Annotated in this window: 107 protein-coding genes and 2 pseudogenes (2 of these 109 running past the window's edge); 35 read left to right on the forward strand and 74 right to left on the reverse strand. The window is 33.6% G+C overall.

What is annotated here, in order from left to right:
- Positions 1 to 309, forward strand: partial view of a dihydrolipoyl dehydrogenase gene (gene lpdA, locus QLQ94_RS11085; RefSeq protein WP_427401886.1) — the 3' portion only. Its footprint begins 1,095 nt before the window's first position; the window shows 309 of its 1,404 coding nt (coding positions 1,096-1,404); its start codon lies beyond the left edge, outside the window; it ends in the stop codon at positions 307 to 309.
- 62 nt (positions 310 to 371) lie between these two features.
- Here the strand turns inward: lpdA and QLQ94_RS11090 are convergent, their stop codons facing one another.
- Entirely contained in the window at positions 372 to 1,025 is a 654-nt protein-coding gene (locus QLQ94_RS11090) for a hypothetical protein (RefSeq protein WP_271335488.1), read from the reverse strand.
- A 144-nt stretch (positions 1,026 to 1,169) separates the two neighbouring features.
- Here QLQ94_RS11090 and QLQ94_RS11095 point away from each other — a divergent pair, with 144 nt between their 5' ends.
- Positions 1,170 to 1,712 (forward strand): lipocalin family protein, encoded by a 543-nt coding sequence (locus tag QLQ94_RS11095; protein ID WP_271335487.1) that lies wholly within the window; start codon positions 1,170 to 1,172, stop codon positions 1,710 to 1,712.
- Positions 1,713 to 1,841: 129 nt separating this feature from the next.
- Here the strand turns inward: QLQ94_RS11095 and QLQ94_RS11100 are convergent, their stop codons facing one another.
- Positions 1,842 to 2,219: a DoxX family membrane protein gene (locus QLQ94_RS11100; RefSeq protein ID WP_482499774.1), complete on the reverse strand. Its 378-nt coding sequence runs from the start codon at positions 2,217 to 2,219 to the stop codon at positions 1,842 to 1,844.
- A 402-nt stretch (positions 2,220 to 2,621) separates the two neighbouring features.
- Between QLQ94_RS11100 and QLQ94_RS11105 the strand changes: the two genes are divergently transcribed.
- From QLQ94_RS11105 to QLQ94_RS11115, 3 genes are all read left to right on the forward strand, one after another.
- Positions 2,622 to 3,908: an anthranilate synthase component I family protein gene (locus tag QLQ94_RS11105; protein WP_271335484.1), complete on the forward strand. Its 1,287-nt coding sequence runs from the start codon at positions 2,622 to 2,624 to the stop codon at positions 3,906 to 3,908.
- Between the two features lie 356 nt (positions 3,909 to 4,264).
- The gene (gene tilS, locus QLQ94_RS11110; protein WP_271335482.1) at positions 4,265 to 5,578 is read left to right on the forward strand and encodes a tRNA lysidine(34) synthetase TilS; all 1,314 of its coding nucleotides are present in this window, start codon (positions 4,265 to 4,267) and stop codon (positions 5,576 to 5,578) included.
- On the forward strand, positions 5,575 to 7,674 hold the full coding sequence (locus QLQ94_RS11115) for a protein-disulfide reductase DsbD family protein (protein WP_427401888.1): 2,100 nt from the start codon (positions 5,575 to 5,577) through the stop codon (positions 7,672 to 7,674). The genes tilS and QLQ94_RS11115 overlap by 4 nt, the downstream gene beginning before the upstream one ends.
- Positions 7,675 to 8,053: 379 nt before the next feature.
- Here QLQ94_RS11115 and QLQ94_RS11120 read toward each other — a convergent pair whose 3' ends face one another.
- The 3 genes from QLQ94_RS11120 to QLQ94_RS11130 form a co-directional block, all read right to left on the reverse strand.
- Entirely contained in the window at positions 8,054 to 9,370 is a 1,317-nt protein-coding gene (locus QLQ94_RS11120; protein ID WP_271335479.1) for an ammonium transporter, read from the reverse strand.
- A gap of 339 nt (positions 9,371 to 9,709) precedes the next feature.
- Complete coding sequence (locus tag QLQ94_RS11125) at positions 9,710 to 11,017, reverse strand: amidohydrolase family protein (RefSeq protein ID WP_271335478.1); 1,308 nt, start codon at positions 11,015 to 11,017, stop codon at positions 9,710 to 9,712.
- 40 nt (positions 11,018 to 11,057) lie between these two features.
- Positions 11,058 to 14,054 carry an amidohydrolase family protein gene (locus tag QLQ94_RS11130; RefSeq protein WP_271335477.1) on the reverse strand — a complete coding sequence of 999 codons (2,997 nt, stop codon included), beginning with the start codon at positions 14,052 to 14,054 and terminating at the stop codon, positions 11,058 to 11,060.
- A gap of 129 nt (positions 14,055 to 14,183) precedes the next feature.
- On the opposite strand from QLQ94_RS11130, the gene QLQ94_RS11135 reads away from it, so the two are divergent.
- Complete coding sequence (locus QLQ94_RS11135; RefSeq protein WP_271335476.1) at positions 14,184 to 15,161, forward strand: Gfo/Idh/MocA family protein; 978 nt, start codon at positions 14,184 to 14,186, stop codon at positions 15,159 to 15,161.
- Positions 15,162 to 15,174: 13 nt separating this feature from the next.
- Here QLQ94_RS11135 and QLQ94_RS11140 read toward each other — a convergent pair whose 3' ends face one another.
- The 3 genes from QLQ94_RS11140 to QLQ94_RS11150 all read right to left on the reverse strand — a co-directional run bounded on the left by QLQ94_RS11140 (position 15,175) and on the right by QLQ94_RS11150 (position 17,549).
- Entirely contained in the window at positions 15,175 to 15,870 is a 696-nt protein-coding gene (locus tag QLQ94_RS11140; protein ID WP_427401891.1) for a DUF1963 domain-containing protein, read from the reverse strand.
- 134 nt (positions 15,871 to 16,004) lie between these two features.
- A complete protein-coding gene (locus tag QLQ94_RS11145; protein WP_271335474.1) occupies positions 16,005 to 17,078 on the reverse strand; it encodes an alanine/ornithine racemase family PLP-dependent enzyme in 1,074 nt (357 codons plus the stop codon).
- 36 nt (positions 17,079 to 17,114) lie between these two features.
- Positions 17,115 to 17,549, reverse strand: coding sequence for a GNAT family N-acetyltransferase (locus tag QLQ94_RS11150; RefSeq protein ID WP_427401892.1), 435 nt, complete (start codon positions 17,547 to 17,549; stop codon positions 17,115 to 17,117).
- Between the two features lie 296 nt (positions 17,550 to 17,845).
- On the opposite strand from QLQ94_RS11150, the pseudogene QLQ94_RS11155 reads away from it, so the two are divergent.
- Positions 17,846 to 18,939: pseudogene (locus tag QLQ94_RS11155) on the forward strand (YifB family Mg chelatase-like AAA ATPase).
- Positions 18,940 to 19,294: 355 nt separating this feature from the next.
- Here QLQ94_RS11155 and QLQ94_RS11160 read toward each other — a convergent pair.
- The 12 genes and pseudogenes from QLQ94_RS11160 to QLQ94_RS11215 form a co-directional block, all read right to left on the reverse strand.
- Positions 19,295 to 19,516 (reverse strand): hypothetical protein, encoded by a 222-nt coding sequence (locus QLQ94_RS11160; RefSeq protein WP_271335472.1) that lies wholly within the window; start codon positions 19,514 to 19,516, stop codon positions 19,295 to 19,297.
- Positions 19,517 to 19,548: 32 nt separating this feature from the next.
- The gene (locus QLQ94_RS11165; RefSeq protein WP_271335471.1) at positions 19,549 to 20,235 is read right to left on the reverse strand and encodes a GNAT family N-acetyltransferase; all 687 of its coding nucleotides are present in this window, start codon (positions 20,233 to 20,235) and stop codon (positions 19,549 to 19,551) included.
- A 38-nt stretch (positions 20,236 to 20,273) separates the two neighbouring features.
- Positions 20,274 to 21,143, reverse strand: coding sequence for an alpha/beta hydrolase (locus QLQ94_RS11170; RefSeq protein WP_271335470.1), 870 nt, complete (start codon positions 21,141 to 21,143; stop codon positions 20,274 to 20,276).
- Between the two features lie 184 nt (positions 21,144 to 21,327).
- Positions 21,328 to 22,557 (reverse strand): tRNA modification GTPase, encoded by a 1,230-nt coding sequence (locus QLQ94_RS11175; RefSeq protein WP_427401894.1) that lies wholly within the window; start codon positions 22,555 to 22,557, stop codon positions 21,328 to 21,330.
- A 117-nt stretch (positions 22,558 to 22,674) separates the two neighbouring features.
- Positions 22,675 to 23,196 (reverse strand): annotated as a pseudogene (locus QLQ94_RS11180) (SRPBCC family protein).
- 29 nt (positions 23,197 to 23,225) lie between these two features.
- On the reverse strand, positions 23,226 to 23,726 hold the full coding sequence (locus tag QLQ94_RS11185) for an SRPBCC family protein (protein WP_271335467.1): 501 nt from the start codon (positions 23,724 to 23,726) through the stop codon (positions 23,226 to 23,228).
- On the reverse strand, positions 23,716 to 24,042 hold the full coding sequence (locus tag QLQ94_RS11190) for an ArsR/SmtB family transcription factor (RefSeq protein WP_271335466.1): 327 nt from the start codon (positions 24,040 to 24,042) through the stop codon (positions 23,716 to 23,718). The genes QLQ94_RS11185 and QLQ94_RS11190 overlap by 11 nt, the downstream gene beginning before the upstream one ends.
- Positions 24,043 to 24,205: 163 nt before the next feature.
- Positions 24,206 to 24,916: a M949_RS01915 family surface polysaccharide biosynthesis protein gene (locus tag QLQ94_RS11195; RefSeq protein ID WP_482499966.1), complete on the reverse strand. Its 711-nt coding sequence runs from the start codon at positions 24,914 to 24,916 to the stop codon at positions 24,206 to 24,208.
- 75 nt (positions 24,917 to 24,991) lie between these two features.
- A complete protein-coding gene (locus tag QLQ94_RS11200) occupies positions 24,992 to 25,480 on the reverse strand; it encodes a YegJ family protein (RefSeq protein ID WP_482499780.1) in 489 nt (162 codons plus the stop codon).
- 38 nt (positions 25,481 to 25,518) lie between these two features.
- Positions 25,519 to 26,706, reverse strand: coding sequence for a COG3014 family protein (locus QLQ94_RS11205; RefSeq protein WP_271335463.1), 1,188 nt, complete (start codon positions 26,704 to 26,706; stop codon positions 25,519 to 25,521).
- Between the two features lie 258 nt (positions 26,707 to 26,964).
- A complete protein-coding gene (locus tag QLQ94_RS11210; RefSeq protein ID WP_271335461.1) occupies positions 26,965 to 27,354 on the reverse strand; it encodes a VOC family protein in 390 nt (129 codons plus the stop codon).
- Between the two features lie 129 nt (positions 27,355 to 27,483).
- Complete coding sequence (locus QLQ94_RS11215; RefSeq protein ID WP_427401899.1) at positions 27,484 to 28,041, reverse strand: hypothetical protein; 558 nt, start codon at positions 28,039 to 28,041, stop codon at positions 27,484 to 27,486.
- 366 nt (positions 28,042 to 28,407) lie between these two features.
- On the opposite strand from QLQ94_RS11215, the gene QLQ94_RS11220 reads away from it, so the two are divergent.
- A complete protein-coding gene (locus QLQ94_RS11220) occupies positions 28,408 to 28,680 on the forward strand; it encodes a hypothetical protein (RefSeq protein WP_482499783.1) in 273 nt (90 codons plus the stop codon).
- Between the two features lie 118 nt (positions 28,681 to 28,798).
- Here QLQ94_RS11220 and QLQ94_RS11225 read toward each other — a convergent pair whose 3' ends face one another.
- From QLQ94_RS11225 to gltB, 11 genes are all read right to left on the reverse strand, one after another.
- Positions 28,799 to 29,884: a DUF6688 domain-containing protein gene (locus tag QLQ94_RS11225; RefSeq protein ID WP_482499785.1), complete on the reverse strand. Its 1,086-nt coding sequence runs from the start codon at positions 29,882 to 29,884 to the stop codon at positions 28,799 to 28,801.
- A 37-nt stretch (positions 29,885 to 29,921) separates the two neighbouring features.
- Positions 29,922 to 30,641, reverse strand: coding sequence for a PA3715 family protein (locus QLQ94_RS11230; RefSeq protein ID WP_271335457.1), 720 nt, complete (start codon positions 30,639 to 30,641; stop codon positions 29,922 to 29,924).
- A gap of 8 nt (positions 30,642 to 30,649) precedes the next feature.
- Positions 30,650 to 31,369, reverse strand: coding sequence for a hypothetical protein (locus QLQ94_RS11235; protein ID WP_271335456.1), 720 nt, complete (start codon positions 31,367 to 31,369; stop codon positions 30,650 to 30,652).
- 144 nt (positions 31,370 to 31,513) lie between these two features.
- A complete protein-coding gene (locus tag QLQ94_RS11240; RefSeq protein WP_271335455.1) occupies positions 31,514 to 32,302 on the reverse strand; it encodes a hypothetical protein in 789 nt (262 codons plus the stop codon).
- A 23-nt stretch (positions 32,303 to 32,325) separates the two neighbouring features.
- Complete coding sequence (locus QLQ94_RS11245; protein ID WP_271335454.1) at positions 32,326 to 32,694, reverse strand: hypothetical protein; 369 nt, start codon at positions 32,692 to 32,694, stop codon at positions 32,326 to 32,328.
- Between the two features lie 105 nt (positions 32,695 to 32,799).
- Entirely contained in the window at positions 32,800 to 33,090 is a 291-nt protein-coding gene (locus QLQ94_RS11250; protein WP_271335533.1) for an RDD family protein, read from the reverse strand.
- Positions 33,091 to 33,093: 3 nt separating this feature from the next.
- A complete protein-coding gene (locus QLQ94_RS11255) occupies positions 33,094 to 33,255 on the reverse strand; it encodes a hypothetical protein (RefSeq protein WP_271335453.1) in 162 nt (53 codons plus the stop codon).
- A gap of 18 nt (positions 33,256 to 33,273) precedes the next feature.
- On the reverse strand, positions 33,274 to 33,723 hold the full coding sequence (locus QLQ94_RS11260) for a hypothetical protein (protein WP_271335452.1): 450 nt from the start codon (positions 33,721 to 33,723) through the stop codon (positions 33,274 to 33,276).
- 623 nt (positions 33,724 to 34,346) lie between these two features.
- Positions 34,347 to 35,570 (reverse strand): diaminopimelate decarboxylase, encoded by a 1,224-nt coding sequence (gene lysA / locus QLQ94_RS11265; protein WP_271335451.1) that lies wholly within the window; start codon positions 35,568 to 35,570, stop codon positions 34,347 to 34,349.
- An 815-nt stretch (positions 35,571 to 36,385) separates the two neighbouring features.
- Positions 36,386 to 37,840 (reverse strand): glutamate synthase subunit beta, encoded by a 1,455-nt coding sequence (locus QLQ94_RS11270; RefSeq protein ID WP_271335450.1) that lies wholly within the window; start codon positions 37,838 to 37,840, stop codon positions 36,386 to 36,388.
- A 185-nt stretch (positions 37,841 to 38,025) separates the two neighbouring features.
- The gene (gene gltB / locus QLQ94_RS11275) at positions 38,026 to 42,543 is read right to left on the reverse strand and encodes a glutamate synthase large subunit (protein ID WP_271335449.1); all 4,518 of its coding nucleotides are present in this window, start codon (positions 42,541 to 42,543) and stop codon (positions 38,026 to 38,028) included.
- A gap of 415 nt (positions 42,544 to 42,958) precedes the next feature.
- Between gltB and sucC the strand changes: the two genes are divergently transcribed.
- A complete protein-coding gene (gene sucC, locus QLQ94_RS11280) occupies positions 42,959 to 44,152 on the forward strand; it encodes an ADP-forming succinate--CoA ligase subunit beta (protein WP_271335448.1) in 1,194 nt (397 codons plus the stop codon).
- Positions 44,153 to 44,542: 390 nt separating this feature from the next.
- Here sucC and QLQ94_RS11285 read toward each other — a convergent pair whose 3' ends face one another.
- Positions 44,543 to 45,346, reverse strand: coding sequence for a DUF5694 domain-containing protein (locus tag QLQ94_RS11285; protein ID WP_271335447.1), 804 nt, complete (start codon positions 45,344 to 45,346; stop codon positions 44,543 to 44,545).
- 219 nt (positions 45,347 to 45,565) lie between these two features.
- Here QLQ94_RS11285 and QLQ94_RS11290 point away from each other — a divergent pair, with 219 nt between their 5' ends.
- Both QLQ94_RS11290 and QLQ94_RS11295 read left to right on the forward strand, forming a co-directional pair.
- Positions 45,566 to 46,606 carry a sensor histidine kinase gene (locus tag QLQ94_RS11290; protein WP_482499789.1) on the forward strand — a complete coding sequence of 347 codons (1,041 nt, stop codon included), beginning with the start codon at positions 45,566 to 45,568 and terminating at the stop codon, positions 46,604 to 46,606.
- A 3-nt stretch (positions 46,607 to 46,609) separates the two neighbouring features.
- Entirely contained in the window at positions 46,610 to 47,314 is a 705-nt protein-coding gene (locus tag QLQ94_RS11295) for a LytR/AlgR family response regulator transcription factor (protein ID WP_271335445.1), read from the forward strand.
- A gap of 145 nt (positions 47,315 to 47,459) precedes the next feature.
- On the opposite strand, the gene QLQ94_RS11300 is transcribed toward QLQ94_RS11295, so the two are convergent.
- The 3 genes from QLQ94_RS11300 to QLQ94_RS11310 all read right to left on the reverse strand — a co-directional run bounded on the left by QLQ94_RS11300 (position 47,460) and on the right by QLQ94_RS11310 (position 50,258).
- Positions 47,460 to 47,924 carry a DUF1456 family protein gene (locus tag QLQ94_RS11300; protein ID WP_271335444.1) on the reverse strand — a complete coding sequence of 155 codons (465 nt, stop codon included), beginning with the start codon at positions 47,922 to 47,924 and terminating at the stop codon, positions 47,460 to 47,462.
- Positions 47,925 to 48,213: 289 nt separating this feature from the next.
- Positions 48,214 to 49,242, reverse strand: a complete 1,029-nt coding sequence (locus QLQ94_RS11305; RefSeq protein WP_271335443.1) for an aminotransferase class I/II-fold pyridoxal phosphate-dependent enzyme — start codon at positions 49,240 to 49,242, stop codon at positions 48,214 to 48,216.
- A 5-nt stretch (positions 49,243 to 49,247) separates the two neighbouring features.
- Positions 49,248 to 50,258: a dipeptide epimerase gene (locus QLQ94_RS11310; protein WP_271335442.1), complete on the reverse strand. Its 1,011-nt coding sequence runs from the start codon at positions 50,256 to 50,258 to the stop codon at positions 49,248 to 49,250.
- A 136-nt stretch (positions 50,259 to 50,394) separates the two neighbouring features.
- Here QLQ94_RS11310 and QLQ94_RS11315 point away from each other — a divergent pair, with 136 nt between their 5' ends.
- Positions 50,395 to 50,796 (forward strand): excinuclease ABC subunit B, encoded by a 402-nt coding sequence (locus QLQ94_RS11315; RefSeq protein WP_271335441.1) that lies wholly within the window; start codon positions 50,395 to 50,397, stop codon positions 50,794 to 50,796.
- Here QLQ94_RS11315 and uvrB read toward each other — a convergent pair.
- From uvrB to QLQ94_RS11365, 10 genes are all read right to left on the reverse strand, one after another.
- Entirely contained in the window at positions 50,793 to 52,784 is a 1,992-nt protein-coding gene (gene uvrB / locus QLQ94_RS11320; protein WP_271335440.1) for an excinuclease ABC subunit UvrB, read from the reverse strand. The two genes, QLQ94_RS11315 and uvrB, sit on opposite strands and share 4 nt — an antisense overlap.
- Before the next feature lie 392 nt (positions 52,785 to 53,176).
- Positions 53,177 to 54,115, reverse strand: coding sequence for an alpha/beta fold hydrolase (locus QLQ94_RS11325; RefSeq protein WP_271335439.1), 939 nt, complete (start codon positions 54,113 to 54,115; stop codon positions 53,177 to 53,179).
- Positions 54,116 to 54,384: 269 nt separating this feature from the next.
- Positions 54,385 to 55,341, reverse strand: coding sequence for a 23S rRNA (adenine(1618)-N(6))-methyltransferase RlmF (gene rlmF / locus QLQ94_RS11330; RefSeq protein WP_427402848.1), 957 nt, complete (start codon positions 55,339 to 55,341; stop codon positions 54,385 to 54,387).
- Between the two features lie 263 nt (positions 55,342 to 55,604).
- Complete coding sequence (locus tag QLQ94_RS11335) at positions 55,605 to 56,267, reverse strand: thiamine diphosphokinase (RefSeq protein ID WP_271335437.1); 663 nt, start codon at positions 56,265 to 56,267, stop codon at positions 55,605 to 55,607.
- A 213-nt stretch (positions 56,268 to 56,480) separates the two neighbouring features.
- Positions 56,481 to 56,936 carry a RidA family protein gene (locus tag QLQ94_RS11340; protein ID WP_271335436.1) on the reverse strand — a complete coding sequence of 152 codons (456 nt, stop codon included), beginning with the start codon at positions 56,934 to 56,936 and terminating at the stop codon, positions 56,481 to 56,483.
- A gap of 143 nt (positions 56,937 to 57,079) precedes the next feature.
- Positions 57,080 to 57,520 (reverse strand): DinB family protein, encoded by a 441-nt coding sequence (locus QLQ94_RS11345; RefSeq protein ID WP_271335435.1) that lies wholly within the window; start codon positions 57,518 to 57,520, stop codon positions 57,080 to 57,082.
- A gap of 153 nt (positions 57,521 to 57,673) precedes the next feature.
- On the reverse strand, positions 57,674 to 58,156 hold the full coding sequence (locus QLQ94_RS11350; protein WP_271335434.1) for a GyrI-like domain-containing protein: 483 nt from the start codon (positions 58,154 to 58,156) through the stop codon (positions 57,674 to 57,676).
- Between the two features lie 8 nt (positions 58,157 to 58,164).
- Complete coding sequence (locus tag QLQ94_RS11355; RefSeq protein ID WP_271335433.1) at positions 58,165 to 58,986, reverse strand: DUF4249 domain-containing protein; 822 nt, start codon at positions 58,984 to 58,986, stop codon at positions 58,165 to 58,167.
- A 37-nt stretch (positions 58,987 to 59,023) separates the two neighbouring features.
- Entirely contained in the window at positions 59,024 to 61,405 is a 2,382-nt protein-coding gene (locus QLQ94_RS11360) for a TonB-dependent receptor (RefSeq protein ID WP_427402849.1), read from the reverse strand.
- Between the two features lie 258 nt (positions 61,406 to 61,663).
- A complete protein-coding gene (locus QLQ94_RS11365; protein WP_271335431.1) occupies positions 61,664 to 63,886 on the reverse strand; it encodes an NADP-dependent isocitrate dehydrogenase in 2,223 nt (740 codons plus the stop codon).
- 402 nt (positions 63,887 to 64,288) lie between these two features.
- Between QLQ94_RS11365 and QLQ94_RS11370 the strand changes: the two genes are divergently transcribed.
- Complete coding sequence (locus QLQ94_RS11370) at positions 64,289 to 64,699, forward strand: helix-turn-helix domain-containing protein (RefSeq protein ID WP_271335430.1); 411 nt, start codon at positions 64,289 to 64,291, stop codon at positions 64,697 to 64,699.
- Positions 64,700 to 65,230: 531 nt separating this feature from the next.
- On the opposite strand, the gene rplS is transcribed toward QLQ94_RS11370, so the two are convergent.
- Positions 65,231 to 65,581: a 50S ribosomal protein L19 gene (gene rplS / locus QLQ94_RS11375; RefSeq protein ID WP_271335429.1), complete on the reverse strand. Its 351-nt coding sequence runs from the start codon at positions 65,579 to 65,581 to the stop codon at positions 65,231 to 65,233.
- A gap of 266 nt (positions 65,582 to 65,847) precedes the next feature.
- Positions 65,848 to 66,531 carry a tRNA (guanosine(37)-N1)-methyltransferase TrmD gene (gene trmD, locus QLQ94_RS11380; RefSeq protein ID WP_271335428.1) on the reverse strand — a complete coding sequence of 228 codons (684 nt, stop codon included), beginning with the start codon at positions 66,529 to 66,531 and terminating at the stop codon, positions 65,848 to 65,850.
- 265 nt (positions 66,532 to 66,796) lie between these two features.
- Between trmD and QLQ94_RS11385 the strand changes: the two genes are divergently transcribed.
- The 12 genes from QLQ94_RS11385 (at position 66,797) to QLQ94_RS11440 (ending at position 74,536) form a co-directional block, all read left to right on the forward strand.
- A complete protein-coding gene (locus QLQ94_RS11385; RefSeq protein ID WP_271335427.1) occupies positions 66,797 to 67,126 on the forward strand; it encodes a hypothetical protein in 330 nt (109 codons plus the stop codon).
- 115 nt (positions 67,127 to 67,241) lie between these two features.
- The gene (locus tag QLQ94_RS11390; RefSeq protein WP_271335426.1) at positions 67,242 to 67,697 is read left to right on the forward strand and encodes a nuclear transport factor 2 family protein; all 456 of its coding nucleotides are present in this window, start codon (positions 67,242 to 67,244) and stop codon (positions 67,695 to 67,697) included.
- Positions 67,698 to 68,250: 553 nt separating this feature from the next.
- A complete protein-coding gene (gene tnpA, locus QLQ94_RS11395) occupies positions 68,251 to 68,712 on the forward strand; it encodes an IS200/IS605 family transposase (protein ID WP_271335425.1) in 462 nt (153 codons plus the stop codon).
- A gap of 33 nt (positions 68,713 to 68,745) precedes the next feature.
- Positions 68,746 to 69,651: a Zn-dependent protease gene (locus QLQ94_RS11400; protein ID WP_271335424.1), complete on the forward strand. Its 906-nt coding sequence runs from the start codon at positions 68,746 to 68,748 to the stop codon at positions 69,649 to 69,651.
- Between the two features lies 1 nt (position 69,652).
- Positions 69,653 to 69,904: an NADPH-dependent FMN reductase gene (locus QLQ94_RS11405; RefSeq protein WP_482499797.1), complete on the forward strand. Its 252-nt coding sequence runs from the start codon at positions 69,653 to 69,655 to the stop codon at positions 69,902 to 69,904.
- Entirely contained in the window at positions 69,886 to 70,173 is a 288-nt protein-coding gene (locus QLQ94_RS11410) for an NADPH-dependent FMN reductase (RefSeq protein WP_482499799.1), read from the forward strand. The genes QLQ94_RS11405 and QLQ94_RS11410 overlap by 19 nt, the downstream gene beginning before the upstream one ends.
- A 49-nt stretch (positions 70,174 to 70,222) precedes the next feature.
- Positions 70,223 to 71,095 carry a sugar phosphate isomerase/epimerase family protein gene (locus QLQ94_RS11415; RefSeq protein WP_482499800.1) on the forward strand — a complete coding sequence of 291 codons (873 nt, stop codon included), beginning with the start codon at positions 70,223 to 70,225 and terminating at the stop codon, positions 71,093 to 71,095.
- A 54-nt stretch (positions 71,096 to 71,149) separates the two neighbouring features.
- Positions 71,150 to 71,497, forward strand: coding sequence for a cupin domain-containing protein (locus QLQ94_RS11420; RefSeq protein WP_271335421.1), 348 nt, complete (start codon positions 71,150 to 71,152; stop codon positions 71,495 to 71,497).
- A 215-nt stretch (positions 71,498 to 71,712) separates the two neighbouring features.
- Positions 71,713 to 72,855, forward strand: a complete 1,143-nt coding sequence (locus tag QLQ94_RS11425; RefSeq protein WP_271335420.1) for an MFS transporter — start codon at positions 71,713 to 71,715, stop codon at positions 72,853 to 72,855.
- Between the two features lies 1 nt (position 72,856).
- A complete protein-coding gene (locus QLQ94_RS11430; protein ID WP_271335419.1) occupies positions 72,857 to 73,150 on the forward strand; it encodes a hypothetical protein in 294 nt (97 codons plus the stop codon).
- A 47-nt stretch (positions 73,151 to 73,197) separates the two neighbouring features.
- Complete coding sequence (locus QLQ94_RS11435) at positions 73,198 to 74,130, forward strand: peptidylprolyl isomerase (RefSeq protein ID WP_271335418.1); 933 nt, start codon at positions 73,198 to 73,200, stop codon at positions 74,128 to 74,130.
- 97 nt (positions 74,131 to 74,227) lie between these two features.
- On the forward strand, positions 74,228 to 74,536 hold the full coding sequence (locus QLQ94_RS11440) for a c-type cytochrome (protein WP_271335417.1): 309 nt from the start codon (positions 74,228 to 74,230) through the stop codon (positions 74,534 to 74,536).
- A gap of 112 nt (positions 74,537 to 74,648) precedes the next feature.
- Here the strand turns inward: QLQ94_RS11440 and QLQ94_RS11445 are convergent, their stop codons facing one another.
- The 3 genes from QLQ94_RS11445 to QLQ94_RS11455 form a co-directional block, all read right to left on the reverse strand.
- A complete protein-coding gene (locus tag QLQ94_RS11445) occupies positions 74,649 to 75,044 on the reverse strand; it encodes a GreA/GreB family elongation factor (RefSeq protein WP_271335416.1) in 396 nt (131 codons plus the stop codon).
- A gap of 418 nt (positions 75,045 to 75,462) precedes the next feature.
- Complete coding sequence (locus tag QLQ94_RS11450; RefSeq protein WP_482499803.1) at positions 75,463 to 76,017, reverse strand: thioredoxin family protein; 555 nt, start codon at positions 76,015 to 76,017, stop codon at positions 75,463 to 75,465.
- 130 nt (positions 76,018 to 76,147) lie between these two features.
- The gene (locus QLQ94_RS11455; protein WP_271335414.1) at positions 76,148 to 77,041 is read right to left on the reverse strand and encodes an alpha/beta fold hydrolase; all 894 of its coding nucleotides are present in this window, start codon (positions 77,039 to 77,041) and stop codon (positions 76,148 to 76,150) included.
- Positions 77,042 to 77,175: 134 nt separating this feature from the next.
- Here QLQ94_RS11455 and QLQ94_RS11460 point away from each other — a divergent pair, with 134 nt between their 5' ends.
- The gene (locus QLQ94_RS11460; RefSeq protein WP_271335413.1) at positions 77,176 to 77,511 is read left to right on the forward strand and encodes a tRNA-binding protein; all 336 of its coding nucleotides are present in this window, start codon (positions 77,176 to 77,178) and stop codon (positions 77,509 to 77,511) included.
- A gap of 265 nt (positions 77,512 to 77,776) precedes the next feature.
- On the opposite strand, the gene QLQ94_RS11465 is transcribed toward QLQ94_RS11460, so the two are convergent.
- The 5 genes from QLQ94_RS11465 to QLQ94_RS11485 all read right to left on the reverse strand — a co-directional run bounded on the left by QLQ94_RS11465 (position 77,777) and on the right by QLQ94_RS11485 (position 81,543).
- On the reverse strand, positions 77,777 to 78,322 hold the full coding sequence (locus QLQ94_RS11465; protein ID WP_482499805.1) for an RBBP9/YdeN family alpha/beta hydrolase: 546 nt from the start codon (positions 78,320 to 78,322) through the stop codon (positions 77,777 to 77,779).
- Between the two features lie 21 nt (positions 78,323 to 78,343).
- Positions 78,344 to 78,901, reverse strand: a complete 558-nt coding sequence (locus tag QLQ94_RS11470; protein ID WP_482499968.1) for an alpha/beta hydrolase — start codon at positions 78,899 to 78,901, stop codon at positions 78,344 to 78,346.
- A complete protein-coding gene (locus QLQ94_RS11475; protein WP_482499806.1) occupies positions 78,813 to 79,166 on the reverse strand; it encodes a hypothetical protein in 354 nt (117 codons plus the stop codon). The genes QLQ94_RS11470 and QLQ94_RS11475 overlap by 89 nt, the downstream gene beginning before the upstream one ends.
- 161 nt (positions 79,167 to 79,327) lie before the next feature.
- Positions 79,328 to 79,696, reverse strand: a complete 369-nt coding sequence (locus tag QLQ94_RS11480) for a PUR family DNA/RNA-binding protein (protein ID WP_029268690.1) — start codon at positions 79,694 to 79,696, stop codon at positions 79,328 to 79,330.
- Between the two features lie 68 nt (positions 79,697 to 79,764).
- Positions 79,765 to 81,543: an ABC transporter ATP-binding protein gene (locus QLQ94_RS11485; RefSeq protein ID WP_271335410.1), complete on the reverse strand. Its 1,779-nt coding sequence runs from the start codon at positions 81,541 to 81,543 to the stop codon at positions 79,765 to 79,767.
- A 204-nt stretch (positions 81,544 to 81,747) separates the two neighbouring features.
- On the opposite strand from QLQ94_RS11485, the gene QLQ94_RS11490 reads away from it, so the two are divergent.
- From QLQ94_RS11490 to QLQ94_RS11505, 4 genes are all read left to right on the forward strand, one after another.
- The gene (locus QLQ94_RS11490; protein ID WP_271335409.1) at positions 81,748 to 82,857 is read left to right on the forward strand and encodes a Glu/Leu/Phe/Val family dehydrogenase; all 1,110 of its coding nucleotides are present in this window, start codon (positions 81,748 to 81,750) and stop codon (positions 82,855 to 82,857) included.
- Positions 82,858 to 83,604: 747 nt separating this feature from the next.
- Positions 83,605 to 84,519 carry a transcription antitermination factor NusB gene (gene nusB, locus QLQ94_RS11495; protein WP_271335408.1) on the forward strand — a complete coding sequence of 305 codons (915 nt, stop codon included), beginning with the start codon at positions 83,605 to 83,607 and terminating at the stop codon, positions 84,517 to 84,519.
- 60 nt (positions 84,520 to 84,579) lie between these two features.
- Positions 84,580 to 84,855, forward strand: coding sequence for a preprotein translocase subunit YajC (gene yajC / locus QLQ94_RS11500; protein ID WP_271335407.1), 276 nt, complete (start codon positions 84,580 to 84,582; stop codon positions 84,853 to 84,855).
- Positions 84,856 to 86,210: 1,355 nt separating this feature from the next.
- Complete coding sequence (locus tag QLQ94_RS11505) at positions 86,211 to 87,395, forward strand: IS4 family transposase (RefSeq protein ID WP_482497696.1); 1,185 nt, start codon at positions 86,211 to 86,213, stop codon at positions 87,393 to 87,395.
- Between the two features lie 111 nt (positions 87,396 to 87,506).
- Here the strand turns inward: QLQ94_RS11505 and pepT are convergent, their stop codons facing one another.
- Together pepT and QLQ94_RS11515 are read right to left on the reverse strand one after the other, a co-directional pair.
- On the reverse strand, positions 87,507 to 88,784 hold the full coding sequence (gene pepT / locus QLQ94_RS11510) for a peptidase T (protein ID WP_482499808.1): 1,278 nt from the start codon (positions 88,782 to 88,784) through the stop codon (positions 87,507 to 87,509).
- Positions 88,785 to 89,036: 252 nt separating this feature from the next.
- Positions 89,037 to 90,170, reverse strand: coding sequence for a formylglycine-generating enzyme family protein (locus QLQ94_RS11515; RefSeq protein ID WP_427402852.1), 1,134 nt, complete (start codon positions 90,168 to 90,170; stop codon positions 89,037 to 89,039).
- Between the two features lie 432 nt (positions 90,171 to 90,602).
- Between QLQ94_RS11515 and QLQ94_RS11520 the strand changes: the two genes are divergently transcribed.
- Positions 90,603 to 91,637, forward strand: coding sequence for a quinone-dependent dihydroorotate dehydrogenase (locus tag QLQ94_RS11520; RefSeq protein WP_427402853.1), 1,035 nt, complete (start codon positions 90,603 to 90,605; stop codon positions 91,635 to 91,637).
- On the opposite strand, the gene QLQ94_RS11525 is transcribed toward QLQ94_RS11520, so the two are convergent.
- A complete protein-coding gene (locus tag QLQ94_RS11525) occupies positions 91,623 to 92,339 on the reverse strand; it encodes a DUF3307 domain-containing protein (RefSeq protein ID WP_427402854.1) in 717 nt (238 codons plus the stop codon). The two genes, QLQ94_RS11520 and QLQ94_RS11525, sit on opposite strands and share 15 nt — an antisense overlap.
- Positions 92,336 to 92,950 (reverse strand): SatD family protein, encoded by a 615-nt coding sequence (locus tag QLQ94_RS11530; protein ID WP_271335402.1) that lies wholly within the window; start codon positions 92,948 to 92,950, stop codon positions 92,336 to 92,338. Before QLQ94_RS11530 ends, QLQ94_RS11525 begins: the two co-directional genes overlap by 4 nt.
- 184 nt (positions 92,951 to 93,134) lie before the next feature.
- Between QLQ94_RS11530 and QLQ94_RS11535 the strand changes: the two genes are divergently transcribed.
- The 4 genes from QLQ94_RS11535 to guaB all read left to right on the forward strand — a co-directional run bounded on the left by QLQ94_RS11535 (position 93,135) and on the right by guaB (position 97,794).
- Positions 93,135 to 94,001: a hydroxymethylglutaryl-CoA lyase gene (locus tag QLQ94_RS11535; RefSeq protein WP_271335401.1), complete on the forward strand. Its 867-nt coding sequence runs from the start codon at positions 93,135 to 93,137 to the stop codon at positions 93,999 to 94,001.
- 121 nt (positions 94,002 to 94,122) lie between these two features.
- Complete coding sequence (locus QLQ94_RS11540; protein WP_271335400.1) at positions 94,123 to 94,674, forward strand: hypothetical protein; 552 nt, start codon at positions 94,123 to 94,125, stop codon at positions 94,672 to 94,674.
- On the forward strand, positions 94,671 to 96,071 hold the full coding sequence (locus tag QLQ94_RS11545) for a DUF5723 family protein (protein ID WP_271335399.1): 1,401 nt from the start codon (positions 94,671 to 94,673) through the stop codon (positions 96,069 to 96,071). The genes QLQ94_RS11540 and QLQ94_RS11545 overlap by 4 nt, the downstream gene beginning before the upstream one ends.
- A 250-nt stretch (positions 96,072 to 96,321) precedes the next feature.
- Entirely contained in the window at positions 96,322 to 97,794 is a 1,473-nt protein-coding gene (guaB, locus tag QLQ94_RS11550) for an IMP dehydrogenase (RefSeq protein WP_271335398.1), read from the forward strand.
- Between the two features lie 880 nt (positions 97,795 to 98,674).
- Here the strand turns inward: guaB and QLQ94_RS11555 are convergent.
- The 15 genes from QLQ94_RS11555 to QLQ94_RS11625 form a co-directional block, all read right to left on the reverse strand.
- Positions 98,675 to 99,820 (reverse strand): FAD-dependent oxidoreductase, encoded by a 1,146-nt coding sequence (locus QLQ94_RS11555; protein ID WP_271335778.1) that lies wholly within the window; start codon positions 99,818 to 99,820, stop codon positions 98,675 to 98,677.
- A 105-nt stretch (positions 99,821 to 99,925) separates the two neighbouring features.
- Positions 99,926 to 100,516, reverse strand: a complete 591-nt coding sequence (locus tag QLQ94_RS11560; RefSeq protein WP_271335779.1) for a TetR/AcrR family transcriptional regulator — start codon at positions 100,514 to 100,516, stop codon at positions 99,926 to 99,928.
- 319 nt (positions 100,517 to 100,835) lie between these two features.
- Complete coding sequence (locus QLQ94_RS11565; protein ID WP_482499811.1) at positions 100,836 to 101,717, reverse strand: L,D-transpeptidase; 882 nt, start codon at positions 101,715 to 101,717, stop codon at positions 100,836 to 100,838.
- A 110-nt stretch (positions 101,718 to 101,827) separates the two neighbouring features.
- Positions 101,828 to 102,409: an NUDIX domain-containing protein gene (locus QLQ94_RS11570; protein ID WP_482499812.1), complete on the reverse strand. Its 582-nt coding sequence runs from the start codon at positions 102,407 to 102,409 to the stop codon at positions 101,828 to 101,830.
- Positions 102,410 to 102,463: 54 nt separating this feature from the next.
- Complete coding sequence (locus QLQ94_RS11575; protein WP_271335782.1) at positions 102,464 to 103,735, reverse strand: adenylosuccinate synthase; 1,272 nt, start codon at positions 103,733 to 103,735, stop codon at positions 102,464 to 102,466.
- A 94-nt stretch (positions 103,736 to 103,829) separates the two neighbouring features.
- Positions 103,830 to 104,288, reverse strand: a complete 459-nt coding sequence (locus QLQ94_RS11580) for a Fur family transcriptional regulator (protein WP_026981862.1) — start codon at positions 104,286 to 104,288, stop codon at positions 103,830 to 103,832.
- A gap of 183 nt (positions 104,289 to 104,471) precedes the next feature.
- The gene (locus tag QLQ94_RS11585) at positions 104,472 to 105,008 is read right to left on the reverse strand and encodes a hypothetical protein (RefSeq protein WP_427402312.1); all 537 of its coding nucleotides are present in this window, start codon (positions 105,006 to 105,008) and stop codon (positions 104,472 to 104,474) included.
- 45 nt (positions 105,009 to 105,053) lie between these two features.
- Complete coding sequence (locus QLQ94_RS11590; protein WP_271335785.1) at positions 105,054 to 107,276, reverse strand: RelA/SpoT family protein; 2,223 nt, start codon at positions 107,274 to 107,276, stop codon at positions 105,054 to 105,056.
- Positions 107,277 to 107,453: 177 nt separating this feature from the next.
- A complete protein-coding gene (locus QLQ94_RS11595) occupies positions 107,454 to 108,992 on the reverse strand; it encodes a serine hydrolase (protein WP_427402313.1) in 1,539 nt (512 codons plus the stop codon).
- Positions 108,993 to 109,004: 12 nt separating this feature from the next.
- Positions 109,005 to 109,796 (reverse strand): TrmH family RNA methyltransferase, encoded by a 792-nt coding sequence (locus QLQ94_RS11600; RefSeq protein WP_271335787.1) that lies wholly within the window; start codon positions 109,794 to 109,796, stop codon positions 109,005 to 109,007.
- 124 nt (positions 109,797 to 109,920) lie between these two features.
- On the reverse strand, positions 109,921 to 110,865 hold the full coding sequence (locus QLQ94_RS11605) for a serine hydrolase domain-containing protein (RefSeq protein ID WP_482499969.1): 945 nt from the start codon (positions 110,863 to 110,865) through the stop codon (positions 109,921 to 109,923).
- An 818-nt stretch (positions 110,866 to 111,683) separates the two neighbouring features.
- On the reverse strand, positions 111,684 to 112,601 hold the full coding sequence (locus QLQ94_RS11610; RefSeq protein WP_271335789.1) for a DUF2167 domain-containing protein: 918 nt from the start codon (positions 112,599 to 112,601) through the stop codon (positions 111,684 to 111,686).
- 45 nt (positions 112,602 to 112,646) lie between these two features.
- Positions 112,647 to 113,732, reverse strand: a complete 1,086-nt coding sequence (locus QLQ94_RS11615) for a phosphoglyceromutase (RefSeq protein ID WP_427402315.1) — start codon at positions 113,730 to 113,732, stop codon at positions 112,647 to 112,649.
- Between the two features lie 122 nt (positions 113,733 to 113,854).
- Positions 113,855 to 115,186 (reverse strand): DUF58 domain-containing protein, encoded by a 1,332-nt coding sequence (locus tag QLQ94_RS11620; protein WP_482499813.1) that lies wholly within the window; start codon positions 115,184 to 115,186, stop codon positions 113,855 to 113,857.
- A gap of 33 nt (positions 115,187 to 115,219) precedes the next feature.
- Positions 115,220 to 115,343: the final stretch of a hypothetical protein gene (locus QLQ94_RS11625; protein WP_482499815.1), read on the reverse strand. It continues 428 nt past the right edge of the window; only the last 124 of its 552 coding nucleotides appear in the window; its start codon lies beyond the right edge, outside the window — the gene reads right to left on this strand; the stop codon is at positions 115,220 to 115,222.

A 115,343-nucleotide genomic window follows, 5' to 3' on the forward strand; every position in this document is an offset into this window, starting at 1 on the left:
CAGGTTAAAGCTTCTGGAACTGAATACAAAGTAGGAAGTTTTCCTTTTAAAGCTTTAGGTCGTGCAAGAGCAAGTGGAGATTTAGACGGATTCGTAAAAATCATTGCTGATGCTAAAACAGATGAGGTTTTAGGAGTTCACATGATTGGAGCCCGTACTGCAGATTTAATTGCTGAAGCGGTTACTGCTATGGAATTCAAAGCTTCTGCTGAAGATATTTCAAGAATGAGTCATGCACATCCAACTTTTGCTGAAGCAGTAAAAGAAGCAGCATTAGCGGCTACAGATAATAGAGCATTACACGTATAATTTACGTTAAATCATAATTTTAAAAAACCTCTAATTCCGAAGTTTTGGAATTAGCGGTTTTTTTATTCTTTTACGATTTTAAAAATATAGTAGGTTTCTTTGTTTTTAGTATAAAGACTATACGTTTCATTTTCTTCATCGTATATTTTATAGAGGTATTTATCGCCTTTAATACTTAAATTTCCCCTTGAGATATTATTGCTTTCAATGAATTCCAGTTCAAATTCGCAATTGCCTTTTTTTCGATAATGAAGTTTTGAAAAAGTATTATCAGAAAATTGCTCAGTCCACAAATTATCCTTTAAAGTTACTGCTACCTTATTGCCATCGTTCTCGATATAATAATATTTTGAAGTCTTGTCGAATTGATTACACTTTGCCTTCGCTATTTTCTCGACAGGTTTTTCCTCTTGCATAGACCAGGTCCTTTCTTCTGCCTTATTAGGAAAAAGTGCTACAAATTCATTACAGTTTTTTTGTAATCTATAGAATATAAGTTCAAAAGCTTTTTTTTGAACCAGACTATCATTAAACTTTGCTAAATAAGGCGTAATGTGGGAATTGTTTATAGTATTGATTCTGATTTCATTATTCAGGTTTTTATTCTGAATCAATGATTTACATATTTCAGTAGTTAATGAATCAACAGATTGTATCGATTGAGCGTTAGAAAAATAATAAAAAGATAAGAAAGCTAATAAGATATATTTTTTCATTTAATGGAGTTGTTGATTGATCAAATATATAATTTTCAGCAGAAAATCTTCTTTCTTAAAACCAATAAAGTTGTAAATGTTATTTTAAATTGTGTAAAATAAATGCTTTACGGTATTTGTAGCTTTATACAAAAATAGATCGTTATGAAAAATAGATATATAGCTCCCGTTTTAGTTGGAGCAGGAATAGCTCTCGCACTTTATTCTTGTGGTACTACAATTCCCAAAAATGCAAAAGCAGTTACTAATTTTGACAAATCGAAATATTTAGGAAAGTGGTACGAAATTGCCAGACTTGATTTTAAATATGAAAAAGGACTGAATAATGTTACAGCCGAATATTCTCTCAATGATAACGGAACAATCAAAGTTGATAATAAAGGTTATGACGAAAAAAAAGAAAAATGGGAGCAAAGTATAGGTAAAGCTAAGTTTGCTAAAAGCGATAATGTCGGAATGCTGAAAGTTTCCTTCTTTGGTCCATTTTATGCCGGATATAATGTGATTGCTGTTGAAGACAACTATAAATATGCACTTGTTGCCGGCGAAAATTTAAAATACTTGTGGATACTTTCCAGAGAAACGACAATCCCCGAAAGTATAAAAGCAGATTTTCTAATTAAAGCCAGAGAAATAGGATATGAAATCTCAGATTTAGTTTGGGTAAAACATGATAAAGCAAATTAATGAACACGGATTACTGTTAAATGCCGTGACACGATAAATTAATAAAGATTATAAACGTTGAATCTTTATTAAATAAGAAGCCCGATGCTCAAAAAGTATCGGGCTTCCGTATTTTTAAGTACAAATAAGTTATCTCGTAAAAACAGTTTTATAATTATCCCAATATCTGTAAATCAAAAATAAATTAGCAAGAAAGAGCAATGCCGCAATTGGCAAACCTTCAGGAGTCAGAAAATAATTGATAAACAAGATATTTACCGTTATCGGTAAGATCAAAATATTAGCTAACGTTACGTAGCGGCCAGTTACAAAAGCAATTCCGCAAAGCCATTCGATTGATTTCGCTAAAGGCATTAAATAAGTAGAGGCCAGTAAACCAGTATTAAAAGCTTTAAAGTCATCATTTGTAGCTGGTTCTGCAGGCATCAAATGAAAGAAAAAACTAATAGAGGCAAAAAGAAATAAAAGGCCAATTAAAACGCGGACAATAATAGTAGCAATTTTCATAATACTTAGGATTTTTAGATACGTTAAAAAAGTATAATTATTTTTTGAAAAGTGATATAATCTAAATCCTCAATTGAAATGGTATTTGATTTTTAAGGCTTTTTTATTGAGAATTTTACAATCTATTCAACCTATTTTAGGATTAATACAATGCTATATCAAATATAACGAATTTTTACTTACTAAATTGCTGTTTTTTAACACTTTTGCTATTTCTTTATGTATTTCTTGTAAAGGATAAATCCACCTGCGCCAATCAAAATAAAGGGCCATAAATTAATAAGAAATACAAAGATGGATTCAGGAAAATACGGCGACTTTTAGGCAATTAATAATTTTTGACTATTCTTTTATCGAGGGATTTTTTTTGTCGTAATTTTGGAATCTAAAATTTATTTATTTTTGAGAGTTTCCATTCATAAACATATTGCAAATCCAGAGCACTTGAAGCAACAACTATTAAGCTGGTCGCAACAATTTCGCGAAGTAGTTTTTTTAGACAGCAATTCGTATCCGCAAGAATATTCCAGTTTTGATTGTATGTTAGCTGTAGATGCTTTTACTTCGTTAAAAACTGATTTCCATAATGCCTTCGACGATTTAAAACAATATCAGCAAACGACTAAAGACTGGCTTTTTGGTTATCTTTCTTATGATTTGAAGAATAATGTCGAAGAGTTAAAATCAAGTAATTTTGATGGATTAGATTTTCCTGATTTGTTTTTCTTTCAGCCAAAAAAAATAATGGTATTGAAAGGAAATCAGCTGGAAATTAAATATTTATTCCTTTGCGATGATGAGGTCGAAGATGATTTTGATGAGATTGTTCAAAATGAATTTAATACTTTCGAAACACTGAGTAAAGTCGATGTACAGCAAAGAATTTCGAAAGAATCGTATGTCGAAAAAGTAAGCGCAATGCTCAGACATATTCATAAAGGAGATATGTATGAAGCCAATTTTTGCATGGAGTTTTTTGCAGAAAATGCAATCATAAATCCGCTGGAGAAATTTCAAAAATTAAATGCAATTTCACAAGCCCCGTTTTCTGCATTTTTTAAAAATAATAAACAATTTTTGCTTTCAGCGTCTCCGGAACGTTATCTGAAAAAAGTAGGAGAGACTCTGATTTCACAACCCATAAAAGGAACATCAAAGCGGTTTTCTGACCCAATTGAAGATGAAAAATCAAAACAATTTTTAGCATCAGATTCGAAAGAACGCGCTGAAAATATTATGATTACAGACCTGGTTCGGAATGATTTGTCTCACACCGCACAAAAAGGTTCTGTAGAAGTGGTTGAGCTTTGCAAAATCTATTCGTTTTTGCAGGTACATCAAATGATTTCTACGATAACTTCAAAGTTAGATCCTCAATATTCGCCTATTGATGTTTTAAAAACAACTTTTCCAATGGGTAGCATGACAGGAGCACCGAAGATTTCGGTAATGAAAATTATCGAAAATCTCGAAGAAACTAAACGCGGTTTATACAGCGGAGCTATTGGCTATTTTACACCCGAAGGCGATTTTGATTTTAATGTCGTAATCAGAAGTATTTTGTACAATCAGGAAAATAAATACGTTTCGTTTTCAGTAGGGAGCGCCATTACAGCACAATCAATCCCTGAAAAAGAATACGAAGAATGTTTGCTGAAGGCTAAGGCGATGCATGAAGTTTTGCAGTAAGTTTTTTAAAAAAAAAGTTAGCCACGAATTACACTAATTAGCGCGAATTTTTTATTAGCTTAATGTAATTTAATTAGTGAAAATTTGTGCAATTCGTAGCGAAAAAGTATAGCCACAGATTAAAGGATTATAATGATTTTGTTTCACGCAGATTCTGCAGATTTAAGCAGATTTGAAAAGATTTTTATTAAAACTGATTTGCGTGAATCTGCTGAAATCTTTTTTAATCTGCGTTAAAAAATAATTCGTGCAATTCATGGCAAAAAAAATAGAGCAATAGTAAAATTAGTGGCAAAAAATACACGCTTAACATTTCATTTAAAAATAGAACGAATTTAATTTTTTACATTTATCAAATGTTTTCAAAATTTCAAAATCATATCGTTTCAAGGTTTCCATTTTTGGAAGATAAAAAACTATTTCTGGCCGTTAGCGGAGGTTTAGACAGTATGGTCCTATTGCATTTAATAAAGCAATTGCCGTATGAAATTGCCGTCTTGCATTGCAATTTTCAACTGCGCGGATTAGAAAGTTTTGGTGATCAAAGTTTTATTCAGGATTATTGTGATCAGAATAATATTTCTGTATTTATTACTCAATTTGATACTGAAGCTTTTGCGAAAGATTATAAATTGTCGACACAAGTTGCAGCACGTGAATTACGTTATAGTTGGTTTTATGAACTTTTAGAAACCGAAAATTTCGATTATATCTTAACTGCACATCATGCTGACGATAATCTCGAAACTTTTATCATTAACTTAACCCGTGGAACAGGATTGGAAGGATTGATAGGGATTCCGGAAGAGAACGATCGGATTATTCGTCCGTTATTGCCATTTTCCAGAGATGAAATCCTGAAATATGCTGAAGAGAATGGTATTGAGTGGCGAGAAGACAGCAGTAATGCGTCGAATAAATATCTTAGAAATAAGATTCGTCATGATTTGGTTCCAATGCTGAAAGAAATCAATCCTAACTTTTTGAATGCTTTTCAGAAAACACAATCGTATTTGCAGGAATCGCAGGTAATGGTCGAAGATGCTTCGATTATGATTTACCAGCAAGTAGCTAAAGAAGAAGGGGATGATATTCATTTCGACTTGAAGCAGCTTAAAAAATTACCCAATTATAAATCGTATTTGTACCAATGGCTGAATGAATTTGGTTTTTTGGCATGGAACGATATTTATGATTTGGTCGACGGACAATCAGGTAAACAAGTGCTTTCATCTGAATTTCGCTTATTAAAAAATAGAAATACTTTGATTTTAAGCCCAATTTCTGAAATGTCAGAAAAGGAAGAATTTGAAATTACTGCAAACGATAAAGAAGTTAATTTTCCCTTAAAATTAAAGCTTTGTAACGTAAGTCACATAGCAATAGATGCAAATAAAGCTATATTTGTCGACGCTGAAAAAATCCAATTTCCCTTGATTTTACGTAAATGGAAGGAGGGGGATGTTTTTTATCCTTTTGGAATGGAGGGGAAGTCTAAAAAAGTGAGTAAACTTTTTAAAGATGAAAAATTATCCCTGATCGAAAAAGAAAAAATATGGATTCTGTGTTCTGATAATCAGATTGTATGGGTTATTGGAATCAGACAGGACGATCGTTTTAGAATTGAAAATGCCACAAATCGAATACTTAAAATAGAATTAGAATCATGAACTTTAATCAACATCATCAAGCAATAATGTCAAAAAATATCTGGAATAAAACTATTGTGTTTTTCTTGTTTTTTTTGTTCGCTTTTTCAAAAGGTAATGCTCAAATCCTGGAGCCGGTAAAATGGACTTCAAAAATTGAAAAGAAAGAAGGTAATAATGCTGTTTTAATTTTCGACGGAACGATTGAAAAAGACTGGCATATGTATTCGCAATTTACACCTGATGGTGGACCGCTTGCGTTAGAAATTACATTTCAAAATCAAAAAGGAAATTATAATTTAGTTGGAAAAGCTAAAGAAGGAAAAACAAGAACCGCTTTTAATGATGTTTTTGGGGTTAATGAAACTTTTTTTGAAGGTAAGGCACATATCGAACAGGAAATTACTATTATCAATCCTAATTTAAAAACGGTTGATGTTGAATTTGATTTTCAGGTTTGTAAAGAAGTTTGTATCAATTCAAATAAAAAGTTCTCAATTGCTATTCCATCAACTTTTAAAATGGATGCGGTTGCTGCCGTAACTGAATCGAAATTAGACGAAACAAAAGTTCCGGCTTTAGTTGTGGATACAGCAAAAACTGTCGTAAATAATGCTAAAACTGAAACAGGAAAAGCAGCAGTTACTGAAACTCCTGCAAAAGAAGATATGCCTGAGCAGGCTCCTGCAAGAAGTTTATGGACGATCTTTTTTATCGCTTTTATTTCAGGATTTGCAGCGTTGTTAACACCTTGCGTTTTCCCGATGATCCCAATGACGGTAAGTTTCTTCACGAAACAAAGTAAAAGCAGGGCAAAAGGAATTCGTAATGCTGTAATTTACGGTTTCTCTATTATTGCTATTTATGTTATTTTAGGATTAATTGTTACTAAAATATTTGGTGCAGATGCATTGAATGCGTTGTCTACAGATGTTTGGTTTAACTTGATCTTCTTTGTGATATTGATCATTTTTGCAACTTCATTTTTGGGTGCCTTCGAAATTATGCTTCCAAATTCATGGGGAAATAAAGTAGATCAGCAAGCTGACAGAGGCGGAATAATCGGAATATTGTTCATGGCTTTGGCTTTGGCAATTGTGTCATTCTCTTGTACAGGACCAATCGTTGGGACTTTATTGGTTGAAGCTGCTTCAAACGGTGGAATTGCTCCGGTTGTTGGAATGTTAGGATTTTCGTTAGCATTAGCATTGCCTTTTATGTTGTTTGCTATGTTTCCGGGCTGGTTGAATTCGCTGCCAAAATCAGGAGGATGGCTGAATACTGTCAAAGTAGTTTTAGGGTTCCTGGAATTGGCTTTAGCATTTAAATTTTTATCAAATGCTGATTTAGTTTTACAATTGCATTTATTAGAGAGAGAAGTTTTCCTAGCAATCTGGATCGCCATTTTTGGAGCATTGACGTTGTACTTATTCGGGAAAATTTCATTGCCGCATGATAGTCCGTTACAGCATATTTCTGTAGGCAGATTGTATTTAGGATTACTTACTCTTGTGTTTACAGTATATTTAATTCCGGGACTTTGGGGAGCACCATTGAAGTTAATTAGTGCTTTTCCGCCACCGCCACAATATAGCGAAAGCCCGTTTGGAGTAGGAGGTTCGTCTAATTCAAATGTTAGTGCAGAATCTATAAAAGGTTTTCCTGACGGAGCAGAACTAGGTCCTCATGGTATTATGGTTTTTCATGATTACGAAGATGGTGTTGCCTATGCAAAATCAATCAACAAACCAATTATGCTTGATTTTACAGGTTATGCTTGTGTGAATTGCAGAAAAATGGAAAACAACGTTTGGTCTGAACCAATGATATTGCCAATCTTAAAAAATGATGTTGTTCTGATTTCTCTTTATGTAGATGATAAACGTGAGTTGCCAGAAGAGCAACAATTTGTAACAGCTGCAGGAGATAAAATCATAACGGTTGGTGATAAATGGACTGATTTTATGATTTCAAAATATAAAACCAATACACAGCCTTTGTATATCATAACAGATTTAGAAGGAAATAATTTAAACAGTTCAAAACCTACTATTAGTTATGTAAATGCTGAAGAATACTTACATTGGCTAAAAGAAGGAATTGGGAATTTTAAGTAGAGAATAAAGAGAATAGAATAAAGATTATAGATGAGAGAGATTGTCGAATTGATAGAATAGAATAAGGGCAATCTAACAAGAAAATATAGAGAATAAATTTAGAATTTGCATTCTCAAATTACAATAATAAGGTTGAAATTAATTCAAAGTAAAAAGCACTTTAGGTAATAACTTAAAGTGCTTTTTTATTTGGTTTACCCACAGCCTAAAATTTAGAAAAAATCTTTCGTCTAAATCTACTCTCTTGACTCTTTGTTCTTGACTCTTTACTCTTTACTCTATATTCTCTTCCCTCTTAAAATCTTCAAAGCAAAAAGCACTCTAAGTCAGACTCAGAGTGCTTTTTTAATTTTGGTTTATTTGGTTTTGGTTTGTTTTTTTATAAAAATTCTCCGTGTTGAGAAATGTCAAGACCTAATTCTTCTTTTTCTTCAGTAACTCTTAGTGGTGTAATTTTATTTACAACGAAGAATAGGATATATGAACCTACAAAAGCGAAGATAGAAACGATGATCATGGCAGTTAATTGGTTGATGAATAAAGTTGGACTTCCGAAAATCAAACCTTGATTATCTCCAACAGCCGGGTTGATTGCTTTAGAAGCAAAAACACCAGTTAATAACATTCCTACCATACCACCAACACCGTGACAGGCAAAAACATCAAGAGCATCATCAATTTTTCCTTTAGGGAATTTGCTCACTACAAGATTACTTACGATGGCAGAAAAAGCGCCTATAAATATTGCATGCGGAATGCTAACGAAGCCTGCGGCAGGTGTAATAGCAACAAGGCCTACCACAGCTCCGATACATGCACCAAGTGCAGATAATTTGTGTCCAATTATTTTATCAAGGAAAACCCATGCCATTGCAGCAGCGGCAGCAGCAACAGTTGTAGTTCCTAAAGCCTGAACGGCTAATCCGTTTGCTCCAAGTGCAGAACCTGCATTGAAACCAAACCATCCAAACCATAGTAAACCTGTACCTAGTAATACATAAGTAATTCTGGCAGGATTCACTTTCTGGATTTTTCTTTTTCCTAAGAAGATCGCTCCGGCTAACGCAGCCCAACCAGCACTCATGTGTACCACAGTTCCTCCGGCGAAGTCTAATACTCCCATTTTAAAGAAAACTCCATCAGGATGCCACGTCATGTGTGCCAAAGGAGCATATATAAGTAAGATAAATAAAACCATGAATAATAAATAAGCCCAGAAACGTACACGCTCTGCAAATGCACCAGTGATTAATGCAGGTGTAATGATGGCAAACTTAGCCTGAAATAATGCGAATAACATAAACGGAATAGTTGGGGCAAGACTCCATGCGGTATTAGTACCAACACCCTGAAAAAACAAGTTAGAAGTTGGATCTCCAATGATGCCTCCAATAGTAGGGCCAAATGCTAATCCAAAAGCAACAACAACCCATAAAATAGTTACAATTACCATTGCCATAAAACTTTGCAGCATAGTACTGATAACATTTTTCTTACCTACCATTCCTCCGTAGAAAAATCCTAGTCCTGGTGTCATAAGCAATACAAATGCAGTTGCTACGATCATCCAAGCTGTATCTCCTGTATCAAACTTAACAGCTTCTGCCGGAATAGGGTTATCTGTTAAGATAAAATTCGATATAAAGGTTAGTACCAAAATAGTGATAAGAATCACACTTAAAATAATTTTTCGCATAGTTATTTAGTTTTAAATTTTTTATAAAAGTATAAAATCAATCGACATCCCTATAAAAAATAGGGGCTAATGCTTAATTTTTGTTAATTTTAAAATTTAACCCCCTGTATTTTGCGTGTATTTGTTAAAAAGAACTTAAAATTTGTAATTTGTCAATCTAAAATTCGAAATATTTGCCTTTTTGGAGCTGTGTTAACAAAAAGCAGAGATAATATTTTATGTTTTAAGAGTAATTATGGTTGAATTGTTGCTTAAAAGAATAAAACGTTACCAATTTTAAATAAAAAAGGCATCAGATGATTTCTCAAATGATGCCTTTTTTATAAAAAGAGTTTTTAACTATTTCTGATTGTATTTTGCTTTGAATTTATCGCTCAGCTTGGTTTGGAAAGTCTCTAAATTAATTGTTCTTCCCTGAATAAAAGCTGATGTTAATTTGTTTGTTCGCATATCCAGCGCATCACCTTCAGAGATAAAGAGTGTGGCATCTTTACCGGTTTCTAATGTACCGCAGGTCGCATCTATTCCTAGCAATTTTGCTGTATTAGAAGTAATAAGCTGTAAAGCTTTTTCTTTGTCTAAGCCAAAAGCGGCACAAGTTCCTGCTAAAAAAGGCAGGTTTCTTACACTCATACGTTCGTGATCCCCACTGTTTTCAAGACCAACCACAATACCTTTATCAGTAAGTATTTTTGCCATTTTATAAGGCAGGTTTACATCTTCGTCATCACTGGTTGGCATATCATGAACACGTCTTAGTAAAACACCCACATTGTATTTTTGCAAAACATCAGCTGATTTATAAGCTTCAAATCCTCCTACAATCACAATCTTTTTGATCTGGTTATCAACTGCTAATTGTATGGCGTCTACAATTTGTTTTTCCTCATCTGCGTGTACATAAAGCGTTTGGGTACCATCAAAAAGTCCTTTTGTAGCTTCCAGGACAATGTTTCTGTCTTTTGAAGCAGTTTGGTTGTAAGCCTTTGCATTGACTAAAAAAGCAGTTATTTCCTCAACTTGTTTAGGATATTCTTTATTAGCTTCAATTATTCCAGGTTCAAACCAGGATCCCGATCTTTTAAAATTAGATGGAAAATTAAGATGAATTCCGTCATTCTCTTTTATAATGGCATCTTCCCAACTCCAGGCATCGAGCTGAACCACTGAGGATGTTCCTGAGATGCGACCACCACGAGGTGTTATCTGAGCAATTAAAACACCATTTGGACGAACTGTTTCTACTACTTTCGATTCAGAATTGTATGCAATAATACTTCTTACATTCGGATTAAAACTTCCTATTTCTTCCTCGTCATTTGATGATTTTACAGCATCAATTTCTACCAGACCTAATGTTGCGTTAGGAACAATAAATCCGGGATAAACGTGTTTTCCGCTGGCATCTATAGTCGTATCATATGCATTGGCGGCAAGTCTGATTGTTGTTGCATCAGCTACCAGAGTAATTTTTCCGTCTTTAAAACCAATCGCACTATTCTGAATCACCGTTCCGTTGCCTAAATGGGCTGTGGCATTTAAAATCAAAATGGATTTGGTTTGTTTTGGTGCCGGTATTTGTTGCGCTTTTATTTGCAGCGAAGCACAAAAAGCGATCAACATTATATATATGTTTTTATGTATCATATTATCTGTTTTTATCTTTACGAATTTTCTAAAGCCGTTATTATTGTTCTAAAGTATCACAGTGGTATTCTGTTTTCTCTTTTCTGGTAGGCTGTTGCATGCTCATTCCCTTGTTTTTTTCCTGCAACATTTGTCCAATTAGTACACTTCTTTCTTTAGAAATAGACAATTGTTTTTCAGCATCTTTTTCAATGTCAAAATAAACCACACCATCAATAATTGTTTTTTCGGCTTTAGCATAAATAGACAAAGGATTATCGCTCCATAGGACAACGTCAGCATCTTTGCCCACTTTAAGACTTCCTACTTTATCATCAATATGCAATAATTTAGCAGGATTCAGGGTTACAAATTTCCAGGCATCTTCTTCAGAAATATTTCCGTATTTGACCGCTTTTGCAGCTTCCTGATTCAATCTTCTTGACATTTCTGCATCATCAGAATTATAGGCAACTATTAATCCTTCGTTGTGCATGATTGGTCCGTTGAACGGGATTGCGTCATTTACTTCAAACTTATAAGCCCACCAATCAGAGAAGGTCGAAGCACCAGCTCCGTGTTCTTTCATTTTGTCAGCAACCTTATAACCTTCAAGAATGTGGGTGAAAGTGTTTACTCTAAAATTAAATTTTTCAGTAACATTCATCAACATCAAAATCTCTGATTCTACATAAGAGTGGCAGGTAATAAAACGCTCTTTATTGATAATTTCAGCAATAGTTTGTAATTCTAAGTCAACTCTTGGCGCTTTTCCTTTTTTTGAATTTGCATTGAATTTTTTCCAGCTTTCATCATACTCTTTTGCACGCTGAAAATAATCGGTAAAAACTTGTTCAACTCCCATTCTGGTTTGCGGAAAACGAGTAGGATTATCAATTCCCCAATTGGCTTGTTTTACATTTTCTCCTAAAGCAAATTTGATAAACTTAGGTTGGTTTTTGTATAACATTTCGTCTGGAGACGAACCCCATTTCCATTTTACAATCGCAGAACGGCCACCAATAGGGTTGGCAGATCCGTGTAATAACTGAGAAATGGTTACACCACCGGCAAGATCTCTGTAGATATTAATGTCTTCAGAGTTTACTACATCCTGAATGGTAACTTCGGCAGTTGAGTTATGTCCCATTTCATTAACCCCTTTTGATATAGCGATATGGGAATGTTCATCAATAATTCCGCTTGTGATATGTTTGCCTTTTGCATCAATAACAGTAGCAGTTGCATCCGAAAGGTTTTTACCAACGGCAGCAATTTTTCCGTTTTTAATTAAAACATCTGTTTCAGTCAAAACACCTTCTTTTTCATTTGTCCAAACCGTAGCATTTTTGAATAGTAAAGTCTGAGCCGTCAATTTTTTAGTATCACCAAAAGCAATGTTAGGGTATGTTGTAGGAATAACAGGATTTGGTTTATCTGCTTTGACAGTATCTTTAACAGCAACAAATGCACTGGTTTTTAAAGCTGTCCAAACCAATTCATCTCCGTTTGATAATACTGCTTTTCCGGATAAACTTTCCGGTTTTTCGATAAATCCTGTTAAACGGCTATAATTAGATTTAATAGTATCTGCAGGTTTAATCAAGAGTGAAATCCAATTTTTAGAAACTGAAAAAGTAGTTTTTAATTTTTTGGCATCAGCAGTAGTAATTTCAGATTTTGGTGCATCGACAGTTCCGTCAATTTTCCATTTATAAGTGTCTTTTCCAACAGTTAAGTTATAGTTTCCACGAATATCTTTTGCATTAATATCGTTCACCACATATTTGCTTCCCTGAACCCAGTTTTCGTATAAAACTGTTTTCTCATCGAAGATTTCTCCTGAAGTAATGACAAAATTGGCATAACTGCCCGTTTTTAAACTTCCAATTTCGTTGCTTTTCCCTAGAATCGCTGCCGGAATTGTAGTCAAAGCTTCTAGAGCTTTTGTTTTGTTAAAACCATATTTAATGGCTTTCAGTAAGTTAGGTTTAAAATCTTCTGTCTTTTTTAACTTGTCCGTTGTCAGGGCAAAAACAATTCCGTTCTCTGATAGCACTTTTAAGTTGGTAGGTGCCTGATTCCAGAAACGCATATCAGTCAATTCGATCTGGTTTGATAAATACGGATTTGAGACATCGTATGCTTCCGGGAAACTGATCGGAATAATATATTTAGCATTTGTACTTTTAATTTCTTCGATTCTTTCAAACTCATTTCCACTGCCTTTCAGAATATAGTTCAAGCCAAATTCTTTGGCGATTTTTGCAGCTCTTAAACTATTCAGTTTGTCTTCGGAGGCAAAAATCTGAATTAGTTTTTCATTGTTTGCCAGTGCTTCTAATGATAAATCTTTAGTTTCAGAATTTCCTTTTTTGTACCAATCCAGATCCAGATACATTTGGCGTAACAATGCCATCATACCCATTAATGAGCTTGGATAAGCCTGTTTTGTCAAGGCGCTTTTTGTAAATGCAAAGTGGTTGGTGATTTTATTGGCAATAATTTGTTTACTGTTTTCAGTATTGTTTAATGCGACTAAAATTCCGGTTCCCTGTGCAATTCCGTCAGGAATATGAGTACCTACAACACCAAAACCTGCTTTTAGCAATTCTTCGGCTTTAGGTTGATCGTATTTAAAAGTCTCATAAGTGTTTACTTCCGGTTTCACACTTTCGTTCCAGTAATATCCCACTCTTTTCGTATCGTATAATGGGTTACGATCACGCCCGCGAGAGAGGTTACTTTTTGGTTTTTCAACTCCAAAACTAGTATAAATATCAATAAATGAAGGATAGATTGTTTTTCCTTCAAGATCGATAATAATGCTATTTTTAGGAATAGCCACAGTATTACCAACCGAAACGACTTTACCATCCTGAATCAGTAAAGTTCCTTTTTCGATTTTTTGGGTTGGAGTAACATAAATAGTGGCATTCATAAAAACAGTATAATTTTTGTTTTTATTCTGCACACTTTCATTAACAGGGAAATAGTCTTGAGCATACGTTTTTGTTAAAAAAACGCTCAAAAAGAGTAGGAGTAGGGCTTTTTTCATAGTGTATCTGCAATTTTGTTGCTAAAAATATGAAATATATGTTGTTTAAAATTGATTTTTTTAAATGTTTTTTCTTTATTTAGATAATAATTTAATTAAACGCCTGATAAGTAGCGTTTATAGAAACGTATGAAAAATAACAATAAAATAAAATGGGGAGTTATTGGCTTAGGAAATATTGCAAATCAATTTGCTGCAGATTTATTACTACTAAACGATGCAACGCTATTTGCGGTTGCTTCCAGAAATAGAGATAATGCGATTGACTTTGCTGAAAAGTACAATTGCCCAAAAGTTTATGATTCTTATGAGGCACTTTGTAAGGATGATGAAATTGATATTATTTACATCGCAACGCCGCATAATTCGCATGCCGAATTATCGATCAAGGCATTAGAAAATGGTAAACATGTCTTATGCGAAAAACCAATTGCATTGTCTTATAAAGATGCCATTCGAATGACTGAAGCTTCAGTAAAGTACAATAAATTTTTTATGGAAGCTTTCTGGACCCGCTTTATTCCGTCGGTTCAGGAAGTTCTAACAAAAGTAAATGAAGGAATAATTGGTGATATAAAAAGCGTGAATGCTGACTTTGCTTTTTATGCTGATGAAAAGAATGGAGGAAGACTTTTTGATAAGGATCTTGGCGGAGGAGCACTTTTTGATATTGGCGTTTATCCTTTATTTCTCGCCTATATATTTCTGGGAATTCCTAAAGAAATAATTGCAAAATCTATTCTTCATAAAAACGGAATCGATCTTCAGACTTCAATGATTTTGCAATATGAAAATGCTCAGGCCGTTTTGCAGGCTTCTATAATTTCAGAATCTGATATGAAAGCAACAATAAGTGGAACAGAAGGCTATATTAAACTTAATTCTCCGTGGTTTGTAGCTGACGGATATTCTGTATTTAGAGACCAAAAGGAAACCAATTACAGTTTGCCTAATCTAGGAAAAGGATATACGTACGAAATTCTAGAATGTCATCATTGTATTAGAAACAGTCAAATCGAAAGTGAGTTTTGGTCGCAGCAAAATAGTTTGGATTTGAGTAAGATGGTGGAGGATATAAAAAAACAAATTGGATTAAGTTTTTCTTAATCCGATTTAGATTTTAATAAAAATCACAATAATAAACCCAATCTTCAGTCGTTTTGTTTTTTGCTAAATAAATATTTCCACCGTCAACGATATTTAAATTCGCTTTTTCATCAGAAGCAATCTGAAAAACAAATTCAAAATCATCTCCAAAATCAATTCCGGATTGGCAATATGTTGCATAGCCACCAATTTTGTGACCATAATTGTTTTCGATAATATCGTAATAAGAATCAATAATTCCTGAATCCTCAAGTTGATTAATATTATTGGATATATCATTTGGTATTTCAGGGTCTTCCCAAACCGGATAATCTTTTTCAATTAGTGTATTGGATAACGGAAAAGGTTTTATAAATGAAGCATCATTTTTTAAATCCTTAATTACAATATTATCTAAGTTTTTATATTCACGCAGAACCCAATTATTTTCATTAGGCGTTAAGTCCATCGGGAATTTTTTAGAAATAAAAACGGTAATAATCTTAGATTGTTCTAAAATTTCAGGCACAAAAGGTAATTGATTAAGACACAATTGAAACAGAGGAAGCATCAATTCACCATCATTATCCAAAGGAATTTCTTCATTTTCGTGATATAAATAGACTCTTCCAATCCAACTTTCAGTAAATGAATTTGTTGGTTTAAGACCTCCTGTTGTAAATTGAGTTGCTTTTTTTGCAAGTGCTGATTTTATTTGCGCTTCATTCATCGTATTAGTTTATAAAACTAGAATTAAAAATAGATTTAATAGTTATAATAATAACGTTATAAATTTATCCTTTTTCATGATTAGATATGGGCAATCGTAAATGAATAGATTTTTATACTTAAAATACTGATTTTCTACTCTATATTTTTTTCGATATAATTCGAATTTAATAAATACAAGGCGCCCATATATTTAATATTGAAAGAAACTAAATCGCCCACTTTGTATTTTTGGGTTGAACTCGTAATGTCAATTACCAACATATCAGAGCTGGCATCTACAATTGTGATTTCTTCATCGACAGCTTCTAAATATTGAGGTTGCATGTCGAGTAAGCCAATATCTAGAATAGCTCTTAAAGAAGTTCCGCTAAAATCCTCGGTATCCTGCATAGAAAAAGTATTTCCGGCTACATTTTCGCCTAGTTCTCCTATTGGGATATCCGGTTTTTCGGTTATTTCAATGACTTCTGCAAAAAGTTTAAAGACGTCATTGCGCATGCCTTTAATTGTTTCTCCTGTAAACAAATCTTTTCCAAAAAATAAAGCTTCACCAATTCTAAAGTGGTTTACAGCCATTGGTCGGGCATTTTTTAGAAGTAACGGGATTGCAACAGAAGTTCCGCCGGAAACCCACGGAATTGTAATATTGAATTTAGCTTCGATAAGTTGTTTATACAAGCTCAATTGTATCAGTTTATCCTGTGTTGGCATAACCCCGCTTAAACAATTTAAGTTTGTACCAATTCCACGAATCTCAATATTAGGCATACTAATAACAGTGCCGTAAAATTCGATTAAATCTTCGCCCATCACGCCTTCACGTAAATCTCCCATTTCGATCATAATGATGATTTTATGGATCTTGTTTTGCTTTTTTGCCTCTTCAGATAACATTTGAATCGTGTACAATTCAGTATTAAAACTGACATCGGCATATTTTACAATATTGACAATACTTCGCTTAGCAGGCGGTTTTATATAGACAGTTTGAATAGTGGGATCAAGCGATTTTATCTTTTTTAGATTACTCACACGCGAATCATGAATTTCTTTGACTCCCAGCGAGATAATTTCTTTTAAGTACAGTTTGTTACCGCATAAAAGTTTCGATACAACTCCCCATTGAATGTTTTTTGATTCGAAAAGTGAATTCAGAAAAGTATAGTTTTCTTTTAATTTTTTTCGATATAATTTTATAAATGCCATTAGGCTTTGTTTTTTATTGAATTAATTAATTTGCGTTTATTTAATCAGACGCATTTCAAGATACTTATTAGTAAAACCCAGTTTTTCATAAAGCTTTTTAGCAGGATTGTCCGGTTCTACGTGAAGAGCAATGTTTCCTTCGGCGACAGAAATGGCTTTTTCCATAAGTTTTTTTCCATAACCTTTTCCTCTTTCAGCATTGTCGACAGCTATATAAACCAGGATGTTTTCCGGAATATAATCTTTCATTCCCGTATTATTCAGAATTACGACTCCAACAATTTTTTGGTTGTCCAGACCAATGACAATATTGCCGCCTTTGTCAGGATTCATTGCATAAGCAATAGATTTTAGTATGTCTTGGGTAGTGTCTCCATATTGTTCTAAATGCGTATGTAAAAAAGCAGCAATTATTTCAGGTGTATAGATAGCGTCGTATCCAATAGTTGGATTAAGTAATTTAAATTCCATGTTTTAAATTTTAGATTATTTAGGCTGATAGAAAATTTTCAGCAGATGTAAAAGATGCAAAGTCAATTGCAGGTAAGATTCTTAGAATTAAGAAATCGAAATTATCGATAGAAATCGATGATATTTTCGCAAGATAGGCATAAATAATGGTTTTATTGCAGTCAAAACAGGCCTTTTTGGTTTTTTCAATACTGAAGCCTTATAATATGTATTTCTAAAAGTATTTATTTGTAATAATTTGATTGTTAAATTAAATTAGTTTCATTAGATTTAAAAACATTTAATGAAAGGATCTTATGTTAGTAAAAGTTTATGGAAGTGCCGTTTTTGGAGTTGAAGCTACTACGATTACAGTAGAAGTTCATATGGATAAAGGGATTGGTTATCACTTAGTTGGATTGCCTGACAATGCAATAAAAGAAAGCAGTTACAGAATTGCTGCTGCTCTTAAAAATAACGGATATAGTTTGCCCGGCAAAAAAATAACAATCAATATGGCGCCGGCTGATTTGCGAAAAGAAGGTTCTGCCTACGATTTACCTCTGGCAATGGGAATTTTAGTTGCCTCTGATCAAATAAAAGCACCAGAAATTGCACAATATGTCTCTAGCGTATATTGCAACTTTTCCCATTTCTTTTGTTTAATTATATAGGTCAAATATATACCACACATTTTACATACGCAACAAATGGAGCGCTTGTTGGTGGAGGAAGTTATCCGCAGCCCGGCGAAATTTTGATGGCGCACAATGGTGTTTTGTTTTTAGACGAATTACCGGAATTCAAACGTGATGTTTTAGAAGTAATGCGCCAGCCACTTGAAGATCGTGAGGTCACAATTTCGCGTGCTAAATTTACCGTGACTTATCCTTCTTCGTTTATGTTGGTAGCAAGTATGAACCCAAGTCCCAGTGGTTTTTTTAATGATCCCAATATGCCAAATACCTCATCTCCGCACGAAATGCAGCGTTATCTGAGTAAGATTTCCGGACCTTTATTAGATAGAATCGATATTCATATAGAGGTAACTCCTGTTCCTTTTGAAAAATTAGCCGATGATCGAAAATCCGAAAGCAGTGTCGAAATCAGAAAGCGGGTTACAGCAGCGCGCGAAATTCAAACCAAGCGATTCGAAGCAATGGAAAACATACATTATAATGCCCAAATGAGCAGTAAACTAATTCGGGAATATTGTGCTCTTGACGACCAGTCAAAAGAATTATTAAAAACTGCTATGGAACGATTGAATCTTTCTGCCCGTGCCTACGATAGAATCCTCAAAGTGGCGAGAACAATAGCAGATCTTGATGCCACGGCAATTGTAATTTCGCAACACATTGCCGAAGCCATTCAATATAGAAGTCTGGATCGTGATGGCTGGTTGGGGTAATATAGATTTCAGATTTTGAATTGTTGGATTTTGAACCCTCAGTAGCAGAAAATCAATTTTCATAAAACCTCCAGTCTCGTTGTACACTATATCTTTTTCTGTCTAAAGAAGCCAGAAAAAGGATGTCGTTTCCATCGGGGCTAAGTGAGAGGTTTATTTTTTATAAGAATAAAAAGTTACATCTTTAATATAAGATGCGAAACCATTTAAGCTATTCCGTAACCTTTTTGTATTCAAAAGTTCCTATTTGCGGAGTTGTAATGATACGTTTGTTGGCATAAAAATAGTCTATTGAAAACTTTACGGGCATCATAGCCAGAGTAATAGTAAGCTCAGAATTATCTTTAGATAATTTCTATTTTGCTTTATGTGATTCATCGCCAACAATACTTTCAAAATCTCCATTTTCTTTGAAAACCTGGAAAACCTGATCCGTTTTATAATAGTCTTTTATATCTTTTTCCTTGCCTTTCTTTACCCACTTTACCAATTGCCATTTACCAATAAGTTCTTTAGAGGTTTGAGCATTTACAGAGAAACCAACTAAACAAATGAAGATTAAAAATATTTTTTTCATAATGATAATGATATTAGTACTGTAAAGTAAATTTACTGATTTTTAGAAATATTCCAAAAACTCATTTTTCTTCTCGTCACAAAACCTAGTTTTTTGTATAAAGCTATTGCTCCAATATTACTTTCAACTACATGAAGGTAAGGCGTTTTATTCTCATTAAAAATTCTATTCACAACATGTGCAATCAATTGTTTTGCATAACCTTTTCCGGTGTGGTCAGGATAAGTAATAATAGCGCTTACTTCTGTAAAGTCGTTCATTTTCATTCGTTCACCAGTAATAGCTATTAATTGATTGTCTTTGAAAATCCCATAATAATTGCCTAATTCAGCTGTTTTATTTTTGAAATATCCTGGCTGAACCAGGTTAACCAATTGAACTAATTCGTCATTGTATTCTTCAGTAATTTTTACAATCTCAGTAGTTATGGGCAGCTCTATTTTGTTGTAAATAATCATTTGAAGACAGACTAACTCTTTCGCAATTTTTAGAGAGTCACTGATTTTAGGTTTTTCTCCAACAATAAAGAAACTTTCTGCCAGTGCTGAATATTGATTAGCTGCTTCTAAAGTGCTTTCCGGATTTACAAAACCTCCAAACGGGCAATGATCAGGACTGTAAAATTTAGTTGAATTATAATCAATTGCAAATGTTGCATGACTTTCAGACAAGGAATACCAAACGGGATTGTCTAATTTGTTTTCTTCTGTATTTTTCATTTCTGTAAAATTTGGTTTTCATTTCAAAATATTCGTTTCTATTCTTTTGTCTGCGGATAAAAGAATTTAAATGAATTTGAAGCAGCGGGATGCAAAATAGTAGCATGATTCTCCTGTGGGAAATAATCAAAGTACACTTTTATGTTTTTACTTTTAGTAGCTTTAATTTTTTCAGCCAGTAGATTAGCATCTACTTCCATCACTCTCGGGATTTCTGTTGGTGTAAGTCCTTCTTTACCAACAGCGATATAAATATCAGTTTGCTGATTAAAATTTTCCTGAAAAATTGTGCTTTCCTGGTTTAATAAAGAACCATTATCCCACCAGATACTAGGACTCACAATAACATATTTATTAAAAAGAGTTGGTTTCTTTAATAAAATTTCCGTTTCTAATAATCCGCCTAATGATTGGCCAATAATAGTTTTAGAATGGGTTGTTTTGTATTTTTTGTCAATAAACGGCTGTAATTCTTTTTCGATAAAAGCAATAAATTTATCCGAATGTCCTGAAGTAGCAAAACGCTTTTTATCTTTTTCGATATTCGTTGGATAAGTAAAATCTCTTCTTCTGTCTACAGTTGCAATTCCCACAACAATTGATTTTGGAACCTGATTGATCCATTCAAAACTATTGAACTGTACTAATCCTGCAATATGTATAAAGTCTTCGTCAGCCGAGCCATCCAATAAATAAATTACAGGATATTTTGTTGTGTGTTCTGCTTTATAACCTTCGGGAAGATAAATGTTCAGGATTCTTTTTTCGCCCAGTTCTTTCGATTGTATTTCGTCTATAACGCCTAAAACAAAAGGTTTGCTGGTATCTGTAGATTTAGATTTGGTAGTTTGACTAAAAAGTAATGTTGAGGTGAAAAGGAAAAAGGCAAGGGAAATAATTTTGTTCATTGGGTGGTATTTAAATCGTTCAGAATTTTGAACTTTTTATGAGAGTATTCGTGGACTAAAATACAAATTTAAGACATTCTAAATTTTTACAAACATCAAATTGAAATTTTAAAACAAGTTATAAAACAAATCCCTATCATTAATTAATGATAGGGATTTGTGAAGTTTAAAGGCATGAAATGTTTTAAAAAAAGGAATATCCCAATATTAAGGATGCTGTTGAATAAGAAGAATCCAGGAATAGATAATTTTTTAGAATAGTTCTGTTTATTAAGTATCTGAATTCTATGCTGTATTTGTCGTGGAGTTTTCCTCCAATTCCTAAAGCGAAAGTACTACCGGATTTAATATCAAGAGAATTTATTATCGACCCATCTTTTCGCGAAAATTCGATTTTTGAATTTGAGCCAAAATCAATGAGATAAGATGCATTTATAAATATTTTAGAATCATTTTTAAGAAAAAAGTAATGTCTGACACCTATTGGTAATTCAACAGACTTGTAATCAACTTTTGCGGTAATTTCTCCACCTACTAAAGAAGTAGTTTCGTTTGTTTTTTCTGCTTTATAAAATTGATAAGTAGGCTCTACGGTTAATGACCATTTATTTCTATTGAATGGCAAAATAAACTCTGCTTCAACGCCCAAACTTAAACTTGATTTAGAATCAAATTCAAAATTATAAAGATCTGTATTTGAATTGCTGATAGATAATGAACTATTGTTTAATCTTGGTCTAACTGTTAAATTAAATAAATCTTTTTTTTCTTTTTTCTCAAATTCGGTAAAATTTGTATCACTGCATTTATTATATTTTATAAAAAATTTGAGCAAGGCACGGCGATCGTAGCTCAAATTTTCATAATCTCTTTGAAGTATATTATCGCACTTCAGGTCAATAAAAAGTTGTTCTCTGAAATAATTATTTTTGGCAATAGAAGAATTTCCGTTTATAAGATAAGGTTTGTAGACCAATTGTTTTATTTCTGCATCATTAACTTTATAAAAGAAACGAGTTAAGCTTCCTTCGTCATACATATAAAGAGATGCTTTTCCTTCAATAAGTACTTTTAGCAATAAAGTCTCTTCCTTAAAAACCGGATCTTTATCCGTACTCATATTTTCTATGAATTTTGAAGATCGGTCTATTTTTAATGAAGTTCTAATGTATTTACTTTCGCCTGAGATTGCAAATTCTTTTATAGTCTTAATATCCGCAATAATGATGTCTTGACTTTCAGGTAGTTTGTATTTGAAACTAGTTGGTATGTTTTTCCAGTCTAAATTTTCAATTAGGCAATCTGTTTTTTTATTATTTTGATCAATGAAATATCCATTTTCGTAAGTTATTTGCGAATAAGAATTTATACTAAGAACAAGGGTAAGAACAAGGAATAGAATTTGTTTTTTCATTAAGATTTGGGATTGTAATTATAGCTTAAAGCCCAAAAGTAATAGGTAAAAATTTGTTTTCATTACGGGAAACCGTAAAAATTGTTTTAATTTATGCAAAAAGGACACACAAGAAATTTACGCATCTTTTTTATTTTTAGATGAATTTGAAGTAAAAACAGCATCCAAGCCTTCCAGGGCAATTGTAAAGCCTTCTTTGAATCCCATTTTGATTATTTTTTCCAGATCAGAAAGATTTTCATGCTTAATAGCGATGTCAACAATAGTGCTGTCTCCTTGTTCTGCAAAACTCACATTCCAGTCAGAGCGTGGAAAAGCTGCATTCAAATTTCCTTCGCTGTCAGAAAAAGCATCCAGATATTTAAAATTAGTCTTTGGAGTTATAGAAGTAAAATCGGCTACAGCGCAATGTTCTTCTCCAGCAGGACCAACCATGGCATAAAGTCTTTGTCCGCCTTCCTTAAATTCCATACGTTTTGTTTTAGATTTCCATGGGGCAGGTGCCCACCATTAATCTAAAATTTCAGGTTCTGTCCATGCTGACCAAACATTGGCAAGAGATGCATTGAACTCACGTTTTACATTTACCGTACTTGTTTCTTTGTCTACAGTAAAATTCATTAAGAGATTAGATTTCATTTTCTTAAAATTTTAAATTCATTACTATTTTACTTTTGTACTTCAAGGATTTTATCCAACGTTTCCATAGTGCTTGTAAATCCTTCTTTAAAGCCCATTTCAATTATTTTTTCTAAATCAGATAAGCTATCTCGTTTAATTTCAATAGCAACAATTACGGAATTTCCTTGTTCGGAAAAATTGACATTCCAATAAGAACTTCCAAAAGTTGAATCAGGATTGCCTTCAGCATCACAAAAAGTAGCAGAATATTTAAAATTGGTTTTTGGAGAAATCGAGGTATAATCAATAAGTCCCCATCGTTCCTGATTTTCAGGACCAACCATGGCATACAATCTTTGTCCGCCTGCTCTAAATTCCATGCGTTTTGTTTTAGATGTAAATGGGGCAGGAGCCCACCATTGATCTAAAATTTCAGCTTCTGTCCATGCTGACCAAACATTGGCAAGCGATGCGTTGAACTCACGTTTTATATTCACCGTTATAGTTTCCTTGTTTACGGAAAAATTCATTAAGAGATTAGATTTCATTTTCTTTAGATTTTAGGTTCATTAACACATGATCAAGTTGACTGAATCGGTTTTCCCAAATTTCCTTAAACTGTTCCAGCCATTTGTCAACTTCTTTCATTTTGTCAATTTTAAGTTGATAATAGATTTCTCTGCCTATTTTTTTTTCGTCTAATAAGTCGCATTCGTTGAGAATTTTAATATGTTTCGAAACGGCTTGTCTCGTTGTATTAAACTGCTCTGCAATTGCATTTGGGGTTAAAGCAGTAGTAGCCACTAATACTAAGATGGCCCGACGGGTTGGGTCGGCAATAGCCTGAAATATATCTCGTTTCATTTTTGATTTATTTAAATACGCAACTAATCAGTTGCAAATATACATAACATTTTGATTAGTAGTATGTTTTTTTTATTTTATGATTTTCTGTAAAAAAAAAATAGAGACATACAATTTTGTACATCTCTATTAAAATAAGGTCAGGGTTTATGTTCACCGCCTATTAATTGTCCCAATTTTCTATTATGTTTTTATTCCACAAGTCTTCGGCAAACTGTCTAAAGACTTTTGGAGCTTTCTTAAAATTGTCATCAAATTTAAATTCACCGCCTTCAAATAATCTTTTTCCGTTATCATCAGTTCCAAATTCAACTTTGTTGCGTCCTCGCATAGCATATTTCTGGTTGCCTTCGTACATAATAATCTTCATATCGCACGGGCTTACATCTCCATGACAAACCGTTTTATACATTAGCCATATTTCAGCGATACCATTTTTATCTAAGTCTGTAATTTTAAAAGTATTTTTGACAAAAGCCGCTATAATATCTACCGGACAATCGGCAATAAAATCCTTTACTCTCCAGGTTTGTTTCGCTTCGTTATTCGATATTATAAAATGGTAGGCATATAACTCAGCATCACTGCTGTCTTCAAATTCGTGTCCCTGTTTTTCATTTTTGTAAATACCCGTTTCAGTTGTGATTACAATATTATCTCCTGAATTATCTTTCCAGCGAACAGCCTTTTTAATAAAACCTTCGTATTTTATTGAACGGGGAAATTGTGTCGAATCAATTTTTGTTACAACTAAAGGTTGATTTTTTGAAACGTTTAGCGTTGTATTATCAGATGTTTTTGGCTGTTCTTTTTTCTCCTCTTTACAACCTGAAAATGCTATAATAAGTATTAATAAAATTGCAATTTTTCTCATGTGTTCATTCATCAACATTTTTTTAAAGGATATAGGATTTTGATACAATACGCTTAAAATGTAATATGTTTTTGCTTATTCTATTTGCATACCGCTTTCGGCATCAAATTGTTTTCTTTCGCTTTCAGACATTTTGTTTCTTAGTACTTTTATCGTGTAACCGCCAAACAGTTTTCCGTTTTCAATATACATCCAGTCGCTAATGTTTTTACTGTCGACGTTTATGGTATCCCCAATTTTATAATCTGTAATATATTCAGGTTCATTATCTAAAATTCCGGAATATTTGCCATCTTTAAACTCAACATTAGTTAACCAGATATGCTCAGCATCGGTTTCATTTTGAAATTTAACTTTCAAAGATTTAACTTCAATTTCCGAATTAAGTAAAGCAGTATTAAAATCTGCTAAGGTTTGGTTCGCTTTTTCTATTGCTTCATTCATATCTGTATCACTGCCTTTAACATTGTAGATATCCGGCTGGTCTTTTCTTTCGACCTTATCAGAATTTTTACAGCTGATAAAACAAAACAGAATTAAAGTAATCAGGATTTTGGTTTTCATTTTTTGATTGTATTAAATTGTTTTTTTGGTCAGAAATTTTATCCTCTGAATTTATTTCTGACAATAATATCTTTAAGTCTCGCTTTTAGATCTTCGCCGGTATCATAAACCATTTGATCATTATTAGGGAAAGGCACAGCACGTTTATTAAAATAATTCATATAATTATCCTCACAAGCACTTCTGTCGCCTTTATACGTAGAGTAAACATTTTCGAAAATAAATTCGCTCGTGACCGGAAATGATTGTAACAGCGCATTTGTGCGAACATCAACATAATCTACTTTTGCCGTTATCTGGCAGGATTTAAACTGTCTGAATTCGTAGATATTTGCTCTAAGCCATCTGTAGTTGTCGACCTTTATCTCTTTGCCCAGACTATCTTTTACAGGTCTTCCGCGGCTGTCAAGAAGAGTTTTTATACCATCTTTGACTTGTCTTTCTTTAATGAATTCTTTCTCCTTGATTTGCTCCGGCGAAATATTAATTTGTCTAAAGTTGATTATCAGGCTATAATCGTAAGTAATATTTTTTTGTCTGGCACTATGATAAACCGTCCATTTATCATTTAAACCGTAAGTTTTAAAATCCAGTAAATCATCCTGAAGCATTTTTGGGATCACCATATTAGTTTCGTTTGTGGCATATACATCAACGAAATCAGTTCCTTTGAACTGGGCGTCATCCATCATTTTTTTCGTGTTCTTGTAGCCCGGACTAAGACTTTCAAGATAGAAAAGATCATCATATGCGAGTCTGAAATCCAGTTTGTTTTTTGATTTTAAAAGAACAGAAGCTTTGTCATATAAATATTTCGTAAGCGCAATTTTACTGCTCACAATCTGATCTGAATAATTATCAAATGCAAAAGAAGCATTTTTTCCCTGTTTCAATAAAGGCAACGGCAATAACGGTCTTATTTTTTCCTGACGGTTATTCAACTGCAAATAAGTATTATAAACACGTTCAGAATTTGTTGGTGTAGCTTCTTTAATCATCAAATCGAGATCACGCAAATCCCTGTCCTTTGCTTTTGCAAAAGCTTCTTCCAGCAAATAGACATAATCTTGTTTTCCTTTAGCGTCTTTTTTGGTTCTCAATGCCTCGACAGCACGGTCTATGGCACCATCATAATTACCATCGCTTAGCAATGATTGCGTGGTTTTTACGCCACATGACGAAAGGGCTAAAAATAATATGGAGAATAGTAATCCGAATTTTTTCATTCTAAAGGCGATTGATTTTAAAGGTGTAAATATATCGGTTTTTAGATGAATTCAAATAGTGTAAATTTTAAATTTCAGGAGCAGGAATTTTAGTTCACAAAAGGAACAATTGTCCCGCTTTCGCCTTTATCGCTTGGTACCGATAATTATCGGGAATTCGAGGATACGGGCTCTATTGGGGCTAGATTAGAATTTTAGTTTTTTATAAGGGTTGAGACGCAATAGGATGCGCCTTTATGTATTTACCTGAAGATCCTTTTATTTAGGCCAGAACAAAATATTAAATTTGTGTCCATCCGGATCAGAGAATCCAAAGAAATATCCTTTTTCAATACTTTGAGGTTCAGCGAAAATCTTTCCACCTGCATTTTTAACATTCAGTAACCATTGATGTACTTCGTCTACGCTTTCGGCCGAAAGAGAGAAAATAACTTCATTACCCACTTTTAAGTCGGCAGCTTCACTACTAATAGCCCACTTAAACTTTTCTTTTATAAAAAAATGAATTATAAAATCATCCTGTCCAAAAGTAAAACTGGTCAATTCTGTATTGGTACCATTGGGTTTAAAACCTAGTTCGCTGTAGAATTTGGTTGTTCGCGCCAGATCTTCTACACCCAAATTGGCCCATATTTTTTTAGTTTTCATAATAAAGATTTAAAAAATTAGAACTTAGTTTCGACCATTAAATAATAATCGAACAATAAATTTATGAATTTTTAAATTAATAATTATAGAAACGTTGATATACAGCGGTTTGTCTAACGTGTGATAAAATTATTCCCGCTGAATCCATTCGTATTTGTTGTTTTTTAGGTAAATGATACCACCTCCGCAGCTTTCTTCGGCGTGAATAAATATACCGTCATTGGGAAGTTTGATTTTATCTTCGTCCTTTATTTCTTCATCGCCCATTATTTCGCCTTCGTCACTTATGTTATTCCAGTAAACTTCATTTTTTGGCGCTTTTTCGAAAATTCCCACCCAGTCAATTTCGTCAAAACCTTGTTTCAAAACAGTATTTCCCATTCCCAGATAGTCGGTTCGTTTTCCGTTACCGAATATGATCCTTAGACCACTTTTGTTATTATTGGTACTTCTGACAATTTCGACAGTTTCATTTTTCCCGTCGCCATCTAAATCACATAGAATTTTGTTTTTTTTATGTTTGGCCGAAATTACAATAGTATCTGAACTGTTTTTTACAATTTCTTTTTCCTCAGGTATTTGCACAGTATCTTGCACAGAAACTTGTATTTTTTCGGTTTCTGTTTTTTGATCTTTTTTACAGGAAATAAGTATTAAGGCAGATAGAATTAGAATTGTGGTTTTCATGATTTATAAAAAAGGGTTAAAGTATTAATTAATAATTTCGTTAGCAATTTTGAAAACTTTATTGTCGAGATTTGACTCAGCTAATTTCAAAACACAAATATAATTGTTCAGACAAAGATTGTTATTTTATTTATTTTTTTTTACAGATCTTACAATTAAAGTATAAATCGTCAAAATCTGAAAAGTAATAAAAATTTTAAATTTGTAAATTTTTATTTACAAAATATTATAATAGCAATATCTTTGCTAATCGATATTGTTTTCAATTCTGACCTAAGAAAAGAAAAAAACAGACGAACAATCAATTAAAAACTTAACCATAGTACAATCTAATGGATTTAAATACAGTAACAAAAAAAAGTGGAAATGGTTTCTGATCAGTACGAGAAAAACTGCAATATAAAAAGGGACGCCGATTGGTATATTTTGAAATTGCAGGAAGAAATAGGAGAGTTGACCCAAAATTATCTTTCGTATACAGGGAGAGGAAGAAGCAGAAATCTGACACAAGAAGAATTAAAAAAGAACATTGCGAATGAAGTCGCTGATGTGCTTGGGCAAATTTTATTATTTGCCAATTATCACAATATTGATGTAGAGAAGGCTATGGAAGATAAATGGTTTTCGTACCTGAAATAGATTTATATTAGAGTTTTATTGATTGTAGAGATGCACAACAACTCGACTGAATTACAGCAAAAAATGCACAAAGATCAAAAGTGATATTTGTGCATTTTTTCTTTTTTGCATATGCTGATTAGATTTGATATTGTTTATTGATTTTTTCCTCCGGTTTTTCGCAAAACAAATACAAGCAAAGTAAAAACGCCCATTCTATTGGTTTCATTACTAAATAGGTAAAGCTGGATAATGGTTTAGTATTGATTTTCTGAGATAAATTATATCCGTATTTATCATAATTGGTGCGTATAAAATGATGTAATTTAGGAGAGAAATCCTGTACCATTTCTTCAAATGCATTTGCAATAAGCAATTGACGGTTTACTATTATTGTTCTGCCATTTCTTTTTCCTAATCTTAGAGGTTTTACAATTTTAGGATTTCCGGAGGCAGCAACCGTACATAAATAATGTCCTTTATGATCCAGGATTGGCGGATGCATTTGTTGCGAAAATCTCCAGGTTGTTGTGTCTGTAAAAACTTTTATCAATGAATTAGAATCCTGACCAAATAAGACTAGGATAAGCGTAATGATCAATAATAGCGGAATTATTAGAATAATACTCCACAAAGGTAAGTTGCTTTTTTGAGCGAAAAACTGGTTGATTTTATTCAAAAAATTATTGGAATATGTTTCTTCATTTGCAATCCTCATTTTGGTTTTTAGGATGCCAATGACAAGGCTTACTGCGATTATCAGACTTATAATTGGAACACCTATAAAAAAATACATATGTTCTGAATTGTCATACATATCAATACTTTCGGTATTGTGTTGTGATACTTGTAGTAAAATTACAAAAGAGAGAATACTGCCAATTACAAGAAAACTCAAGGATAAAACCTGTGTTAAGGGAGGTAATTTATTGTCTTTTAGCCAAATTAATAAAACTGAAATAATAAAGGCTATAAAATAAAAGAGTAAACTAAGAATATGCTTGCCCCCAAAAGGAATATAACATTGCCCATCGACAGGATCAATAGCGATATGGTAATCGTTGCCATGAGATTCTAACCCAACGAACATAAAAAGGAGTGAAAAAACATAGATGTTTGTTACAATCAACTCTAAAATTGAAATGTTCTTTTTAATTTTTTTTAAAATAATAACCACAATACTAACTATAGCTATAAAGGCTAATCCGGCATAAAAAAAAATCATATATAATTTTGAATTTATTCGTTTTTAGAGAGGTGTTTTATTTATACTCTTTTCCATTAAAAACTAATTTCGATGTTTCGGTTTTAATCGTATCCTTAGAGATACAATCATCTTTTGTGGGCGTACTTATTGTTTGTACAATTTTAGTTTTGACTATAATATTGCTAAAATTATTGTTTTGCACTTTGCCCATGTCGAAGGTCGAATTACTGTATTCAAATTCTCCTGCACAATTAGTATCCCATTCTCCATGAGATTGTGAAATTTTATAATTCTTCAGCACTTGCTTCAAAGATCCTTTTTCTATAATGTACAATGACAAATTGGTTTCGCTAAACGGATTAGGTTTACTGCTGGCATTAAAGTCTACTCTTACTCCAAAGGCTCTCGTAGTTTTATTAAGAAGGTACAATCCGGTATCAATCGAAATATCGGTTAATACAAAAGCATCAGATGTCCAGGCGTTGGGTTCAATAAATTTGCAGATTATTTTTCCTGTTGCATTATCGATTACCACGATATAAGCATCTAATTCAAAGTAAAAATGACCTTCATTGTCTTCTTCATTGACAATATATTTAGGGATCACCAAAACACTTTTGTCCTTGTCGTATGGTAGTATTTTTTGAGTAAAAAGATTTTGATTTATGTCACTTTCTTTTAAGTTAAGCTGTTTGAGTACAGTATCTAAATGATCAACCTGTTGTGAAAACGAAAGTTGAAAACAAAATAGTAAGGCAAGGAAACATTTTTTCATTGTTTTGCTTATTCTATATTGATTAAATTAAATTTCTTAAGCTCCGGATTAAATTCATAATTCAAAATATTGCCTTTAAAACAATCTTTTGAGTCTTCTAATAAATCAGAATCACTAATCTGTATTTTTTTTGTTCCAATGAAGTTATAATCAAATAAAATCTGATTGTCCTCAAGGAATTCCATACAGTTTTTATCGTTTTTGTCAATTAAAAATGCTGTTAAATTGTCAAATAAGCTTTTGAACGGGATGTATTTTAACTCACCATTTAAGTATTCATAGGCGTGAAGATCTTTTCCATCGCCAACAACATCATTTGTAATTACGATATAGTTATTGGTTTTTATTTTATAAATTGATAAGACCCAATATCCGTCAACAACTTGAATTTCAATTGTATTGGGTTGTGTCAGTGAAATTTTAGAAAAATGTTCTGCTGGTGTAGTTGTATAACTAAGTTTCTGTATTTGCTTTACAAATTCTATTCTCTCATTTTTATTCCATCGCCAGCTTGCCATCGTACTGTCTGGCAAAATAGTAAGAATATCAAAGAGGTTTTTATGTTCGTAGTAACTGATTTTTAGAGTATCTAACTTTTTAATGCCATCATTTTCTCTTTCTGAACTATCCTTCTCTTTTTTATTTGAAATTTTAGAATCTGACGTTTCCTCATTTTTTTTACATGAAAACAAAATCAGGACTAAAAGTGATAGCATTAATTGTTTCATTTCTAAGAGTGGGTTGGTTAGAATTTATCTCTACAAAAAGAGTATTCGCTGTCGTTCGAAAATTTTTTATTAACGAAACTTTGTTTTGCTAAAATATAAAAATAAACTTACGTCAGAACAGCTTTTAAACAGAACTTTAAATTATTATTTAATAGCTAATTTATGGTAGGAATATAACTTTTGACGATCAACTTCTTTGTAACCTTTTATATAGAAAACATGGTCTGTTTTCCAGATGATTTTTTCTATTTTAAATTCATCTGAGTGATAAGTCGCAGTCTCTGTTAGATACGTTTTTGGATTTTTTTTATCATTTATTTTTAATATTCCAATATCACAATTTTGACTTTCGTAAGCAGAGTTGTAATAATAAACTAGATATTTATTATTTACAGACGGAATTGGTAACTCTACCCTTCTATCGCCAAATGAAACAATATTGTATTCATAATCATTAGTATCATCTAATAAAAAGAGTTCTCCAAATCCCAGAGATTCAGATGTGGAGCTGTTGGTAATCGCAAACAATTTCAAGTTTGTATAATATCCTAATAAATCATAGCCGCTCCAGCTTTCTTCTCCGCCGTAATCTTTGTATTTTTTAAATTGGTGTTTTGTATGTTCAGTTTGAATATAGAAAAAATTGCCATTTTTTTCAGTTTTGACTTTTTCTAAAGAAGCAAATGATTTAAGTTGGTTAAATTCTGTTTCGGTAATAGTGTCTACAGCTAATCTCGGAAGTTTTTCGTACTTGTCAGCGTAGCCAAGATCTATTTTTTTGGTAGTATCGAGAACCGTTTTTTCTGTTTTAGAAGCTTTGTTTTCGGATGTTATTTCGGTTTTAGATGCTGTTTTTATATTTGCATCATTCTTCTTTTGCTTGATACAGGAAATAAAGGAAAGGAATATAAACGATAGAAGAATTTGCTTCATTGAAATTGATTTATAAAGCGCTTTTACTTTAATTCTAGTCTACTTTTTATCTGATATACAATTTCCCAAAACAAAATAGATAAAATAGCATTTGTAAATATTGCTGTTTTTACTAAATAAGGATCATAATTGACAAGCAGATGTAAATTTGCAAATTGTACAGCCAAAAATAAACTTAAAGCAGCAATAGCAATAGAACAAATTATATTTAGGAACAGTGTCCACTTGAGGGCGAAGAAAGTATACATCAGGTTCAGAACTGCAAAACCACAGCCTAAAGTGATATACGGATCTGTTTTTAATACTTCGCCTAACGAAAGTAAAAGTGAAGTTGTAGAAAGGTATAGAAAAAATAGAATGGAGTAAATTAGGATTCTTATTTGTGGTTTCATTTTGATGTTTTTTTTAATTTGACGAAATTACGAATTAAAAATGAAGCTGTAATTAAGGTAGATTTAAAAAACGGTTTTTGTTATTTAAATGATATAAATTCGAGTTTAAACAAAACGTTTATAAAATTGCTCACTATCTGTAGAATCAATGACAATTGTTTTCGCCCACAAATCTCCAAGTCTTTGATTGTATTTTGTGTTTTTTATCAATAATATTCCCAGTAGTCCAAAAAACCAAATGTCTAATATATCTACCAAATGTCTTTTAAAGGATTGTCCAAAAGTTAAACTTGAAGTGTTGTTATCCCGTATGGAAACAACTTTTAAATCAAATACCAGATTACCAAGAGTGCCTCCAAATTTTAATTCGAATCCAATCATATAAAAACCCCAAATTAATTATGTTGTTAATGCAGGAAATCCTTCTAGTTTGTATCCTGTTAAAGTTTTTTCTCCATAATAGACGAACATAATATATAGCATTCCAGACATTAGCGAATAGTCAATTAATCCCGCAAATATTCTTTTTCGAAGATTTGGTTTCGTAGCAATTTTTTCCATTTGTTGTGTAGTATTTAGTTATTTTAAAATCGTCTCTATTTTAGTTTCTGATTTTTCTTTAAGAACACTGTCCGGATGAAAACTCCAGATTACGAGAAATCTTCCTTTTGCAAGATATTCTTCGGGATGTTCATCTGTTGGCTGACCGTCTTTTCCCCAAAGCAAACCTTGCAGAAATCTATCCCCTTTAAAAGTGTGTTCAAATTCAAAATACATGATAGATCCACGATCGGTTTTACTTTTAAAACTTTGAATCGCTTTACTTTTTAAAGTTCCAACAATGGTGCTATAGGTTTCAATATCAGTATAAAAATTACAAGCGGCAGGAGTAACACAAATATTACCGTCGTTTGAAGTATATGTTTTAGGGATTTCTTTTGGTTTTAGTTTTAGATCAGCAATGGTTTGACTGAATATATTGGTAGTAAGTAACAGAAATAATAGCGATAGGGGAATCGTAATTTTCATGGGTTTAAGGTTTAGTTGGGCTTGCTAAAATAGTTTTTTTATTTGAGTTTTTGTAGAGAAAAAAAATATTAGCAGGTTAGCCTGCAATGTCATTAAGTTAAGAGATTTTTGAATGAGGATTAACTATTTCTGTATCAATAATTCTATCAGAATCCGCAATCTTGTCATCTCGACGAAGGAGAGATCACACAAGAAACTTGACAAAGATTGAGGATTCTGATTACGGGATATTGGATGTGATTTCTCCCTTCGGTCGAAATGACAAACTTTGGGGTTACTTTGCGCTTCAAGGGATTAAAATCCCTCGCTTCAATATGTCCCGAACCTCCGGTTCTCTAAAAAAGTTCCGGAGGAACGTATTATTTTGTAAGGCTGGACTTCAGTCCAGTCTGATAAAGTTGAGTCTGGAATATCATGATAAAAATCCTTTTTAATCCGCGTTTTTGCAAAGCAAATCCGCGTCATCTGCGTTCAGTATTGGCGATTTGCTTGGCGGGGCTTCGACTTCGCTCAGCCTGACATGCGTTTGCCAATCTAAAATATAAAAGCAGCAATCTAAAATAAAAAAATCCCGCTTCAAAATGAAACGGGATTTCTACAATTGATATTCTCTTTTTTTTATTTTAAACTGTTGCAGCAACTTCTTGTGGCAACGGAATTTGATTTTTAAGCAAATCTTCGAATGTTTCGTGTTGGCGAATTAAGATTCCTTTTCCGTCCATCCATAAAACTTCGGCTGGTTTGTATCTTGAATTGTAGTTTGATGCCATGGAGAAACAGTATGCACCGGCATTTCTGAAAGCAAGAATATCACCCTCAGTAATTTCTGAAATTCTACGGTTGTTGGCAAACGTATCAGTCTCACAAATGTATCCTACTACAGAGTAAAAACGCTCTTTTCCTTTTGGGTTAGAGATATTTTCGATATGGTGTTGTGAACCGTAAAACATAGGACGAATTAAGTGGTTGAAACCACTATCGACTCCGGCGAAAACTGTTGAAGTTGTTTGTTTTACTACGTTTACTTTTGCTAAGAAGAAACCTGCTTCGCTCACGAGGAATTTCCCTGGTTCGAAAATCAACGTTAAATCTCTACCATATTCTGTACAGAAAGAGTTGAATCTTTTTGATAATTTTTTACCTAATTCTTCAATGTCAGTTTCGATATCGTCTTTTTTGTAAGGTACTTTGAATCCGCTTCCGAAATCTAAAAATTCAAGATCTTTGAAGTGTTTTGCGGTATCAAACAAGATTTCAGCAGCATACAAGAATACTTCGATATCAAGAATATCAGATCCTGTGTGCATGTGAATACCTACGATGCTCATTTTTGTGTTCTCTACAATTCGTAATATATGCGGAATTTGGTGAACAGAGATTCCGAATTTACTATCGATATGTCCTACTGATATATTTGCATTTCCTCCCGCCATTACGTGCGGATTGATACGAATACATACCGGAATTTGTGGATATTTTGTCCCGAATTGCTCCAGAATAGATAAGTTGTCAATATTGATTTGTACACCCATTGCGGCAACTTCTTCGATCTCTTCAAGAGAAACTCCGTTTGGTGTAAAAAAGATTTTTTCAGGTTCATAGCCAGCATGAAGTCCCAATAAAACTTCTTGAATTGATACAGTATCTAAACCAGACCCCATGTTCTTTAATAACTGAAGAATCGCAACGTTTGACAATGCCTTCATGGCGTAATTAACTCTTAAGTTTTCTACCTTAGAGAAAGCTTTAGTTAACCTATTGTACTGTGATTGGATTTTTTCGGCATCATAAACATATAATGGACTTCCAAATTGGTCTGCTAACTGCAGTAAATCTTTTGCTTGCATTTTTTTAACTTATTTTAAGCAAAGTTATTACACTTTTGACTAACGACAAATTAATTGTAGAAAAATAACAAATTGTAACAAATTGTTTGTTTTTAAACAAAAAGTCGTTTATTTTAGATTTTTATAAAATTCTTTTTAGCCTCTAAGTTGCTAAGGTTCTAAGTTACTAAGTTTTTTGCATAGATTGTCGAATGCTTGCTTTTTTTTGCCACGAATTTCACGAATTTTCGCTAATTTTTATTTTGGTTGTTTTTTCAAAACTTTGCAAAACCATAGCCCGAGGTTTCAACCTTTGGAACTAAGTTTTTTGCATAGTTTGTCGAATGTTTGCTTTTTTTGCCACGAATTACACCAATTTTCGCTAATTTTTATTTTGGTTGTTTTTTCAGAACTTTTCAAAACCATGGCCCGAAGTTTTAACCTTGGGTACTAAGTTTTTCGCATAGATTGTTGAATGTTTGCTGTTTTTTGCCACGAATTACACCAATTTTCGCGAAATTTTTATTTAGGATATTTTTTCAAAATTTTTCAAAACCATAGCCCGAGGTTTCAACCTTGGGAACGCAATATATGATTACAATACGTTTTCCAAAGTTGAAACCTCGGGCTATGCATTAAGATTTTTGGGTTTTTTAAATCTTTGTTCCTTTGTTTCTCTTGGTCTTTAAACCTAAAAAGCCCTGACGTTAGTCAAGGCTTTTTGTTGTGTGTTGTTTATAAGAATAAAGACGTTATAATTTTTTTGATGTTCTAAAGATTTAAGAAAGTAAAAAACGTAGTCCCTTAGCAACTTAGTATCTCAGAACCTTAAAAAATTATAGACTTGGTAAGTCTCCGTTTCCTTTGGTTGGCAAGTTAGTAGAGCCCATTAAGAACAAATCTACTTCTCTTGCTGCTTCGCGACCTTCTGAAATAGCCCATACGATTAATGATTGTCCACGACGCATATCTCCGGCAGTGAAAATATGAGGTACATTCGTTTGATAATTTTTTGCCTGATAGTTGCTTCTCATGTCAAGTTCAATACCTAATTGCTCGCTTAAAGTTTTCTCCGGACCTGTAAATCCTAAAGCCAATAAGGCGAGATCACACGGCCAGATTTTCTCTGAACCTTCTTTTTCGATTAATTCAGGACGTTGACCAGGAGTCATTTTCCATTGAACTTCAACGGTTTTTAATCCTGTTAATTCTCCTTTGTCGTTAGAAATGAATTCTTTAGTATTTATTAACCAGTTTCTGCTGCAACCTTCTTCGTGAGATGAAGACGTTTTCAACTGCAAAGGCCAGAAAGGCCAAGGCGTAGATTCGCTTCTTCCAACCGGAGGTTTTGGCAAAATTTCAAAATTAGTTACTGATTTTGCTCCGTGTCTGTTTGATGTTCCAACGCAGTCAGATCCAGTGTCACCACCACCAATTACAATTACATCTTTTCCAGTTGCTTTAACCTGGTCCGGAATCGATTCTCCGTATAAAACTTTTGTTTGTTGAGTAAGGAAATCCATTGCCTGAACAACGCCTTTGCTTTCGATTCCTTTAGTTGGCAAACTTCTTCTTTCGGTTGCTCCACCGCATAATACGATAGAATCAAAAGCATTTAGTTCTTCTACGCTAAAGTTAACACCAACATTTACATTCGTTTTAAAAGTGATTCCTTCAGCTTCAAGAATTAAAACACGTCTGTCGATGATTCCTTTTTCTAATTTGAAATTCGGAATTCCGTAACGCAATAAACCTCCAATAGCATTGTCTCTTTCAAAAACAGTTACCGTGTGACCGGCTCTGTTTAATTGTTGAGCTGCTGCCAAACCTGCAGGACCTGAACCAATAACGGCTACGGTTTTTCCTGTTCTGGTTTTTGGTGCTTGTGGTTTGATCCATCCTTCAGCAAAACCTCTTTCGATGATGTTTTTCTCGATGTTTTCGATAGCAACCGGTTCTTTGATGATTCCTAATACACATGATTTCTCACATGGAGCAGGGCATAATCGACCTGTAAACTCCGGAAAGTTATTAGTAGACTGCAAAATATTTAATGCACTCTGCCATTCTTCCTGATGTACCATGTCGTTGAAGTCAGGAATTAAATTTCCTAACGGACAAGCACTGTGGCAAAAAGGAATACCACAATCCATACATCTTGAACCTTGTTCTTTTTTCTTATCTTCTGCTAACGGTATTGTAAATTCGCTGTAGTTCGAAACACGTTCTACAACTGCTAAATTACTTTCGTCGGCTCTGTTATATTCTTTAAATCCGCCTATTTTACCCATGACATTTTGATTAAAATTTAAATGATCAATTTTAAATTCCAATTTTTTAAATTCCAAATTCCAATTTTTTTAACCGCAAAGAGCCCAAGGTCTTTGTTTTTGCTTTTTTGAGTGTTTTAAGTTCGCAAAGCTTTGTGGTCAAAATTTCAATAATCGAAAATCTAAAATCAGAATTCTAAAATCATTTAACCCGCAATTAATTCTTCTATTTTTTTCTCTTCTGCAATTCGTTGTAATGCTTTCTTGTAATCAGTTGGCATTACTTTCACGAAATTGTTTTGTTCATTTTCCCAGTCTGCTAAAATTCTTTTTGCTAATGGACTGTTGGTATACAAAGAGTGATTTTTGATTAGTTTTCTCAATTTAGTCACATCTTCTTCTTCGACAGGATCAAAAGCAACCATTTCCATGTTGCATAATGTCGCATCAAATTGTTGTTTAGGGTCGTAGACATAAGCTACACCACCGCTCATACCAGCTGCGAAGTTTCTTCCTGTTTTTCCTAAAACAACCACTGTACCACCGGTCATGTATTCGCATCCGTGATCTCCAATTCCTTCAACAACTGCGGTTGCTCCAGAATTTCTCACGCCAAAACGCTCACCAGCCATTCCATTAATATAAGCCTCTCCGGTAATAGCTCCGTAAAGGGCAACGTTACCAATAATGATATTTTCTTCAGGTTTGAAAGTTGCAGTAGGAGGGACTTTGATAATCAATTTTCCTCCGGACAATCCTTTTCCTAAATAATCATTACAGTTTCCGTGAATTTTAAACGACAATCCGTTTGTTGCAAAAGCACCAAAACTTTGTCCGGCAGAACCTTCAAAATCAACTAAAATAGTGTCTTCAGGTAAACCTTGTGCGCCATATATTTTTGAGATTTCATTACTCAAAATAGCACCTACAGAACGGTCTGTATTTTTAATTTTAAATGTAACTCTTGTTTTCTCTTTTCTATAAATAGAAGGAATAGCTTCTTTGATAATTTCGAAATCCAATACGTTTTCAAGATTGTGATCTTGTTCAGTTGTATTGTGATTTGGAACTGTTTTAGCTTTTTCCGGTTTGTATAGAATCGATGATAAATCTAAACCATTTGCTTTATAATGTTTGATCGCTTTGTTCACATTTAATTTTTGTGACTGACCCACCATTTCTTTTAAGGTTCTGAAACCTAATTGCGCCATGATTCCTCTTAACTCTTCAGCAATAAAATACATGAAGTTGATAACGTGCTCCGGAGTTCCTTTGAAATTTTTTCTCAATTCAGGATCCTGAGTTGCAATACCAACCGGGCAAGTATTTAAGTGACAAGCTCTCATCATGATACATCCTGATGCAACAAGCGGTGCAGTAGCAAAACCAAATTCTTCGGCTCCCAATAATGCAGCGATAGCAACATCACGACCCGTTTTCAATTGTCCGTCACATTCCAGAACCACACGGCTTCTTAAATCATTTAAGATCAGAGTTTGTTGTGCTTCGGCTAAGCCAAGTTCCCACGGAATACCTGTGTGTTGTAAAGAAGTTAATGGTGCAGCACCAGTTCCTCCGTCATAACCTGAAATCAGGATTACGTCAGCTTTTGCTTTTGCAACACCGGCAGCGATGGTTCCAACTCCAACTTCAGAAACTAATTTTACGTTTACACGTGCTTCACGATTGGCATTTTTTAAGTCAAAAATCAACTGAGATAAATCCTCAATAGAGTAAATATCGTGGTGAGGCGGAGGCGAAATCAAACCTACATATGGTGTAGAGTTTCTTGTTTCAGCAATCCAAGGCACTACTTTTTCTCCAGGTAATTGACCACCTTCTCCGGGTTTTGCACCCTGAGCCATTTTAATCTGGATTTCTTTAGCGTTTGTCAAATAGTTGATCGAAACACCAAAACGTCCCGATGCCACTTGTTTGATTGCACTGTTTCTTGAATCTCCGTTGATTTCTTTCTGGAAACGTTTAGGATCTTCTCCTCCTTCTCCAGAATTACTTTTTCCGCCAATTCTGTTCATTGCAATCGCTAAATTCTCGTGTGCTTCTCTACTGATAGATCCGTAAGACATCGCACCCGTTTTGAATTTTTTTACAATTTCTGTCCAAGGTTCTACTTCATCAATAGAAATTGGATCTAAATTGTTGAATTCGAATAAACCTCTAATAGTCATTAAGTTTGAGCTCTGCTCATTGACCATGTCCGAGTATTCTTTATAACTTTCAGGGCTATTCAAACGAACGGCCTGTTGTAATTTTGCAATAGTGGTTGGGTTAAACATATGTTTTTCTCCACCACGTCTCCATCTGTAAATTCCTCCAATTTCTAAAGGCAATAAACCTGCAATTTTAGAATTTGGAAATGCTTTTTGGAAACGTTTTTTTACTTCTTTTTCTACTTCCATCAAACCAATTCCTTCGATTCTTGAAGGGGTAAATGGGAAGTATTTGTTAGTGAAGGTTTTGTTTAAACCTAAAATCTCGAAAATTTGAGCAGCTCTGTACGAATGTAAAGTAGAGATACCAATTTTATTCATGATTTTAAGGATACCTTTTGCAATTGCTTTGTTGTAATTTACTATAGCATAATCTGCTTTTACTCCTGTAATATGTCCCTGGTTAACCTGATCGTGAATGATCTCGTTTACCATATAAGGATTGATCGCACTTGCACCATATCCGAATAATAAAGCAAAATGATGAGGTTCACGTGGTTCAGCAGATTCGATTATGATTCCGAATTTAGAACGAACCTGTAAAATATTCAAAGAGTGATGGATATAAGAACAAGCCAATAGCATTGGTATTGGAGCCAATTCTTCACTTACACCTCTGTCAGATAAAATAATGATATTACATCCTTCAGAAACCGCTTTAAAAGTTGCCTGAACACATTTTTCAAGCGCGCGTTCTAAACCGTTAACTCCTTTTTCTATTTTATATAAAGTAGAAATTGTAGCCGATTTGAAATCTGCGTGATCAATGTTTCTGATTTTATCTAAATCCTCATTCGAGATAACCGGATTCTGGATTTTTAGTTTTTTACATTGTTTTGATTCAATTTCAAAAATATTAAAATCTCCACCAATTGCTAAACTGATATCGGTAATGATTTCTTCACGAATACCATCCAAAGGCGGGTTGGTAACCTGAGCAAATAATTGTTTGAAATAGTTGTACAACAATTGAGGCTGATCTGATAAAACTGCCAATGGCGTATCGTTACCCATAGAGCTAATGGCTTCAGCGCCCTGAGCTCCCATTGGGTTAATGATAGTTTTTAAGTCTTCAATTGTATAACCAAATAATTTTTGTCTTGTTAGAAAATCAAGTTTCTCAACAGGAGTAGGATTATTGGTATATGGTATTTTAGATAATTGCAACAAGTTTTCATCAATCCATTCCTGGTAAGGACGTTTTGTTACAATTGCTTTTTTAATTTCTTCGTCTTCAATAATACGACCTTCGTTCATGTCTACAAGGAACATTTTTCCTGGCTCTAAACGACCGTGTTGTACTACATCTTCCGGTTCTACATCAAGTACACCAATTTCTGATGACATGATCACAAAACCACTTTTTGTCAATGTATAACGAGAAGGACGCAAACCGTTACGGTCTAACAAAGCCCCAATTACGTTACCATCTGTAAACGGAATAGAAGCAGGACCATCCCAAGGTTCCATGATACAAGAGTTGAATTCGTAGAACGCTCTTTTTTCAGGAGACATTGTCTGGTGTTTTTCCCAAGCTTCAGGAACTACCATCATCATCGCCTCAGGCAATGAACGGCCTGTCATTAATAAAAGTTCTACCACCATATCCATAGAAGCAGAATCTGATTTTCCTTCTAAGATAATTGGGAATAACTTTTTGATATCATTTCCGAAAATTTTGCTTTCCATCAATTCTTCACGAGCACGCATACGGCTTACGTTTCCACGAAGCGTATTGATTTCACCATTATGACACATATATCTAAATGGTTGTGCTAGTTCCCATGAAGGGAAAGTATTAGTAGAGAAACGTTGGTGCACTAACGCCAGACGAGTCACTAAATCGGGATCTTTTAAGTCAACATAATAACGGCTGATGTCTTCCGGCATCAATAAACCTTTGTATATTATGGTCGTTGTCGATAAACTAGAGAAATAAAACATGTGACTTTCAGAGGTTTTTGATCCTCTTATGGCATGTTCAGCAATTTTTCTAGCTGCAAAAAGTTTTGCATTAAATTCGTTTTCAGTTAAATCCTGACCGTTTTTGCTAACAAAAACCTGTTTAACTGTTGGTTCTTTTTCTGCGGCAATCTGCCCTAAATTCTCCACTTCAACAGGTACATCTCTCCAACCCAGAACTTTTAAGTTTTGATCCTTAATAGTCGATTCAAAAGCGTTGATGCAAAAAGAAACCTGGTTTTTGCTTTTTGGTAAAAACACCATTCCTACTGCATACTCACGTGTTTCAGGGATTTCAAAATCACATACTTTTTTAAAGAAAGCGTGTGGGATATCGAATAAAATTCCAGCTCCGTCTCCAGTTCTTCCATCAGAACTAACGGCACCACGATGTTCCAATTTTATTAAGATATCCAATGCTTTGTGAATAATATCGTTTGATTTAATACCATTCAGATTACAAATAAATCCTGCACCACAATTGTCGTGTTCAAATTCAGGCAAATAAAGCCCTTGTTCTTTAACTTTCATTCTTGATATTTTTTCTACAAAAATAAAGATTTCGTTAAATATAATGTATTGGAATTGTAATTTGACTTACATTTTTATTGTAATACTAGAAAAACGCTTCTTAATTGATAATAATATTATATTAACCATTGCGAAATGATAAAATGACAACGGCTGTTAGAATATATTAAGAAAAATCGCCGTAAGCCTAATGAATACAGTGATGTATTTGTTAAATATCAAACGTTTTAGTGGTTTTCCGTTAATATTAACAAATTGTTTTGTTAACTATTTCTTGGTATTGAAAAAGAATAAACGTTTTGCAAATATCTCACACGTTTTTTAATTGAAAAAGATTTTACTATTCAGTTGAATTTTGCTACTTTTGTCGCACTTTTATTCTGAAATAAATTCAGAACCAGACAAATTCTATATTATGAACATACACGAATATCAAGGAAAAGAAATTTTAGCGAGTTACGGAGTACGCATTCAACGCGGAATTGTGGCTAACAATGCAGTCGAAGCTGTGGCTGCTGCAAAACAATTAACTGCCGAGACTGGTACAGGATGGCACGTAATAAAAGCGCAAATTCACGCAGGTGGTCGTGGAAAAGGTGGTGGAGTTAAGCTAGCTAAAAACTTGCAACAAGTTGAAGAAATTGCTGAACAAATCATCGGAATGCAATTGATTACACCTCAAACTTCTGCTGAAGGTAAAAAAGTAAACAAAATTTTAGTAGCAGAAGATGTTTACTATCCTGGTGAAAGTGAAACTTCTGAATTTTATGTTTCTGTTTTATTGAATAGAGCTACTGGTCGTAACATGATTATGTATTCTACTGAAGGTGGAATGGATATTGAAGAAGTTGCTGAACACACTCCTCATTTAATTTTTACTGAAGAAGTTGATCCTTCTGTTGGATTACAAGGTTTTCAAGCAAGAAGAATTGCTTTTAACTTAGGTCTTTCTGGAAATGCTTTCAAAGAAATGGTGAAATTCATCGACTCATTATACAATGCTTACATTGGTTCTGATGCTTCTATGTTTGAAATCAACCCGGTTTTGAAAACTTCAGACAATAAAATTATGGCTGTTGATGCTAAAGTAAATATCGATGATAATGCTTTATACAGACAACCAAAATATGCTGAGATGAGAGATATCCGTGAGGAGAACCCAATCGAAGTTGAAGCTAAAGAAGTAGGATTGAACTATGTAGATCTTGACGGTACTGTAGGATGTATGGTAAATGGAGCAGGTCTTGCAATGGCAACTATGGATTTAATTAAATACGCTGGTTTTGAGCCTGCTAACTTCTTAGATGTTGGTGGAACTGCTGATGCAAAACGTGTTGAAACTGCTTTCCGTATTATCTTAAAAGATCCTAACGTAAAAGCAATTTTGATCAATATTTTTGGAGGAATCGTTCGTTGTGACCGTGTGGCGCAAGGAGTTGTTGACGCTTACAAAAATATGGGTGATGCTATTAAAGTGCCAATTATCGTTCGTTTGCAAGGAACAAATGCTGAAATTGCAAAAGAATTAATTGACAATTCAGGTATGCCAATTTTATCAGCTACTCAATTTCAAGAAGCTGCTGATCAGGTTAAAGCTGCACTTTCTTAATCAAATAAGAAATCAATTATATAGAAAATCCCTCCGATCATCGGAGGGATTTTTTTTTTGGAGTCATTTTAACTGGTGAGGATTTAACCGCAAAGATCGCAAGGATTTTTAATTATAAGGATCTTTATAAACGCAGAGTTCGCAAAGCTATACTTGATAAAGCTTGGCGATTTTTGAGAACATAGCCCGTGGTTTCAACCACGGGGACGCTACGGGATATACAAATTGTGATATGCGGATTGTGATATACATTGTGTCTCCGTGGTTGAAACCACGGGCTATATTTTACAACGGAATTTATTATTATACTTTTTTAAGGCATAAAATCCGCAAAGCTTTATTAATAAAACTTTGCGTAAACCCTTGCTTTCTTTGTGGTTAGATTCGTAACTATTTCAAAACGGTTGCCAATTCTATAATTTCAAATTCGGGATCATGTGCAACAAATTCTCTCAACATGGCCGTATGTCCCGCTCCCAATAAAACCATTATTTTATCGTCTTTGCTTTCTGTTAGTTTCTGGATTAGAGCATACATATAAAGATTTCTTCTGTACCATTCTGAAACTAAAAAAGCACCCACAAAATTATCTGTTTTACCGCCTTTATTCGCCGTTTCGAGATACCAGCCAATATTATCTTCATTGGACGCTTTTGTATTAATATCTAGAAGAAGTTCAGTTAAATTGTATTTAGCAATTTTTTTATTTTGATCTGTTTCATAATGTTTCATTGACTCTTCATTTTTTTTAATCAGGTCAAACTGATTGGCTGCTTCTATTCCCTTTACTAAACTATCATAAGGAAAGTCAGTGTCTTTATAATCAATTCCGTATAGCTTTTTGTGTTCTAATTTTTTAGCCGATCTTAATGCAACTTGTACAATTTCGCTGGCATTTTTATGGAGTAAACTATCCGTGTTTTTGTTATAGAATTTATCCAGTTTGTCCTGTTTTTGATAATTCCATTCTACAAAAATTTTATCAGGACCAAATTTTTTGATTTTATTGGTAATGTTTTCAAGCTCTTTCTGGCTCTTGTCTGTCATTACATTAAAGGTATTGATTTTGGCAACATCAAGCCCGGGATTTTCAAAATGGAAAGTTCCAAGCAGTAAGATTTGTTTCTTTTTTTGTTGAGCAGAAACGGTGTTGAATACAATTGTAAAAACTAATAGTAAAGCGATTTTTTTCATGATGATTGTTTTAAATTCATGACAAATGTAGAGCAGCTTTTCAGTTGGATTTTTAGTTTTTGATGAACACCACATTCCGGATTGCAAACAATGATAATTGGCTGGTAAAAAATTTCGTGTACTATTTTGGATAGTTCATCCAAGGAAATGACCATTTTATATAAATATAGTATTCATGTAAAGTCATAGTTGTATTTTTGAAATAATAACAACATCATTATGAAGTCAAAAATCCCGTTTTATTATCATGTTCTTCTTTTTTTAGGGCTATTTATACTTCTTTATCTGTGGGATATAGGAGTTAACAATCGTGGGTTAGATTCCGTTTTTAGTAGTTTGTATTTTGCATTTAATATCGGTTTCTTTCTGTCTATTTTCGTTGTTTATATTCTGAATTTCTATACCTTTTGTAATTGGTTTTTAAATAAAAAGAAAGCTTTTTTGTATTTATTGAGTATTCCGGTTTCATTAGTGATTTTTGCCGGCGTACGCTATTTTTTGCAAGAAGTTGTTATTTTTGAAATTACAGGAATTCATAATTATGGAGAGAAAGCGCGAGAAATAACCTATTACATCCGTGACAACTTTTTCTTTGGATTGCCATCTGTTATTTTAAGTGCTGTGAGTTACTTATTTTGGCAATTTCAAAATACCTACAAGCAAAATCAGCAATTAGTATTAGAAAATAAAAAAGCACAGCTTCAAATGCTAAAGTCACAAGTAAGCCCGCATTTTTTGTTTAATACACTTAATTCCTTCTACAGTCAGTTGATTCTGAAAGATGATAAAATGGCATCAGATATTTTAGTATTGTCAGATTTACTTCGTTATGTCATTACAGAGACAGAAAAAGAGGAGGTATTGCTCTCTAAAGAAATTCAGTTTCTACAAAATTATATTCATTTGCAGCAAAAACGATTTGAAGATCAGCTTTATTTAGATTTTGAAATTGAAGGAAATTTTTCGACTGAAAAAATCCTTTCTTCGGCATTAATACATTTTATCGAAAATGTTTTTAAACATGCAAAACTTAATAATCCCGATGAAAAAGCCATTATTCTGATCAAAATAAAAGAAGGTTTTTTAGAACTTTTAACTTTTAATTATAATGTGGGAGGAGAGAATTATTCGTCGACCGGAATTGGTTTTGAAAACCTGACCAAACGATTAGAGTTTACTTATAAAGATCAATTTATACTCGAAAAAACAGCAGAAAATAATACCTTTAAAACCTATTTGAAAATACCACTAAAAAAATAATTTATGACCTTTAAATGTATCATTGTTGATGATGAACCGCCAGCAACCCGCATTCTCGAGAATTACATCGAAAAAGTATCTTTTCTGGAAAAGGTGGGAGTTTTCAATGATTCATTAAAAGCATTAGAGTTTCTGAATACACAAAGCGTTGATGTTATTTTTTTAGACATTCAAATGCCGCAATTAACAGGTTTACAGATTTCAAGGATAATTTCTAAAGATATTAAGGTCATTTTTACAACGGCTTATCCTGATTTTGCATTAGAAGGATTTGAATTAAATGCTATTGATTATTTATTGAAACCAATTGCTTTTGAACGTTTCTATCAGGCCGTTTCGAAGCTGAATTCCGACCCTAAAACAGAAGTTGTAATGAATAATTCATCTGATTTTATTTTCATAAAAACAGACGGAAAAAACAAATTTCAGAAGTTGTTTTTAGAAGAAATTTTATACATAGAAAGTCTTCAGAATTATGTTTGTATCCATACTCATAAACAACAAATTATCACCCATTCGTCTTTAAAAAATGTAATTGAATCATTGCCTGAAAAAGATTTTATTCAAATCCATAAGTCATTTATCGTTGCCTTAAAACAAATAGAATCTACGGATAGTTTTTCGGTTTTTATTAATGCAAAAGAATTGCCAATTGGAGCGACTTTTAAAGATGCTTTTTTTGATCGAATTGATCAGAATAAGATATAAAGAAAACCTAATCATTAATTTTATTTAACCGCAAAGTACGCCAAGTTTTTATCTCGGACTTATGCTGATAAACGCAAAGTTCGCAAAGCTTTATCAATAAAAACTTTGCGAACTTTGCGTAAAACCTTGCGACCTTTGCGGTTAATTATTTTTTATTCTTACCGTTTTTGTAAATCACTTTTTCTACAACCTGTACTTTAGGAGCAGTTTTAGTGTTATTCTTCTTGAAAGGTTTTTTAGCTGCAGGTCCTGATTTAGAAGGTGCTTTATCGCCTCTTCCTTTTTCAGCATCTTTTGCACTAGCTTTAAATTCAGGTCTTTCTTTCGTACTGTCTTTTTTAGGAATCTCTGCTTTATGTTTTGCTAAAACATCGTTTGGGTTTTTAGGATTTTCTTTCGTTCCTCTTAAATGAATTACCAATCCGTTTAAGAAATTACGTAAAACCTGATCGCCACATTCCATGTAATTTTCATGATCTTCGGCTCTAAAAAAAGCTCCCAATTCTGATTTTGTAATTCTAAAATCTACTAATTCTAAAATTTCAACTATTTGGTCGTCACGGAGCATCAAAGCCACGCGAAGTTTTTTTAGGATATCGTTATTTGTCATTTTTTGTTTTTTAATTTCAATTGTTTCAAGTTTCAAGTTCCCCAATCTTTGTCATTCATATAATAGAGGAATCTTCGCAATGTGAGCAAACAACGAAGATTGCTCTTTCGCGTGATAACAAACTATGCACTTATTTTCTACAAAGGTACGTTTTAAAACTAATTTGATTACAATTTATTCAGTTGTGCCTGGTTTTTTTGCCACGAATTACACGAATTTTTACTAATTGAAATTTACGCGCAATGCAATTCGTGAAAATTAGTGTAATTCGTGGCAACTTTTTTTGCTTTTACTTAAAATTAGAATTGTTTAAGATATTTACTAATTTATCTAAATCTTCGTGAAGATGATTGGCGGTAATCACTATTCGATTTAGGTTGTTAGCATTTTTCTGATATTTGAAATTGGCTATAATAATCTTATTTTCTTTTAATATTTCGATTAGATTGTCATTTTCTAAATAAATTAAAGGATAGGTTTTGTCAAATTTGATAGTGTCATTTTTGATTAACTTTTGATCAATATAATTCAGGTTTTCAATCAATTTTTGATGTTGATTTTTGTAAAGAACTGAAGCATCGGCCAGAGTCTGGACAAAAGCAGGATTCATTCCAGCAGCAGAAACAAAAGTGTCTTGTTCTTTTATTTGGTTGATAAAAGAAGCATCGCTTGCAATAACGCCACCGTTTAAGCCAAATGCTTTCCCCAAGGACGAAATCATGATTTTTTTTTTGATGGGAAGATCGATTTGTGAATAAATTCCACAGCCATCTCTGCCTAAAATTCCAAACGAATGCGATTCATCAATAAGAAGTGTAATTTCTTTATGATTAGGAATTGCTGCCAGCATTGATAAATCAACTGCCCGGGTTTGGAAAGACGGAACTCCATCAGTCAGAATTGTAATTCTTTCCGGTTGAGAATCCAGTAATCTCGGGTTTATTTTCTCGTTTATAAACAACGGTAAACTATTCGTTTTGATGGCAGTATGAATATCTGAAAAATGGAAAAATCGATCCGTGCTTTTATTCAGTATATCAATTACTAATTTGCCGGCGAGCATTCCGGACGAAACTGTAACGGCGCTTTCTGATTTTATATGTGTGGCTAAGAAAGTTTCGCCGCTCTCATAAGCCGTTAGATTTATATTGGCACTTCTGGAACTCCCGTAAGTAGTTCCCCATTTTCGTATGTTTTTAATCACCAATTCCTGAAATTCCTTATTTGTTGGTAATCCCAAATAAGCCGTTCCTCCAAAATACAAATATTCTTCGTGATCGATTTCGATAATTCTATCCGGAAACTGATTGACATTCATAACGTTTAGATTAAGGTAACTCCCGTTCCGTTAAGGTCAGAATAATGAATAACACCATCTTTTATTGTTACGCCGGTTGCAATATCTTCGGCTAAAAGCAAAGCACCATCCATATCAACATAATCTAGTTGAGGTAATAAATGTGCAATGGCAGAAATTCCCACCGTTGATTCCGTCATACAACCCACCATTGTTTTTAAACCGAGTTTTTTAGCTTCTTCGATCATACGTTTTCCCGGAGTTAATCCGCCACATTTTACCAATTTTACATTTACACCATGAAAATGGTTGAAACATTTGGCAACATCTTCTTCGATAATACAGCTTTCATCAGCAATTACAGGTAAAACTGAGTGTTTGAAAACTTCTTTATGCGCTTCCCAATTATCAGCTTTCATGGGTTGTTCCAAAAATTCTACGCCTAATTTTTTTAGTTCAATCGCATTATTAATCGTTTCCTCAACACCCCAGCCACAATTGGCGTCGATCCTAAAAATAGCATTCGTGTGTTTGCGGAGTTCTTTTACAATCGCAAGATCTTCTTTCGTTCCCAGTTTGATTTTGTAGATAGGCCACGGAAGTTCCTGCATTTTCGAAACCATTTTGTCTATAGAAGCAATTCCGATCGTATAATCAGTAAGCGGATTATTTGCGATATTATAATTCCATAATTCATATAATTTCTTGCCTTTTTTACGAGCATATAAATCATTATAAGCTAAATCTAAAGCGCATAAAGCAAACATATCGCCTTTTAAATAAGGATAGATTTTTGCCCAAAAAATATGGGGAGTTTCATTATCTGTAGTTTCAATAACAGTTCTGATTTTTTCTAAATCCTGCATCATTACCGGAACCGTTGTTTTGTAATACGGATTCGAAGTGGCTTCTCCAAAACCCGAAAAGCCATCACTTTTGAGTTCGACAATCAGTGAAGGCTGAAAATCAATAGATTCTCTTGAAATGGTAAAAGTATGTTTTAGTTTTAGATTGTATTCTCTTAAAATAAGTTTCATAGCGAGTTTGATTGCTTTTTATATTTCATATAAAATATTTGTTATCCACAACAATACAAAAGAGAAAGATCTGTAATCATGAGTTGTGTTGCGTTTTAGGTTTAAAAACAATATTTTAGCTAAAAATAATAAATTGATGAATACCGAAACAGAAAAGAGAAGTTTACTTTTAGAAATGATTGCTTTTTCTACCGTTGATGGGCAACTGCATAAAAGGGAGTATGATTTTTTGTGGCTGGTAGCTCAGGAATTGAGCATCGAGTATGTCGATTTTAAAGATTTATTTCATCAGGAGCATACTGCTCAAATTATAAAATCGGAGTTTCAGCGCATACAGCAATTTTACAGACTCGCTTTAATCATGTATTGTGATGGTATTTTGCACGAAAAAGAAGCCAAAGCAATTCAGCAAATTTCAATCGAAATGGGGTTGAACCCAAATGCAACCAAACGTGTTTTAGATTTGATGAAAAATGCTCCAAACGCAATAATAGACCCTAACGTTTTATTGAGAGTTTTTCAGGAACAACACAATTAAGCCAATTGTTCCTGTAGTTTTTTGATATCATCACGCAACTTAGCCGCTTGCAAAAAGTCCAGTTCTTTTGCCGCTTTCTCCATTGATTTTCGTTTTTCGCGAATCATTTTTTCTAATTCGGTTTTCGATAGATAAGCAGTTTCCGATTCGGCAGCGGCAGATAGAGTATGTCCTAACTCATATTCTACCAAAGGATTTTTAGTAAAGGCACTGTCAATCTTTTTATTCAGAGCTTGTGGTGTAATTCCGTGTTCTGTATTATAGTTAATCTGTTTAGTTCTTCGATATTCTGTTTCGTCCATTGTTCGTTGCATACTCGCCGTAACTTTATCCGCATACAAAATTGCCTTTCCGTTAAGGTTTCTTGCAGCACGACCAATAGTTTGTGTTAAAGACCTGTGATTACGAAGAAAACCTTCTTTATCAGCATCTAAAATTGCAACTAGCGAAACCTCTGGTAAATCAAGACCTTCACGAAGTAAGTTTACTCCAATAAGAACATCAAAAATACCTTTTCGTAAATCCTGCATAATTTCGATACGTTCCAGCGTATCTACTTCAGAATGTATATAACGACAACGAATGTTTACTTTAGTTAAATATTTTGCGAGTTCTTCGGCCATTCTTTTGGTCAGCGTGGTTACTAAAACTCTTTCGTCTAATTCGCAGCGTACCTGAATTTCTTCAATCAGATCATCGATTTGATTCAAACTGGGTCTTACTTCGATAATAGGGTCTAATAGTCCCGTTGGACGAATAATTTGTTCTACATAAACACCATCTGTTTTTTGTAATTCGTAATCTGCCGGTGTTGCAGATACATAAATTACCTGATTTTGTATGGCTTCAAACTCTTCAAATTTCAAAGGTCTGTTATCCATGGCGGCCGGTAAACGGAAACCGTACTCCACCAAATTTTCTTTACGGCTCCTGTCGCCTCCGTACATGGCGTGAACCTGAGAAACGGTTACGTGACTTTCGTCAACAACCATCAAATAATCACTTGGGAAATAATCTAATAAACAGAACGGTCTTGTTCCGGCCTGTCTTCCGTCAAGGTATCTGGAATAATTTTCGATTCCGGAGCAATACCCCAATTCACGAATCATTTCTAAGTCAAAATTAGTACGTTCTTCCAGACGTTTGGCTTCGAGGTGTTTTCCTATTTCTTTGAAATAATCGACTTGTTTAACCAAATCTTGCTGAATTTCCCAAATAGCGCCTTGCAAAACATCCGGAGAAGTCACAAACATATTAGCGGGATAGATAGTAAGTCTTTTGAATTTTTCTATAACTTGTGAGGTCTTCACATCAAATGATTCTATTTCTTCGATTTCGTCGCCAAAAAAGTGAATTCTGTAAGCGTCATCGGCATAACTTGGATATACTTCGACCGTATCGCCTTTGATTCTGAAAGTTCCCGGATTAAAATCGGCCTCGGTTCTGGCGTATAAACTCTGAACCAGACTATGAAGTAATTTAGTTCTCGAAATAACCTGATCTCTGCTTATTTCTATTACATTTTTTTTAAATTCAACAGGATTCCCAATACCATATAAACACGAAACAGAAGCGACAACCAAAACATCCCGACGTCCCGAAAGGAGGGAAGAAGTTGTGCTTAAACGCATCTTTTCGAGCTCTTCATTGATGGATAAGTCTTTTTCGATAAAAACCCCTGTTACAGGCATAAATGCTTCGGGCTGATAATAATCGTAGTAGGAAACAAAATATTCGACCGCATTATTGGGGAAAAATTGTTTGAACTCAGAATATAATTGCGCTGCCAAAGTTTTATTGTGGGCCAAAACTATGGTTGGTCTTTGAACTTCCTGAATGACATTGGCTACCGTAAATGTTTTTCCGGATCCGGTAACGCCTAATAATGTCTGGTATTTTTCGCCATCGATCACACCTTGTGAAAGTTTTTCGATTGCTTGTGGCTGATCACCTTTTGGACTATACTCTGAGGATACTTGGAAATTCATTTTTGAAGGATGAAAAAATTAGTTTTGTAAAGATACAAAGTTTGAATTCTATATAAAAGGGTTGCCACGAATTACATGAATTGCCCGAATTTTTACGAATTGTCTTTTGTTATTATTAATTAAATTGGTATAATCCCTACGCGATATTCTGTGTGGTTATGGTTCTTTTATCAAAATTAAACTTCTAAAGGAGTTTTTTTATTAAACTTGTCATCTCGACGAAGGAGAGATTGCACAAGAAACTCGACAAAGATTGGCGAATATCTGAACGGAAATACTAGTGTGATCTATCCTTCGTCGAGATGACAAACTTTGTGAATACTTTCTGTGTTTACTCATGTACTCATGTCTTAACTTGATTGCATTAGTTGTAGGGAATATAACTTATTTGGCTATTCTAAAAAATCAATCATCGCATCATTTACAACTTTTGGCTGATCGATGGTTAAAAAATGTCTGGCATCTTTTATAACCTGAGTTTTACTGTTACTTACATATTTTTTGGCTCTTTCTAAACTCTCTTCAGAATTTATGACATCATGATCTCCAATTAAAACCAAAACAGGATTGGTAATCGATTTTAAATCATCATCTGAAAAGGGATGCATTTTGAACATACTTGAATTTGATTTAGCATATTTATTGGCCAAATAAAATTGCTTTTTATAAATGGGACTAATTTTTTCAGGATGTGCAGAAAATGTTTTTAGTGTTTTTCCGAATTTCTTTTCGCTTGGGAAAAGTTTCAGCATTAAAGCAGAAGTCGTTTTACCTACTTTGTCAATGAATTTAAAGGTTTGCGCCGGACTTAGCAACACTACTTTATCTATTGAATTTCCTTTTTGAGTGGCTAATAATGTGGCAATCCAGCCGCCGCGGGAAGCTCCAACAATATCAAATTTCTTTAATTTGTAATGGTCGAAAATTTCATTGTATAAAATTACAATTTCTTTTGATGAAAGTGATTTTGAAGCCAGAGTCGATTTTCCCGGTTCCATCATGAAATCAATTGCGTAAATGCGATGGTTTTTGGCTAATGGTTTAATATTTGGATACCACATGGTAGAGCTCGCATCCATTCCGTGAAGTAAAACCAGATCTTTTCCATTTTTTGGACCAGCCATAATAACGTGAGCCGTGCCGTAAGTGGTTTTTATGTCTTCCTCAGTATAAGGAATATCCCAAAGTTTTAAGGCTTTGTCGTAAGAGTTAATATAAGCTTGCTTTTCACTTTTTGTTTTAAAAACATAATCGTCAAATTTTGCTTTTTTAGTCGAAGAACAGCCTGTAAGTACAAGTAATAAGAGTATTCTGAAGTATGTTTTTGGCATAGTAATAAAATTCAATTTACTTTAAAGGTACGGAAATACACTATCGATAAAGTATCAGAATTTTATTTTAAAGTATCATAATTGTAATTTCTTGAATTTACTTTCCATTTTTCAATATTATTTTTAACCTCACTGTGAGAGTAAAAACTTCCATTTTTAATTTCTTTTTCAGAACATGCCAGCTCTTTATTGTATTGTTCCAAATCAATTTTTGAAATTTCAGAAACAGTGCTGTTTTTAGTTTTACTTATGATAATAGGATTTAATAGTTAAGAATTCTCAAACTTCCACGCCTTTTGCTGACTTTCGCTTAAAAAAGTCCAGGCAATGATTCGGCTGGTTTTTTGGCCTTGAGCCATATCAATAGTTTTTATCGAAGAAGCATTTACTTTATTAAGTGTTTTGTAAATGCTGGACAGGTTTTCTCTTTTTGAAACTAATGTAGTAAACCACAAACATTGCATAGCAAATTTTGAGCTTTCGTAAATCATTTGGGTAACAAAACCAATTTCGCCGCCATCGCACCATAATTCGGCATTGTGACCTCCAAAATTCAGTACAGGATTTGTTTTCTTTCTTTCCTTTGTCAGGTTCGAAATTTTGCGAAGGGTACTTTGATTTGCATCTTCAGCAGAAGAATGAAAAGGTGGATTGCACATCGTGAACGTAAAACGATCTTCGGGTGTGATGATGTTTTTGAATATAAAACGAGCTTCAGTTTGTTGCTGTAAACTGATGGCATCAATCAATTTTGGGTTTGCTTCGATGATTTTACTACAATTTTCAATTGCATTTTCGTCGATATCCGTTCCTACGAAACTCCAATCGTAAATTGCATTTCCTAAAATAGGATAGATACAATTGGCACCTGTACCAATATCTAAACCTAAAACCGAAGATCCTTGAGGGATAACTCCGTTATTGGTTTCGGCTAATAAATCAGCCAGATAATGAATATAATCAGTTCGGCCAGGAATTGGCGGGCAAAGATAATTTTTAGGAATATCCCAGTCTTGTATATCGTAATAGGTTTGTAGTAAGGCTTTGTTAAGCGCTTTTACAGCCAAAGGATTACTGAAATCTATGGTTTCAATTCCGTGAATATTTATTGCAACGAATGGTTTTAATTCAGGACAATTCGTAATAAGAAGTTCGAAATCATAGCGGGAACGGTGAAGATTTCGAGGATGTAAATTATTTTTTTCGGAATTGTCTGTTTCTTTCATTTTGTAAATTTCCGTGCAAAGATAGTCATTCCTTTCTTAGTCTCAGTCGGTTTAAAATTCCAATGTTTAAAATCTAAATTCCAATAAAAAAAAATCCAAATTCCAAATGCGAATTAATGTAAGGGTAAGTGATTTTTTTAGAGATTTTAAACTATGTTTCTATGTGCTAATTTTTCTCGCAGATTTTAAAATAATTTAGCTGATGTACACAGATGATCATTCAAAATTTGATCTTCTATAATCTGCGTGAAACAAAATTTTTTTTAATCCATGCACTCCATCAACAATAAATCGCCCTCGTTATGGGTAATGCTGACTAAACCGTCCTGAAGAACAGAATTGCTGCTTCCGGTTCGATAACCAATTGTTAAGGTATCGTCTTTTAGAGGATATAGTAAATTGGTAGAATTAATTCCGTTGACAACACCAATGGGAATCAAAGAAATAGGTGTTTTTGCGGTGTACCATTTCTCGAATTTGTTAGGCAGCAAGAATATTTTAGAATGATCGTCGAGAATAACAATTTTAATCAGATTGCGGTAACGAACGATATTAGTAAGGTTTGTAATGGTATGATCGGCGCGTTTTCCCGTGGCCCAAACTACGTTTACGGCAGGGATTTTTCGCGCGATTAAATAATCGAAAGCTTTCTCTAAATCGGTTTTGTCCTGATCCGGAGTGTGTACAATTTCTATTGGATATTGAGATGTTTTGTAGATTTCAGGATCAAAGCCATGATCGAAATCTCCTAAAAGTACATCGACTTTTATACCTAATTCAACAACTCTTTCCATGGCAGAATCCAATACGATCACAAGTGGCGACCATTCGAGCAATTGTCCTAATAATTCAGGATTACATGCTGCTCCGTTGGCAATAATTAAAGCGGGTTCCTGGTCGTCGCGTACGATATGGTGTGAAGACATTTAGATTTTTGATTTGAAATGTGCTGCAAAGGTACGAAAGTTATAAGTTTTTTATTTTACCATTAAGAGATTAAGAAAGTTTAGTTGGCTGGCTTAATATCCTAATGGTTGTATTTTTTTTACCACAGATTATTAAGATTAAAAGAATTTTCAAATGGTTTGCTTTTTAGAATAGCAACCTAACTTTCTTAATATCTTAATGGTGAAATTTTTTTATTTTGCCTTGAAAGCGATAGCATCAACTTCGATTAGCATTCCGTCGATAGCTAATTTAGGAACGGGAATTAAAGTACTTGCCGGAAATGGATTGTTTTTCCAAACTTTTCTGATTTCTTCGTTCCATATTTTTAGTTTTTCAGGAGAATGATCTACAATCAGAATGGTTATTTTTATAATATTCTCCGGTTTTAGTTTGTAGCTATCGAGAACCGTGACTATGTTTTGTAAGGCAATCTGAGTTTGCTCTCTAAAATTATTACTTAATGTATGTTCTTTTCCTGCTCCGCCACTTTGCCCTGAAATGTAAACCAATTCTCCAGGAGCAGAAACCGATGATGCGTGACTAAATCCATAAGGAGTTGGATCGAATAGGGATTCTGGATTTTTGAATGTTTGTGCTTTTGTAGTAAACGCGCAAAGTGAAAATAGGCTAAAAAGTAAATGTTTCATGTTTTCGAAATATTGAATTAATTATTTGCAAAGTTTGCTTAATTCTAACTTCTAAACCTGTACATATGTTGAGGTTTTTTTCAGTCGCAGTTTTCAGTCTCGGTGCTTACTGTAAACTGTGACTGAAAACTGAGACTAAAAACTTAAAGTAGCCTTCGATGGTAATTGATTTGTCCTAAATGATAGGCCAAATGTGTGGAGAGATGCACTAAAAAGAATCCTGTTGTCATCTCTTTTTCGAACACAATTTGTGGATAAATGTTTTCCAGATCATCTTCGGTTAAACTGTCAAGCGTATTATTTACGACCAGAATAGTGTCGTCAATTTTGGTAATTAGCTCAGTTTTTGGAATATCTTTTAAGGAAAACTCTAAAGGACGATCACGGACATAACCTGTTTTGCCTATTTCGGCTCCAATATAAGTATTGATGTTCCCGATAAGATGTAAACAAAGATTTCCTCCGGAATTTGAAATACCTTTATCAATTGCCCAAAGTTTGCTTTCATCATGATACAATTCTATCTCGACTTTTAATTGGTGGAGATCTCGGTTGAAAAGAGATTTTAAGGTTTCAATTAGCATAACGTTTTTTTTTTTTTTTTTTGCCACAGATTTTAATGATTAATCCGGATTTCTTTTAATTAAAATAATTATAAATGGAACTTAGTACGATTTAATAATAATGTTATTGTTTTGATAATCTGTGTTTAATCATTAAAATCTGTGGCAAAAAAGTTAAGCTTTAGGCGTTATCGGAATCCAGATTTCTTCTTCAGAATCCGGATCTTCTTTTTTGTATTGATCACCCATTACTGCAAAATGCGGTCGTTCGTCTACGGTATATCTTGAATTGGGTAGCCATTCGACAAAAATAGAATGATAAGTTTTGTGTCCTTCGCTTTGTGGGCCTTTATGAACAAAGACTGCGTACAATCCGGTTGGGATAATTAAAGTTTCCATTTCTGGCGGGACTTTATCAAAATCAGAAACTTCGACAGCTGCCCATTTTTGGAAGCTGTTGTTAGGATCAAAATTATTAAAATGTCCATCAGGAAAAACTTCAAGCGAATATAAATTAGAGTCAATCGAATTCTTGATCTCTTTACGTTTTGGCATAAAAGAACTCCACAACTGGAATGTTTTATTTTCGATAAACGACATTACGATATGTTTACCAATTAATTTTTTTTCTGGTAATATTTCAATTCGGGCTTCCATTGTACTGATTATTGAATAGTGTATTTTTTATAATCTGTTTCGCTAAGTGAAAAATAACCTAACGGATAATTGGCCTTATCTATTGTGTTGATGATATTTCCTTTTACCGTAGCGGGTGGGGATTGAAATGGTCCGCCAACATTACTTCCCGCAATACTTACTAAAATGCTCATATAATTATAATATTGTTTTGAGATTCCGTAATGTGTGATTTCGACTTCATTTCCAATTTTTAAATCATCATCATCTGATTTACTAAAATACTCATTTCCCTGAAAGAATTTATCTTCACCCACATAATAGGTCGAGGTCACTTTATTTGAGTAGCCGTATTTGTATAAGTAGAAATTATCAGCATCCGGAGGATCGTTATAAAATGCTCTGATTTCGATTTCATCTCCTGTAAAACCACCTTCGTTATTTTGTTCTATACGGGTTATTGGCGCAACAGATTTCATTATTTCAGTGGCTGTATAAGTAATTCCTTTGTTGATGACAGTCAAAGTATAAGTCTCGTCAATTACCGGGTTGAAGTTGGTGCAAACATATCTTCCTGTTTTGGTTACTTCTATAAAATTGAATTGGTCGTTGTGGCTGTTTTTTATAAAAATGGTTGCCCCGGAAACTGTCGGAATCACATTTTCGAAATAACCGGTCGTTGTACTCAGTTTTATAGTTTGCTGTTTTCCTGATGTTCCTTTTTGCCAGTTTATAGCAGCTTCGATTACCAATTTTGGCGGAGCAGTATCGAGATCAACGTCGACAACTTCTTCGCAGCTGGTAAAGAAAATCGAAAATAAAAGTACAAAGAATAAGGTCGCTTTTTTCATGATATATTTTTTGTTTCCTTTTTGAAGAAAATGATTCTTAAAATTTAAAATTATAACTAACCGCAGGAACCATCCCAAAAATAGAAGTTTGTACTGCTTCATTTGCACCTGTATCAACGTTCTGACGGAAATTGATCGAAGCGGCATTATGGCGATTATACAAGTTGTAAATGCTAAAAACCCATTCGCCTTTCAGTTTTCTGTCTTTGTTTTTTCTAGGCGTTAAAGTTGCCGAAACATCTAAATGGTGATACGCAGGCAGGCGATTTTCGTTTCTTGATCCATAACTAGGAACCGTAATTCCTAAATATTCGTACTGACCGTTTGGATACGTAACAGGCTGACCGGATTGTAGCGCAAAGTTAGCACCAAAAGACCATTTCTCGTTTAAAGTATAAGCACCTGTCACTGCTAAATTATGTGTTTTATCATAAGCAGAACTGTACCATTGTCCATTATTGATACCTGTTTCTTCAGGAGTTCTTCCCGGCGTTTGTTGTTGTGATTTTGACAGCGTATAAGAGATCCAACCGTTTAGTTTGCCTTCATTCTTTTTCAGCATAAATTCAACCCCGTAAGAACGCATTCTTCCGTTTAGGATTACTTGCTCGATAGCGTCATTGGCAATCAAATCAGCACCATCGATATAATCCAGTCTGTTTTGAATTTTCTTGTAATACGTTTCAACTTCTACAGAATACGCGCCGTTATTTATGTTTCTAAAATAACCCAATGCCACCTGATCTGCAATTTGTGGTTTGATATAATTGTCACTTGGCATCCAGACATCAAGAGGAGTAGGAGATGAGGTGTTTGATATTAATTGAAGGTATTGCGCCATTCGGTTATAGCTGGCCTTAATCGATTGATCATCATTTAGTTGGTAAGAAGCAGAAAAACGGGGTTCTAAATTATTGTAATTTTGAATTTCCTTGTTTTTGCCAAAATATTTGGTAGATGTTGGTATTGCTTTTTCGTAAATCTGCATGTCAGTATTGAAGATCACAGGTTCATTATTATCGTAATAATTAATTGTCGAAGCTCCTAAACGATAAAATAAACTGTAACGCAATCCGTAAGAAATCGTAATCTTTTTCGAAATTTGATTTTCTGCTTCTATATAAACAGAGGGCTCAAAAGCATATTTTCGATCTAATTGGTCCGGGTTGATTCCTGAAGTTTCATTACTTGGTTTAATAGTTCCGGGATTGAATTCGTAATAGATTCCGTTTACACCATAGTTTAATTTGAATTTATCAGAAATATAGTTCTTGAAATCATATTTGATGTTGTAATTTTTGATTCCCGAATCCCATTTGAAACCTACGAAATCCAGATCAAGGCCATAATAGTAATCACTGTAAATTAAGGATAGATTCGCAAACAATTTATCAGAATATAAATGATTCCAACGCAGGTTCAAAGTAGAGTTTCCGTAGATATTCGTAAAACTTTTGTTCAGGCTGAACACGTCACGACCAAAGTAACCGGATAAATACAAACTGTTATTGTCGTTTAGTTTATAACTTAATTTTGTGTTTAAATCATAAAAATAGGCCGAGTTGTCTTTTTGTTTTTCTGACAGTTTCAGGAATAAATGGGCATATGAAGCTCTTCCTCCAATTAAGAAAGAACCTTTGTCTTTTACAATTGGACCTTCAGCAAGAAGTCGGCTTGAAATTAATCCAATTCCTCCATTTACATGGAATTCTTTACTATTTCCGTCTTTTTGATAAATATCCAATACAGATGAAGCCCTTCCGCCATATCGAGCGGGAATTCCGCCTTTGTATAATTTTAAATCTTTTATAGCATCAGGATTAAAAACAGAGAAAAAACCAAAAACGTGAGAAGAGTTAAAGATCGTTGCTTCGTCTAATAAAATTAAATTCTGATCAGCTCCACCACCACGAACATTAAATCCAGAAGCACCTTCGCCTGCATTCGTTACTCCCGGAAGTAGTAAAATCGATTTAAGAACATCGACTTCCCCCATAACAACGGGCATTTTTTTTATGGCAGCAATAGAGAGTTTATTGGCACTCATTTCAGGCGACTTGATATTGATTTTGCCTCTGTTGTCTTTTATTACAACTTCCTGAAGCTCTTCGCCACCTTCCTTTATCCCAAAATTTGTTTTTGTATTTTGATTTAAGATAACTTTTTTGTGGATTGTCTGGTACCCCACATAACTAATTTCAATTTCATGTTCGCCTTTAGGAACCGTTAGAGAATAAAAACCATATTCGTTGGTGGTTGTTCCTATTTTTAAAGCAGGAATGTAAACATTTACGCCAATTAAAGTTTCGTTGTTTTTAAAGTCAGTGATTGTTCCGCTTAAAGTAAATTTTTCCTGAGAAAATGAAGTTAAAGTTGTTAATAGGAAGATGAGAATAAGGCCAATTTTTTTTGTAATCATTGTCTTGTATTTGAAGCACATAGTTAATAATTCTTACTAAATATTAATGCGTAACGATTGTTAAACATTAGTTAAGAATATTCTATTATTGTTACAGGCTTTTGATCCTTTAATTAGTTTGCTTATAAATTCTCGATAGATTATTCTGAAAGGCAAAAAAAAGACAACCGTTTAAAGTTGTCTTTTTATGAAGGTTCAAAGGTTTCTCTCTAGAGACGAATAGTGTTGCGTCTTTATTTGATTGTCCTTAAAATCTTATTATTTTATTTCAGCAACAATTGCGTTAAATGTTGTACTAGGACGCATTGCTTTGCTTACTAAATCAGGAGTTGGCTGGTAATAACCACCAAGAGTTTGAGGTTTTCCTTGTGCACCAATTAGTTCATCATTGATTTTTGTTTCGTTAGCTTCAAATTGAGCAGCAATAGGAGTAAAGATCGCTTTTAATTCAGCATCTTTATTTTGAGCTGCCAAAGCTTGTGCCCAATAAAAAGCAAGATAGAAATGAGAACCACGATTGTCGATCTGACCTACTTTACGGGCAGGAGATTTATCGTTTGCTAAGAATTTATCGTTTGCTTCATCTAAAGTTTCAGATAAAACAATTGCTTTAGAGTTGTCTAAAGTTTGTCCTAAATGCTCTAAAGAAGCACCAAGAGCAAGAAATTCTCCTAATGAATCCCAACGTAAATATCCTTCTTCTGTAAATTGCTCAACGTGTTTTGGGGCAGAACCTCCAGCACCAGTTTCAAACAATCCACCACCATTCATTAACGGAACGATTGATAACATTTTAGCTGAAGTTCCTAATTCTAAAATTGGGAATAAATCAGTTAAGTAATCACGTAAAACGTTTCCTGTTACAGAGATAGTGTCTAAACCTTTGATGATTCTGTCTAAAGTAAATTCAGTTGCAGCAATTGGGTTAAGGATACGGATATCTAGATTTACGGTATTGTAATCTTTTAAATATTTTTGAACTTTTACGATCAATTCTCTGTCATGCGCTCTGTTTTCGTCTAACCAGAAAACAGCAGGAGTATCAGATAAACGAGCTCTGTTTACAGCTAGTTTAACCCAGTCCTGAATAGGAGCGTCTTTAGCCTGACACATTCTAAAAATGTCATTAGCCTCAACGTTCTGCTCCATTAACACAGTTCCTTTATTATCAACTACACGAACAACTCCGTCCGCTTTTACCTGGAAAGTTTTGTCATGAGATCCGTATTCTTCAGCTTTTTGAGCCATCAAACCTACGTTAGGAACACTTCCCATTGTTTTTGGATCAAAAGCACCGTGTTTTTTACAGAAATCGATAGTTGCAGTATAAATTCCAGAATAAGCACGATCCGGAATAACAGCGATTGTATCTTGTTGTTTCCCTTCTTTATTGTACATCTGTCCAGAAGTACGAATCATTGCCGGCATAGAAGCATCAACAATAACATCAGATGGAACGTGTAAGTTTGTAATTCCTTTATCAGAATTTACCATTGCAAGAGCTGGTCCGTTTTCGATCGCTTTAGTAATGTCAGCTTCAACAGCAGCTTGCTCAGGTCTTCCCGCAATTTTTGCGTAGATATCACCTAAACCGTTTCTTGTATCTATATTTAATTCAGAGAATAAAGTGGCGTATTTTGTAAAAAGATCAGCAAAATATACTTCAACGATAGCGCCAAAGATAATTGGATCTGAAACTTTCATCATTGTAGCTTTTAAATGCACAGAAAGTAAAACTCCTTCTTTTTTAGCATCAGCAATAGCGTCAGCAACAAAGCTTTTTAGAGCTTTTAAATGCATTACAGAACTGTCGATTATTTCACCTGCCTTAAGCGGAGTACTTGCTTTAAGAACAGTTGTTGTGCCATCTTTTGCTACGAATTCGATCTTTACATCATTTGCTTCTGCTACAGTAAGTGATTTTTCGCTTCCGTAAAAGTCACCATCAGGCATAGAAGCTACTTTTGTTTTAGAATCAGCAGACCATGCACCCATTGAGTGTGGATTTGCTTTTGCAAAGTTCTTAACTGCTCTTGGAGCTCTACGGTCAGAGTTACCTTCACGTAAAACAGGATTTACAGCAGAACCTAAAACTTTAGCATATTTAGCTTTAATTTCTTTTTCAGCATCATTTTGTGGATCTTCCGGGAAATTAGGAATTTTGTAACCGTGAGACTGTAATTCTGCAATTGCAGCTTTTAATTGTGGTACTGATGCAGAAATATTTGGTAATTTGATGATATTAGCTTCAGGTTGTGTCGCTAATTGACCCAATTCAGCCAAAGCATCTCCAGTTTTTTGAGCATCTGTAAGAACATCAGGAAAATTTGATAAAATTCTACCTGCCAAAGAGATGTCTCTCGTTTCAATTGCAATACCAGCTGTAGCAGTAAATGCTTGAACAATAGGTAAAAAAGAATAAGTCGCTAACAATGGCGCCTCATCAGTTAAGGTGTAATAGATTTTTGAATTCTGTGTCATTTTTTTTTTTTTTTTATAATCGTATCGCCAAGATGTAGCGATGTAAAAGGTATAGTCGGCTCAGAATGAGCGGAGCAAATATAATAAAAACAGTTCGAAAACGGTGTAGTATTCCGGAGAAAAACTGAAATTATCAGATTGTTATTTCGAGGTCGTTAAATTGTCAAATCGATTATTTTGATCCTAAAAAATTATGGTTTTGATGAATCAGAGGTAAAAGTGAAAGATTCCGAAAGAGGAAAAGGCTGAAAGTTATAAAAATCCATTTTAGCTTTGGTGGTTTTTGTCTGAAAAGTTGTATTTTTGACTCAAATGCAATAAACATATAACAAATGTGAAATACATTGTTTAATATGTTTTTTACTTGTTGTTTATTATTACGCTTAATCATTTCTTTGAATTATGAGCACACTTATAAAACCAAATCATATAGGGCGAAAAATTAGCCGTATTAGTGAACTTCGTGATATGAAACAGGAAGCTTTGGTACAAGCTTTAGGAACAAACCAACAAGCTATATCTGCTATTGAAAATAGTGAAACTATAGACGAACAAAAACTTGCAGAAGTTGCAAAAGCACTTGGCGTAACCGTTGAAGCAATTAAAAGTTTTTCAGAAGAAAATATGATTAGTTATTTTAATAGTTTCCAAGACAATAGTATCAATAATGGTAATTTTGCAAATAATCATTGTACTTTCAATCCATTGGATAAATTAATTGAAACTTTTCAGGAAAAAGAAAAGCTTTACGAGCGTTTACTGCAAGCTGAAAAAGATAAAATCGAATATTTAGAAAAACTATTGAATAAATAGAATATCAATTTTTCATTAAAATACAAACCGATGCTTTAATAAGTGTCGGTTTTTTTATTTTGGGCGTGTCCCGCCGAAAGAGGCGGCTCGGGCTATCCGCTGCAAGTCCTCGCACTTCCTTCGTCATGCTGTGGGCTTTCCACTTCTATCCCTCACGTTAGGCACTAAATATTGGTAGTTAATAAAAATCGTAATAAATCTAGCGTGCAGTAGGTACGCAATAGTTACGATTTTGTTGCGTAACTACGGCACGCCCGTATTTCTAATGTATATTATCTACCAATATTTAGTGCCTAACGGCACATTTCAATTCTTGGTTCGCATTGTTCTAATTATCAATACTAAAAAGCTTTTATGTAAATGATTGCCTTAGCCCCGATAGAAGTGGAAATCCTTTTGCTTTTTTCTTTAAAAAGCAAAAGATTGTAACGAATAGCGGGATTAGCTCCTGAAAATTTTAAAAATCAGGCACAAAAAAAAGCTCGTTTCAAATAAATGAAACGAGCTTTTTTATAACAAATCGATAAATGATTATCTTCTTTTATCTTTAATCTTAGCTTTTTTACCAGTAAGTTCTCTGAAGTAGAAAATTCTAGCTCTACGAACAGCTCCTTTTTTGTTGATTTCAACTTTCTGTAAAGCTGGTAAGTTTACTGGGAAGATACGCTCAACTCCAACAGCTCCAGACATTTTACGGATAGTAAAAGTTTCTGTGTTACCAGAACCTCTTCTTTGAATAACAACTCCTTTAAAAAACTGAGTTCTTGTTTTTTCACCCTCTTTAATTTCGTAGTAAACTGTGATAGTATCTCCAGCTCCGAAAACAGGGAAATCTTTTTTAGCAACTAATTCGGTTTGAACGAATTTCATTAAATCTGCCATGATATCTTGTAATTATGGTTTTTGTATAGAGCAACATTCACGGATCTCGCCAGAGGTTAGTCTAATTCGGGTGCAAAGATAAAAAAAAAGTTTAAAGTTTAAAGTTTTTCTTGTTTAAAGTTTTTAGACTTTATAATTAAATTTGCAATATAAAATTTAAAGCTAGGTTTCTAATTTTCAGTTAGATAAAGTTAAAGTTTTATTGGTTTTAAATTTGAATTTAGGTTTTAAGAAACCTGAAACAAAAATAACCCAAAAACCTGAAACTAATCTTGTCCTTCGAGAAGATCTGGTCGTCTGTTTTTAGTATGTTCATACGCCATATCTTCGCGCCATTTATCAATTTTGGCAAAATGGCCGCTTGTTAAAACATCAGGAACTTTCCATCCTTTATAATCTGCGGGTCTTGTATATATAGGTCCTGAAAGTAAATTATCCTGAAAACTATCTGTCAATGCAGATGTTTCATCACTTAAAACACCCGGAATTAATCGGATTAAAGCATCAGATAAAACCAGAGCGCCTAATTCTCCTCCGGATAAAACATAATCGCCAATCGAAATTTCCTTAGTAATAAAGTGATCACGAACACGTTGATCTACACCTTTATAATGTCCGCATAAAATGATAATGTTTTCATACATCGACATTGTATTGGCCATTTTTTGATTCAGAGTTTCTCCGTCAGGCGACATATAGATTATCTCGTCGTATTCACGCTCACTTTTTAGATGTGTGATGCAAGCATCAATGGGTTGAACAGTCATTACCATTCCGGCGCCACCTCCAAAGGGATAATCGTCGACACTTTTTTGTTTGTTTGTAGTGTAATCTCGTAAATTATGAAAATGTACTTCGACAAGACCTTTGTCTATGGCACGTTTCATAATCGAAGCTTCAAAAGGACTTCTTAAAAGTTCAGGCAAAATCGTTACAATGTCAATTCGCATTTTTTTTTGTTCAATAGTTCTAAGCGGCAAAGATACAAAGTTAATATTTGAGAATTTTAAAGATTTAAAAATGGTGCAAGTACGTCTGTCCGCATAAAATTGTAGTTCAAAATTGATTGCTAACATTGTATTTAATTAGTAATAATTATATAATATTAAAATGATTTTGTGTAAATATTTTCTAGTTAATTTCGGCTAATATTGTTAGTGTAATCCTTGTTTAACTGTTTAAAATGAGGATATAACTTTAAAAAACAGTGATCTTATGAAGAAACTTTTACTTTTGACTATTTTGTCAGTTTTATATGCATGTTCTACAAATAAAAATTCGAGTGATAAATGGATTGGCCAATCTAAAAAAAATCTTATAAAGACCTGGGGACCTCCAATACGTACTTTGAACAATGCTGAAAAAGGAGAAATTCTTATCTATGGACAGCAGGTTTATGCGAACGCCAATAATGATGAAGGATCCAGAATTGCCGGTCCTAATCATTGGATTTATACTTATATATATGCCAATAATGATGGGAAAATTTATTTGTATAAAATAGATAAACAGCAAATGACGCCACAAGAGATTGCTGTAAAGTAATTATTTTACATTTATTATTGCCAGATGAGGTTGCGATTTTTTATTGTAATCTCTAATCATTTTATTATATTTAAATTCTTTATTATCTGATTCGTAATGATTTAAAATAAAAATTATGAGAAAAATAATGGTACTTGTTATAATTTTTGTAATTATCTCGTGTAATAATCAAAACCAGCCAAAACCTATGGAAACTTCAAAGAATGAAAAATTAATCAAACAATATTTTGAGTATTTTAATAAGCATGATTGGAAAAAGATGTCGGAAATGTATACCGAAACTGCTGATTTTAAAGATCCTTCTTTAGGACAGGGAATTGTAAAACAAACCCGAAAACAGATTGAAGATAAATATGCGGAATTGAATAAAGTTTTTCCGGATTTGAATGATAAGGTAATTCAAATTTACCCTTCTGGAGAAAAGCATATTATTGTAGAGTTTGTTTCGACCGGAACTGCACCGGATAATTCAAAGTTTGAATTGCCTATTTGTACTATTTTCACAATAGAAAACGCATTAATTACTAAAGATTTTACGTATTTCGATAATTTTGAGGATGGCGAGGAGTAAATTTTATGTATAGTCCCTACGGGACATGATATGGTGGTCAGCTTATTTTAGTTACCGATATTTTGTTCCTAGGGGAACATCAAAAAGTATGATTTATGTATTTGCTACTCTGCTATAAATTATATGTTTACAGTTTTTTTCTTAAGCTAAAGAAATTTTAAAAATATGCTCAATGTATTATTATTCCGTTAGGAATTATATGTTAATAGAAAAAAAATTGCAAATCAAAATTGTCCCGTTAGGGACTATATATTTCGATAATTTCGAGGAAGATGAAAGTTAGGATTAAATGTGTAAAGGTACCTATGTATAGTCCCTACGGGACATGATATGTTGGTCAGCTTATTTTAGTTACCGATATTTTGTTCCTAACGGAACATCGAAAAGAATGATTTATGTATTTGCTATTCTGCTAGAAATTATATGTTTATAGTTTTTTTCTTAAGCTATACTGATTTTAAAAATATGCTCAATGTATTATTATTCCGTCAGGAAATATATGTTGGTAGAAAAAAAATACAAATTAAAATTGTCCCATAGGGACTACATAGTAATGGCAAATACATATACTCAAATACACATTCATTTTGTTTTCGCAGTAAAATTTAGACAAGGTATAATTAATAAAGAGTGGAAAGAAGAACTCTATAAATATATAGCAGGAATTATAAAAAATAATAATCATAAACTTTTAGCAATCAATGGTATTTCTGACCATGTTCATATTTTAATTGGAATAAGGCCAGCACAATCTATCTCTGATTTAATGAAAAATATAAAACAAGATTCTTCAAAGTGGATTAATAATAGTAGATTTCTAGAATGTCACTTTGAATGGCAGGAAGGTTATGGCGCATTTTCATATAGTAAATCACAATTGACTGCCGTAATTAGTTATATTGAAAATCAGGAACTACACCATAAAAAGAGAACTTTCAGAGAGGAGTATATTGACTTTCTTGAAAAATTTGAAATTGATTATGAGGAAAAGTTTATTTTTAAGGAATTAATTTAAAATTGTTTTTTATTAATACATACCAGAAAATAAATGAAAAAAATAATCTTCTTCCTGCTTGTATTATTTTGTTCCTGCAATAAAGAAAAAACAAAAGCAATTACCAAAGCAACACCTAAACAAATTCCTGAACAAGCACCATATTTTGGGCAAATCAAAAGCAATGACGTTAAATTGGCTGAACCTGTTTATGGAGATTGGTTGTATTCCCGTAAAGAAAAAGGACAAACTTTTGAACAATATTTTAGGTCTAAACATATAATTCCAGCAGAAGATTCTAATATTATTTATATACTGCCTATTGGAAATTTTAATACTTTACAAAAAAAGCAAATTAAGCTTGCCAATGAATATTTAGAAATCTACTTTCAATTAAAAACAAAAACTTTAGATCCTATTTCTAATGATGTGGTTCCAAATTCTGCCAGAAGAATGATGGATGGTCATGAACAATTATTGGCAGGTTATCTTTTAACAGATGTTTTAAAAGAGCAAAAGCCATCAAAGAGAATTGCGTTAATGGGGCTTTCAGAACTTGATTTATATCCTAAACCTGAATGGAATTATGTTTTTGGTTTGGCTTCTTATCACGATAAGATTGGCGTGAGTTCAATTTATAGATTACAAGACGGGGAATTGACGTCTGAAAATTTTGATTTGTGTTTATCACGATTGCTTAAAATAAGCTCTCATGAAATTGGACATATGTTTGGCCTGCATCATTGTATTACGGCAAACTGTGTAATGAATGGGACTAATAGCATGTATGAAACAGATAAAAATACTATTCGATTGTGTTCTGTTTGTCAGCAAAAACTAAATTCATGTATACAATACGATAATAAAAAAAGACTGGAAGATTTAGAGAAATATTTTATAAGAAACAATTTAACCGATGGATTTCAGTTAATGAAAAAAGATAGAGACGTAATTAAGTAAAATGCAAAAAGAAACAATAAAAATCTTCGCCATAACGGGAAGTACAAGAAGAAATTCTAGTAATTACAAAATTCTAAAATATATTTCGGAAAATATAAAAACCGAATTTAAAATTGAAATTTTTGAAGATCTGGCTGGTCTTCCTCATTTTAATCCGGATTTAGATAATGATGATGCGCCCAAAGAAGTCAAAGAATTCAGGGATAAAATTAGTGAGGCCGACGGAGTTCTAATTTGCACTCCGGAAGTTTAAAAAATGCTTTAGAGTGGTGTGTTTCGACTATTATTTTTTCAGATAAAAAGACGGGTTTGATAACGGCTTCGGCTTCGGGAGAAATGGGACATGAGCAATTGACATTAATAATGAAAACCCTTGAAGCTAAATTCGAAGATGAAACCAGACTTTTGATACAGGGAATTCGCGGAAAAATTAATGAAGAGGGGGAAATTGTAAGCGAAGAAACGGAAGTTGCTCTTCAGGATTTTATATGTAATTTCGAAAAACAATTTATAGAGGTTTAAGATTGATTTAAATAGATTAATTTTATTTCCGGATTTTTAAAATGAACGAATGATTACAAGGAGAAAATTTATACTAAATACAGGTCTGGCTACGACATTAGTTATGACTTTGCCATCATTAGCTTTTACTATGGATAAAAAAGAAATTGGTTTGCAATTATATACATTACGGGATGAACTCCCTAAAAATGTGGGGTTAACTTTTGAAAAAGTTGCCGCTGCCGGATTTACAACTGTAGAAACGTATGGTTTTTCGATTAAAGATCAGTTTTGGGGTGTTACGCCAATCGAATTAAAGAAGCTACTGGACAAAAACGGGCTCAAAGCGATTAGCGGACATTATAATCTGGGAAGTTTTTTGTATGATGGAAATACATCAGAATTAATTGCTGCGATAGAAGCGGCAAAGGTTCTAAAAAGTGAATTTTTGACAATTCCATGGTTAGATGAGTCTTTCAGGAGAAATATTCAGGATTATAAAAATATTGCAGCCCGAATAAATGAAGCGGCGAAAATGTGTGCAGCCGCAGGTTTAAAAATAGCTTATCACAATCATGATTTTGAATTTCAGAAACATGATGGGATTACAGGTTATGAAATTCTCTTAAAAGAAACTAATAAGGATTTGGTTTATTTTGAATTGGATTTGTATTGGGTTGTTCGTTCAGGAAATGATCCGCTAAAATTGTTTGCAGCAAACCAGGGACGTTTTAAATTGTGGCATGTAAAAGATATGGACAAGGCAAATCAGGCTTTAAACACAGAAATAGGTTCCGGTTCTATTGATTTTAGAACTATTTTTAAGGAAGCAAAACAATCCGGAATGAAACATTTTTTTGTAGAACAGGAGAATAATTATAATCCCGATGCTTTTGAATCTATAAAAACAAGCAGTGGTTTTATTTCTAAAAAATTGATTTAAAAATAAAATCATCTAAAAGTATTATTTTTGTACCAATTCAATTAAAAAACAGATATGCAAACTTTCGGAACAAGCAAAGAATTTATAAAAGGGGATGAAATAGAGTGGGAAGTGGTTGGTGAAGGAATCAAACGCAAAATTCTGGCATACGACGACAGAGTGATGTTGGTGAACGTTCATTTTGAAAAAGGCGGAATTGGTGTTTTGCACGAACATTATCATACGCAAGTAACGTATGTTTCGAGTGGTAAATTTGATGTAACTATAAATGGCGTAACTCAAACCTTAAAAGAAGGAGACAGTTTCTACATTCCGCCTCATGCAATTCATGGAGTAGTTTGTTTAGAAAGCGGATTTTTGACTGATGTTTTTAGCCCTGCCAGAGAAGATTTTTTAAAATAGAATTAAATAAAGAAAATCATTAAGTATCCGTGTTTTTGCGATAACGAATGGGATTAAGCAGCGTCAATTTCCAGAAAATTAATGGTGCAGATTCTCTATTGCAAAGATGCAGATTTACACAGATTTTATAAAAAAAATAACTTTAATTATAAGTTTAGATTAAATATTGATGGTATTTTTGCAAAATGAATTTATCCAAAACGAATGTCTTATTTATGGCAGCTTGCACTGGACTTATAGTTGCAAATCTGTATTACTGCCAACCTCTAATTGTTTTAATTGCCAACGAATTTAAAATTCCCGAAGCCAGCGCTGGAACAATAACATATCTTACTCAGGCAGGTTATGCGATTGGGTTGTTTTTTATGGTTCCTTTAGGCGATAAAATTGAAAGAAAAAAACAAATTTTAATGACCACTTTTGCTTCTGTAATTGCCTTGATTCTGGCAGCTACGGCTAAAAGCTTTTTTCTTTTACAGATTGCCTCCTTATTAATCGGAATTACTTCAATTGTACCACAACTTATTTTGCCTTTGGCCGCTTCATTATGTGCGCCCGAACAACGGGGTAAAGTAGTGGGAACAATCATGAGCGGATTACTTGTTGGTATTTTGCTTTCAAGAACTTTAAGCGGGTTCATTGGTCAGTATTTAGGATGGAGATCAATGTTTTATATCGCTTCAGGAATTTGTCTTTTGATCTTTTTTGTTATTCAGAATAAATTTCCGGTTAATAAACCTCAGTTTAAGGGAAGTTATGGAGAATTAATTAAATCCCTTTTTACACTTATAAAAACACAACCAATTTTAAGAGAAGCGACAATCATAAATGTATTTAGTTTTGCTCAATTTGGTGCTTTCTGGACCACAATGGTTTTATTGCTTTCAGGAGAACCCTTTCATTATAATAGTGCAACAATCGGTTTATTCGGGATTGTTGGTGCATCAGGAGCTTTAGCAGCGCCTTTAGTGGGTAAACTTGGTGATAAAGGAGGATCTAGAGTTGCTGTGGGCTACGGTTGCTTGTTGATTTTGATAAGCTTTCTGGTTTTTTATTTTTCAGTAGAAAGCGTAATCGGAATTGCTATCGGAATCGTATTTATTGATATAGGAATCCAGGGCGTTCATATTTCTAATCAAACCCGGGTATACTCGTTGCTTCCCGAAGCCAGAAACAGATTAAATACCGTATTTATGTCATTTAGCTTTTTAGGAACAGCAGCAGGATCAGCTTACGGATTGTTTTTGTGGAAATTAGGCGGATGGCATGCTGTAACAATTGGGTGTGTTGCTTTATCAGTATTATCATTATTAGTATACGGACTTACTTATAAAGTAAAGTCTAAAAATAAAGTTTAAGATGAAAATAATAACGGCAATTGCTAGTTTGTTTTTGATTTTAAGTTGCCAAAAAACACTTTCTGACAATGAAATAAAAGAATATGTTTGGAAATGCGGGATTCCATGCGGATTGGGTGATATCATAGTCTTTAATCAAAATACAGTTCTTAGAAATGATACGATATTTTTAAAGAATATACCTTACGGGAAAATAGTGAAGCGTACATGTGATTTTGATGAAGGGACTAAAATTTCGGTTATCAATCTCGAAAATTCAGTAATTAAAGATACTTGTATTTTTCACGCAAAATGATATAAAATTAATTTTGTAAATTTGCATTTAAATAAAAAATAATAACAATGGAAAACGGAATATACGCTAAATTCAATACAAGCAAAGGTTCGATTTTAGTAAAACTAACTCACGATTTAACACCAGGAACCGTAGGGAATTTTGTAGCTCTTGCAGAAGGAAATATGGAAAATAAAGTAAAACCTCAAGGACAAAAATTCTATGACGGATTAACATTTCATAGAGTAATTCCTGATTTTATGATTCAGGGTGGATGCCCAAAAGGAACAGGAACTGGTGATCCTGGTTATAAATTTGATGATGAATTTCACCCAAGTTTAAAACACGATCGTCCGGGAGTTTTAGCAATGGCAAATTCAGGACCTGCAAGTAACGGTTCTCAATTTTACATTACTCACGTTCCAACTTCTTGGTTAGACGGAAAACATACTGTTTTTGGTCATGTAATCGAAGGACAGGATATCGTTGATGCTGTTGCACAAGGCGATGCTCTTGAAAATGTAGAAATTATCAGAGTTGGAGAAGAAGCAGAAAAATTTAATGCTATCGAAGCTTTTGTTGGTTTAAAAGGTGCTCGTCTAAAAAGAGATGCAGCTTTAAAAGCAGAGTCTGAAGCAAAAATGGAACAATTAGCTGCTGGTTTTGAAAAAACAGAAAGTGGTTTACGTTATAAAATGATTCAAAAAGGAGAAGGTAAACAAGCAGAAGCTGGTAAAACAGTTGCAGTTCATTACGAAGGTTCTTTAGAAAACGGAAAAGTCTTTGATTCATCTTATCCACGTAAAAAACCAATCGAATTTAGATTAGGTCAGGGACAGGTTATCGAAGGATGGGATGAAGGTGTTGCTTTATTGCAAGTAGGAGACAAAGCTCGTTTTGTAATTCCTTCTGACTTAGCTTACGGGGCTGCCGGAGCTGGAGGAGTTATTCCGCCAAATGCAACTTTGATTTTCGATGTTGAATTAATGGAAGTAAAATAAGAAATATAGAGACAATTTAGTATTGTTTTAAATTAGAATCCCGTATGTCAAGGCATATGGGATTTTTTTATATTTACTTATAAATTAAAGCAAAACAATGAAATCAAAAATCTTAATTCTAACTGCTGCGGTATTACTTTTAGTTTCTTGCGGAACCCAAAAGAATGCTTCTACTGCGTCAACAGTACCTGTAACCGAAACTGCTAAAACTGTAGTATTAACACCTGAATTGGAAGAAGGTAAAAACTTATACGAGAACAGTTGTGCAAGATGTCATAAATTATATGACGCAAAGAAATTTACTGAGCAAGAGTGGAAACCAATTTTAGCAAGGATGCAGAAAAAAGCGAAGTTGGATGATACCCAGATGGCTTCGATATCAAATTATATAACTTCTCAATTGTAAGAAGTTCTTTTGTAGATTTATAAAAACTATTCAGTAACTATTATTGGATAGTTTTTTTGTTTTTAAATAGGGCATAAAAAAACACCTTCACGAATGAGGTGTTTAAAAAAGGTTAAGAATTGTCTTCGGCTATATTACTAACCGCAACTATTTTTAGAGTCTTTATTCCAGCCGGTAGTTCCCAATCGACCTCGTCATTTTCCTTAAATCCAATTATAGCAACACTCAAAGGAGCAAGAATTGAAATTTTACTTTGTTTTACATCAGCAAATGAAGGTAAAACGATTTTAATTTTCATTTGCTTTTTTGCTTTTACATCTTCGATAGTGACGTATGAATTTATTCTTATAATCGAGTTGTCTAATTCGCTTTCTTTGCTAATTACAGCGCGATCTAACTCTTGTGAAAGCTGATTGGCTTCTTTTGCATTTGTTGAATTTTTACTTTTTAATATCAATTCTCTTAAGAAATGATAATCTGTTTTACAGAAAGTGGGTGTTGGTTTCATAAATATGTTTTTATATTATTATTAATGCGTAAGTGTTTTTTAGTGTATTTCTTTACAGGCTTATAAATACATAATTGTTGTTTCAAATTGTACAGGTACAGTTGAAATTTAAAATAATGTATGTTTTGGAAACTTTTGATTGAAAAAACCAAAAAATCATTTGAGAGAGAATTTACTCTTTCAAATAAAATAAATGATTAAATCGTGGTATAAATCCTCCGCCTGAAAGAAGAAATTGGAATAGACGGAGGCCTAATTAATAAAGGCCTTACTATGTGAAATAAATACAGCAGTAATTGGTCTTCTCGTAAGAGAAAACAACAACATAAAAACTGTAATTAGGTTTATAGTGCTCACAATGAGAATAATTAATTGATCTGCAAAGATAGGTAAACTTTTTGAAATACTTCTAATTTGTTTATTTCCATTTAATACTACAGCCAATACTTGGCTTTTGTGGTTCTTTTAAACTTCGGTTATAAATGAGCGCATCAATAGCACTACGAAGATCACTTCCGCTTAACGAAATTCCGTTTCCGGGTCTTGAATCATCCATTTGACCATGATAGAATAAACGATCCTGATTGTCGAATAAATAAAAATCAGGAGTACATGCAGCATTGTAGGCTTTGGCAACTTCCTGGGTCCCGTCAAATAAATACGGAAAATCGATTTTATTTTCAAAAGCAAATTCAGTCATTAATTCAGGAGAATCTTGCGGATATTTTTCGATATCATTACTCGAAATGGCAATAACTCCAATTCCCTGAACGCGATAATCATTTGTAATCATTACGATTTCGTTGATAACATGAAGTACAAACGGACAATGATTACAGATAAAAACCACTAATGTACCTTTTGATCCTTTCAAATCATCAAACGAATATTCATTGTTAGAATTCGCATCTTTTAATTTGAATTTTGGTGCAATTGTTCCAAGCGGAATTATATTTGAAGAGGTTTGTGCCATTTTTATAGAGATAAGATCTTCAAAAATAGCTTTAATATTCTTGTAAAAGAAAGTTTACAGGATTAAAAAAAAACATCCAAAGAAACTTTAACAAAGCTCATAAGTTTCTTTGGATTTATATAGTAGTATTTTATGAATTCAAAAAATTCAATAAATCAGTGTTCAGTTTATCTTTGTTGGTATAGAATAATCCGTGTGGAGCGCCTTCGTAAACGATATAAGTGTTTTCGCGAATGGCTTTTGCAGATTTTTCAGAGGTTAGTTCAATTGGAACGATTTTATCATCGTCTCCATGAATGATTAACGTTGGGACTTTTATAAAATCTAACTCTTCTCTAAAATCAGTATAAGAAAATGATTCGGCACATTTTAGTGTAGCACGAGGAGAAGCAAATGAACATAATGCTCTGTAATATTCAAGTAATGGAGTGCTTAGAGGTTTGTTGATGATGTTGATTCCGAAAAAAGTTTTTCCAAAATTATCCACAAAACCTATTCTGTCTTCTTTGATTGCATTTGCTGTTGCTTCGCTTTTTTCCTTTGGATGTCCGTCAGGATTGTCGCTTGTCTGTAGTAAAAATGGAACTACAGAAGATATTAAGGCAGCTTTTGTTACTCCTTTTCCACCATGACGGCTAAAGTAGCGAACAACCTCGCCACCACCCATTGAAAATCCTACAAGAGTTGCGTTTTCTAATTTTAGCTGGTCAATAATTTCTTTTAAGTCATCAGTCAAAGTATCATAATCATATCCGTCATAAGGTTGAGATGATTTACCAAAACCACGGCGGTCATACACAATTACCCTATAGTTGTTCTGTACCAAAAAATCAACCTGATATTCCCACATTTCATTCGAAAGAGGCCAGCCGTGAATCAAAATAACAGGTTTTCCTTTTCCGTAATCCTTTACATAAAGCTTTACATTTTTTGCAGTTTCGATGTATTTATCAGTGTTTAATTCCTGGATATCAAATTCAAAATCTCTCAGGGATTGGTCGGTATTTAGGATAGTGTTTTCCATTTCTATATCTTTTTTAGTGTTACTTTACTCAGTGATACGTAAATTTAGAAGTAGAACTAAAAAAAACGGTTATAGAATTAGTTGTAATAATTACAAAATTAATAGGTTTGTAATTCAACATTATGAAAACGTAAATGGATTTAACCTGGAATGAATTTGAGAGAACCGATATGCGTGTCGGAACCATTATAGAAGTAAATGATTTTCCCGAAGCAAGAAAACCGGCATATCAGCTAACGATTGATTTTGGCGCTGAAATTGGCATTAGAAAATCATCGGCACAAATTACCAAACGTTATCAAAAAGAAGACTTAGTAAACAGACAAATTGTGGCGGTTGTAAACTTTCCCAGAAAGCAAATAGGAAAATTTATGAGCGAATGTCTTGTTCTTGGTGCTGTAGGCGAGGAGGGAGATGTTATTTTATTGGCTCCTGATTTTAAGATTGAAAATGGACTTAGGATTGGTTAGTTTTCTGTCACAGTTTTCAGTTTGCCACTCCCGATAGCTATCGGGATTAAAGAATTAAAATAATTTTGATTTTGCGGTTAATTTTCGCCACGAATTACACAAATTCACACGAATTATTTTTTAAGCCCAGCTTTGTGACCTTTAATCAGGCAAAAGTTCACAAACCTTCAAAAGAAACTTTGTGAACTTTGCGTAAAATCTCTGTGAAATTTGCGGTTAATTAACCTCCAGACTGAAAACTGAGACTGAAGACCGCAACTGAAAACTAAGAAATTTTCTCAATTAACTGCTGTAAAATCAACTGACCTGCTTCCCAGTATTTTAAGTCAGAGTCAGAATTGATGTGTCCTTGCTGACCTACGTTTACGAAATCGCTTCCCCACATTTTGGCAAAATATTCTTTTCTTTCAAAAGAAGCGTACGGATCATTTTCGCTTGCGACAACTATTGAAGGAAATGGTAATTTATAAACGGGCATTGGAGAAAAATTCCGAACAGATTCAGGAGTATGTTGAGGTGAATCAACATCAGCAGGAGCTACTAATAAAGCGCCTATGATGTTTTTGTTGGTATTTGAGCCCGCCCAATGCAAAACTAAAGAAACAGCTAAGCTATGCGCAACCAAAATCGTTGGTTCATTGAGTTTTGCAACTTCTTCATTTAATCTTTCGAGCCATTCTTTACAAACAGGTTCGTCCCAATTGTCCTGAACTAAACGAATTGAGTTTTTAAACTTTTTATGCCAGAATGTTTGCCAGTGTTTTTCGCCTGAATTTCCAAGCCCGGGTAGTATTAATAATTGTGTTTCCATTGCCGTGGATTTATTTAAAGATTATTTTTTATTTTCTTTTAGGATTCTGTTTACCTCTTTTACAAGCAGCGGAAATCCAGGTTCAGTAATTCCGTGTCCGTAACCGTCAAGTTCATAAAGTTTGGTTTGTTTGTGACCGACTAATTTCATCATACGTGCCATGTAGGCATTTTCTTCATATCGTCCTAACATCTCTAATTCGCGATCTCCGGTAATTAATAAAAGTGGCGGAGCATCAGCACGAACATAAAAAAGAGGTGCGAAAGCATCAATAGTTGGTGTTGTATCAGGAATTCCGTTTTCTTTTCTAATTTCGAAATGAGTAATGCATTGACCGCTAAATGGGATAAGTCCTGCGATTTTATTAGCGTCGATTCCTTCTTTTTGCAGCCATTTTTTATCCAGACCAATCATTAAACCTAAATATCCTCCTGCAGAATGTCCTGAAACAAAAATTGAAGAAGTGTCTCCGCCGTAATTTGCAATGTTGTTAAAAGCCCAGGCAACTGCAGCAGCTGCATCTTCGATAGCTTTTGCAGCTTTTACCTTTGGTGATAATCTGTAATTGACTCCAATAATCGCAAACCCTTTGTTTTAGAGCTTCAGGGATTTCTTTGCTCCCGCCGGTCAATCCTCCTCCGTGAAACCAAACTATTGTAGCAAAACCTTTTGTGTTTTTAGGGTAATAAATATCAAGAACACATCTTTCATTTATATAGCTATCAGTTTTATTAATTGCCGGGTTGTAGTATTGAATATTTGATTTCGTCTCGTATTCTGTTTTTTGGGCAAAAGATGAAACTCCAATAAAGAGGAAAGTAAATAAGAGAATTAATTTTTTCATTTAAGAGATATTTGAATTCGTATAGTTAATCTGGAAAAATATAAAAACTTCAGTCCGAAATCTAAAATGATTCTCGACTAAAATTATAGAATTTAAATATATAAAAAAAGTCCAAAATGCAGGACATATTGGACTTGTACTTTTTAAAAAGTTATTTAGGACTAAATATCGTCAAAATCAATATCAGTAAAACTAGATCGTTGTCCTTCAGGTTTATCGGAACCGTATTCTTTCTTAAAATCTTTTTGGTGTCTTTCAGAAATTACTTCTTCGCCTTTGTGGTTCAAGACATATGAAGTCATTTCTTCTAGTATTTCGGCAAAAGCACTAAAATCTTCTTTATACAAGTAAATTTTGTGTTTTTTAAAATGAAAAGAACCATCTTCTTCAGTAAATTTTTTACTTTCGGTAATAGTGATATAATAATCATCAGCTTTAGTAGCTCTCACATCAAAGAAATAAGTTCTTCTTCCTGCTCGTAATACTTTAGAAAAAATCTCTTCTTTTTCTAACATGTCATTTTCTCTCATAATACGTTCTATCATTTTTGGAATTAATAGTACTCAAAAATCATAAAAAATTATCTATTACGCAACATTTAAAGTGATTCTTTTTCTGAAAGTTGTTTTAAATATAAAGAAGCATAATAGCCCTCTTGATTTATTAATTGATTATGAGAGCCTTGTTGAATGATTCTGCCATCTTCTAAAATGATTATTTTGTCGGCATTTTTTGCTGACGAAACACGATGACTGACTATTATGGTAGTTTTATCTTTACAAATTTCGAATAAATTGTTCAAAATCGTCTCTTCTGTCTCAGTATCGACTGCTGACAGGCAATCGTCAAAAAGTAGAATCGCAGGTTTTTTAATAATAGCACGTGCAATAGATACACGTTGCTTCTGGCCTCCTGAAAGTGTGATACCTCTTTCTCCCAGAACTGTGTCGTATTGTTTGTTGAATGCAATGATATTGTCATGAACGACAGCATTTTTAGCCGCCTCGATTACTTCTTTGTCTGTAGCGTTTTGATTGCCAAATTTGATATTGTTTTTAATAGTGTCAGAGAATAAAAAAGCATCCTGAGGTACGATTCCTATATTGTTTCGAAGATCATTTAAGTTCAAAGTGCTTATTTCATTCCCGTCAATTGTGATTTTTCCCGAAGTAACGTCGTATAAACGGGAAATTAAGGAAAGGATAGTCGATTTACCAGAGCCTGTTTTTCCTAAAATAGCCAATGTCTCTCCTTTTTTTACCGTAAAAGTTACATTTTTCAGCGCTTCGATATTAGTGTCTTTATACGTATAGCTTACATTTTCGAAAGCAATAGAACCTTGAATATCTGATGTGTTCTCATTGTTATTCTTGATTTCCGGTTCAATTTTCAGGAATTCATTCAAACGTTTTTGAGAAGCTTCGGCTTCCTGTACCATTGATGAAACCCATCCTAATGAGGCAACTGGCCAGGTTAGCATGTTTACATATAAAATAAACTCAGCAATTGTTCCAATGTTCGCAATCGTTCCGTTAATGTACATAAGACCACCAAAATAAATGACAACCAGATTACTGATTCCGATTAAGGCAATCATCAAAGGGCCAAATAGTGATTGGACTTTGGCTAAATCCAAACTCTTTTTTTTGCTTTCATCCGCAAGAGCTACCATGTTATTTTGATGTTGGTTTTCTAAGGAGTATGCTTTTATAACCCTGATCCCTGAAAAAATTTCCTGCGAAAAACTCGAGACTTTCGATAAATATTGCTGAAAAGTCGTACTTCGTTTATTGATTTCAGAACTTAATTTAAAAATACAATACGAAAGTACAGGTAACGGTAAAATAGTATATAGTGTTAATAACGGCGAAACATTATACATATATATTATAACGATTGCAAAACGAATAAATGTATTGATGGTGTACATTACGGCCGGACCAACGTACATACGGACCTTTGAAACGTCTTCGCTGATACGATTCATTAAATCTCCGGTACGGTTTTGCTTGTAAAAGTTCTGTGAAAGATTTTCGTATTGCTTGAAAACCTCATTTTTTAAATCAAATTCAATATGACGGGACATTACAATTAAAGTCTGTCGTGTTAGGAAGAGAAAAAAGCCTGAAATTATTGCAGTAGCGATAATTAGCAATACGTTATTGATTAAACCATCTCTGTATGAGTCAATAACAACTTGCGACATCTGTTCAGATTTGGGAAGCTTATCAAAATTTTCGATAGCGTTTAGAGACTTACTAATTAATTGAGGGGTAAATAGAGCGAATATTTGTGAGATTATAGCGATTAAAATTCCTAAAGAGAAACTATATTTATATTTGATGAAATATTTGTTTAAATAGCTTAATTCTTTCATTTTTTTAAGAGATTCTATGACGAAATGTTTTGATTTTGTACAATATTGTGAATTAAAATTAACGGAAAGTATAATTTTATCAAAACAAAACGATTGTTATATTGTTATTTTAAAGATAAAAAATTAGCACATGTGTATTTTTTGTATAAATTTGAGAAGTCTTTTTGACAAATTCATAATTTATAACTAATAAATACTAGCGCTATGGATGCAACTTTCGCAACTGGAAAGGAACTTCAAAAAATGGATCCTGTTTTTGGTCAACTATCATTTGATGATCACGAACAAATTGTTTTTTGCAATGACAAAGATACAGGTTTAAAAGCAATTATTGGTATTCATAATTCAGTTATGGGGCCAGCTTTAGGAGGTACAAGAATGTGGAACTATAATACTGAATGGGAAGCATTGAACGATGTTTTGCGTCTTTCAAGAGGTATGACATATAAATCAGCCATTACCGGATTGAATATCGGTGGAGGTAAAGCAGTAATTATTGGTGATGCTAAAACGCAAAAAACACCTGAATTAATGCGCAAGTTTGGTGAGTTTGTTCACTCTTTAGGCGGAAGATATATTACTGCTGAAGATGTTGGAATGGAAACGAAAGATATGGACACTGTTAGAGATGTAACACCTTATGTTACGGGTATCTCTGAAGAAAGAGGTGGTTCAGGAAATCCTTCTCCAATAACAGCTTACGGTGTTTATTTAGGAATGAAAGCTGCTGCTAAAAGTCAGTTTGGTACTGATGTTTTAGAAGGTAAAAAAGTTTTGGTTCAGGGTATTGGCCACGTTGGTGAAGCCTTAGTTGAATATTTGACTAAAGAAGGAGCAATCGTTACTATTACAGATATTAATGAAGAAAAATTATATCAGGTAGCTGCAAAATACAATGCAACAGTTTATGCAGGTGAAGATTTGTATACTGCAGATGTTGATATTTATGCACCATGTGCGATGGGAGCAATCATTAATGATGATACTGTAAATAAAATTAAAGCTAAAGTTATTGCTGGTGCTGCCAACAATCAGTTAGCTGATGAGAATGTTCACGGTTTAAGATTGCAGGAAAGAGGTATTTTATATGCTCCGGATTTCTTAATCAACGCTGGTGGAATTATCAATGTTTATGCGGAATTAGAGCATTATGGTAAAGCTGAAATCATGACTAAAACAGAAAACATCTATAATACTACTTTAGAAATTATCGATTACGCTGTGAAAAACGGAATGACAACGCACAAAGCTGCTCTTACAATTGCTCAAAATCGTATTGATTTAAGAAAAATTGAAAACGCTGCTAAGAAGTAATTTTTAGTTTACAATTTATAGTCCCAGTATTCAGTCTCAGTTTGCAATGTAAACTGAGACTGAATACCGGGACTTTTTTTATAGGTAGCGTGATATTGCAGTTTATTTTTTACCGCAAAGTTCGCTAAGATTTTTATTTATTGCGGTTAGAAAACACAAAGTTCGCAAAGCTGGTTCAACACAAAGCTTTGCGAACTTTGTGTTTTTGCAAAACTGCTTAATTAAAAAAAACTTTTTGAACTTTGAGGTAAAAAAAAACTTCAGATTGGAATGCGTATGTAATCGTAAAGTTCGCAAAGCTGGTTCAACACAAAGCTTTGCGAACTTTGTGTTTTTACAAAACTGCTTAATTAAAAAAAACTTTTTGAACTTTGAGGTAAAAAAAACTTCAGATTGGAATACGTATGTAATCGTAAAGTTCGCAAAGCTGGTTCAACACAAAGCTTTGCGAACTTTGTATTTTTACAAAACTGCTTAATTTTAAAAAAACTTTGCGAACTTTGCGGTAAAAAAAAACTTCAGATTGGAAGTTTTTATGCTGAAAAATAACATCTTTTTTGTTTAAAGATCTCAAAGTATTGTCCTGTGAAAAATGCGGCTTTTTATTAATATCATAAATTAATTGCTTTCTGAGAGCTTTTTTATCCATTTAAATTTTATTATCAACTGTTAAATCCTTAATTTTGCAGACTAATTTTTAAATGTTCTTACAAGGTGGTAAATAGAAGACACATACGCGTTAAAGTAATGCAATCCATTTATGCAATGCATCAAAGCGGTTCTGATAATATGGAAAAAGAAGAGAAGTTTCTTTTTTACAGCATTGATAATATTCAGGATTTATATCTTATAATGCTTTCTTCATTGATTGAAATTTGCAAAAAAGAATCCATTTTTTTACATCTATCAAGCAAAAAACATCTTGCAACTGCTGCAGAACGTAAACCGAACGAAAAATTCATCAACAATAAAATTTTTCAACTTCTTGCCGAAAGTAATTCACTTAGCATCGCTTTAGAAAATCGTAAAATCAACAACTGGTCATTAAATGATGATTATATTATTTTACTTTTAAATGATATTAAAGCAAGTGATCTGTATGTAAAATACATGAGTAGTTCTTCAGTAAATACTTTTGAAGAAGACAGACAATTTGTAATCGATTTATTTGCTGATGTAATTGTTCCTAATGAAAAATTATATGAGTATCTGGAAGATGATAAATTAACATGGGTTGATGATATTCCAGTTGTAAATACGCATATCGTTAAACAATTGAAGGCGATAAAAACACAAGATCCTGATGATTTTAGAGTGCCAAAATTGTATAAAGATGTAGAAGATAAAGATTTTGCTAAAGACTTGTTTAGAAGAACAGTTTTAAACGAAACTATTTTTGCTAAAGAATATGATGATAAGACACCAAATTGGGACAGTGACAGGATTGCTGAAATTGATACTATTATTTTGAAAATGGCAATTTGCGAGTTTTTAAAATTCCCTTCAATTCCAGTAAAAGTAACTCTTAACGAATATTTAGAAATTGCAAAAGAGTATTCTACACCAAAAAGTAGTATTTTTATCAACGGAATTTTAGATAATCTTGTTAAAGAGCTTACGGCTAATAAAAAGATGATTAAAGTTGGACGTGGTTTAATGTAAGACTAAGTCAAGGATTTCAAACTATTAATAATATAATAAATCAAAAACAGAATTTAAATTATGGGACAATTAACTCAATTTGCGCCATTTCTATTAATGTTCGTGGTAATCTATTTCTTCATGATCAGACCACAACAAAAAAGAGCAAAAAACGAAAAAGAATTTGAAAGCAGCCTAAAAGTAGGTGATAAAATAATTACTAAAAGTGGTTTTCACGGTAAAGTTGTTGAATTAGCTGATACAAGTGCAGTTATCGAAACAATGTCTGGAAAATTAAAAATTGAGCGTTCTGCTATTTCTATGGAAATGAGCGCTGCTTTGAATAAAAAAGCGTAATTATTTTTTAGAAATTCCAACTAAAATATAAATCCCAAATTCCAATTTAAACGTTGGAGTTTGGGATTTTTTTTTTCTTTTATTAAACTCAATCTTGTCTTTTTCGACCAAAGGGAGAAATCACACAAGAAACTCCGTAAAGTATATCTTCAATCTTTGTCGATTAACTAGTGTGATTTCTCCCTTCGGTCGAAAGGACACGACAACTTAGTAAAAATTCCAGACTCCAAATTAGTGATTGCACTTTGTGATTTTTTTTTTACTCAATCTTGTCTTTTCGACCAAAGGGAGAAATCACACAAGAAACTCCGTAAAGTATATCTTCAATCTTTGTCGATTAACTAGTGTGATTTCTCCCTTCGGTCGAAAGGACACAACAACTTAGTGAAAATTCCAGATTCCAAATTAGTGATTGCACTTTGGGATTTTTTTTTAAACTCAATCTTGTCTTCTCGACCAAAGGGAGAAATCACACAAGAAACTCAGTAAAAGTATATCTTCAATCTTTGTCGATTAACTAGTGTGATTTCTCCCTTCGGTCGAAAGGACACAGCAACTTAGTGAAAATTCCAGACTCCAAATTAGTGATTGTACTTTGTGATTTTTTATTAAACTCAATCTTGTCTTCTCGACCAAAGGGAGAAATCACACAAGAAACTCAGTAAAAGTATATCTTCAATCTTTGTCGATTAACTAGTGTGATTTCTCCCTTCGGTCGAAAGGACACAGCAACTTAGTGAAAATTCCAGACTCCAAATTAGTGATTGTACTTTGTGATTTTTTATTAAACTCAATCTTGTCTTTTCGACCAAAGGGAGAAATCACACAAGAAACTCCGTAAAGTATGTCTTCAATCTTTGTTGATTAACTAGTGTGATTTCTCCTGTCGGTCGAAAGGACACAACAACTTAGTAAAAATTCCAGATTCCAAATTAGTGATTGCACTTTGTGATTTTTTCTAAACTCAATCTTGTCTTTTCAACCGAAGGGAGAAATCACACAAGAAGCTCCGTTAAGTATATCTTCTATCTTTGTCGATTAACTAGTGTGATTTCTCCCTTTGGTCGAAAGGACAAAAAACTTAGTACATATTCCAGACTCCAAATTAGTGATTGCACTTTTTGATTTTTTTTAAACACAATCTTGTCTTTTCGACCAAAGGGAGAAATCACACAAGAAACTCCGTAAAGTATATCTTCAATCTTTGTCGATTAACTAGTGTGATTTCTCCCTTCAGTCGAAAGGACAAAAAACACATAAAAAAAGCCTTTTTCAAAGTTTTCAAACCAAGAGTGTAAGGAACTTTTGTAAAAAACTATTATTTTTATTTTCTGTATTTATAAATCTATCAGAAAATGCAAATCAGAACAGAAGTAAAAGAAATATTAAATTATATTTCAGAAGATCAACTTGATTTTTTTGCTCAGCAAACTATGGTTGACTGGAATGCTAAAAAACTAAAAGGCAAGGAATTATTTAAACTTTGTGTTTTTGGAGTCTTAAATGAAAATAGAGCCAGCTCTAGAGTATTTGAGAATTTTTATGAGAATCATTTTTTTTGTAAATATGCTCAAATTCCCAAAGATAAAAGTGTAAGTCACAGCAGTATTGCAGAGAGAATAGGAAAAATAAACGTTGAGTATTTCGAAAAACTTTATCAGCACACCGTTACTGTTTTTCAGGATAAACTCAATGATAAAGATAAGATCAAATTAAGTTTGTATGATTCCACAATTACAAGCTTATCTGCTTCTTTGTTAAGTTTCGGGATGCGAAATGGGCAGAAAAACAAAAAAGGAGAACAGGGCAAAAATAGTATAAAATTTACAATTGGTTTTAATGAATTGCCCTTTAATGTAAAGTTTCACAAGGATCAAAAAATGATTAGTGAAGATTTGGCTTTGGGCAATATTCTAGAAGAGCACATAGCCAACAAAAAAGATATTGCCGTTTTTGATCGTGGAATGAAGAATAGAAAAACAATGGTTGATCTCTCTACTGATGATAAATATTTTGTAACCCGAATTTATAAATCATCTAAATATGAAGTAGAGAAAGGCAGTAAGGTCACTCCATTGGATTTTGAAAATGATATTCTTAAATTAACAAAACATAGCAGGGTTTATCTTTACTCGAATCAAAAAAAGACTAAAATAGTTTTTAGATTAGTGGAAGGGATATTAAAATCTGATGGAGAGAAGATCTTGTTTTTAAGCAATTTGCCAGAAGAAGAATTTACGGCAGATCAAATAGCAGAAATTTATAAAAAGCGTTGGGACATTGAGCGTTTCTTTAGATTTATAAAGCAAGAAATGAATTTTAAGCACTATTTTTCAAGACAGTGGAATGGAATTCAGGTAATGATATATATTATTTTAATTGCATCAATCTTGCTCTTGAGTTATATAAAACTAAATGAATTAAAAGGATATAAGATCCCCAAAATTTCATTTTGTAATCAATTACAAAATGAAATCATTCAACAAATAGTAATACATTGTGGTGGGGATCCTGCTAAAATAGAGACATTCAATGCATAAAATAAAGTTCCTTACACTCTTGGTTTTCAAACTTTGAAAAAGGCTTTTGCTAATAACTGGAATTTGGAATTTTTTCACCAATCTTCAAAATTGGAATTTATTTTCCTCGTATTATCTTTTTCTTTTTGGTTTTTCGGCAACATCAAAAATACTTGGAATAGCTGTTAATTCAGCGATTTTTACAATAACATCAGTTGCTTTTTGAATGCTTTCTGCGGGAACATATTCATATTTTCCATGAAAGTTATGTCCGCCTGCAAAAATGTTAGGACAAGGTAATCCCATAAATGATAATTGAGATCCATCAGTTCCGCCACGAATAGGCTTAATGATAGGTTTGATGTTTAGTTCTCTCATTGCTTTTTCAGCAATATCAACGATATGTTTTACAGGTAATACCTTTTCTTTCATATTGTAATACTGATCTTTAACTTCGGCAGTTACAATATCTTCACCAAATTGTTTGGCGAATTTTTTATTGATTTTCTTGGCGATTTTTCCAATTAAGTCTTTTCTTTTTTCGAATTTAAGCTTGTTGTGATCACGGATGATTAGTTCTAAAACTGTTTCTTCGATTCTTCCCGTTAAGTGATGTACGTGAAAAAAACCTTCATAACCTTTGGTTTCCTGTGGTGTTTCTCCTTTTGGAAGTTCGTTGATGAAATCATTGGCAATCAACATCGAATTGATCATTTTTCCTTTGGCATAACCCGGGTGAACGCTTTTTCCTTTAAAGGTTATTTTGGCTCCGGCTGCATTAAAGTTTTCATATTCTAATTCTCCAATCTGGCTTCCGTCCATAGTGTATGCCCATTGCGCGCCAAACTTCTCCACATCAAAATGATGTGCACCACGACCAATTTCTTCATCTGGAGTAAAACCAATTCTAATTTTTCCGTGTTTAATTTCAGGATGCTGAATTAAATACTCCATTGCAGAAACAATTTCTGTAATTCCGGCCTTGTCATCTGCGCCTAATAAAGTAGTACCGTCAGTTGTGATGATAGTTTGTCCCTTATATTGTAGTAAATCCTTAAAATAGCCTGGAGATAAAATGATGTTTTTCTCAGCGTTTAGAATGATATCTTTTCCGTCGTAATTCTCAATAATTTGAGGTTTTACATTTGCACCGCTAAAATCCGGTGAAGTATCAAAATGCGAAACAAAGCCTATTACAGGAACTTCATGATCTACATTACTTGGTAAAGTAGCCATTATGTATGCTTTTTCATCTATAGTAACATCGTCAAGACCAATTGTTTTTAATTCTTCGACTAATTTATTGGCAAGATTCCATTGTTTCTCTGTACTTGGAGTGGTTTGTGAATTAGGATCTGACTCGGTATCAATAGTTACATAACTAATAAAACGATCTATAATATGTTGCATTTTTTTAATTTTCAGCAAATATAAGCAAATAATTGGGCGCTGTGAAGCTGTAAATTACGAAAACTGTAAAATCAGATAAAAAAATGCTGCGAATTTGCTTTGCCAGTTCACTAACGAGTGCGTTATGAATTTTCAGGAATAAACAGGTATTCCATAAATGCTTAAAAACGAATTTCAAGAATCTAAATTCTTGAAATTCGTTTTTATATTTAAATTAATTCGTAGAGATTCGTGTAATTTGTGGCAAAAAAACTATTGCACACATCTGAAACCAATATGGTTTGCTGGTGATTTGTAATCTCCTTTTCCTCTGGTACCTACCATGTAGCGCGTGCAATATTGATCTGTACATAAAAATGATCCTCCGCGTTGTACCTTTTTAGGTAAATTTGGTTCTCCGGGATCGTATGACGATTCAGGTCCTTGAGGGTTTCTGGCAACTTTATCTTTTTCGCTTATTACAGAATAATAATCAGCAGTATACCAATCGTTAGTCCATTCCCAGACATTTCCTCCAATGTCGTAAAGACCATACGGATTTGGTTCAAATTGAGCAGTTGGTGCAATACCTATATAGCCATCTTCGCCGGTATCTCCTTTTTCGACAGGAAAATGGCCTTGATAGATGTTAGCCTGAAATTTTCCTTTAGGTTTCAATGTGTTTCCCCAGGCATATAATTGCCCGGATTTTCCGCCACGCGCTGCAAATTCCCATTCAGCTTCAGTAGGTAATCTTTTGCCCGCCCATTTAGCATAAGCAGCAGCATCATCATATGAGACCTGAACTACCGGGTACTTTTCTCTGCCTATTATTGAGCTTCCGGCTCCTTCGGGATGTCTCCAGTCAGCTCCCTGAACATACGTCCACCATTGCATATAGTTGTTTAGGTTAACATGTGCAGATGTAGGGGTAAAAACGGCTGATCCTGCAACTAAATTTTCTACCGGAGCATCAGGATATTCTTCGTGAGTTGGTTTTATTTCTGCTAAAGTTTTATAGCCAGTAGCTTTTACAAAGGCTTCAAATTGTTCATTAGTCACTTCGGTGTGATCCATGTAAAAACCGTCAACATATACCTGATGTATTGGTGCTGCATCTTTTGTAACTCCTTTTATGCTGCATAAACTTTCATCAGCAACATTACTTCCCATAGAGAATTCTCCGCCAGGAATCCAAACCATTCCTTTAGGAGTTTTATTGGCGGCAGGTTTGTTTTTATTTTCGATCGTGGGTTTAAATAAAGAAGTGTCAGATGTATTTGCAGTTTCGGCACAATCCATTGCCGTCAACGTTTGGTCTGGGCGAATAAATTTAGTGTAACCATAGGCAATTGAAATAGCAGAGATGGTAAGAATTGCTAAAATCCAGTAAGTTTTATTTTTCATTCTTGATTTGATTTTGGTGTTGTCAATATAAGAGGGAATAAAGTTAAAAAAATAACTTTAAATTATAGTTGTCCTATAGGATTAGTTGTTTGTTTTTGCAATACGAATAGTTTTAGTGTTGTTTCTTGCTTCCGTTTGAATAAGTTGTAATGCTTTTTTAAATTTCCCATATTTAAAGGTAGTAATGGTAAGTGGTTTATTGTCATTACTTTGTCTTGTACTATTCCTTAAAATTTAAAAAATAATTTAATTGCTTAAAGAATAATTATTTTGCTGATTATTTTTTTATGAATTTCATTTTCAATCTTTTAATCCCATTAAAATTAAAAAAAAAATAGTAATAATTGTAAAAAAATAAAAATCATTTTAGTTAATAGTTGTCTGAAGTATTATAATTAAATTTGCCATCGAAAAAACACACACAACACTCTTATGTATAAATTGATAATTCGCCCGATACTTTTTTGGTTTGATCCGGAAGAAGTTCATTACTTTACTTTTTCATTTGTTAAATTCATTTCAAAGATCCCAGGAGTTTCGTCGATTATAAGATCAATTTATGAAGTAAAAGATGCTCGCTTAGAACGTGAAGTTTTCGGAATCAAATTTAAAAACCCGGTGGGACTTGCGGCGGGATTTGATAAAGATGCCAAGTTATACAAGGAACTTTCAGATTTTGGTTTTGGTTTTATAGAAATAGGAACCGTAACTCCGGTTGGCCAGGAAGGAAATACAAAAAAACGTTTGTTCAGATTAAAGGCGGACCAGGCGATTATTAACCGAATGGGCTTTAATAATGGTGGGGTTCTTGAAGCCGTAGAACGTTTAAAAAAGAATTCAGGCGTTTTGATTGGTGGAAATATTGGTAAAAATAAAATTACACCAAATGAAAATGCTGTAGATGACTATATCATTTGTTTTGATGCCTTGTTTGATCATGTAGATTATTTTGTAGTAAATGTGAGTTCTCCAAACACACCAAATTTAAGAGCTTTGCAGGATAAGGAACCGTTAACGGCTTTATTGCAAACTTTGCAAAACAGAAATGTTGAAAAGCAGAAAACAAGTACTCAGAAAATAAAACCAATTCTTTTAAAAATTGCTCCGGATCTTACTGACGAGCAGTTATTGGATATTATTGACATTGTAAAAACGACTCAAATTGCGGGCGTAATTGCAACCAATACAACAATTTCAAGAGAAGGATTGCAGTCTGAAAACCAATCTGAAATGGGAGGTTTGTCCGGAAAACCTTTGGCGAAACGTTCGACGGAAGTGATTCGTTTTCTTTCTGAAAAAAGCAATAAAGCATTTCCAATTATTGGAGTAGGAGGAATACATTCTGCAGATGATGCTATCGAAAAGTTGAATGCAGGAGCGAGTTTGGTACAATTGTATACCGGATTTATTTACGAAGGCCCGGCTTTGATAAAAGCAATCAATAAAAAAATCTTAAACCAGTTGTAATAAAAGCGCCTGAACAAGTAATCCTGTAATAATAGCAGTTCCAAAACTGATCAAAGTACCAATTAGAACATATTCGGTAAGTTTTCTTTCTTTGGCTTCTTTTAAATCTCCAAATCTAAAGATAGATTTGGCGGCCAATAAAAATCCGATTGCTTCAAAATGTCCTGTTAGGATAAAACAAAACACAAAAAGACGTTCTAGTATTCCGATATAATTTCCTGCCGTAGCAAGTGAATTATCGTTGTGACTATTTTGACTTTCAGGATTCCAGATAGAAATAATGGTTTTAATAAAAATAGAAGTCGGTTTCGTGATGAATAAAATACCGGTAATTAAAATCCAAAATTGATTGTTAAACCATAGAAAGTTTATGGATTCTCCGTTGTAGAGTAATACAATTGCAATTAAAATAAGGATATGAGCAATTTGATCCAGAACAAACCAAGTACGTTTTGTATTTGGTTTTTGATAATTGAGTTTGATCAAATCTACTGAACCATGCGTAATGGCAATTAAAATAGCATAAGGTATAAACTTAATTTCTCCAACTAAAACTGCCGCCAGAATTGCATGCAAAAGAATATGAAAGTAGAGATAGATACTTTTATATTTCCTGGCTTCTTTATCTTTAACCCATGAGTTGGGCTGCCATATAAAATCGCCTAATAAATGTGCTAAAAGTAGTTTTATAAATAAAATCATCGCGTTTTAAGTTGTTTTATCTCTGTTCTAAAATAACGATCTAAATGTTGTACCAAATCAAACTGGGCCCTTTTTTGTCTTCGGCTTACCGCGGCCTGATTAATGCCTAATTTTTGTCCTAATTCTTCTTGAGACAAAGTAGGATTTTCTATTGCAGCGGCAACAAATTGTGCAGGTTGTGCAAGCCAGTTGTCCATGAAGGTAAGCGCCAATTGTATCATTAAATTCATTTTTTCATCGAGATTGGTATCGCCTGTTCTCATTGCTAAAGTTACCTTTTGTTTTTTTAATGTTTCAAAAAGTTCTCCGGAATGTATAAAGGCAGAACCGTTGCTCTCTGATATTTTCTCGGCATTATATGTCTTGTCGCCAAAACCAATACTCATTCGGGCGTCTAGTTTTATAGCTTTTAAATGTGCTTTTATTAAAATAGCAGACAATAAAGCATCTTCGGGATTTTTAATCTCGATCTGAAATTCATCACCTCTGTAAACTTCCCATTGACTTGGTGTTGCTCCAAAAGGAGATAAGATTTTTTTTAAATCTTCTACCCAATCTTTTGATTTTTGTTTTCTGGAGTCAATGATATCACCTGTAATTACGCTTGTCATAATTCAAATATAATTAAAAATAAATAAAGTTTAATATTACAAATATATGTAATATTATTTATTATTACGTTTTTGTGTAATGTTATGTGTTATTACAATATTGTGTAATACTGTAATTAATGAAAATTATAACTTTTATTTCTTTAAAAAAGACGTTAACTTAGCCTTCACTAAAGAATAAGCTTTGAATAAAGAAATCAAGATTATCGAATGTCCGCGTGATGCTATGCAAGGTATCAAAACTTTTATTCCTGCTAAAAACAAGGTTTCATATATACAAGCTTTGCTTAGAGTTGGGTTTGATACGATTGATTTTGGAAGTTTTGTATCTCCAAAAGCAATTCCGCAAATGCAGGATACTGCCGAGGTTTTGGCACAACTTGATTTGTCGCAAACCACAAGCAAATTGTTAGCAATAATTGCGAATACACAAGGAGCTATATCAGCGTCAGAGCATGAACCAATTCGATATTTAGGATTTCCTTTTTCGATATCTGAGAATTTTCAGATGCGAAATACACATAAAACAATAGCTGAATCTTTAGTAACACTTGAAGAAATTCTGGAGATTGCAGATAAGAAAAACAAAGAAGTGGTAACGTACCTTTCAATGGGGTTTGGAAATCCATATGGAGATCCGTGGAATGTTGAAATCGTTGGCGAATGGACAGAAAAATTAGCCGGAATGGGCGTTAAAATATTATCACTTTCAGATACTGTTGGCAGTTCGACGCCGGAAGTCATTACATATCTTTTTTCGAATTTAATTCCAAAATATCCTGAAATAGAGTTTGGGGCACATTTACATACAACGCCCAATAGTTGGTTCGAAAAAATAGATGCAGCATCGAAAGCCGGCTGTACCCGTTTTGACGGAGCGATTCAGGGTTTTGGCGGCTGCCCAATGGCTACAGATAAACTAACAGGAAATATGCCTACAGAAAAATTGATTTCTTATTTTACAGCCAATAAAAAATCAACAGGTTTAAACTCTTTAAGTTTTGAAAGTGCTTATAATGAAGCTTCAAAATTGTTTGGTAATTATCACTGATAAAGCAATTAAATATAATCTTCAGGTTTAATATGACGAAAATAATAACAAAAAGATAAACACCAATCGGGCAATATATAGTTATTAAAATACGTTTTTTGTGTATCCAAATACCACTTCTATGAAGTCAAATCTTATCAATAGGATTTTTATATTAATATTTTCATCAGTTTTGTTTCTTTCCTGTTCAAGCGATCTCGATTTTGATCAGACTAAAGATTTAAAACTAGAACCGGTTTTTGTAGCCAATCTGGCTTATTTTAATGTTCCTGCAACACAATTAGCAAATACTGGTGGAGGCCAAATAGTCTCTGATGTAGAGCAATTTGATGCTTTTAAAGAGAAGTTTTTTAGAGATAATCTTGTAAAAGCAGAACTGAATTTCGAATTAGAAAATACAATAATTAGAGCTTTTACGCTCGATATAGTGCTTTTAGATGCTAATAATAAAGTACTGGAAACCAATACCTATTCAATTCCAGCCTATTCAGGAAGTTCAAATATTGTTAAATTCCCAACTGAAGTCTATGAAAATCAAAGACTGGCACTCTTGAAAAAAACGGTTAAAATAGCTTTTTTTGTCAGAATGGCGGCTGGACCACCTCTGGATCAAAATAGTACAGGAAGTTTAAAATTACGCTCAGGTGCAACCGTTTATATGGTAATAGAATGAGAAAAGTATATCTGATTCTAATTGTAGCTTTTCAACTTTCCTCCTTTGCCCAAAACAAAGAAGTGTTGTATAATTTTACGGCTATTCCGCAATCGTCACTCGTAAATCCAGGAGCTGATGTTTCGTATAAATTCTATTTTGGAGTTCCTCTTTTGTCCGGGGTTTATGCGAATTTAGGTTCAAGTAGTTTTTCTGCTTATGATTTATTTGCTAATAACGGAGTAGATTTTAATGACAAAGTCCGTAACGTTATTAATAATTCTTCAGCCAAAGATAAGACTCAGGTCAATCAGCAACTCGAATTATTTTCAGGTGGTTTTAGAGTGGGAGGAAAGGACAGTCAATCTTATATTTCGTTTGGAGCCTATCAGGAGTTTGATTTTTTAATGTACGTTCCAAAAGATTTGGCTATATTAGCCCTAGATGGAAATCGGGATTATATAGGTAAATCATTCAATCTGGCTGATTTAAATGTCAGAGCCGAAGTGCTGTCTGTCTTTCACGTGGGATTTCATAAAAAATTAAATGATAAACTTGTTTTAGGCGGTCGTGCAAAACTGTATTCAAGTGGTGCAAATGCAACATCTACTAAAAATTCGGGTTTTATTTATACAGGACAAGCGGCAGGATCTCCAAATATCTATAATCAAATAATAGAATCAAATTTAGAACTGAAAACGTCAGGGATTGGAACATTTACAAAAGACGAATACGAAGGAAATATTCCAAAGGATATTGCACATAATACGTTCTTTAACGGAAGTTTAGGTTTGGGAATCGATGCCGGACTGACCTATTATTTTAAGGATAATCTTCAATTTACGGCAAGTATTGTCGATCTCGGTTTTATAAGACATACTAAAGATATCGAGACCCTGACATACAAAGGGACTTATAAATATGATGGAGTAAACCCTAGTTTTGATCCCACAAATAAGCCCAAAAATATATTTGATGAGTTTGAGAAAGCCATACCACGAGATACACTCTATAATAAATATACAACTTGGCGACCAACTAAATTTTATTCATCGATGCAGTATTCCTGGGGCGAATCACGCTCAGATGATGCTTGTAATTGTAAAGGAAGAACAGTCCGAAAGTATGTCAACGCAGTGGGAGGGCAATTGTTTATAATGTCTATGCCGGTAGAACCTTTTGTTGCTTTAACTGCTTTTTACAAACGAAGTGTTTTTGATAAATTAGATGTCAAAGCAACTTATACAATTGATTCGTATTCTAATAAAAATATCGGTTTAGGACTTTCAGGAACAGTCGGGAAACTCAATATGTATCTTCTTGTCGATAATGTTCTCGAATACAAAGATGTTTCAAAAGCCAATAGTATAGCATTTCAGTTCGGCTTTAATTTTGTCTTTCACGATTCAGAGGATTAGTTTTTTTGAAAATTCCAATATAAAAATTCGAAATTCCAATTTTAATTAGTAGCTGTAACAGGACTGTTAATTCGAGCGTAATCGGTAACCATATGCAAGTTATTAAATGAACTTATATATCTTATATGGTTAAAATAGTACCCATATAATTATAGGATATTTCTTGTAAAGTTAATTTTATGAATAAGTTAGTATTCAAGTTTCCAATTTATTCACTATATTTGCACGCAATTCAACTAGAAATTGCAACATGATAGCACACAACTCCAAGATTATCGGCGAAGGTTTAACTTACGACGATGTATTATTAGTACCTAACTACTCGAATGTGCTTCCTCGCGAAGTGAGTATCAAATCAAAATTTTCACGAAATATAACATTAAACGTTCCAATAGTATCAGCTGCTATGGATACCGTTACCGAAAGTTCTATGGCAATTGCTATGGCGCAAGAAGGCGGGATTGGTGTTTTGCACAAAAACATGACTATCGAGCAACAAGCTGCGAAAGTTAGAAGAGTAAAACGTGCTGAGTCTGGAATGATTATCGATCCGGTAACTTTACCAATGACTTCGACAATTGCAGATGCAAAAAATGCAATGAAAGAATTCGGAATTGGCGGAATCCCAATCGTTGATGAAAATAGAATCCTTAAAGGAATTGTAACCAATCGTGATTTACGTTTTGAAAAAAACGGAGCAAGAGCAATCGCTGAGGTAATGACAAGTACAAACTTAGTTACTGTTGCCGAAGGAACTTCATTAGAGCAGGCCGAAGTAGTTTTACAAGGACATAAAATCGAAAAGTTGCCAGTTGTAAATGCTAATTATGAATTGGTTGGTTTAATCACTTTTAGAGATATTACAAAACTGACTCAAAAACCAATCGCTAACAAAGATGTTTTTGGTCGTTTAAGAGTTGCTGCTGCAATTGGTGTTACTGGTGATGCTGTCGAAAGAGCTGCTGCATTAGTTGCTGCCGGTGTAGACGCTATCATTATTGATACTGCTCACGGACATACTGAAGGTGTAGTAAATACATTAAAAGAAGTAAAAACAAAATTCCCTAATATTGATGTAATCGTAGGAAACATTGCAACTCCGGAAGCAGCTAAATATTTAGTAGCAAACGGTGCAGACGGTGTTAAAGTAGGAATAGGACCTGGTTCTATTTGTACAACGCGTATTGTTGCAGGTGTTGGTTTTCCTCAATTCTCAGCAGTTCTTGAAGTAGCTGCGGCTATCAAAGGAACCGGAGTTCCGGTTATTGCTGATGGTGGAATTCGTTATACAGGAGATATTCCTAAAGCAATCGCTGCCGGTGCTGACTGTGTGATGTTAGGTTCATTATTAGCAGGTACAAAAGAATCTCCGGGAGAAACAATTATCTTTGAAGGAAGAAAATTCAAATCTTACCGCGGAATGGGTTCTGTTGAAGCGATGGAAGGCGGATCGAAAGACCGTTATTTTCAGGATGTTGAAGATGACGTTAAAAAACTAGTTCCGGAAGGAATTGTTGGTCGTGTTCCTTACAAAGGTGAATTGAACGAAAGTATGCTTCAATTCGTTGGTGGTCTTCGTGCCGGAATGGGATACTGCGGTTCAAAAGACATTCCGACTTTACAAGAAACGGGACGTTTTGTTAGAATCACATCAAGCGGAATTACAGAAAGTCACCCGCATAACGTTACAATTACAAAAGAAGCTCCAAATTATTCAAGATAATTTTTAGTTTTTATTATAAAACAAAAGGCATAAGAGTTTGATTCTTATGCCTTTTTTGTTGTGTGCCCAGCATGGGCGATAACTCTAGGGTGTAAGTCCCGAACACGCCTTTACAGTGGGAAGTGTTAGCTGAATGCAAGGGTGTCCATCGCGAGGTGGAATCTGAAGGAAGCAGTAGGCAAACTCTTGACCTGACGAACAGAAACTATATAAAAGGCCAAAGATGTTGGATAAGGTTGCAACACAAACTGAAGTCCAAAACTGTACGGAAACATCATGGTAAATATAGCAGGTATATGAGAGGAAAGTTGTCGTTCTTACCTGGGGAGGTCTTATAGACATAGGAGGAGTTTTTTTTTTTTTAAGAAAAGCACTTATGGATAACAATTGCTATAAGAAGTCAGCAGAGGTCATAGTAGGTACTGTAAATGAGTACCGAAGGACTGAACTTAATTAAGTGAGTAGTAAATGAATGTTACCTATGAAGGCACGAATGCAGAAAATATCAAGTAATTTGATAACTACCTTGGAAAGGATAGGACGGAATCCGACAGCTACCAGGGAGTGCAGACCTTTATTGGGATAACTGAAAACAACCTCACGGAAGTACTTTAGGTTAGGTATCTATCTTAAAATGTATCGTAAATTAAGAACCGCCTTGGTACGGATCCGTATGCCGGGTGGTGTGGAAGGTCGCCTAGGGAATTAATCCCTAGGCTCCTATCCGATTTTAAAGCCGATAGGTTTTGCATAATCTTATCATTTCGACGAAGGAGAAATCACACTAGAAATTCCGCAAAGAAAGTCGCCAATCTTTGTCTATTATGGAGTGTGATTCTCCTTCGTCGAAATGAACATAAATAACAAAGAAAGAAAATTATTAAACTCCGCCACGACTATTTAATATTTTCTCAGTAGTCACGTCAGAATGAAGTAATTCCTCCATTTGATAGGTGGTGCGTTGTGCCTCCAGTGCATAACCAAACATTTTTTGTTCATAATCGTCAATAGCGTCCTGCAAGGTTTCGAATTGCCCGTTTGTTAGGTTTTCTGTTAACTGATAAGCATCCATCAAACCCATATTTACACCTTCGCCTGCAAACGGTGGCATTACATGTGCCGCATCGCCTACAAGGGTTATGTTTGAATGTTTTTTCCAGGTTTCTTCAAGAGAAAATAGGCGCAAAGGCAATCCTGTAAAATCAGTTGAAGCAACGAAGAATTTTTTGTAATCCTCGTTCCAGTTCTCAAATTTTTTCAGTAAAAAAGCAATAACTGCAGCATTGTCTTCAAAGTCAATTTCGTTATTTAAAACCCAATTTTCATCAGCTTTAAAAGAAACACCAAAATGCACGGAACCGTCGCGTAAAGTATGGGTATAAAACATTTTTTTCTCCCCCATTGCCATTACGTTTCCGTCACCGTATTTAGGTTTAAATTCAGGATAATCACGATCCGGATTTTCTATTTCTCCCTGAATAATATAAGTTCCTGAAAGTTGAGGTTCTTTGTCCGTAACAAATTTTCTGGCATTTGATCTTCCTCCGTTTGCAACAATTACAAAATCAGCAATTGTTTTATTGCCATTTTTGAATTCCAGATAATACTGTTCATCGATTTTTTGAATGTCCGTCAATTGACTGTCCCATACAACAGTATTTTCCTCAAGGTTTTCGAGCATGATTTTTCTCAAATCATTTCGATCAATTTCAGGTCTTTGATATCCATTTTCTTCAGTTGGCATTTCTTCTGAAGTAATATTTCCATGCATATCGGCCATTTTCTCTCCGGTTGGTCTTGCGTACTGATAAAAGGCGTCCATTAGATCCGCTTTTTTGATTGCTTTTTGTCCTGAATCTGCATGTATGTCAAGCGTTCCGCCTGAAGTTCTTGCCTGAGCATTTAAATCTCTTTCGTAAACTGTTACTTCAGCTCCGTTTATTTGTAATATTCTGGCTGTTGTTAAACCTACAGGTCCGCCACCAATGATGGCTACCTTTTTATTTTTTATAAGTGAAGTGTTCATTTGATTTTTATTTAATTGATATTGTTGTGATTGAGTTTATTTTGATATTTAAATTAACATTAAAATTGAGGTTAATATTGCAATTGATATTACGATCGATTTTTATCAGGGAGTTAATGCTTTAATAACCAGATTAAATGCTTCGTTGCTAATTTCTTTTGTAAAAGCAAAAGGTTTTCCGGACATTGATTTTCCTTCTCTGTGCAATTCCAAAAGAGAGTAAAGCGATCCGTAAGCAATACTCCAAAAAACTTCGAAGGTGATAGGGAGAAGTTCTTTCTTTTCGATAGCCCTGGTAATGAATTTTGTCATTTCATCTTTAAAGTCTGTTGTGATTTCAGATAAAATGGCATCACCATAAGTAGAATGTTTCAAAAGTTCGATGCAATCCGTTTGAAGTGGAAAATTTAGTGTGTATTTAGATCTGTTATCCCATTGCTTGCGTAAACCGTCTACAAACGACATTTCTGAAGAAAAACCAACTAACATTTCATTAAAGAAATTTTTTCCAATTTCGATTCCAATTTTACGGATAAGATCTTCTTTGTCTGAATAATAAATATAAAGGGTCGCTACAGAAACGCCACATTCTCTGGCTAAACGATTCATCCCAAAACCTTCTACGCCTTGTGAAACCAGCATTTCGATTGCTTTTTGCTTTACAATTTCTTCTTTATTAGTGTCTCTGGTTCTCATTGTTCGAATTAATTATGGTACAAAGATATTAATAATAAATGAACGTTCGCTTATTTATTATAAAAAAAAGGTTCAAAGGTTCAAAGGAACAGAGGGGCAAAGGTTTTAGTTGAGACGAAAAGCAGTATGTCTAAATTGGGTTTTAGCTGAATAGTCGTCAGCTTTAGCTGGAGGACGAAAGGGGATAAAGAAATAGGCTTTAGTCAAATGTAATTGAAATTCTAAAAAAAACTTCGTAGCATAAAACCATAAAACATAAAAAAGCTGCTAATATAATTCGTCAAAATTATATTAGCAGCTTTTTCTTTAATAACAATATTTAGGGAGTTGCAGTTTGTTCTGCTTCTCTAATTTTTTGATTGTCCAAAATCTTTTGTATAAAAGGTTGAGTTTGTGTTTCTATTTCAGCTTCAGAAATGTCAAGAGCTTTTGGATCTTTTACTAATTCGAACCATGGTTTTGGTCCGTCAAAGTTATAACTTCCAAAAACAACTACCGGAGTTCCTTTTACTTTTACATTTTCCTTGTCTTGTAAAATCCATTCATCTGCAAATTTATAAAGATATTTTGCATCATTTTCTTGAAGTCGTAAACAAGAATGTGAGGCTGGATAACCTGGTAATGCGTATTCGTGAAAACCGACACCCAGTTTATTTTCGATATTAAAATTCCATTTTAATTCCCATTCGTCATTAAAAGTACTGGTTGTTTTTTCTGCTTTCCAATTGGTAAAAAATAATCCGGTTGGAGTAGGGTCTTTTTTTCTTCCCATATTTGATGGCCCGGTACGGACTAATTCTCCATTTTCGTAAGCAGCAAATGCTTGTGTAGGATAGGAGAAGATAATTATTTTTGAAACTTCTTCTAAAGCTTTTATATGTAGAGGAAATGGCAGATAATAAACATTATCGCCAGTAAAATCTGCAGGAACAACAACTGAATCCAATTTTGCAAAGTTTGCTTTATCAGTTCTGTTTATGGCATAGGCAATACGAAGTTTTGTACTGTCAGATTCATTTGCTTTTAGCCAGTCCTTTGTTTTTTCAAAATGATAGGATACAGATTTTGGCTTTATATGTTCAATTACCTTTTTTGGTTTTATTTTTTTTGAGGTTTCAGTTGATTCATTTTTTTTACATGAACCTAATAAAACTAATATTAATACAAGTACGATATTTGATGTGTAATATAACTTTTTCATAAACTGGTTTTTTATTACTGTAAAGTTATTTTATTAGTGTCTAATATGAATTACACAATTTCTTGAATTGTTTGTTTGATTTTCATTTAAGTAATCGTGTATTACAAATCTTATATCAATTCTTTTATTTTAGCATGTTGCAGCAATAAAATAGTTTTGGCATCTGTAATTTCGCCGGATTCAATCATTGCATAAGCTTCATCAAAAGTATATTCCAGAACTTCAATGTTTTCCTGTTCAGCATCTAATCCTCCGCCATCATTTACTTTCATGGTTTCGTCGTATTCACCCACAAATAAATAAAGGATCTCTGTTACGGAACCTGGTGACGTATAAGTTTCGATTACTTTTTGAACTTTTTGTAAGCGATAACCTGTTTCTTCTTCGGTTTCGCGAATAACGGCTTGTTCTGCATTGTCCTGATCGAGAAGTCCTGCACAAACCTCAATCATCATTCCGGTTTTATTTCCGTTAAGATAGGTTGGTAAACGAAATTGCCTTGTCAGGATAACTGTTTTCTTTGCAGTGTTATACAATAAAATAGCAGCTCCGTTTCCGCGGTCGTATACTTCGCGAATATGAGATTCTACTTTGCCATCTTTCTTTTGGTAGTCAAAAGTGACCTTGTTTAATATGTACCAATTATCTGAAAGTAATGTTGTGTCAGTAATTTTAATTTCTGGATTTTTCATAATTAGAAATCTTTGTATAAAAAAACGCTCTGGTTATCAGAGCGTTTAGATGTATTATTTTGTTATTGTTTGCTTTCTGTCCGGGCCAACTGATACAATCTTAATTGGCACTCCAACTTCTTCTTCAATAAACTGAATATATTCTTTTAGCTCAATTGGTAATTGATCGTAAGTGGTCAATCCTGTTAAGTCAGCTTTCCATCCTTTAAATTCTTTATAAACAGGAGTTACGTTTTCCGGCTCGATGTTATAAGGAAAGTGAGAAATGTTTTGTCCTTTATAGTTGTATTCTGTACAGATTTTCAAAGTTTCGAATCCTGAAAGAACGTCGCCTTTCATCATCATCAATTGTGTAACTCCGTTTACCTGAACAGCATATTTTAAAGCCACAAGGTCTAACCATCCACAACGTCTTTGTCTTCCTGTAACAGATCCAAATTCGTTTCCAACTTTTGCCATTGTAGCACCAACTTCGTCAAAAAGTTCAGTTGGGAAAGGTCCGCTACCAACACGGGTAACATACGCTTTAAAAATTCCGTATACTTCCTTGATTTTGTTAGGAGCAATTCCTAAGCCTGTACAAGCTCCGGCAGCAGTAGTATTTGATGAAGTTACAAAAGGATAAGTTCCAAAATCAACATCTAATAAAGAACCTTGTGCTCCCTCGCATAAAATAGATTTACCTGCTTTTTGTGCTTGGTAGATATATTCTTCACTGTCAATAAAATCTAATTTTTTTAATTCTTCGATAGCTTCAAAAAATTCTTTTTCAAGTTCAGCTAAGTTATATTGAATCGCTACATCATAAAAAGCAATCATTGCTTCATGCTTGTCTGCTAATGCTCTGTAACGTTCTTTAAAATCTTCTAATTCGATATCACCAACGCGTAATCCGTTTCTACCGGTTTTGTCCATATAAGTTGGACCAATTCCTTTAAGGGTAGAACCAATCTTAGCTTTTCCTTTAGATGCTTCAGAAGCAGCATCAAGTAAACGGTGAGTTGGTAAAATTAAATGTGCTTTTCTTGAAATGATCAATTTGTTTTTGATGTCAAGGTTGAATTTCTCTAAACCTTCAATTTCTTTTTGAAAAACTACCGGATCTATTACAACACCATTACCAATGATGTTTATTGAATTTTTATGAAAAATTCCAGAAGGAATGGTTCTAAGTACATGTTTGATTCCGTCAAATTCTAAAGTATGTCCTGCATTTGGTCCTCCTTGAAAACGTGCAATAATGTCATAATTAGAGGTAAGAACGTCAACAATTTTCCCTTTACCTTCATCTCCCCATTGTAATCCTAGTAATAAATCTACGGTCATTCTGTTTTAATTTGCGTTGAGGCAATCTAAATTGCCCTACTGATTAATGTAGTTAATTTTCTTTTTTTTATTTTTTAAATAATGCCTTTCCGGATTATTGTTTTTGCTTTTTGTTTCCGTAGAAATACAATGAATGATTCGTGATTTCGATATCAAATATTTCTTCGATTGTTTTTTTGATGGTTTGAATTCTTGGATCGCAAAATTCGATTACCTCACCAGAATCAGTCATGATAATATGATCATGCTGTTTATCAAAATATGATTTTTCGTAGTAAGCCTGATTTTGCCCAAATTGATGTTTTCTAACCAAAGCGCAGTCTAACAATAACTCGATCGTGTTGTATAATGTAGCTCTACTCACACGATAGTTCTTGTTTTTCATTTTGATATATAAGTTTTCTATATCAAAATGTTCTTCGCTATCGTAAATTTCCTGAAGTATAGCATAACGCTCAGGAGTTTTGCGATGCCCTTTTTGCTCAAGATACATTGTAAAAACATTTTTTACAATTTCTTGATTCTTAGTGTTGTCAGTTGAAATGAGTGTCATATCCTGCAAAGATAATTTTTTATTTTTAATGAATAAAAGTTTCGGGTTTAAAGTTTAACGTTCATGAGGTATTTGATCAGCAATAAGGCACTATTTGCAGGCTTTTGAGCTGATAAAATTTCCGTTACGCAAACTAACTTAATTAACATAATTATTTTTATTTATGATAAAACTAACATTTGTCTATTTAGACATATACATGTACCAGTTCCATTCCCATGTTTTTCCTTTATCATCAGACATGGCCTGACTCCAAACTGGATTTTTACTATCTCTGGCATCCCAACGAAATACCTGTAATACATCTTTGCCTTCAAAAACATCTTTAGAATAGAAATGTCCAATCTTATTTTCAAAAGAACCAACTACCGGTTTGTCTAAAACGCCTGTATTTGAATCTGACCAATAAATACTCCACAATTTTGTGCGAGGATTAAATAATCTAACCGTCATTCCTTCAAAAGGTTCACCATCAAATGTGGTAAGAAAATTATCGATATTACCAATTCCGTTCAAAATCTTATACATTTCCTGAGTTGAGGGAAATTCGATCCATTCCGTACAATTTGCAAATCTCTTTTTTAATTTTTTATTTCGAATATTTGATTTTCCTTGAAAAAAATCAAAATCATCTTTTGAGGAAGATTCAGAAGCAATAATTAAAAGTTCACCATTTTGATCAAAATGTACTTTTGGAATTTCTAAATCATCGTTTGCCATTATTTAATCCTATTTATATTCCGTTTCTAAATGGAAAGTGTTGATTTAGGTTCTGTATTCTCTTGTAACTTTGTCTACCCCGTCAATTTTTTTAATGGCATTGATCATTTTCTTTAAGATCGTATTGTTCTGAACGATTACTGCAATCTGTCCATGAAAAATTCCGGCATCTGTACTCAGCGAAATACTCTGAATATTCACACTCATATTGTTCGAAATTACTCTTGTCAATTGATTGGTAAGTCCTAAAACATCCATTCCGGTAATATTGATAATGGCTTTGAATTCTTCTTGTGAAGAATCAATCCATTTGGCGCTCATAATTCTATAAGCGTAATTTGACTGCATTCCGATTGCGTTTGGGCAATCTTTTTTATGAACTTTTATTCCTTCGTTTATTGTTACAAATCCAAAAACGTCATCTCCCGGAATTGGGTTGCAACATGGCGAGAGTTTATAATCAAGTTTGTCATGTTCAGTACCAAAAACCAACATATCATAATTACTGCTCATGACAGGTTTATGAATGTCTTCTGCGGCAGTTGGTTCTTTATTTCGTTTAATTTTATTTTTAAAGAAATTGATAAAACTATTGCTTTTCTGCGCAGCGTAATCTTTTAATTGTTGATTTTCAATTGCTCCAAGTCCAACTCTGTAAAATAAATCTAAACTGGTTTTAAGTTTGAAAAAGTTGACCAGTTCATTGATAACTTGTTCGTTGATTGTTATTTTTAAATGTCGAAGTTTTCGGGTAAGTAATTCTTTTCCTTCTTCGGCAATTTTTTTGGTGTTCTCGTTTAGAACGTTTTTAATCTTATTTTTGGCTCTCGAAGTCGTTACGTATTCTAACCAGTTTATGGTTGGTTTTTGATTTGCAGAGGTAATAACTTCGACCTGATCACCACTTTTTAGTTCGTGATTTAAGGGAACCAAACGTCCGTTGACACGGGTTCCTCTGGTTTTAATTCCAATTTCGGAGTGAATGCTAAAAGCAAAATCAAGTGAAGTAGCGCCTTTAGGCAGTGATTTAATTTCTCCTTTTGGTGTAAAAACAAAGATTTCTTTTGAATATAAATTCATTTTAAAATCTTCTACAAAATCTACCGCATTGGTTTCCTGATTTTCAAGTGCTTCACGAAGCAAATTCAGCCAGACATCCAAACCGCTTTCTTCGGTTGCGCCATTTTTGTATTTATAATGTGCAGCGTAACCTTTCTCTGCAATTTCATCCATACGCTCGCTTCGAACCTGTACTTCGACCCAGCGGCCCTTTGGTCCCATAACGGTAATGTGCAAAGCTTCATAACCAGTTGATTTAGGCGAAGAAATCCAGTCACGCAAGCGACTCGGGCTTGGTCTGTAATGATCTGTTACGATCGAATAGATTTTCCAAGCGACAAATTTTTCATCGTGCGGGTCTGATTTATAGACAATTCTTAAAGCGAACTTGTCATAAACTTCGTCAAAACTTACATTTTGAGCGCGCATTTTTCGACGAATCGAATAGATAGATTTCGGACGTCCTTTAATTACATAATCGATGCCTTCATTATCCATAGATTTCTTTAAAACTTCAGAAATATCTTTGATGTAAGCATCTTGTTCTTCTTTCGTTTCTCTGATTCTGCTGACAATATCATTGTAAACAGCAGGTTCTGTATATTTTAAACCTAAATCTTCTAATTTGGTTTTGATATTATAAAGTCCCAGACGATGGGCGAGAGGAGCATAGATATAAAGTGTTTCTGAGGCAATTTTAGTCTGCTTGTATTCTGCCATCGAATCCATAGTTTGCATATTGTGCAAACGATCTGCCAGTTTTATCAAAATTACACGAACATCATCGTTCAGCGTCAGGATCATTTTTCTGAAATTCTCTGCCTGCATCGAAGCATTCAGATCTTTTTGAACCAATGAAATTTTCGTCAGGCCTTCGACTAATTGAGCTACTTTTGGGTTGAATAATCGCTCAATATCTTCGACTGTCATAGGAGTGTCTTCTACAACATCGTGCAATAAAGCCGCAGCAATAGAGGTTGCTCCCAAACCAATTTCAGAAGCTACAATTTTTGCAACTGCAATAGGATGAAAGATATACGCTTCGCCAGATTTACGTCTTTGCTCTTTATGTGCATCAACAGCAACGTCAAATGCTTTACGGATAAGTTTTTTGTCGGTTGGACTTAAAGTCTGATAACTGATTCGAAGTAATTCTTTGTACTCTTGGGCAATTGCTTTGTTTTCTTTCTCAATATCTATTTCTATCATAACGGCATGGTTCAAGTACTAAAAATAAGAATTAGTTTGAATATACGCAAGGGAATGGAGAGTTGATTTTAGAAGGAGTTTATTTTGTTTAAAGTTTCAGGTTTCAGGTTTTTGAGCACTATTTTCTCGCCCACTTTTAAACCTGAAACCTGAAACCTGAAACCTGAAACTTTGAAATTACTCTTTCGTAAAATCTAAATCCTGAAAATCATAACTAAAATCTGTTAACTCAGAAATTGGAAGCATTTTTAGGTTAATAACTTTTCCGTTTTGGTCGTATTTGAAAAGTAAATGAGCATCAGCATGAAAAAAAGCGTTATTCCATTTTACGAGATAGTTTCCGTCTTTATAGAAAAAAACTTCACCAACAAGTTGTGGCGAACGTTTTGATGCAAAATAGGCTTTTCCTTTTTTCTCGGTAATGGTAACTTCTCCAAACCAATTGTCTTTATAAGTTCCGGTAATTTTAGAGAAATCAACTTTTATTTTATCTTTTTTATTTTTTACAACAGTCGCCCAAACTTCATCAGTAACTTTATCTGCAGATGCTTCACTGGCTTTCATCCTATTGCTGTAAAGAGTTACATAATCATCAGATTTAATGCCTAGATAACTGTCTTTGATAGTGTTTGTTATGGCTGTAAATGCGGCTCCGGATTGTTGATTGGTCAAAACGATAATTCCTAAACCTAGTTCAGGAATTAAAGTGGTTTGGGTTACATTTCCTTCCAGACCGCCGGTATGCGAAACTTGCTTGTATCCTTTTACATCGTTTAAAAACCAACCCAGGCCATATCCGTTAAAATGAGTATTGTAAGGAGGTTTTGTTTTAGTTGGAATTATGGTTTGCAATTGCCACATTTCATCGTGTTCTTTCTCTGAAAATAATTGTTTATTGTCGCTGTATTTTCCATTATTAATTTGCAAAATAGCCCATTTGCTCAAATCATTTACACTTGAATAAATTCCTGCTGCGCCATCAAAAAGCTGATTTTCATATCGTTTGATGGTTTTTAGTTTGCCATCAAGCGGAACGTGAGGTGTAATTACGTTTGTTGTGTCTTTTAGACGTTTTACAGAAGCCACGCTGTTATTCATTTCCAAAGGTTTCATGATGCGTTCTTCTACAAAATCTGCCCAGGTTTTTCCGGTGACAACATGAATAATTTCGCCGGCAATAATATACATTAGATTATCATAATCGTATTTAGTTCTAAAACTGGAAACGGGTTTTAAATATCTTAAATTATGAATAATATCTTGTGCTTTAAAGTCACTTCCGTCAGGCCAGATCATCAAATCTCCCGCACCAAGTCCAAGTCCGCTTCTGTGTGTTAATAAATCACGAATTGTGAATTCTCGGGTTACATAATCATCAGACATTTTAAAATCCGGTAGATATTGGGTTACTTTATCATCCCATTTTATCTTGCCTTCATCAACCAGCATTGCAAGTGCAGCTGTTGTAAAAGCCTTACTGTTTGAAGCAATTCCGAAAAGTGTATTTGCATCTACTTTTTGTTGGGTTACAACTGATTTTACACCATATCCTTTTGCAAGAACTACTTTTCCGTCTTTTACAATTGCAACTGCAATTCCGGGAACATCAAAAGCTTTTATGGTACGATTTACCAATTCATCTACTTCCTGATTGGTTATTTGTGCCGTAACGGAGAAACTAAATAATAATGCTAAAAGAGATAATTTGTAATTCATGATGTGATTTTTTTAGTTAAATCCTCGCTGGCGTTTGGCTTCAAAAATTAAAATAGCTGCCGCAACGGAGACATTCATACTGTCGATTTCGCCCTGCATAGGTATAATAATATTTTGAGTTGCAGCATCGCGCCAATCCTGTGTCAATCCTGTGGCTTCTGTGCCTACAACCAAAGCGGTTGGAGTTGTAAAATCCTGTGTATGATAAGAGGTTGAATTTTGTAATGTAGCACAGTAAAAATCAATCTTTTTTTCTTTTAGAAAAGCAATGATTTCGGCCGTTGTTCCTGTGGCAATTTGGTTGGTAAATAAACAACCAACGCTTGATCGCACAATATTTGGATTGTATAAATCACTCTTTGGGTTGGCAATCAAAACGGCATCAAGATTTGCAGCATCTGCCGTACGCAAAAGGGCTCCAATATTTCCTGGTTTTTCAGGTGCTTCGGCGACAATAATCAACGGATTATCTGATAATTTTAAATCAGATAATAACATCGATTTGGTTTTGGCTATAGCCAGAATACCTTCGGTTGTATCGCGATAGGCTAGCTTTTGGTAAACCTCTTTATTGATTTCGATTAACTGAACCGGCGTGTTAACCAATTTATTGATCTGATTTTCAGTGACCAGTTCCGGTAAAAACAGAACGGTTTCTATTTCGTAACCGCCTTTTATTGCTAATGAAATTTCGCGTAAGCCTTCAATCAAAAATGTTCCGGTTTGTTTTCTGGCTTTTGCCTTTTCCTGCAGTAAAACGAGTGATTTTATAAACGGATTTTGTATTGAAGTAATTTGTTTCATTCTTAAAGATACTGAGTTTCTAAGGCGCTAAGATACTGAGATTTTTTTAAAAAAGCGTCAAGGGTTTACAGGTTCAAAGATTTTGTCCTGCGAGGTTTTTCAAAGTCTTTAGGTTTAAAAATATTTATCCTTTCAACTTGGGTCTTATTATTTTTAAGATTTCGGTATGATAATAAAAGGTCTTTTTTATTTCATCAGGATAGTAGGCAATATTTTCAAGTACAATAACACTTGTTTTAGTTTTAGGATAATAATAATTCATAGAAACAAATCCCGGACAAAACCCAGTTTGTCCATATTGTAATATACCATCTATTGTATCTATTGTTATCCCGTAGCCATATGGCGTTTTTCCGAAAATAGGATGATTACGTATCGCATTTTTTTGCTTCGTTTCCAGCATTTTCAAGGTTGTTTTTTTTAATAATTTTCCACCATAGAATTGCTCATTCCATAAGTTTAAATCACGACAGTTTGATATAAAAGAGCCGGCAGCGGCATAATTTTGCAAACTTTTATTTTCGAGTTCAATTGTACCATTTTCAGTTTCCGTATATCCTTTAACTAAATTTTTATATTGCTTAATGTCAGGATGAAAAGTATGTTTCATTCCACATTTTTCAAACATTTTTTTTGATAGCCCTGCAAATGATTCACCAGAAGTTTTCTCAATAATTTTAGCGAGTAAATCATAACCAATTTGCGAATAAGCATATTGAGTTCCAGGTTTAAAAGCAGTTGGTTTATCTAATTCAACGATGCCATGCATGTGTGTCAGTAATTGATGAACCGTAACTGTATCTGCCCAAGACTGTTTTAATTCAGGTAAATATTGATGAATCGGTACAAATAGTTCAACACGTCCTTTGTCATATTCTCTAAGTAAGAGAACGGTAGTAAATTGTTTGCTTATAGAGCCAATTACAAATTGATCATTAAGCTGTAAAGATGCTTTTTTGTTCAGGTCAGAATAACCCAAAGCTTTAAAATATTTTGTTTTTCCTTTTTGAGAAATAAAAATTATTCCGTTAAAAGGTTTTTCTGTTTTAGCAGAAATAAGAGCATCAATTTGCTTTTCAAAATTGGCATTTTGAGCTTAGGCTGTAACTATTATTTCAAAAAATAGAAATAAAAACAATAGTATTTTCTTCATTTAAGATGGATGGGGATTACAGGTAATGATATTTTTTAAAGAGGTACAAAGGTACAAAGCACCAAAGGTTCAAAGTTTTTTGTCTGCATCCTTCGAGGTTTTTAAAATCTCTTAGGTTTAAATTGCTTCCATAATTCTTTGGCTTCTTTTTTTGTCAAAGTCTTTATTAAGTTTTTTGAAAAATCTACATTTATTAGTGGAAAATCACTTTGGTTTTCACCAGTCAAAATCAATGGTTTATTTAAAATTTTACTCACTTGGTTCATGAAACCTAAAATCTTTTTATAATTATCAAATGAATATATTTCCTTCGGATCAATATCAAATTCAATTTCCTCAACTGAAAAAAAATGAAGATTTATGATAATATCGTCAATTATGATAGATGAAATTATTGCTTCAAATTCTCCCGTTTTATCATTCAGATATTGAATTAAATATTCTAAATCAATTTTATTAACCTCTTTATTTTCTCCTGACAGACCATATTCACAATGTGGTTTGCATTGAGGTAATTAATTAAAATTTTCCAATCTTCAATTTTTACATTTTGAACATAAATATCGATCAATGCTCTATCTGGCTCAAAAATCCATTTTATTTCATCCCAATCTATCATTGTGTTAATTTATCATTGTTTTATAAAAAAAGATACCACGAATTCCACGAATTTTCACGAATTAATATTTTGCGTAATGATGGTGAAAATTAGCGGAAATTCGTGGCAAAAAAACTTATTCTTCTGTAGGATTATTTTCTTCTAATAATGCCGTTTCTTCTTCTTGTGGTCTTGTGGTTACCTGATTTTTCTTGCCAAAGAAAAACTTTCTCATGGCTGCAAAACCTGCTGCAATAGCTAAAAATATGATTTTACCAAATTTAGCGATGATAGCAAAGAAACCTACTTTTGCTAAAACTTTTCCGGCAACTAATCCGCCAATAGTCCATGCTGCGACAGTATCTGTATCAGCATCAAAGTCAAGATATTTGTGTCCGTCATTAAACTCAACACTTTTTAATACCTGCGGAATACTGGCTTTTACTTCTGCAAGTTGATCCATTCCTGCAACGGCAGAGATATTGTACATTCCTTTTCGTCCTAAAACTCGCAAATCATAGTTTAAAGTATTTGCTTCGTCTTTTCCAAATTTTAGTTCTTTTGCCCAATGCAAAACTTTTAAATTACTATCGTAGTAAGGTTTTGATGCCCATCCTACTAATTGTACTTCAGGATAATTGCCTTTTTTGCGTTCTTCATTTTCTACTGTTACATCTTCTTTCATTGTTTTTAGCAAATCATCATAGTCAATATCTCCGGCATCATCGTCTTTGACAAAGCCATCTCCTCGATAACTAATGACGAACATCCAGCTATTGCTGTGTGTAACTCCTTTTCCGTCAGGAACAAGAGAGCCTAAAACGCTTTTGTCTTCCGGATTTCCCCATAAATTGGTCAAAATTCCTTGTGTTTGTTCTGCGTTAAGAAATTTAAAACCTTTTGGTACATTTAGTGTTCCGTCTCCTTCCGGTAGCGTAATTTTTCCTGATTGATAATTTAATGTTTTCTCAAAAAGCTCATCGTTATTAGGTTCCTGGGCAATAAGAGGTGTGAAAATGGTCATTAAAAAAAGAAACAATAGTGTTTTTTTCATTTGAATAAATTGGTTTTGGTTGATTATTATTTTGGATTGATTTAATTATTTCTGAAGCAGTTCTGAAATCTCATTCGCAACAGGATGTGAGGTTGTAAATGTGTATCCCATAATTTTTGCAATGGTTTGTGCGATCTGTTTTTGATACAATTGAGATTCTGTTTTTATTTCGCCTTTAGGTGCAATTTCTGGCCCAATTGCGGCAAACCAAATTTCAGATGCACCCGGAACATCAGCTCCATGATCTGTCCATTGTGCTTTTGTTTTATCTCCGCGGCCGTGATCAACGGTGATTAATAAAGTAGTTTTGTTTTTGTATTGAGGATCATTTTGTACAAAATCCCAGATTTCCTTAATCCATTTGTCGACTTGGTTTGCAGCATCAAGATACGATCTGTAGTGACCGTGATGTGCCCATTCATCAGTTTCTCCATAAGCGATATAAAGTACTTTTGGTTTCTTTGTTTTCAGTTCATCCAATGCCTGATAGTGTGTAAAAACATCCAGACATTCATCTTCATGAAAGGGTTTAAACGAATTATTACGCATTTCGTTTAATAGTTTCTGAGTTGCTGTAGGTTTATTTCCTCCCACATTATCAAAGGCAGAAATTACCGGAAAACCACTTCTTTGTTCATTCAAAATTCGGTCAAAAGCATCCCATGCGCCAAAAGCGGCAACTTTACCTTTTAGTTTTTGTTGTTGGTTTAGGAATTCCAAAACATTGACATTCGGATTTGCTTTATAACTATTAGAATTCACAGCAACATCAACGTTTCCGGTCATAATTTCGCTATATCCCGGATAGCTAAACCAATATGGGTTTGAAACATCTACTTTATTTCCTAAATCACGATTGCCGTAAATCTGACCTTTCGTAACAATTTCAGACCATAAAAAAGGCATGATTTTTTTACGTGATGCTGTAAAATCAGCAGCGGCATATTTTTTATAAATATAAGTGCTGTCTCCCTGATTGAATTTTTTGTCATTGGCAATTGCGGGATCTATTCCTTTAAAGATTTCCTGCCATCTAAAACCGTCAGTAGTAATAATAATGATATTTTCTGTCTTTTGCGCATGAGACAAAAGACTTGTAAAAACGAATAGAATTAAAATCAGTTTTTTCATTTTTTTAGAGTTATAAAGGTTCAAAAGAACAAAGATTCAAAGATTTTTTAACTATTTTTAATTGATGTCAGGAACTTGATGTTTTAATAATATAGGCAAAAAAAGCGTTATCATTTTTGCTTCTATAAAATTCCTCTCGCTTTGATTTCTAAATATTTATTGATTGCATCCAAAGTCAGATTTTCAGGTTGTGTCAAAACAGAATGTATTCCGTATTTCTTAAGTTCGTTTGCGATAAGTCGTTTTTCGAACATGAATTTTTCGGCAATTACTTTATCATAAACTTCCTGAATTGTATCCGTTTTTTTGTTGATAATCGCATTCAGTTCAGTATTACTAAAGAAAACAACAACCAGTAAATGACTTTTTGCAATTCCTTTTAAATAAGGTAATTGGCGATTTAAACCGTCCATGGTTTCGAAGTTGGTATATAGAATGATTAAACTTCTTTGGTTAATGTTTTTCTTGATGTCTACATACAAACGGCTGTAATCACTTTCGAAAAAGTCAGTTTTGATGTTGTATAAGGTTTCCAGAATTTTTTGCATCTGAGACGATTTTTTTTCTGCAAAAACTCTGTTTTCTACTTTTTTAGAGAAAGCAAAAATACCTGCTTTGTCTTGCTTTTTCAAAATAACATTTGCTAAAACCAAAGTCGAATTTATAGCGTAATCCAGTAAACTCAATCCATCAAAAGGCATTTGCATGACACGGCCTTTATCGATCGCCATATAAACCGATTGGGATTTTTCGTCTTGAAACTGATTGACCATCAGTGAATTTTTCTTTGCCGTCGCTTTCCAGTTTAAAGTCCTGAGATCATCGCCCTGAACATATTCTTTAATTTGTTCAAACTCCATGGTATGGCCAATTCGGCGAATTTTCTTGATTCCGTATTGGTATAAATTATTCGAAAAAGCCAATAAATCGTATTTTCTCAATTGAATATAAGACGGATAGGTGGGAACCATTTTATCTTTATCGAAAGAATATCTCTTGGAAATTAATTTTAAAGGAGAAGAAACATAGATATTCAGATAGCCAAAATAATATTCGCCACGTTCTGTTGGACGTAAATCATATCCAAATTCTTTTTGCTCAGAAGCTTTAATTGTCTTTATAATTTTGAAATTCCTTACCTGAAACTGAAACGGAATTTCGTCTATGATTTTAGCTGAAATCTTAAACGTATAGTGGTTTTTTATTTGAATTTTTACAGGATTCAAATCACCATTAGAAAGTTTTTCCGGTGTTATTCTTTCTGCCTCTATTCCCGTTTTGGTTATATATAAAAGCAGAGTATCGATTCCTGAAAAAGTAACTAAAACCAAAACTACAAACCAAACGGCATTGTATAAATTAGGAAAAATAAAAGCGCAGACAAACAATCCTATAATGCCTAAAAGCACATAGAAGAAGAAGTTATTGAGGTAAAGGCTTTTTATGAATTTCAATTTAAAAAATATTTAAAGTTTAATTTCTTAATTCTATATTTTAGTCAGGCTGTTATAATCAAATCCTTCTAAGTAGGAGATTTTCCAGATACCGTTTTCTTTAATTGCTTTTACGTTATATTTAGATTTATCCTTCCATTCCGTCCACGTCCAATTT

The organism is Flavobacterium sp. B114r, assembly GCF_056824125.1.

Excerpts from the sequence above, each read along its gene's own strand:
- QLQ94_RS11090 (WP_271335488.1), bottom strand. The coding sequence starts at position 1,025 with ATGAAAAAATATATCTTATTAGCTTTCTTATCTTTTTATTATTTTTCT.
- QLQ94_RS11095 (WP_271335487.1), top strand. The coding sequence starts at position 1,170 with ATGAAAAATAGATATATAGCTCCCGTTTTAGTTGGAGCAGGAATAGCT.
- QLQ94_RS11100 (WP_482499774.1), bottom strand. The coding sequence starts at position 2,219 with ATGAAAATTGCTACTATTATTGTCCGCGTTTTAATTGGCCTTTTATTT.
- tilS (WP_271335482.1), top strand. The coding sequence starts at position 4,265 with ATGTTTTCAAAATTTCAAAATCATATCGTTTCAAGGTTTCCATTTTTG.
- QLQ94_RS11115 (WP_427401888.1), top strand. The coding sequence starts at position 5,575 with ATGAACTTTAATCAACATCATCAAGCAATAATGTCAAAAAATATCTGG.
- QLQ94_RS11120 (WP_271335479.1), bottom strand. The coding sequence starts at position 9,370 with ATGCGAAAAATTATTTTAAGTGTGATTCTTATCACTATTTTGGTACTA.
- QLQ94_RS11125 (WP_271335478.1), bottom strand. The coding sequence starts at position 11,017 with ATGATACATAAAAACATATATATAATGTTGATCGCTTTTTGTGCTTCG.
- QLQ94_RS11130 (WP_271335477.1), bottom strand. The coding sequence starts at position 14,054 with ATGAAAAAAGCCCTACTCCTACTCTTTTTGAGCGTTTTTTTAACAAAA.
- QLQ94_RS11135 (WP_271335476.1), top strand. The coding sequence starts at position 14,184 with ATGAAAAATAACAATAAAATAAAATGGGGAGTTATTGGCTTAGGAAAT.
- QLQ94_RS11140 (WP_427401891.1), bottom strand. The coding sequence starts at position 15,870 with ATGAATGAAGCGCAAATAAAATCAGCACTTGCAAAAAAAGCAACTCAA.
- QLQ94_RS11145 (WP_271335474.1), bottom strand. The coding sequence starts at position 17,078 with ATGGCATTTATAAAATTATATCGAAAAAAATTAAAAGAAAACTATACT.
- QLQ94_RS11150 (WP_427401892.1), bottom strand. The coding sequence starts at position 17,549 with ATGGAATTTAAATTACTTAATCCAACTATTGGATACGACGCTATCTAT.
- QLQ94_RS11160 (WP_271335472.1), bottom strand. The coding sequence starts at position 19,516 with ATGAAAAAAATATTTTTAATCTTCATTTGTTTAGTTGGTTTCTCTGTA.
- QLQ94_RS11165 (WP_271335471.1), bottom strand. The coding sequence starts at position 20,235 with ATGAAAAATACAGAAGAAAACAAATTAGACAATCCCGTTTGGTATTCC.
- QLQ94_RS11170 (WP_271335470.1), bottom strand. The coding sequence starts at position 21,143 with ATGAACAAAATTATTTCCCTTGCCTTTTTCCTTTTCACCTCAACATTA.
- QLQ94_RS11175 (WP_427401894.1), bottom strand. The coding sequence starts at position 22,557 with ATGAAAAAACAAATTCTATTCCTTGTTCTTACCCTTGTTCTTAGTATA.
- QLQ94_RS11185 (WP_271335467.1), bottom strand. The coding sequence starts at position 23,726 with ATGAAATCTAATCTCTTAATGAATTTTTCCGTAAACAAGGAAACTATA.
- QLQ94_RS11190 (WP_271335466.1), bottom strand. The coding sequence starts at position 24,042 with ATGAAACGAGATATATTTCAGGCTATTGCCGACCCAACCCGTCGGGCC.
- QLQ94_RS11195 (WP_482499966.1), bottom strand. The coding sequence starts at position 24,916 with ATGAGAAAAATTGCAATTTTATTAATACTTATTATAGCATTTTCAGGT.
- QLQ94_RS11200 (WP_482499780.1), bottom strand. The coding sequence starts at position 25,480 with ATGAAAACCAAAATCCTGATTACTTTAATTCTGTTTTGTTTTATCAGC.
- QLQ94_RS11205 (WP_271335463.1), bottom strand. The coding sequence starts at position 26,706 with ATGAAAAAATTCGGATTACTATTCTCCATATTATTTTTAGCCCTTTCG.
- QLQ94_RS11210 (WP_271335461.1), bottom strand. The coding sequence starts at position 27,354 with ATGAAAACTAAAAAAATATGGGCCAATTTGGGTGTAGAAGATCTGGCG.
- QLQ94_RS11215 (WP_427401899.1), bottom strand. The coding sequence starts at position 28,041 with ATGAAAACCACAATTCTAATTCTATCTGCCTTAATACTTATTTCCTGT.
- QLQ94_RS11220 (WP_482499783.1), top strand. The coding sequence starts at position 28,408 with ATGGTTTCTGATCAGTACGAGAAAAACTGCAATATAAAAAGGGACGCC.
- QLQ94_RS11225 (WP_482499785.1), bottom strand. The coding sequence starts at position 29,884 with ATGATTTTTTTTTATGCCGGATTAGCCTTTATAGCTATAGTTAGTATT.
- QLQ94_RS11230 (WP_271335457.1), bottom strand. The coding sequence starts at position 30,641 with ATGAAAAAATGTTTCCTTGCCTTACTATTTTGTTTTCAACTTTCGTTT.
- QLQ94_RS11235 (WP_271335456.1), bottom strand. The coding sequence starts at position 31,369 with ATGAAACAATTAATGCTATCACTTTTAGTCCTGATTTTGTTTTCATGT.
- QLQ94_RS11240 (WP_271335455.1), bottom strand. The coding sequence starts at position 32,302 with ATGAAGCAAATTCTTCTATCGTTTATATTCCTTTCCTTTATTTCCTGT.
- QLQ94_RS11245 (WP_271335454.1), bottom strand. The coding sequence starts at position 32,694 with ATGAAACCACAAATAAGAATCCTAATTTACTCCATTCTATTTTTTCTA.
- QLQ94_RS11255 (WP_271335453.1), bottom strand. The coding sequence starts at position 33,255 with ATGGAAAAAATTGCTACGAAACCAAATCTTCGAAAAAGAATATTTGCG.
- QLQ94_RS11260 (WP_271335452.1), bottom strand. The coding sequence starts at position 33,723 with ATGAAAATTACGATTCCCCTATCGCTATTATTTCTGTTACTTACTACC.
- lysA (WP_271335451.1), bottom strand. The coding sequence starts at position 35,570 with ATGCAAGCAAAAGATTTACTGCAGTTAGCAGACCAATTTGGAAGTCCA.
- QLQ94_RS11270 (WP_271335450.1), bottom strand. The coding sequence starts at position 37,840 with ATGGGTAAAATAGGCGGATTTAAAGAATATAACAGAGCCGACGAAAGT.
- gltB (WP_271335449.1), bottom strand. The coding sequence starts at position 42,543 with ATGAAAGTTAAAGAACAAGGGCTTTATTTGCCTGAATTTGAACACGAC.
- sucC (WP_271335448.1), top strand. The coding sequence starts at position 42,959 with ATGAACATACACGAATATCAAGGAAAAGAAATTTTAGCGAGTTACGGA.
- QLQ94_RS11285 (WP_271335447.1), bottom strand. The coding sequence starts at position 45,346 with ATGAAAAAAATCGCTTTACTATTAGTTTTTACAATTGTATTCAACACC.
- QLQ94_RS11290 (WP_482499789.1), top strand. The coding sequence starts at position 45,566 with ATGAAGTCAAAAATCCCGTTTTATTATCATGTTCTTCTTTTTTTAGGG.
- QLQ94_RS11295 (WP_271335445.1), top strand. The coding sequence starts at position 46,610 with ATGACCTTTAAATGTATCATTGTTGATGATGAACCGCCAGCAACCCGC.
- QLQ94_RS11300 (WP_271335444.1), bottom strand. The coding sequence starts at position 47,924 with ATGACAAATAACGATATCCTAAAAAAACTTCGCGTGGCTTTGATGCTC.
- QLQ94_RS11305 (WP_271335443.1), bottom strand. The coding sequence starts at position 49,242 with ATGAATGTCAATCAGTTTCCGGATAGAATTATCGAAATCGATCACGAA.
- QLQ94_RS11310 (WP_271335442.1), bottom strand. The coding sequence starts at position 50,258 with ATGAAACTTATTTTAAGAGAATACAATCTAAAACTAAAACATACTTTT.
- QLQ94_RS11315 (WP_271335441.1), top strand. The coding sequence starts at position 50,395 with ATGAATACCGAAACAGAAAAGAGAAGTTTACTTTTAGAAATGATTGCT.
- uvrB (WP_271335440.1), bottom strand. The coding sequence starts at position 52,784 with ATGAATTTCCAAGTATCCTCAGAGTATAGTCCAAAAGGTGATCAGCCA.
- QLQ94_RS11325 (WP_271335439.1), bottom strand. The coding sequence starts at position 54,115 with ATGCCAAAAACATACTTCAGAATACTCTTATTACTTGTACTTACAGGC.
- rlmF (WP_427402848.1), bottom strand. The coding sequence starts at position 55,341 with ATGAAAGAAACAGACAATTCCGAAAAAAATAATTTACATCCTCGAAAT.
- QLQ94_RS11335 (WP_271335437.1), bottom strand. The coding sequence starts at position 56,267 with ATGTCTTCACACCATATCGTACGCGACGACCAGGAACCCGCTTTAATT.
- QLQ94_RS11340 (WP_271335436.1), bottom strand. The coding sequence starts at position 56,936 with ATGAAACATTTACTTTTTAGCCTATTTTCACTTTGCGCGTTTACTACA.
- QLQ94_RS11345 (WP_271335435.1), bottom strand. The coding sequence starts at position 57,520 with ATGCTAATTGAAACCTTAAAATCTCTTTTCAACCGAGATCTCCACCAA.
- QLQ94_RS11350 (WP_271335434.1), bottom strand. The coding sequence starts at position 58,156 with ATGGAAGCCCGAATTGAAATATTACCAGAAAAAAAATTAATTGGTAAA.
- QLQ94_RS11355 (WP_271335433.1), bottom strand. The coding sequence starts at position 58,986 with ATGAAAAAAGCGACCTTATTCTTTGTACTTTTATTTTCGATTTTCTTT.
- QLQ94_RS11360 (WP_427402849.1), bottom strand. The coding sequence starts at position 61,405 with ATGATTACAAAAAAAATTGGCCTTATTCTCATCTTCCTATTAACAACT.
- QLQ94_RS11365 (WP_271335431.1), bottom strand. The coding sequence starts at position 63,886 with ATGACACAGAATTCAAAAATCTATTACACCTTAACTGATGAGGCGCCA.
- QLQ94_RS11370 (WP_271335430.1), top strand. The coding sequence starts at position 64,289 with ATGAGCACACTTATAAAACCAAATCATATAGGGCGAAAAATTAGCCGT.
- rplS (WP_271335429.1), bottom strand. The coding sequence starts at position 65,581 with ATGGCAGATTTAATGAAATTCGTTCAAACCGAATTAGTTGCTAAAAAA.
- trmD (WP_271335428.1), bottom strand. The coding sequence starts at position 66,531 with ATGCGAATTGACATTGTAACGATTTTGCCTGAACTTTTAAGAAGTCCT.
- QLQ94_RS11385 (WP_271335427.1), top strand. The coding sequence starts at position 66,797 with ATGAAGAAACTTTTACTTTTGACTATTTTGTCAGTTTTATATGCATGT.
- QLQ94_RS11390 (WP_271335426.1), top strand. The coding sequence starts at position 67,242 with ATGAGAAAAATAATGGTACTTGTTATAATTTTTGTAATTATCTCGTGT.
- tnpA (WP_271335425.1), top strand. The coding sequence starts at position 68,251 with ATGGCAAATACATATACTCAAATACACATTCATTTTGTTTTCGCAGTA.
- QLQ94_RS11400 (WP_271335424.1), top strand. The coding sequence starts at position 68,746 with ATGAAAAAAATAATCTTCTTCCTGCTTGTATTATTTTGTTCCTGCAAT.
- QLQ94_RS11405 (WP_482499797.1), top strand. The coding sequence starts at position 69,653 with ATGCAAAAAGAAACAATAAAAATCTTCGCCATAACGGGAAGTACAAGA.
- QLQ94_RS11415 (WP_482499800.1), top strand. The coding sequence starts at position 70,223 with ATGATTACAAGGAGAAAATTTATACTAAATACAGGTCTGGCTACGACA.
- QLQ94_RS11420 (WP_271335421.1), top strand. The coding sequence starts at position 71,150 with ATGCAAACTTTCGGAACAAGCAAAGAATTTATAAAAGGGGATGAAATA.
- QLQ94_RS11425 (WP_271335420.1), top strand. The coding sequence starts at position 71,713 with ATGGCAGCTTGCACTGGACTTATAGTTGCAAATCTGTATTACTGCCAA.
- QLQ94_RS11430 (WP_271335419.1), top strand. The coding sequence starts at position 72,857 with ATGAAAATAATAACGGCAATTGCTAGTTTGTTTTTGATTTTAAGTTGC.
- QLQ94_RS11435 (WP_271335418.1), top strand. The coding sequence starts at position 73,198 with ATGGAAAACGGAATATACGCTAAATTCAATACAAGCAAAGGTTCGATT.
- QLQ94_RS11440 (WP_271335417.1), top strand. The coding sequence starts at position 74,228 with ATGAAATCAAAAATCTTAATTCTAACTGCTGCGGTATTACTTTTAGTT.
- QLQ94_RS11445 (WP_271335416.1), bottom strand. The coding sequence starts at position 75,044 with ATGAAACCAACACCCACTTTCTGTAAAACAGATTATCATTTCTTAAGA.
- QLQ94_RS11450 (WP_482499803.1), bottom strand. The coding sequence starts at position 76,017 with ATGGCACAAACCTCTTCAAATATAATTCCGCTTGGAACAATTGCACCA.
- QLQ94_RS11455 (WP_271335414.1), bottom strand. The coding sequence starts at position 77,041 with ATGGAAAACACTATCCTAAATACCGACCAATCCCTGAGAGATTTTGAA.
- QLQ94_RS11460 (WP_271335413.1), top strand. The coding sequence starts at position 77,176 with ATGGATTTAACCTGGAATGAATTTGAGAGAACCGATATGCGTGTCGGA.
- QLQ94_RS11465 (WP_482499805.1), bottom strand. The coding sequence starts at position 78,322 with ATGGAAACACAATTATTAATACTACCCGGGCTTGGAAATTCAGGCGAA.
- QLQ94_RS11475 (WP_482499806.1), bottom strand. The coding sequence starts at position 79,166 with ATGAAAAAATTAATTCTCTTATTTACTTTCCTCTTTATTGGAGTTTCA.
- QLQ94_RS11480 (WP_029268690.1), bottom strand. The coding sequence starts at position 79,696 with ATGAGAGAAAATGACATGTTAGAAAAAGAAGAGATTTTTTCTAAAGTA.
- QLQ94_RS11485 (WP_271335410.1), bottom strand. The coding sequence starts at position 81,543 with ATGAAAGAATTAAGCTATTTAAACAAATATTTCATCAAATATAAATAT.
- QLQ94_RS11490 (WP_271335409.1), top strand. The coding sequence starts at position 81,748 with ATGGATGCAACTTTCGCAACTGGAAAGGAACTTCAAAAAATGGATCCT.
- nusB (WP_271335408.1), top strand. The coding sequence starts at position 83,605 with ATGCAATCCATTTATGCAATGCATCAAAGCGGTTCTGATAATATGGAA.
- yajC (WP_271335407.1), top strand. The coding sequence starts at position 84,580 with ATGGGACAATTAACTCAATTTGCGCCATTTCTATTAATGTTCGTGGTA.
- QLQ94_RS11505 (WP_482497696.1), top strand. The coding sequence starts at position 86,211 with ATGCAAATCAGAACAGAAGTAAAAGAAATATTAAATTATATTTCAGAA.
- pepT (WP_482499808.1), bottom strand. The coding sequence starts at position 88,784 with ATGCAACATATTATAGATCGTTTTATTAGTTATGTAACTATTGATACC.
- QLQ94_RS11515 (WP_427402852.1), bottom strand. The coding sequence starts at position 90,170 with ATGAAAAATAAAACTTACTGGATTTTAGCAATTCTTACCATCTCTGCT.
- QLQ94_RS11520 (WP_427402853.1), top strand. The coding sequence starts at position 90,603 with ATGTATAAATTGATAATTCGCCCGATACTTTTTTGGTTTGATCCGGAA.
- QLQ94_RS11525 (WP_427402854.1), bottom strand. The coding sequence starts at position 92,339 with ATGATTTTATTTATAAAACTACTTTTAGCACATTTATTAGGCGATTTT.
- QLQ94_RS11530 (WP_271335402.1), bottom strand. The coding sequence starts at position 92,950 with ATGACAAGCGTAATTACAGGTGATATCATTGACTCCAGAAAACAAAAA.
- QLQ94_RS11540 (WP_271335400.1), top strand. The coding sequence starts at position 94,123 with ATGAAGTCAAATCTTATCAATAGGATTTTTATATTAATATTTTCATCA.
- QLQ94_RS11545 (WP_271335399.1), top strand. The coding sequence starts at position 94,671 with ATGAGAAAAGTATATCTGATTCTAATTGTAGCTTTTCAACTTTCCTCC.
- guaB (WP_271335398.1), top strand. The coding sequence starts at position 96,322 with ATGATAGCACACAACTCCAAGATTATCGGCGAAGGTTTAACTTACGAC.
- QLQ94_RS11555 (WP_271335778.1), bottom strand. The coding sequence starts at position 99,820 with ATGAACACTTCACTTATAAAAAATAAAAAGGTAGCCATCATTGGTGGC.
- QLQ94_RS11560 (WP_271335779.1), bottom strand. The coding sequence starts at position 100,516 with ATGAGAACCAGAGACACTAATAAAGAAGAAATTGTAAAGCAAAAAGCA.
- QLQ94_RS11565 (WP_482499811.1), bottom strand. The coding sequence starts at position 101,717 with ATGAAAAAGTTATATTACACATCAAATATCGTACTTGTATTAATATTA.
- QLQ94_RS11570 (WP_482499812.1), bottom strand. The coding sequence starts at position 102,409 with ATGAAAAATCCAGAAATTAAAATTACTGACACAACATTACTTTCAGAT.
- QLQ94_RS11575 (WP_271335782.1), bottom strand. The coding sequence starts at position 103,735 with ATGACCGTAGATTTATTACTAGGATTACAATGGGGAGATGAAGGTAAA.
- QLQ94_RS11580 (WP_026981862.1), bottom strand. The coding sequence starts at position 104,288 with ATGACACTCATTTCAACTGACAACACTAAGAATCAAGAAATTGTAAAA.
- QLQ94_RS11585 (WP_427402312.1), bottom strand. The coding sequence starts at position 105,008 with ATGGCAAACGATGATTTAGAAATTCCAAAAGTACATTTTGATCAAAAT.
- QLQ94_RS11590 (WP_271335785.1), bottom strand. The coding sequence starts at position 107,276 with ATGATAGAAATAGATATTGAGAAAGAAAACAAAGCAATTGCCCAAGAG.
- QLQ94_RS11595 (WP_427402313.1), bottom strand. The coding sequence starts at position 108,992 with ATGAATTACAAATTATCTCTTTTAGCATTATTATTTAGTTTCTCCGTT.
- QLQ94_RS11600 (WP_271335787.1), bottom strand. The coding sequence starts at position 109,796 with ATGAAACAAATTACTTCAATACAAAATCCGTTTATAAAATCACTCGTT.
- QLQ94_RS11610 (WP_271335789.1), bottom strand. The coding sequence starts at position 112,601 with ATGAAAAAAACACTATTGTTTCTTTTTTTAATGACCATTTTCACACCT.
- QLQ94_RS11615 (WP_427402315.1), bottom strand. The coding sequence starts at position 113,732 with ATGAAAAAACTGATTTTAATTCTATTCGTTTTTACAAGTCTTTTGTCT.